Below are 110,282 nucleotides of genomic sequence, written 5' to 3'. Positions count from 1 at the left end.
GTGGCACCGCCGCCCGAGAGCTCCGCGACGTTGGCGAGCTTGATCGCCTGGGCAAAGGCGCCCGTTGCGGTCATGACGGTGAGCAATGCGCCCACCACTAGCGTTGATTTCATCGTCCTCTCCTCCCGTTTCAAATCTTGCAAGCGGCCTTGTATCCGGCCGCTTCGCCTCAAGCTGCCTGATAGGCGGCGCTGCGCGCTGCCATCACGGCGTCGAAAGCCTCTCCCATGATCTCGGTGGATGGGGCAAGGCCTGTGAACAATTCGAAGGCGTCGGCGGCCTGGTAGATCGCGAGGTCGCGGCCGGTCATGATCTTCGCGCCTTTCTCTCGCGCTGCGGCCAGCAGCGGCGTGATCAGCGGCGAATAGACGGCGTCGGCGACCCATAGGTCCGCCCTGAGCAGTCCCGCCGGCACCGGCGTGTCACGGTTCGGCAGCATGCCGACCGGCGTGCCGTTGACGAGACCGGTCGCACCGTCGAGCGCATCCTCGACGCTGGCGGCGACGCGGGCGCCGCGCGGGGCGAGTATGGCGGCCAGCTTCTCGGCGCGCGCCGGCTCGCTGTCGAAAATGCGGATGTCAGCCACCTCTTGGCTCGCCAGCGCAAACGCGATGGCCTTGCCGACGCCGCCGGCGCCGATCAGGGCGATGGCGTTGCCGGAGGGCGCCAGCAATGGCGTCACCGCCCGCGCGAAACCCGTGGTGTCGGTGTTGTGGCCCGTCAGCCGGCCATCCCTGACGACGACGGTGTTGACCGCGCCCATGCTGGCTGCGCCCGGCGCCAGCGCGTCGAGCAGCGGCACCACCGCTTCCTTGTAGGGGTAGGTGACATTGACGCCGGCAAAGCCGAGCCGCCGGACGCCCTCGAGCATCATGCGCAGCCCGGCCGCATCGGCGCCGGCGACCTCGATAAGCTGGTAATGGCCGCGCAGGCCGAGCGCTTCGGCGGCGCGCTCATGCATGGCGGGCGAGGCGGAATGCGCGATCGGGGCGCCGATCAGGCCGGTGAGGAGCTTCTTGCTGGCGGCGTATCCGCGTTTCGACATGGTTCGCTATCGTCTCAAGGGAGCGTCCGGCCCCGGCCATTAGCGGGGAAATCCGTGCAATTCCAGCTGCGACGATAGCCTTTCCCCCGCCTAACACAATTACCCTTTTATCTGGCAAACCTAACATCATGTTATTTCTTCCGCCCGCGGGCAGGGGCGGTCTTGCCACTGCCGCGGGACGGCTCGACCGCGCGCATCTCGGTGCGCAGGGCCTCGATGAAGTACTCCGCATGCAGCGACAGCGGCGTGCCGCGCTTGACTGCGATGTAGGTGTCGAACCGCGTCGGCTCGGCGATCTTCAGAAGCTCGATGCCGGGATAGCCGCCATGGGCGACGGTGAACTGGTCGATGATGGCGATGCCGAGCCCCGCCTTCACCAGCGCGCAGACGGTGGTGCCGAAGCGCGCGCGGATCGTGATGTTGTAGTCGAGCCGGTGGCGCGCGAAGATCCCGGCCATGATCCGGCCGTAGGGGTCGTTGGGATCGATGCCGATCAGCGGATAGCGCGTGATCTCGGCGGCGGAGACCTGCTTGCGGCCGGAGAGCTCGTGGCCGGGCGGCACGATGCAATAGAGCTCGCCCGAAGCGAGCGGCATGAAGTCGAGCCCGGAATGCTCGAGCCGATAGCTCATCGCCACGCATTCGCCGCGGCCGAGCATCAGGTAGTCGATGGCTTCCTCGAGCTTGAGGATGTTGATGTCGATGCCGAGATCGGGATAGCGGCGGCGGACGCGCTCGATCGCACGCGGCACCATCACCTGCGAGATGCTCGGCACCGAGCCGATGCGCAGCTCCGACAGGCCGCCGCGGCCGATCTTGGAGATGATCTCGGAGAGGTCGTCGACCTTCTTGTAGACGCCGTTGATCTGCTCGAAGATGTTCTCCGCTTCCGGCGTCGGGAAGTAGCGGCCGTTCTGGCGCTGGAAGAAGCGGATGCCGAGCGAGCGCTCGGTGTATTTGACGAGGCGGCTGATCCCCGGCGCCGAGACGTTGAGCAGCTTCGCCGCACCGCCGATGGTGCCCGTCACCATCACGGCACGGATCACTTCGACCTGGCGCAGCGTCATCATCTATCGGATGCCCACAATGCTCTCCGCGATCGCGCCATAAGAAGTTGCAATATAGCCATCGTCAAGCTGATATCTCGCAGCTGGGCACACCTGCATTGCCGATCATGAGGGCTACTGACTCTTTGCTTGCTTTAGTAGGAAACCGATATCTCCGCGGAAACGACTGAAGAATCGCCGCTTCACGCAAAGTGATGGCCCGATCCTGCGTTGGATGCAGAAAGCGTCCCTTAGATGGGTTAAAGCATCCACCAGTAATGGTTGGCGAGGGAGCATCCCAAGACATGCGTCCATAGATGTCATGGAATCCATCAGTTCGCTTGTGACAATCTAGCTGGAGGATAGAGGGAAGGTCGCGGCGACTACCCTCCCCTGGAGGGGGAGGGTCGATCGCGCGCAGCGCGAGCGGGGTGGGGTCACAGTCTATCCATTGAAGCGGTGCCGAGTGGAGAGATCACCCCACCCCGTCACGCAATCTCGCTTCGCTCGACCGCGTGCCGCCCCCCCTCCAGGGCAGGGTAAGGGCGCAGCTAGCTCGTGGCTGTTGATGGCGGAGTAACTTCCCGGTCAGATGCTTCGAATAAAACCCGCGCGGTCAGATGGAGAGGCGCTCTCGTGGCGCGATCTGTTGCTTCGGCTGTTGCAACGGCGCTCTAGCTCGCCGGCCCTTCCGGCGACACGCTCTCGGCCAGCTCCGCGCGCTCGCTCTGCAGCACCTCGCGCGCAAACTCGATGATCTTCTGCTTGTTCGCCGTTTCGCGGACGGCAAAAAACACGCGGTTCAATTCCAGGCCGAGCACGCTGTTGAGGGCGATGTCCTCGTCTTCCATCGTTGGCTTCCCGCTTCGGATGTTCTCAGGTGTATCGTGGCGTCAATTCTGCCACAAGTAGTTAAATCCTCAGAGCGCATGAGCACCGGGAAACTACGGCCACAGCGAATTGAGGCGGTCTGTGAATACGTGCTATACGGAAGCGCGAGGGTCAGGAAACGTACGATGTCCGCCGTAGACTATGGCCGGGAGGCGCTCGACTTCATCGAAGGCCTGCAGACCTACCGCAAGGTACCAGAGGCCATGAACGCGCTCGAAGCGGCGTTCGGTCGCTTCGGCTTCGAAACCATCATCGTGACGGGGTTGCCCAATCCCGATCAGCAGTTTGCGCAGATGGTGCTCGCCAAACGCTGGCCTGCGGGATGGTTCAGCCTCTACACCGAGAAAAACTACGATCGTTTCGATCCCGTGGTGCGGTTGTGCCGGCAGTCGGTCAATCCCTTCGAGTGGTCGGAAGCGCCCTATGATGCGGAACTCGAGCCGAATGCGGCCGAGGTGATGAACCGTGCCAGCGAGTTCCGCATGTCGCGCGGCTTCATCGTGCCGATCCACGGCCTCACCGGCTACGAGGCGGCGGTCTCGCTCGGCGGTGTCCATCTCGACCTCAATGCCCGCAGCAAGCCGGCGCTGCATCTGATGGCGATGTATGGCTTCGACCACATTCGCCGTCTGCTCGAGCCGATGCCGCATCCGTCGACGCGCCTCACGCCGCGCGAACGCGAGGTGATCGCCTGGGCTTCGCAGGGGAAGTCGGCCTGGGAAATCGGCGAGATCCTGCACATCACCCAGCGCACCGCCGAAGAGCATCTTGCAACTGCTGCGCGCAAGCTCGGCGCGGTCAACCGTACGCATGCGGTCGCGCTGGCGATTCGGAACAAGATCATCAATCCTTAAGCCGCCTTACTGGGAAATTTCCCAATACCGAAGCTGCGTCTTTTCGCAGAATCTCCCCCCATTGAGGATGAATGGGGGTTTTCATGATTCACGCAGTTTCCGCGGTAAATCGTCACCTTTATGAAGACATAATCGAGCAGCATTTCCGGCTGCGTCACGACATCTTCGTCGAGGAGCGGCGCTGGGAGACGCTGCGCAGGCCGGATGGCCGTGAGATCGATTCCTACGACGACGAGGACACCGTCTACCTGCTGGCGCTGGAAGGCCGCCGCGTCGTGGGCGGTCATCGGCTCTATCCGACCACCAAGCCCTCGATGATGAGTGAGGTGTTTCCGCATCTGGCGGCGGTTCGCGGCTGGCCCGCCGATCCGCTAGTGTGGGAATGGTCGCGCTACTTCGTCGTGCGCGATCGCCGCGACGGCGCGCTCAACCTGCAACTGATGGCTGCGGTGCAGGAGTTCTGCCTCGACCAGGGAATCGCGCAGGTCAGCGCGATCATGGAGACCTGGTGGCTGCCGCGCTTCCACGAAGCCGGCTTCGTCGTGACGCCGCTCGGCCTACCGGCTCTGGTCGAGAACGCATGGACCATGGCGGCGACCATCGACATTCGTCGGGAGACGCTCGATGCCCTGCATCATCGGATCGGCACGGCTTCGGTCGTGCAGCAGGACGGCCCTCGTCTCGATGCCATCGCCCGTGCCAACCTCTGCGGTCATGTTGCCGCGCAACGAAAGAGCGCCTGAGATGTCGAACGTGATGCGGGACAGCCAGATCATGGCGCAAATGAAAGACGAGGATCTCGGCTACATGTCCGACATGGCGCTCGAACTGGCGCAAATGGCGGAGGACACCGGATTGACGACGCTCGCTTATCTGTTTCGGATGGCGGCCCTGGAGGCGTCGACGGCCAACAGCGTTCTCGCCGAGCCGGACGAGCTCCCCCGGCAGATGACGTCGCACTAGACGCAGCCCTGCTCGATTTTACGACGATCGTACCCTCTCACCGCCAGCCGGTGAGAGGGTGATGCCGTTTCGCTGCGGCAGGTTGCCTCATGCCGTGCGGCAGCTTTTTTGCATTGCGGGGCGCGTCCCGGCCGCACGTGCCGAGATGCAACAAAGTGCATGTTTGATGTCGAATCGCTCTTGCCTCGGAACGATACTGCCATTACCCATTTTTCGGCCTTGAAGAGGCAGGGGGAGCTCTTTCACTGATGGCGACTGTGTTCGAACATCGGCGCGCGTCTGTATGCGCCTGAAAGAGTCCTGATGCTGCTCGTCGTCGAACAATTCTTGAATGGGTTGCAGTTCGGTCTGCTGCTGTTCCTGCTCGCCGCGGGCCTGACGCTGGTGTTCGGGATCATGGATCTCGTCAACCTCGCGCACGGCTCGCTCTATATGATGGGCGCCTATTTCGCCGCCACCTTCGCGGCGTGGACCGGCAGCTTCCTGCTCGGCGCGCTGATGGCGTTGGGCGCGACGCTCGTGCTCGGCATCGTGCTGGAGGTGAGCGCGCTGCGGCATCTCTATGGCCGCGACCATCTCGACCACGTGCTCGCGACCTTCGGCCTGATCCTGTTCTTCAACGAAGCCGTGCGGCTGATCTGGGGCCCGGCGGGCCTGGCGCTGCCGCTGCCGGCCTGGCTCACCGTGCCGGTGCCGATCCTGCCCGGCATTCACTATCCCGCCTATCGCCTCGCCATCATTGGGGTAGCGCTGCTGGTCGCGCTGCTGCTCTATCTCGGCGTGATGCGCACCCGCATCGGCATGCTGATCCGCGCCGGCGCCTCCAACCGCGAGATGATCGGCGCACTCGGCATCAACATCAAGCTGCTCTACACGCTGGTGTTCGGCCTGGGCGCCGCACTCGCCGGCCTTGCCGGGCTGATGCAGGCGCCGATCCTGACCGTGCAGATCGGCATGGGCGAGAACATCCTGATCCTCGCTTTCGTCATCATCGTGATCGGCGGCATCGGCTCGATCCGCGGCGCTTTCCTCGCTGCGATCTTCGTCGGCATGATCGACACGCTCGGCCGCGCCTTCCTTCCGAACCTGCTCCGCCAGGTGCTGAGCGGCGCCGCCGCATCCACCGCCGCGCCCGCGCTGTCCTCCATGCTGATCTATCTGCTGATGGCGATCGTGCTGGTGGTGCGGCCGGAGGGGCTGTTTCCGGCCAATCGTCGATGAAGGGTTTGAGCGTGAGCAAGGCCGTCACGGCCCTGATGCTGGCGGGCCTCGTGCTGCTGCCGCTCTATTCGCAGCTGACCGGCAACGTCTTCATCCTGACGCTGTTCACCCGCATCATCATCCTGGCGCTGGCGGCTGCGAGCCTCAACCTCATCATGGGATTTGCGGGCCTGATGAGCTTTGGCCATGCCGCGTATCTCGGCATCGGCGGCTATGCCGTCGGCATGCTCGCGCAGGAAGGCGTTGGGTCCGGCTTCATCCAGTTTCCGGTCGCGATTGCGGCGTCGGCGATCTATGCGCTGGTGATCGGCGCGCTGTCGCTGCGCACCCGTGGCGTCTACTTCATCATGATCACGCTGGCCTTCGCCCAGATGGCCTACTATGTCGCCTCGGGCCTGGCCCGTTACGGCGGCGACGACGGCCTGACCATCTACACGCGCAGCGACTTCTCGGGTCTGATCGATCTCGGCAACCGCACGCAGTTCTATTATCTCTGCCTCGCCTGCCTTTTCGGCGTCATGCTCCTGATATGGCGCATCGTCAACTCGCGCTTCGGTCTTGTCGTGCAGGGCCTGCGTTCCAACGAGCAGCGCATGCAGGCCATCGGCTTCCCGGCCAAGCGCTACCAACTGGTCTGCTTCGTCATATCAGGCACGATGTGCGGCCTTGCCGGCGCGCTGCTCGCCAACAACACCGATTTCGTAAGCCCGGCCGTGATGTACTGGACCCGTTCCGGCGACCTCATGGTGATGGTGATCCTGGGCGGCATGGGCACGCTGTTCGGCCCGGTCATGGGTGCGGTGGTGTTCCTGCTGCTGGAAGAACTGCTGTCGCAGATCACCGAATATTGGGCGCTGATCCTGGGCCCGCTGCTGCTGCTCATCGTCCTGTTCGGCCGCGGCGGCATCATGGGCGCACTCGGGAGGGCTGGCCGTGGCTGAACCCTTGCTCCGCGTCGAAAAGCTGGTGCGCCGCTTCGGCGGCATCGTCGCCACCGACAACGTCTCGCTCGACGTCGCATCCGGCGAGCTGCACGCCATCATCGGCCCGAACGGCGCCGGCAAGACCACGCTGATTAGCCAGCTCACCGGGCATCTCGAACCGCATTCCGGCAGCGTCTCGCTGGCGGGGCGCGACATCACCTATCTGCCAGCCTATCGCCGCTGCGCGTTGGGCCTGGCGCGTTCGTTCCAGATCACCTCGCTGCTGCTCGATTTCACCGCCGCGGACAATGTCGCGCTGGCGGCGCAGGCGCATGCCGGCACCTCGTTCCGATTCTTCGCCAATGCGCGGAAAGAGAAGGGCCTGCGCGATGCCGCGCAGGCGGCGCTCGATCGCGTCGGCCTCGGCCATCGCGCCGACGTCGTGGTCTCCAGGCTCAGCCATGGCGAACGCCGCGAGCTGGAGCTCGCGGTCGCGCTCGCCAGCAAGCCGAAGCTGTTGCTGCTCGACGAGCCGATGGCCGGCCTCGGCGTGACCGAATCCCAGCGCATGGTGAAGCTGCTCCAGGAGCTGCGGAAAGAGGTCTCGATCGTGCTGGTCGAGCACGACATGCCGGCGGTGTTCGCGCTGGCCGACCGCATCACGGTGCTGGTCTATGGCCGCGTCATCGCCTCCGGCGACCCGGCCGCGATCCGGGCCAATGAGGACGTCAAGCGCGCCTATCTCGGCGATCAGCATGTGGTGACGCATCATGGCTGACACACTGCTCGAGGTCGACGGCATCGAGACCTGCTACGGCCTGTCCCAGGTGCTGTTCGGCCTGTCGCTGTCGATCAAGCCGGGCGAGATGGTCTCGCTGATGGGCCGCAACGGCATGGGCAAGACCACCACCATCCGCTCCATCATGGGCCTGACGCCGGCGCGCGCGGGCACCATTCGCTTCGCGGGCGCGGAGGTGCGGCAGCTTCCGTCCTACCGGATTGCGAAACTCGGTGTTGGTCTCGTGCCCGAGGGCCGGCAGATCTTTCCGAACCTCACCGTGCGCGAAAACCTGGTCGCGGCCGCGGCGGATCGCTTCAACAGCGATAATCCCTGGACGCTCGCCGCGATCTACGTGATGTTTCCGCGCCTCGCCGAACGCGCGTCCAACATGGGCAACCAGCTTTCCGGTGGCGAGCAGCAGATGCTCGCGATCGGCCGCGCGCTGATGACGAATCCAAAGCTCCTGATCCTGGACGAGGCGACCGAAGGCCTCGCGCCGCTGATCCGGCAGGAGATCTGGAATTGCCTGTCGCTACTCAAGAGCCGCGGACAGTCGATCCTGGTCGTCGACAAGAACGTCGACCATCTCGCCCGCATCTGCGATCGCCACTACATCATCGAGCGCGGCAAGACGGTGTGGAGCGGCACCTCCGACGAGCTGATGGCCGCGCCGGACCTGCAGCACAAATATCTGGGAATTTGAGCCCAGCTCCAGCCGCGTCGTCGTTGCGAGCACAGCAAAGCAATCCAGACTGCCGCTGCGGAAAGATCCTGGATTGCTTCGCTGCGCTCGCAATGACGGAAGAGATAACGTGAGCTCTCACCAATAAATTCCGTGCCGATGCAGCTCGCGGATCACGCGCGCCTCGGTGGACGGCTGCCGGCGCTTCGGCTTGGCAGTTTCGGCCCTCGACGCCGTTGCGGACCGGGCCGACGTTGTGGCGGCCGGAATTGCCGATGCAGGCGCCGTCGACGCAGCCGGTGCGGTCGCCGTCGGCCCATTCGTTGTTGGCGGGGCTTGAGGCGTCTGCGCTGGAACTGGCGTCGCAGTGGCCGGCTGTTCCGCCTGCTGGCTTGCATTGCTGGCCGCCAGACTAAGGCTCCGCGAGCCTCCGGCATGGGCCTGGCTTGCGAGCAGCGACATCGCGGCGATCAGGATCAGCTTGCGCATGGCAATCCCCGTCATCTGGTCAATCGATCTTACCCAATTCCCTTGGGCTTCATGGACCTAACGCGCGAGGCGGTGCGTGCCGATCTCGATCAGGGTGGTCCGGCAGGACAGGCGATAGATCAGGCTGAAAAGTTGACCCCACATGACCGAACTCCGTTGTTGATCAATGCAGACAATTCTAGACCGCCTGCCTTTCCGGCGTTTTTCGCCGGGTGAGGAAAATGGCTTCGTCCGGGGGCGGCGCGATGTCGTCGCAACAGTCCGGAAGAAGTCGCCTCACGCGGGCGTGAAGCAGCGCGCCGAGCGGGGCCGATCGGATTCCGATCAAGGCCGGTAGTTCTCCCGGGATGAAGCGCCCGCAGCGCGGCAGTAACGTGCGGGCGCCTCAGCCCCGGTTATTGTATGAGTTCCGATCGCCAAGACGATCCGCCGATCCTCATCTGCTCAAAATGCAGGCGGCCAATGAAGTTCCTGGCGACACTACCTGGAATAGTCACGCTGCCTGCGGAGCACGTTTATCATTGCGTCCAGTGCCGTCGCGTCGACACGATTCGGCTGAAGTGACGCTCTGGTGGCCGGGGCGGGCCGCTTACAGCAGTTGTAGCTGCTCCCGCCGCCGCGAAACCGGTGCTATAATATCGTGAACAGACGAGAACAGGGAGGACACCATGAACCACACCATGGTTCCCAGTGATCGCGTGGAGCACGTCGCCGTCTACGGACGCGACGGCACGAAGCTCGGCACGATCGAGCGGTTGATGCTCGACAAGATGAGCGGAACGGTTGCCTATGCCGTGATCAAGACCGGCGGGCTGCTCGGTACGCGTCACCATTATCCGCTGCAGTGGAGCGCGCTGAAATACGATCCAGCACGGCAGGCGTTCCAGACCGAGCAGACGCTGGACGAACTCAGCAGCGGCCCGTGCGAGTTCGATGGCGACGCGTTCGACTGGGGCGACCGCTCGCGGCCCTACCCGCATCCGCATTACTGGTCGGTCTAGCGAGCAAGACGGTTCGGCCGCGGAGCAGTATTTGACGCGAGCGCCCGCTATCCCGCGAGCGGCGGCTCGCCGACCTTGGGCCAATAGGTCCCGAAGCTCCAGAGCCCGCCCTCCGGATCGCGTGCGGCGAAATCGCGGCTGCCATAATCGGTCGTGTAGGGCTCCATCTCGATCTCTGCACCAGCGGATTTCACCTTCGCATAGAGCGCGTCGGGATCATCGACAGCCAGATAGACGGCATCCGTCCGCCGGCCGCCGATGTCGCCAACCAATTTGCCGTAGGCGTCGTCGCGATGCGCGCCCAGCATGAGGATCGACGATCCGAACGCCAGCTCGGCGTGAACGACCGTGCCCTCCTTGCGGTACACCACCCGTTCGGTGAAGCCGAGAACGTCCTTCAGCCAGGCGATCATCGCCTCGGCATCCTTGCAGCGCATGGTGTGGTAGAGGCGCGGCGCTTCGTAGCCGTTCGGCTGGTTCATGACACTCTCCAGGTTCGGTGCAAGCTTGTTGCGAAGCCGACCCTAGTTCGGATCATGGCGGCCGGCTTGAACAAATGGGACCTGACCGTGCCTCGCGCCGTCTTGCCGCTGTTTTGGCGCTAGCCCCCGCCGTCCCGCATCAGGCGTGAATCGACGACATCGAGCCGCGCGGCCCATCCGGTCGGCGTCTCTCCGCTGAACATCCGGAAATCGCGAGCAAGATGTGCCTGGTCGGCATAGCCGGCGTCCGCGGCAATGGCCGCCCAGCCGCCTGCGCCATCCGTCCGGGCCAGGACGCAAGCGCGATGAAAGCGCAGCATCTGGGCCAGCGTCTTTGGCGGAGCGCCGATCTCGCGGTGGAAGCGGCGTGTGAGATGCTTGCGGCTCCAGCCGATGTCGGAGGCAATGTCGGCGATCCTGACCGCGCCCGCGCCTCGCCACAGCGTCTCCAGCGCGAAGGCGACCTCAGGCGAGGGCTCGTGTACGGCGCGGCGAAGCACGAAGTCTTCGACGATCTCGAATCGTCGCTGCCAGCCGGCCGCCTCGGCCACCCTGGCGCGGAGCTCCCTGCCGTGCCGTCCCAGAATGTCGTCGAGCCCGACGATCCGCGCGGTCAGATCGGGCACGGCGCCTCCGAAGAAGCGATACGCCCCGAGCGGCGTGAAATCGACCTGAACGCATTCGGCGCGCCCGTCGGATTCGATCACGACCGGCCCAGGAAACAGACCCGCTGCGAAACTCGGCCGCGCATCGGCGGTGTCCGGTCGGTGTCCGAGCGCAATGCGGAAGGGCGTTCCCAAATTCACCAGCAGAGGCAGTGCAAGCGGCGCGGCGTGGCGGAAGGCGGCCAAGCCGATCCCGCGCTCGCGGTAGAAGGAAATGCTGGAGATCAGCCGCGCAAGACGCGGCGAGGGCGGTCGACGGATGACATCGGGAGGTGCGTCCATCACGCGCTAACGCTCCGTCACTTCGCGCTCCATGCGTATGGTGTCGCAGAGCATGTCGGTCATGCCTGGAGCTTAGCAGGCGATCGCAGCGGAACTCAAATGACCCGGTGCGTGGCCGTCGAATTGCGCCGAAGCGCTGCCGCCCCGTCACGGCCGGTTGCGCATCCAGTCGGCCAGGCCCGCTATCGCCTTGTCGAGATCCTGGCGCGCGGCGGCGTCGGTGATCGTCTCCTCCAGCGCGCCGCGCATGCAGAGCATCCAGGCGTCGCGCTCGGCGTCCCCAATGGCGAAGCCGAAATGGCGCTGGCGCAGCCGCGGATGACCTTTCTCGGGTGTATAGAGCCGCGGGCCACCGGTCCATTCGGTGAGATAGCGCTTCAGCACGTCCCTGATCAGGCCAAGGTCGTCCGCATGCATGGCGCGGATGATCTTCGCCTCCGGCAGCGTGTCCATGCGGTCGTAGAAGCGGTCGACGAGGGCGTCGATCGTGGCGCTGCCGCCGATCCGCTCGAACATGGAGGTGGCGACGTCGGTGGACGTCATCGCTACAGCGCCACGCTGCGCAGGCCGAAGCTGCGGGCTTCGTTCTGCAGCACCGGCCGCACCGCATCGATCAGGCGTGCGGCGGCGGCATCGACGGAGAGGCCGGCGGTATCCACCACCGCGGTCGCGCGCGAATACAACGGCTCGCGGCTGAGCAGGATGTTGCGCAGCTCCGTCATCGCCGAGCGATCATCAGCCATCGGGCGTAGATCGCCCTGGCGACGCACGCGCGCCATGTGCTCCTCGGGCTCGGCCTTCAGCCAGATCGTGTAGAACGAGGAGAGGACCTGATCGAAGGTCAGGGGCTCGGAGACGATGCCGCCGCCGGTTGCCAGCACCATCAGCTCGTTGCGCGCGAGCAGCTGTTGCAGTGCCGCCTGCTCCATGCGTCGAAAGCCTTCCTGGCCGTACAGCGCGATGATCTCGGCGACCGAGAGCCCGTTCTGCTGCTCGACCTCCTTGTTGAGTTCGACGAAACTCCAGCCGATCTTCTTCGCCAGCATCCGCCCAAGTGTGGACTTGCCCGCGCCGCGAAGGCCGATCAGCGCGATCCCGCAGAACGGCGCGCGTCGGGGCGCGCTTGCGCTGCCGCCGGAGAGCAGATCCTTGGCCTGAGCAATCTGCGCGGGCGTCGCCTTGCGCAGGAGGTCGCGAAACATCTGCCAGTCCGGCGTCGGATCGGCGCTGGGCAGCAAATCTTCGAGATGGGCGCCCATCGCGTCGGAGACGCGGCGCAGCAGCACGATCGAGACATTGCCCTTGCCGCTCTCGAGCTGCGCGATGTAGCGCTCCGAGATCCCCGACACCTTGGCGAGCACTTTGCGCGACATGCCGCGCAGCGCGCGCATGGTGCGCACACGCTGGCCGAGTTGTTCGAGGAAGCGGGATTCGGCGTCGGGACTTTCGGTCATGAGTCTTCTTTACAGGGGTCCTGCGGCGCGTTTTAATGAAACATAGTGCCTGCTGGCATTGACAGCAAGCCGCCGTGGTGTCTTTCTATGAATTATAATTCTAAATTCCGGGGAGATGTCCGTGAGCGAGGGATCCTATAACGCGGTGACCTGGCTGCTCGACCGTAACGTCGACGAAGGCAGGGGCAGCAAGCTCGCCTTCGACGACACCGTCTCGCGGCTCACCTATGGCGAGCTCCAGCAACAGACCCGGCGCGCGGCCAACATGCTGCGCCGGCTCGGCGTCCGCCGCGAGGAGCGCGTGGCGATGATCATGCTGGATACAATCGATTTCCCGATCGTGTTCCTGGGCGCGATCCGCGCCGGCATCGTGCCGGTGCCGCTCAACACGCTGCTGACCGCGGACCAATACGCCTACATCCTCGCCGACTGCCGCGCGCGCGTGCTGTTCGTGTCCGAACCGCTCTATCCCGTCATCAAGGACGTTGTCGGCCGCATGCCGGATCTCGAGCATGTCGTGGTCTCCGGCGCCAAGCAGAACGGCCACAAGCAGCTTGCCGAAGAGCTCGCTGGCGAGAACGATCAGTTCACCACCGCCGTGACGCATCCGGACGAGCCGGCGTTCTGGCTGTACTCGTCGGGCTCGACGGGCATGCCGAAGGGCGTGCGCCATTTGCATTCCAATTTGCAGGCCACTGCCGACACCTATGCCAAGCAGGTGCTCGGCATCCGTGAGAGCGATGTGTGTCTCTCCGCGGCGAAATTGTTTTTCGCCTATGGCCTCGGCAATGCGCTGACCTTCCCGATGTCGGTCGGCGCCAGCGTGATCCTCAACAGCGAGCGGCCGACGCCGGCGCGCATGTTCGACCTGATGAATCGCTACAATCCCTCGATCTTCTATGGCGTGCCGACCTTGTTCGCCGCGATGCTCAACGACGAGACCATGAAGAGCGAGCGCGGCGGCAAGGCTTTGCGCATCTGCACCTCCGCCGGCGAGGCGCTGCCGGAATCCGTCGGCCACAGCTGGAAGGCACGGTTCGGTGTCGACATTCTCGACGGCGTCGGCTCGACCGAGCTGTTGCACATTTTTCTGTCGAACGCGCCCGGCGACATCAAATACGGCTCGTCCGGCAAGCCGGTGCCCGGCTATGCGGTGCGGCTCGTCAACGAGGCCGGGCAGGACGTCGCCGACGGCGAGGTCGGCGAGCTCCTGGTCGATGCGCCCTCGGCCGGCGAGGGCTACTGGAACCAGCGCCACAAGAGCCGCCGCACCTTCGAGGGGCCGTGGACCCGCACCGGCGACAAATACATTCGTGACGCCGAGGGCCGCTATACCTTCTGCGGCCGCGCCGACGACATGTTCAAGGTCTCCGGCATCTGGGTCTCGCCGTTCGAGGTCGAAAGCGCGCTGATCACGCATCCGGCCGTGCTGGAAGCTGCCGTCGTGCCCGAGGCCGATCCAGAAGGACTCCTAAAGCCGAAAGCCTTCGTCGTGCTGCGCCCCGGCGCCAAGACGACGGATTTGCAGGAGATGCTCAAGGAGCACGTCAAGCAGAAGATCGGCCCCTGGAAATATCCGCGCTGGATCGATGTGGTGGACTCGCTGCCGAAGACCGCGACCGGAAAGATCCAAAGGTTCAAGCTGCGGGAAGGCGCGCATTAGGCGACTAGGCACGATGGTTCGTCATGGCCGGGCTTGACCCGGCCATCCACGTGCCACCGCGATTGCCATAAGACGTGGATGCCCGGTCAAGCCCGGGCATGACGATCGAGAGAGAAGAGCGCAGAAATGACCAATCTCACCCCCACCGGCTTCCTCAACATCGACGGCGCCAGCCTCGAATACAGATGGCTCGCGCCGCTAGTCCCCGACGCGCCCACGATCGTCATGCTGCATGAAGGCCTCGGCTCCGTCGGCCTCTGGGGTGATTTCCCTGAGAAGCTGCAGCAGGCCACGGGCGCGGGCATCTTCGCCTATTCGCGCGCAGGCTACGGCCAGTCCAGCCCGGTCGCACTGCCGCGGCCGCTCGACTACATGCATCGCGAGGCGCTGGACGTGCTGCCGAAGCTGCTCGACATGATCGGCTTCAAGCGCGGCCTCCTGCTCGGCCATTCCGACGGTGCCTCGATCGCCACCATCTATGCCGGGGCGCATCAGGATCATCGCCTGAGCGGCCTCGTGCTGATCGCGCCACATTTCATCGTCGAGGACATCTCGATCAAATCCATCGCCGCGATCAAGACGACGTTCGAGACCACGGACCTCAAGACAAAGCTGGCGCGCTGGCACAAGGACGTCGACAACGCCTTCCACGGCTGGAACGGCGCCTGGCTCGATCCAAAGTTCCGCGATTGGGATATCTCCGAATACCTCGCATACATCCGCGTGCCCGTCATGATCGTGCAGGGCACAGATGATCAATACGGCACGCTGCGCCAGGCCGAGATCGCGCAGGAGGAATGTTACTGCCCGGTCGACCTGAAGATCATGGCTGGGGCGGCGCATTCCCCGCATCGCGAGGCCGCGGGGCCGACCCTCGATGCCATCGTGCAGTTCGCAAAGGCCGCCTTGCGGGACGATCCAGGGCTTCAGGCTGCATGAAGCCCATGCCCGCCGAGATGAAGCAAAGTGCATGTGAATCCGCGATTCGGGCTAGACTAACCTAACAAGATGCACTATTGTGCATCTAACGCTCCAAATGCATAACCAAGCTTAAGGGTGGCTCATGGCCGGGGAAGATCGGCGCCTCGCAGGCGGCGCGACATTCATCGATTTCCAGACCGAACCGTCCCGCTACAAGCATTGGAAGCTCGCGGTCGATGGCGACGTCGCGACCTTGACCATGGATGTCGACGAGAACGGCGGACTGTTCGAGGGCTACCAGCTCAAGCTCAATTCCTACGATCTCGGCGTCGACATCGAGCTGGCCGATGCGATCCAGCGCCTGCGCTTCGAGCATCCGCAAGTGAAGGTCGTGGTGCTGCGCTCGGCCAAGAACCGCGTGTTCTGCGCCGGCGCCAACATCCGCATGCTCGCGGGCTCGACCCATGCCCACAAGGTGAACTTCTGCAAGTTCACCAACGAGACCCGCAACGGCATGGAGGATTCGTCGGAGAATTCCGGCCAGCGCTTCATCACGGTCGTGAACGGCTCCGCTGCCGGCGGCGGCTATGAGCTGGCGCTCGCGACCGATCACATCATCCTCGCCGACGACGGTTCGTCCGCCGTCGCGCTGCCCGAAGTGCCGCTGCTCGCGGTGCTGCCGGGCACCGGCGGTCTCACGCGGGTGGTCGACAAGCGCAAGGTGCGGCGCGATCACGCCGATGTCTTCTGCACCATCGAGGAAGGCGTGAAGGGCAAGCGCGCCGTGCAATGGCGCCTCGTCGACGAGATCGCACCGAACTCCAAGCTCGAGGCCAAGATCGCCGAGCGCGCCAAGGAGTTTGCGGCGGCCTCGACGCGCAAGGGCAGCGGCAAGGGCATCGCGCTGACGCCGCTCAGGCGCCTGATCGACGAAAACAGCATCCGCTACGGCTTCGTCACCGTCGACATCGATCGCACCGCCCGCATCGCCACCATCTCGATCAAGGCGCCGGAGACCGCGCCGCCCGCCGACATCGACGGCATGATGGCGCAAGGCGCCGCGTTCTGGCCGCTGCAAGTGGCGCGCGAGCTCGACGACGCCATTCTCCACTTGCGCATCAACGAGCTCGAGATCGCGATGCTGGTGTTCAAGAGCCATGGCGATCGCGCCCATGTGCTCGCCAGCGATGCTTTCCTCGAAGCCAACAAGGCGCACTGGCTGGTCAACGAGATCAGGCATTACTGGAAGCGCGTGCTCAAGCGCGTCGACGTCACCTCGCGCACGCTGGTGACGCTGGTCGAGCCCGGCTCCTGCTTTGCCGGCACGCTCGCCGAGCTCGTCTTCGCCGCCGACCGCTCCTACATGCTGATCGGCACGCGCCAGGGCGATAACCGCCCGCCGCCGTCGATCGAGTTGTCTGCCATGAACTTCGGCCCGTATCCGATGAGCCACGGCCTGACGCGGCTGCAGTCGCGCTTCCAGGCCGATCCGTCCGACCTGGAGCGCGCGGAAGCAACGCTCGGCACCAGCCTCGACGCCGAGCAGGCCGAAGAGCTCGGCCTCGTCACCTTCGCGCTCGACGACATCGACTGGGACGACGAGGTCCGCGTCTTCCTCGAGGAGCGCGCCAGCTTCTCGCCCGACAGCCTCACCGGCATGGAAGCGAGCCTGCGCTTCGTCGGCCCCGAGACGATGGAATCGAAGATCTTTGCGCGCCTTACGGCGTGGCAGAACTGGATATTCCAGCGCCCGAACGCCGTCGGCGAGGAAGGCGCGCTGCGCCGCTACGGCAGCGGCCAGAAACCGAAATTCGATATGACGCGAGTCTAGCGAATAGGGAGTGGCGAATAGCGAATAGGGGAATTCCATTCGCTACTCGCCATTCGCCCTTCGCGCCCTTCAAACGAGTAAGTCCCCCACGGGAGGTCCACATGAACATGAACATCATGAACGTCGACTACTCGACCAAGATTCCGAACAACGTCAATCTCGCCGAAGACCGCCAAGTGCTCAAAGCGCTGGAAGGCTGGCACCCCGGCTACATGGACTGGTGGAGCGACATGGGGCCGGAAGGGTTCCAGGAATCGCTGGTCTATTTGCGCACCGCCTACTCCGTCGATCCGCGCGGCTGGGCCAAGTTCGACTACGTCCGCATGCCCGAATATCGCTGGGGCATCCTGCTTGCGCCGCAGGAAGAGAACCGCGTCGTGCCGTTCGGCGAGCATTATGGCGAGCCGGCCTGGCAGGAAGTGCCGGGCGAGCACCGCGCCATGCTGCGCCGCCTGATCGTGATCCAGGGCGACACCGAGCCGGCCTCGGTCGAGCAGCAGCGCCATCTCGGCAAGACCGCGCCCTCGCTGTACGACATGCGCAATCTGTTCCAGGTCAACGTCGAGGAAGGCCGTCACCTCTGGGCGATGGTCTACCTGCTCCAGAAATATTTCGGGCGCGACGGACGTGAAGAAGCCGATGATTTGCTGCGCCGTCGCTCCGGCGATGCCGACGCGCCGCGCATGCTGGGCGCGTTCAACGAAGCGACGCCGGACTGGCTGTCCTTCTTCATGTTCACCTATTTCACCGACCGCGACGGCAAGATGCAGCTGCACTCACTGGCGCAGTCCGGCTTCGATCCCTTGTCGCGCACCTGCCGCTTCATGCTGACGGAGGAAGCGCACCACATGTTCGTCGGCGAGACCGGCATCACCCGCGTCGTGCAGCGCACCTGCGATGCGATGAAGGCGGCCGGCATCACCGACCCCACCGACATCGCGAAAGTCCGCGCGCTCGGCGTGATCGATCTTCCGACCATCCAGAAGAAGCTGAACCTGCACTACACGCTCTCGCTCGACCTGTTCGGCTCGGAAGTCTCGACCAACGCGGCCAACGCCTTCAACGCCGGCATCAAGGGCCGCTATCACGAGACCCAGATCGACGACGATCACCAGCTCAAGAATTCGACCTATCCGGTGCTCAAGTTGATCAACGGCGAGGTCAAGCTGGTCGACGAGCCGGCGTTGACCGCGCTCAACATGCGCCTGCGCGACGATTACAGCCAGGATTGCGTCAAGGGCATGCTGCGCTGGAACAAGGTGATCTCGACCGCCGGCTACGACTTCAAGCTGACGCTGCCCAATGTCGCCTTCCACCGCCACATCGGCGAGTTCAAGGACGTGCACGCGACGCCCGACGGCATTTTGATCGACGATGCCACCTGGGCCAAGCGCAAGGACGAATGGCTGCCGTCGGCCAGCGACGGCGACTTCATCACCTCTCTGATGCAGCCCGTCACCGAGATCGGCCAGTTCGCCTCCTGGATCTCGCCGCCCAAGGTCGGCATCGACAACAAGCCCGGCGATTTCGAGTACGTGAAGATCGAGTCGTAAGATAGTCGAATGGCGAGTGGCGAATAGTGCGACAGATGCTATTCGCCATTCGCTACCTCACTACTCGCGCATTCAGCTGTCCCACCCGCTGCCCTTGATCCCGGGGTTCGCATAGACGATGCCGCCATCCACCGCGATGGTCGCTCCCACCACGTAATCGCCGGCGCGGGAGGCGAGGTAGATCGCAGCGCCCGCCATGTCCTCGTCGGTGCCGATGCGGCCCACGGGGACGCGCGTTGCGACCTCGTCGGCGTGGTCGCGCGCGGCGCGGTTCATGTCTGACTTGAACGGGCCCGGCGCGATTGCGGTGACCACGATGTGGTCCGGGATCAGCTTCACCGCCATGCGCCGCGTCAGATGAATCAGCCCGGCCTTGCTCGCGGCATAGGAATAGGTCTCGCCGGGATTGACGAAGATGCCGTCGATCGAGGCGATGTTGATCACCTTCGCCGGCCGTTCCGCGCTCGCTGACGTGCGCAGCGTCGGCGCCAACGCCTTGGTCAGGAAGAACGGCGCCTTGACGTTGAGGTTCATCACCTTGTCCCAGCCGTTCTCCGGAAATTCGTCGAACTCCGCGCCCCAGGCCGCGCCCGCATTGTTGACGAGGATGTCGAGCCGGGACTCGCGTTTCCCGAACTCGCTGGCCAGCAGCTCGGCGCCGGCAACGGTCGAGATGTCGATCGGCAGCGCGATGCATTCCCCGTCATATTGCGCGCTGAGCTCCTTCGCGGTGGCCTCGCACGGTCCGGCCTTGCGCGCGGTGATGTAGACCTTTGCCGCGCCGGCGCTGAGAAATCCCGCCGCGATCATCTTTCCGATGCCGCGCGAGCCGCCGGTTACCAGCGCGATGCGGCCTTTGAGCGAGAACAGATCGTTGAACATGCGTCCCTCCCTTGGTTGCCGCCGGTTGTGGGCGGAGCGGGGAGGGGTGTCAAGGAAGGCACGCTTGTCCTCGACCAGTGCAGATTGAGGCCTACGCCGCCGCGATGCGGCGGAAGCCGTTCCACATCGCGGTCGCGGCACCCGAGGTCAGCACCGGCAGGATCCGCGCGTCCTGATAATTGCCATTGAGCGAGACGCGGGGCAGCGCGGTCATGTGGCCGGCGTTCTCCGCGAACAGCATGCCGGGCCGCGTCGTCACCGCGGTCTTGAAACCGGCGGATGCGGCAAGGGCGAATTCGCGCGCGCCCGCGGCGTCGCGGTCGCCATAGGGATAGGCGAGGTGCAGCACGGGGCGCTCCAGCACCTGCTCGATCCGCGCGCGGCTTGCGGCCATCTCCTGCGCGGCGATGTCTTCCGTCTGCTTGGCGAGATTGCAATGGCTGATGCTGTGCGCGCCGATCGTGACCAGCGGATCGGCGGCAAAGGACTTGAGCTCGGCCCAGGACAGGCAGAGGCCGCGGCACTGCGCTTCCATGTCGACGCCGTGAGTCCTGCACAGCGCCCCGATCTCGCGCGCAAGATCGTGCTCGCCCGGCAGCGCGCGCAGCCAGTCGTGCAGGCGGTCGAATGCCGCCTGCTTCGCCGCGACACTGGTCGCATCGAGCCGCAGGGCGGAATTGCCGATCTGAATGTCGATCTGCTCGGCCTTGGCGATCACGGCCTCCAGCGCCGTCCACCACAATCGCCCGGTGCCGTCGGCAAAATCGCTCGTGACATAGACTGCCAGCGGCGCGTCAAATTCGCGCAGCACCGGCAGCGCGTAATCCAGATTGTCGCGGTAACCGTCGTCGAGGGTGAAGGCGGCGAAGCGACGGTCGAACCGGCCCTGCACCAGCCGCTCATGCAGCTCGTCCATGCTGACGATGTCGATGTCGCGCGAGCGCAAATGGCACAGCGTGGCGCGCAGGAAGTCGGGGGTGACCTCGAGATGCCGGTTCGGCTGGAACGCAGCCTCGCGCGCCGGCCGCACGTGGTGCAGCATGAAAATGGCGCCGACGCCCGACAAAAGCGGGCGCAACAGGTGGTGCGCCCCGCTGAGATAGAGTGCTCCCAGCCCGGCGCGGATGACGTTGTTACGCAGTTGTTTCATGACCGGGTGGGGGACTTTGGCATTCCGGCCTCAACTTACGGAAGAACCCTTGAAGAAAAAGTTATTCCGATTGTCCCACCCGGGCCTTGGGACCAGGGCCATTTCCGGTTTGACAGCCTGCCAAGGGTTTGTTTTGTCTCCGTTTCCAGAGGTCGGGTCGTCGAATGCAGAAGCTTTTCTCGTGGGCCAGCAAATGGTGGCCGGGGTTGATCCCCCTTGCCGTCATGTGGGGATTTGCGGCCTGGAATAATACCTTACCGGTCGAGGCTGATCTGTCGGCCCGCAGCTCGGCTGCGCTCAAGGACACCGTTCTGGACAAGACCCGGATCGCGGTCGACGGCCGCGACGTCAGCCTGGCCGCGGACGCCTTCTCCGAGGAGGGGCGCCGCGACGCAGTGATGGCGGTCGAAACCGTGCCCGGCGTGCGGCTGGTCGACGACCGGACCCGCCTCGTTCCCGAGGCCAAGCCCTTCGTGTGGAATGCCGAGCGCGACGTGGTGCGGGTGACGCTGTCGGGCTCCGCGCCGCTGCCATCGATGAGGGCCCGGCTGACCGAGGCGGCCCGCAAGGAAGTCGGCGGCGTCGAGGTCGCCGACCAGATGGGGCTGGCGCGCGGGGCGCCGCCTCGGTTCGAAGCCGCCGCGATGCTGCTGCTGGATCAGATCGGCAAGCTGAAGGACGGCAAGATCACGATCACCGACACCAAGGTCAATCTGTCGGGCATGGCGCGCGAGCTCGGCGGCCGTGAGGCGATCGCGGCTGCGCTGAAGAACCTGCCCGAGGGTTTTTCGATTGCGGCCAACGAGATCAAGGCGCCGCCCTACATCTTCCAGGCCTACAAGGATCCGGTGGCTGCGACGGTGACGCTGACCGGCTATGTTCCGGACAACAACGTCCACGCCGCGATCGGCACCAGCGCCTCGCGAAAGTTCTTCACCGAAAAGGTCGTCGACAATCTCAAGGCCAGTATCGGCGCCCCCGGCTCCTTCAGCACGGCTGTTATCGCCGCGCTCGGCGCGCTGTCGCGGCTGTCGACCGGCACGCTGGTCGTCTCCGACCGCGAGGTGAAGCTCTCGGGCGATGCGCTCTACGAGGGCGCCGCCAACGAGATGCGCGCAGGCCTCGGCAAGGACTTCCCGAAGAACTGGCAGTACAAGCCGGAGATCACGGTGAAGCCCGCCGCAGGCCCGGTCGACGGCACCGTGTGCCAGCAATTGTTCTCGGAGCTTCTGACCAAGGGCAAGATCCGCTTCGCGAACAGGCGCGCGGACATCGATCCTGACTCGGCCGGCATTCTCGATCGCCTCATCGAGACTGCGCTGCGCTGCCCCACCACCAATATCGAGGTCGTCGGACATACCGACGCCGATGGCGAGGATGCCTTCAACCAGGCCCTTTCGGAAAAGCGCGCGCAGGCGGTGATCGACTATCTGGTCAAGGCGGGCCTTCCTGCCAGCCGCTTCACCGCGGTCGGCCATGGCAGCACGCAGCCCGTCGCCGGCAACGACACCGATGAGGGCAAGGCGCAGAACCGCCGCATCGAATTTCTGGTGAGGTGACGATGCCTTATCTCGTCTCGTTCCATCTGGGCTGGCTGATCGGCTCGCTGCTGCTGGGCTTCTGCATGGGCTGGATCTCGGTGGTCCAGCGCGGCAACGGCACCTCGAAGGTGATTGCGCGGTGGCTCGCAGTGCTTGCCGCCGCCCTGGTCGCGGCCTCTCTCACCCATGTGGTCCCCGGTCGCTTCGGCTACTGGCTCGACCTCGGCCTGATCATGTTCGCCTGCTATCTCGTCGGCGGCACGATCGGAGCGTGGCTGCGCGATCGGGTGGTCTCGCGTACCGCGCCGCCAGCCGCTGTGTGATGTTGCTATGCACCCTCACGCGCGGGACGGGGTGTGCTCCGCCGCGGCCTTTCGGCGCATTGGAAAACCGGGACCTGGCCGCTCCAGTCACCCCTCTTTCAACAGGCAGGCCGGCTCCATAGATTGACGTTGGCTTAAGGCGTGACGGAACATTGTGCGGCCGAAATCATCAAAACTTCATGGCCCCTGCGCAGGATCGCCTGGAGATTCGCGCCAAGCCTTGCCGACGAAAGCGCCAAACCCTGCACTGGGAGCTGCAACCCTGCCTAAAATACTGAAGGCACGTGTTTTTGTTCGAATTGGCGAATTCCACTTCGGCCGAAAACGCGCTAGTGGAGGGGCAGGGGGCATGCGCGATTCCGGCGCCGGCGGCGAGGGTTCGTTGAATGCCTGCGCGTCCGCCTGTCCGCCGGCCACCCTGGCCGCTGAAGCGTTGTTCGAGGTCTAGATGCTGGAAGCCATACGCAGGGCGACGACGTTTCTGCGCCAGAAGCAAGTCCTGCATAAGCTTGGAGTCGTGATCAGCATCGCGGTCATCGGCATCGCTTGCTACGTGCTCTACCACATGCTGCGCGGCATTGATTTCAACGAGGTCCTCGAAGCGATCAAGAGCACTGAGCCGAGCCAGATTGCGATGGCGGCGCTATTCGTCACTGCGGGCTATTTCACGCTGACCTTCTACGACCTCTTCGCCACGCGCGCGATCGGCCATGCCCATGTGCCCTATCGCATCAACGCGCTCGCGGCCTTCACCAGCTATTCGATCGGCCACAATGTCGGCGCCTCCGTCTTCACCGGCGGGGCGGTGCGCTACCGCATCTATTCGGCCTATGGGCTCAACGCGATCGACGTCGCAAAAATCTGCTTTCTCGCCGGCCTGACCTTCTGGCTGGGCAATGCCGCGGTGCTCGGCCTCGGCATCGCCTACCATCCGGAGGCGGCAGCCTCGATCGACCAGCTGCCGGTCTGGCTGAACCGGACACTGGCGCTGATGATCATCGTGGCGCTGATCGGTTACGTGATCTGGGTCTGGAGCCAGCCGCGGGTGGTCGGCCGCGGCCCTTGGACGGTGGTGCTGCCGGGCGGCCCGCTGACGCTGCTCCAGATCGCGATCGGCATCGTCGATCTCGGTTTCTGCGCGCTGGCGATGTATGTGCTGGTCCCCGACGAGCCCAATCTCGGCTTCGTGATGGTCGCGGTGATCTTCGTCTCGGCGACCCTGCTCGGCTTCGCCAGCCATTCACCCGGAGGCTTGGGGGTGTTCGATGCCGCCATGCTGGTCGGGCTCTGGCAGATGGACCGCGAGGAGCTGCTGGGCGGCATGCTCCTGTTCCGCGTCCTCTATTATCTGTCTCCGTTCGTCTTATCTGTAATCTTGCTGACGTTTCGAGAGGTTATAATCGGCGCCCGATCGAAGCGCTTGCAACAGGCGGCGCTCAAGCTGGACCCCGGCCCGGCGCCTGAAGCCGCCTATGTGAGAGAGCGCAGCGACAGCGGCGCCTGACCGGTGTCAGGTCCTTAAGGACAGTCCCCAGGAGAAGTCCGCCCCGATGGCGATCGACGCCCCCTCTTCTCCCTCCGCCCAGCCCTGGTCCGATCGGCTGCGGCACTCGACCATCATCCTGATCGCCGCGGCGCTGGCGCTGTCCGTCGTGGTCTCGCTCGGCGAATTGTCGGCGCTGCACGCTGCAATCGTGTTCCTCTGCATCGCGGCGGCTGCCTTGATCCCGTGGCGGCTGCACGATCCCGCCACCTCCCGCGACGACGTCAGACGCATCAACCCGGTCGAGAGCGCGGCGGTGGCCGCGGTGGTCGCCGGCATGCCGGATCCGGCGGTGCTGCTCGACCGGGCCGGCCGCGTCATCCACCTCAACGCCGCCGCCGCCCAGCTCGCGCCGGCGCTGCGCAAGAACGAGCTCGCCCAGTTCGCGCTGCGCTCGCCGGAGATCATCACCGCGCTGCGCGAGGCCATCGCGACCACCGAGCCGCGGCGCGCGACCTATCTCGATCATGTTCCGGTTGATCGCTGGATGGAGCTGATCATCACGCCGGTACCGGTGCCGACCAGCTTCGGCGGCGCCGACAAATGCATGCTGATGACCTTCCACGACCAGACGCCGCTGCGCCGGGTCGAGGAGATGCGCGCCGACTTCGTCGCCAATGCCAGCCACGAGCTGCGCACGCCGCTGGCGGCGCTGTCGGGCTTCATCGATACGCTCCAGGGCCAGGCCAAGGACGATCCCAAGGCGCGCGAGCGCTTTCTCGGCATCATGCACAACCAGGCCACGCGCATGGCGCGCCTGATCGACGATCTCTTGTCGCTGTCGCGGGTCGAGCTGTCGGCCCATGTCCGGCCCGACACCCTGGTCGATCTCGTCCCGATCATCCGTCAGGTCGCCGACGGGCTCGAGCCGCTGGCGCGCGAGCGTCAGGTCGAGGTGGACATCCACCTGCCGGAGCCGCCGGTGATGATCGCGGGGGACCGCGAGGAGCTGCTCCGCCTGTTCGAGAACCTGATCGAGAACGCGCTCAAATACGGCGCCTCCGGCGGGCGCGTCATCGTGTCGCTGACCTCGAGCGCCGCCGCTGACGGAACTCAGGAAATCCGGGTCATGGTCCGCGATTTCGGCCCGGGCATCGCGCCGGAGCACCTGCCGCGGCTGACCGAGCGCTTCTATCGGGTCGACGTCGGCGACAGCCGCTCGCAAGGCGGCACCGGGCTCGGGTTATCGTTGGTGAAACATATCCTTAACCGTCATCGCGGCCGCCTTTTGATCGAAAGCGTGCCCAGGCAGGGCGCCACCTTCACCGCCTGTTTTCCCCAGATCAAGACTCCGGTTTGATTGGAAACGCAAGCAATTTCAATTGCTTGGTGTCGTCATCCAACTGTCACGAAACCTTCGTAAAAGCACAGCCGACCGCCCCTAAAGCGGCGGCGCGGGGAGCGCGATCGGGCGCGGATGGCGCTTCGCTCCCCTGTATGGAGACCAGCATGAATTTCCTCAAAACCATGGTCGCTGCCGGCTTGGTCGCCGCATCGACGACGGTAGCCTTTGCGGCCGACATCACCGGTGCCGGCGCGACGTTCCCGTTCCCGATCTATTCGAAGTGGGCTGACGCCTACAAAAAGGAGACCGGCAACGGTCTGAACTACCAGTCGATCGGCTCGGGTGGCGGCATCAAGCAGATCCAGGCCAAGACCGTGACCTTCGGCGCCACCGACGCGCCGCTCAAGGCCGAGCAGCTCGAGAAGGACGGCCTCGTCCAGTGGCCGATGGTGATGGGTGCCATCGTCCCCGTCGTCAACATCGAGGGCGTGAAGCCGGGCGAGCTGGTGTTCGACGGCGAGACCCTGGCCAACATCTATCTCGGCAAGATCACCAAGTGGGACGATGCCGCGATCAAGAAGCTCAATCCCAACGCGAAGCTGCCGTCAGAAGCCATCACCGTGGTCCGTCGTTCGGACGGCTCGGGCACCACCTTCAACTTCACCAACTATCTCTCCAAGGCCAGCGCGGACTGGAAGAGCAAGGTCGGCGAGGGCACCGCGGTCGAGTGGCCGGTCGGCGTCGGCGCCAAGGGCAACGAGGGTGTGTCGGGCAACATCAGCCAGACCAAGAACTCGATCGGCTATGTCGAATACGCCTATGCCAAGCAGAACAAGCTCACCCACACCGGTCTCGTCAACAAGGCCGGCAAGCCGGTGCAGCCGACCGTCGAGGCCTTCCAGGCGGCCGCCTCCAACGCCGATTGGTCCAAGGCTCCCGGCTATTACGTCATCCTGACCGAGCAGCCCGGCGAGAAGTCCTGGCCGATCACGGCGGCGACCTTCATCCTGATGCACAAGTCCGCCACCGACAAGGCGGCCGCGCAGGAAGCGATCAAGTTCTTCCGCTGGGCCTTCAAGAACGGCGGCAAGATGGCCGAGGAGCTCGACTACATTCCGATGCCGGACAGCGTCGTCCAGCAGATCGAGAAGACCTGGGCTGCCGAGATCAAGAGCTAAGGCGCTATATGTGTCCCGGACACGGTTCCGGGACGCTGCAAGATCTCCGCTCCGGATCGGCCTCCTGCCGCATCCGGAGCGCGCCACCAACAACAAGCGTACATAAAACGGGTATAGGGGATCGGCGTGGCTGAGATGGCTGTTGAGAGCAATGTGATTGATGCTGCCGGTCCATATGATCGCGCCAAGGCCTTGAGCGCGTTCAAGCTCGGCGACGTCACCTTCTACTGGATCACGCGGTTGTCCGCGATCTCGGTGCTGCTGATCCTCGGCGGCATCATCATCTCGCTGATCGTCGGCGCCTTACCGGCGATCCAGGAGTTCGGCATCTCCTTCCTGTGGACGCAGCGCTGGGCGCCCTCGGCCGATCCGCCGGTGCTCGGCGCGCTCGGGCCGATCTACGGCACGCTCGTCACCTCCTTCATCGCGATGCTGATCGCCATTCCCGTCGGTCTCGGCATTGCGATCTTCCTCACCGAGCTCTGCCCGCAATGGCTGCGCCGCCCGATCGGCATGGCGGTCGAGCTGCTCGCCGGCATCCCCTCGATCATCTACGGCATGTGGGGCTTCTTCGTGCTCGGCCCGTTCCTGGCCAACACCTTCCAGCCTTTCATGATCAGGGTGTTCGACGGCGTCCCCGTGCTGGGCGCGATCTTCGCAGGGCCCCCGTCCTATCTCAGCCTGTTCAACGCCGCGCTGATCCTCGCCATCATGGTGCTGCCCTTCATCACCTCGATTTCGGTCGACGTGTTCAAGACGGTGCCGCCGGTGCTGAAGGAAGCCGCCTACGGCGTCGGCTGCACCACCTGGGAGGTCGTCCGCAGCGTGGTGATCCCCTACACCCGCGTCGGCATCATCGGCGGCGTCATGCTGGCGCTGGGCCGGGCGCTCGGCGAGACCATGGCGGTGACCTTCATCATCGGCAACTCGTTCCGGATCTCCTCGTCGATCTTCGCGCCGGGCACGACGATTTCGGCGGCGATCGCCTCCGAATTTGCCGAGAGCGACGGCCTGCACCAGTCCGGCCTGATCCTGCTCGGCCTCCTGCTGTTCGTGCTGACGTTCTTCGTGCTCGCTGCCGCCCGTTTGATGCTGCTGCGCCTCGAAACCAAGGCCGGGAAGTGAAGCCATGAACCCGATCTATTCGCGCCGCCGCCGCTGGGACATCGTCATTCGCGGCCTCTGCATCGCAGCCGCCGCCTTCGGCGTCACCTGGCTCGCGCTGATCCTGGTCACGCTGCTCTACAACGGCTTGGCCGGGCTCAACCTCCAGGTCTTCACAGCTGACACGCCGCCGCCCGGATCGACCGAGGGCGGCCTGCGCAACGCCATCGTCGGCTCGTTGATCATGACCGTGATCGGCGTCGGCATCGGCGCGCCGCTCGGCCTGTTCGCCGGCACCTATCTCGCCGAGTACGGCCGCAACGACAAGCTGACCTCGGTGATCCGCTTCATCAACGACATTCTCCTGTCGGCACCCTCGATCATCATCGGCCTCTTCATCTATGGCGCGGTGGTGGTGCCGATGCGCGGCTTCTCGGCGATTGCGGGCGCGCTGGCGCTTGCCGTCATCGTGATCCCGGTCGTCGTGCGCACCACCGAAGACATGCTACTGCTGGTGCCGAATCCGTTGCGCGAAGCTGCCAGCGCGCTCGGCCTGCCGCGCTCGCTGGTGATCAAGCGCATCGCCTATCGTGCCGCGCGCTCCGGCCTCATCACCGGCGTGCTGCTGGCGACCGCCCGCGTCGCCGGCGAGACCGCGCCGCTGTTGTTCACGGCACTGTCGAACCAGTTCTTCAGCCTCGGCCTGAACAAGACGATGGCGAACCTGCCTGTCACCATCAACAACTTCGTGCAGAGCCCCTACGAGTATTGGAAGCAACTCGCCTGGAGCGGTGCGCTGTTGATCACCCTGACCGTGCTTGCCCTTAACATTGGCGCGCGCATCCTTGGCGCCGAGAGGACTGCAAAATGAGTGAAATGTCTGTTTCCGTCAGCGCACCGTCCGTTCATCCCGGCTCGCAGCCCCTGCCCGAGGCGCCCGCCAAGGTCACGGCGCGCAACCTCAACTTCTACTACGGCGACCACCACGCGCTGAAGAACATCAACCTGGCGCTCGGCACCAACCGCGTCACGGCGTTCATCGGCCCGTCCGGCTGCGGCAAGTCCACCCTGCTGCGCATCTTCAACCGGATGTACGACCTCTATCCGGGCCAGCGCGCCGACGGTCAGCTGTTACTCGACCATACCAACATCCTCGACCCCAAGCTCGACCTCAACCTGCTCCGCGCCCGGGTCGGCATGGTGTTCCAGAAGCCGACGCCGTTCCCGATGACGATCTACGAGAACATCGCCTTCGGCATTCGTCTCTATGAGAAGATCTCCAAGTCCGAGATGGACGACCGCGTCGAGAAGGCGCTGCGCGGTGGCGCGCTGTGGAACGAGGTCAAGGACAAGCTCAATGCCTCCGGCCTGTCGCTCTCCGGCGGCCAGCAGCAGCGCCTCTGCATCGCCCGCACCGTCGCGGTGCGGCCCGAGGTGATCCTGTTTGACGAGCCCTGCTCGGCGCTCGACCCGATCTCGACCGCCAAGGTCGAGGAGCTGATCCAGGAATTGTCCGAGAACTACACGATCGCGATCGTCACCCACAACATGCAGCAGGCGGCGCGCGTTTCCGACAAGACCGCCTTCATGTATCTCGGCGAGTTGATCGAGTTCGACGACACCAGCAAGATCTTCACGTCGCCGAGCGATCGGCGCACGCAGGATTACATCACCGGCCGGTTCGGCTGAGGAGACGGAACATGGGTTCTGAACATACCGTAAAGGCTTTCGACAGCGACCTTCAGGAGCTCACCCGCCTGGTCGCCGAGATGGGCGGCATCGCCGAGCGCATGATCGTCGATTCCGTCGACGCGCTGATCCGCCGCGACGTCGCGCTCGGCCAGCGCGTCGTCGCCACCGACGTCGAGCTCGACGCGCTGCAGAAGCGCATCGAGGAGCGCGCCGTGCTCACCATCGCCCGCCGCCAGCCGATGGCCGTCGACCTGCGCGAGATCGTCGGCGCGATGCGCGTTGCGACCGATCTCGAGCGCATCGGCGATCTCGCCAAGAACATGGGCAAGCGCGTCGCGGCGCTGGAGACGGATTTCCATCCGCTCAAGCTGTTCCGCGGCCTGGAGCACATGACCGACCTCGTGCAGCAGCAGGTCAAGTCGGTGCTGGACGCCTATGCCGCGCACGACCTGCCGGCGGCGATGGCGGTGTGGAAGGGCGACGAAGAAGTCGACGCCATCTGCACCTCGCTGTTCCGCGAGCTCCTCACCTACATGATGGAGGATCCGCGCAACATCTCGTTCTGCATCCACCTGATGTTCTGTGCCAAGAACATCGAGCGGATCGGCGACCACGCCACCAACATCGCCGAGACCGTGTTCTACATGATCGAGGGCCAGGCGATCACCGACAAGCGGCCGAAGGGCGACATGACGACCTTCGCCACGACGGTGCCGAACACCTGACGACTTAAGGAGCTACGACCACATGGGCGCACGCATTATGGTGGTTGAGGACGAGGAAGCTCTCACCGAGCTTCTTCGCTACAACCTCGAAGGCGACGGCTATGACGTCGAGACGGTGATGCGCGGCGATGACGCCGACACCCGCCTCAAGGAGCACATTCCCGATCTGATCGTGCTCGACTGGATGCTGCCGGGCCTGTCGGGCATCGAGCTGTGCCGGCGGCTTCGGACCCGGCCCGAGACCAAACAGCTGCCGATCATCATGCTCACCGCGCGCGGGGAGGAGAGCGAGCGGGTGCGCGGGCTTGCCACCGGCGCGGATGATTACATCGTCAAGCCGTTCTCGGTGCCGGAGCTGCTCGCGCGCGTGAAGGGCTTGCTCAGGCGCGCGAGCCCCGAGCGCCTCGCCACCGTGCTCGCCTATGGCGATATCGAGCTCGACCGCGACAAGCGCCGCGTGGCGCGCTCGGGCCGGCCGATCGATCTCGGTCCGACCGAATATCGCCTGCTGGAGTTCTTCCTGGAGCATCCCGGCCGCGTGTTCTCGCGCGAGCAGCTGCTCGACAGCGTCTGGGGCCGCGACATCTACATCGACGAGCGCACCGTCGACGTCCATATCGGCCGCCTGCGCAAGCTGCTCAACCTTGGCCGCGAGCAGGACCCGATCCGCACCGTCCGCGGCGCCGGCTACGCGCTGGACGATCGCTTCGCGAAGGCTGAGCAGACGTAAGATCGGGCGAGTTGTTGGTTCTCGGCCGCGGCAACAATCTCGGTCGTGATCCCGGGGCGCGCGCAGCGCGAGCCCGGGATCTCAGCGCGAGCGCGCGCGCTCGTCGCGATCAGCCACAGGACGTGGTTTGGCGAAGACTCGGAGTGACCATCTCGCGCAACGATTGCGTTATGGATCCCCGCCTTCGCGGGGATGACACCGGAGTGATTGGGAGCCGTCATCGTGTGACGGCTGCAGCCTTGGCGATCAAGCTTGGCGATCAAAGCTTGGCGATCAGGAAATTCCGCAACCTCACCGCGTGCCCGGTTTCGGTGCTGCGCGACGGCGATCCGCTGCAGGCTGATAGGCCACGCGCGAATGCTGGGCACAATAGGGCAGGCCGGAGAGCGCCTTGCCGCCGCAGAAGAAGAAATCCGGGCTCGAGGGATCGCCGACCGGCCAGTGGCAGGTCGCCTCGTTCAATTCCAGCAGCGACAGCCGCTGGCTCATCGGCACCACGTTGTCGTAGGTAACCGGCTCGGCTTCCAACTCGACCTCGAAGGCCTGCGCCAGCGCGGTGTTGCCGCGCGCGACGGGGCGGGTCACCCGCATCATATGCTGCGCGGGCCGTGCCTTGCGCGGCCGCGGCGCTGCCGATGAAGGGCTCTTGGCGCGGCCGGACAGGCCGAGCCGGTGCACCTTGCCGATCACGGCATTGCGGGTCACATTGCCGAGCTCCGCCGCGATCTGGCTGGCCGAAAGTCCGGCCTCCCAGAGCTTCTTCAGCTGCTCGACGCGATCATCGGACCAGGTCAAAACCGTCATTGCACCCTTTCCCTCGCTGCGCGCCTGCCATCCTGGGGCCTTCGCAGCGAATGCTTTAGCCTTGAAAAACCCGTGCCGTCAGAATCCCTTAAGGCTCGCCGGGCGCGCTCAAGACGCCCGAACGTTTACGCCGGTACATGAGGACTTCTGGGATCAGAACTGCTGCACGAGATGTCGTATCTGACAGTCCAAACGCTACAATATGGCGTGACTCCCGCGCAAGAGTCCGCCGACTCGCTTCCACATGTTCCGTGGTGAAAAACCCGCAAAATCGGCACCGCAAGACTACGGAATCAGCGTTTCGCGAGGCTTTCCGGGCGGCATTGACACCCGTCTTGCCAGGCATAAGATAGTGCCACGTGCCGCCCTTAAAAGGCGGCACGTTTCGTTTTCCGGGGCCGGTCGATGGTGCGTCGCGCAATGCATGCCTCACACCGTCCGCAACATTCAAGTGACGTCATGACTAACAGCGCAGCGCCGCATTTGCTCCCCGTTTTCGCCAGGGCCGACCTCGGTTTCGAGCGCGGCGAAGGCTGCTGGCTGATCGCGACCAACGGCGATCGCTATCTCGATTTCACCTCGGGTGTTGCGGTGAATGCGCTCGGCCATGTCCATCCCGCGCTGGTCAAGGCATTGCAGGAGCAGGCGACCAAGCTCTGGCACATGTCGAATCTGTTCCAGAGCCCTGACGGCGAGAAGCTCGCAAGCCGCCTCTGCAATGAGAGCTTTGCGGACTTCGTGTTCTTCTGCAATTCCGGCGCCGAGGCGCTGGAAGGCGTGATCAAGCTGGTGCGCCACCATCACTTCTCCAAGGGGCATCCGGAGCGTTACCGCATGATCACCTTCGAGGGTGCCTTCCATGGCCGCACGCTGGCGACGCTCGCCGCCACCGGCTCTGCGAAATATCTCGAGGGCTTCGGTCCGCCGATGGACGGCTTCGATCAGGTGCCGCACGGCGACCTCGACGCCGTGAAGAAGGCGAGTGGTCCGCACACCGCCGGCATTCTCATCGAGCCGATCCAGGGCGAGGGTGGCGTTCGTTCTGCACCTCACGCCTTCCTGAGGGCGCTGCGCGAACTCTGTAACGAGCGCGGCCTGTTGCTCGCCTTCGACGAGGTGCAGACCGGCATGGGCCGCACCGGCGAGCTCTTTGCCTACAAGCGCACCGGCGTCACACCGGATGTGATGTCGCTCGCCAAGGCGCTCGGCGGCGGCTTTCCGATCGGCGCGGTGCTGGCGACCGCGGACGCGGCGGCCGGCATGGGGCCCGGCTCGCACGGCTCCACCTTCGGCGGCAATCCGCTCGCGATCTCGGCTGCCAACGCCGTGCTCGATGTCATGCTCAAGCCCGGCTTCTTCGACCACGTGCAGAAGATGTCGCTGCTGCTCAAGCAGAAGCTCGCCTCCGTGATCGATCGTCATCCCGAAATCGTCAGCGAGGTGCGCGGCGAGGGCCTCCTGATCGGTATCAAAGCGGTGGTGCCCTCGGGCGATCTCGTCGCGGCGCTGCGCGCCGAAAAGCTGCTCACCGTCGGGGCCGGCGACAATGTCGTGCGCTTCCTGCCGCCCCTGATCGTCACGGAAGCGGAGATCGAGGACAGCGTCGGCCGGTTAGAGCGCGCCTGCGCTGCGATCTCCTCCAGCCAGACCAAGCGGGCGGCAAGCTGATGAGCACGACGCCCAACAAAGCTCCCAAGCACTTCCTGGACATCAACGAGCTGCCGCTCTCGGAGCTCAAGAGCATGCTCGCCGCCTCTTCGGCGATGAAGGCGAAGCAGAAGGCGCAGCAGCCGGTCAGGCCGCTCGAAGGCAAGACGCTGGCGATGATCTTCGAGCGTCCCTCGACCCGCACCCGCGTCTCGTTCGACGTCGGCATGCGCCAGCTCGGCGGCGAGGCGATCATGCTCACCGGCGCCGAGATGCAGCTCGGCCGCGGCGAGACCATCGCCGACACCGCGCGGGTTCTGTCGCGCTATGTCGACGCCATCATGATCCGCATCCTCAACCATGATGCGCTGCTGGAGCTTGCGGCCAACGCCACCGTGCCCGTCATCAACGGCCTGACGCGGCGTTCGCATCCCTGCCAGGTGATGGCCGACCTCATGACCTATGAGGAGCATCGTGGCCCGATCGAGGGCAAGACGGTGGCCTGGACCGGCGACGACAACAACGTGCTGGCGTCCTGGGCCCATGCCGCCGAGCGCTTCAAATTCCAGCTCAATGTCGCAACGCCGCCGGAGCTCGCACCGAAAAAGGCCATGCGCGACTGGATCAAGGCGACGGGCGCGCCGATCGTGCTCGGCACCGACCCCGAGGCCGCCGTGCGCGGCGCCGATTGCGTCGTCACCGACACCTGGGTGTCGATGGGCGACAAGGAGGGCGAGCACCGCCACAACGTGCTCAAGCCCTACCAGGTCAATGCCAAGCTGATGTCGCTGGCCAAGGCGGACGCATTGTTCATGCATTGCCTGCCGGCCCATCGCGGCGAGGAGGTCACCGACGAGGTGATCGACGGGCCGCAATCGGTCGTGTTCGACGAGGCCGAAAACCGCCTGCACGCGCAGAAGGGCATTTTGGCCTGGTGCTTCGACGCGGTGAAGTAGGCCCGCCAGAGGCCCCGCTGCGGCCTCACACGCAATTGTCGTCCCGGACAAGCGCGCCAAAAGCGCGCGCAGATCCGGGACCCATAACCACAGGAAGTCGTTTGGCGAAGAGTCGGAGTTGCCATCTCGCTCGATGACGTGGTCCTGTGGTTATGGGTCCCGGGCTCGCGCGTTGCGCGCCCCGGGACGACACCGAGCTTGCTGTAGCGTTGTGCACCCTCATCGCATCCGGAACGCGCCCCCTTCCATTTCCGCCCTCCGACCCCAGATAAAGCGCCATGGTTTCCCAGTCTCCTGACATGAACACCGGGCCTGAAGGCCCGGTTCGCGCGCCATCATCGGTTCCGATCGATGACGCCGTGCTGCCTTACGAGGTCGACGCGCTTGACGTGCGCGGGCGCCTGGTGCGGCTTGGCCCCGCGCTCGACGACATCCTCACCAAGCACGATTATCCCGCAGCCGTGGGCAAGCTGCTCGGCGAGGCCATCGTGCTGACGACGCTGCTCGGCTCGACGCTGAAATTCGAGGGCCGCTTCATTCTTCAGGCCCAGACCGACGGTCCGGTGTCGTTCCTGGTGGTCGACTACAAGGCCCCGGACCGCCTGCGCGCCTATGCGCGCTTTGACGCCTCGCGCCTGGGCACGGCCAAGGATTCCGGCACGCTGCTCGGCCGCGGCCATCTCGCCATGACCATCGACCAGGGCCCCGACATGAGCCGTTACCAGGGCCTGGTTGCGCTCGACGGCGGCAGCCTGGAAGACGCCGCCCACGAATATTTCCTGCGCTCCGAGCAGATCCCGACGCGCGTGCGCCTCGCGGTCGGCGAGGAGTGGCGCTCGAGCGACGGCGGCAAGCATCGCTGGCGCGCCGGCGGCATGCTGATGCAATTTCTGCCGAAGGCGCCGGAGCGCGCGCGGCAGGCGGACTTGCATCCCGGCGATGCGCCCGACGGCACCGAGGTGCACAGCGTCGCGGAAGACGATGCCTGGGTCGAGGCACGCTCGCTGATCGAGACGGTCGAAGACGTCGAGCTGATCGATCCCGAGCTCTCCGGCGAGCGGCTGCTCTACCGCCTCTTCCACGAGCGCGGCGTGCGCGTGTTCAATCCGCAGGTGCTCGAGGCGCGGTGCTCCTGCTCCCGCGATGCGGTCGCCGCGATGCTCAAGAGCTTCTCGCACGACGACCGCGCCGCCATGGTCAAGGACGACAAGGTCGTCGTCACCTGCGAGTTCTGCTCGTCGGTGTACCAGTTCACGCCGCACGAGGCGGGCGTCGAGGACGCCTGAGCCTACCCGCGTCGCTGCACTCGCAATGTCGAGTGGAGCAGTGCCACACGCGCGGTGTCATCGCCCGACTTGATCGGGCGATCCAGTACTCCGAGACGATGCTGATCGAAACGAGAGGCCGCGGCGTACTGGATGCCCCGGTCAAGCCGGGGCATGACAGTTGTGAGTGTTACGGCGAACTCGCCTCTCTAATTCAACACCCGCTTGTTGTCGGGGCTGTCCAGCGAAAACGTCGGCACGTCGATCTCGAAACGCTCGCCGGTTTCGCTGACCATCTGGTAGCGGCCGGTCATGAAGCCCGAGGCGGTCGAGAGCGGCACGCCGGAGGTGTATTCGAAGCGTTCGCCGGGGGCGAGGATCGGCTGCTCGCCGACCACGCCTTCGCCCTTCACCTCCTGCTGGCGGCCGGAGGCATCGGTGATGATCCAGTGCCGTGTCTTGAGCTGCACGGTCTCCTCGCCCGAATTGGTGATGACGATGGTGTAGGACCAGAAGTAGCGCGAGCGGTCGGCCGACGATTGCTCCGGAACAAAGTTCGGCTCGACGGTCACTTCGATCTGGCGGGTCACGGCGCGGTACATGGCTGTCATCATACCGAAATCCGCCCCGGGAACCAAACCCCCGCGGGCGCCTTGGCGACATCGTCCCGCCAGAATTGGCGGGAAAGCACACCATCGAGGGAGACACCCTGATGTGATCCGGACGCTTTGCGAGACGACAGCCGGACCATTACACTGCTTCAACGTCGCGATTTGCGGAAGGGTTTCCAGGCCCCGATGACCATTGCCGACCAAGTGACGGGATCGACCATCGCAGGAACCGCGGGCGCCAAGCCCGCAGGGACCAAGGCGCGCGCCGCAGCGCCGGCCATCACGCTGCCCGCCATCGGCGAGCGCGAGCTCCGGCTCGATCTGTTCCGCGGGCTCGCGCTGTGGCTGATCTTCATCGACCATCTGCCGCCCAGTCTGCTGACCTGGTTCACGATCCGCAATTACGGCCTCAGCGACGCCACCGAGATTTTCATCTTCATCTCCGGCTACACCGCCGCCTTCGTCTATGGCCGGGCCATGCTGGAGAGCGGCGTTCTCATCGCCACCGCGCGCATCCTGCGCCGGGTCTGGCAGATCTACGTCGCCCACGTCTTCCTGTTCACGATCTTCCTCGCCGAGATCTCCTATGTCGCGACCAGGTTCGAGAACCCGCTCTACACCGAAGAGATGGGCATCATGGACTTCCTCAAGCAGCCCGATGTCGTCATCGTGCAGGCGCTGCTGCTGCGCTTCCGTCCCGTCAACATGGACGTGCTGCCGCTCTACATCGTGCTGATGCTGGCGCTGCCGCTGATCCTGTGGTCGATGAAATGGCGGCCGGACGTCACGCTCGGGCTGTCGGTCCTGCTCTACGCGGTGACCTGGGAGTACGACCTTTACCTGTCGGCCTATCCGAACGGCTTCTGGGCCTTCAATCCTTTCGCCTGGCAATTGCTGTTCGTGTTCGGGGCCTGGTGCGCGCTCGGAGGTGCGCGTCGCATGTCGGGCATCCTGGCCTCGCCCGTGACGATGTGGATCTCGATCGCCTATCTCATCGCGGCGTTCTACGTGACCTTGACCTGGTACGTGCCCCAGCTCTCCCAGTTCATGCCGAAGCAGATCGAGCAATGGATGTATCCGATCGACAAGACCGACCTCGACGTGCTGCGCTTCGCGCACTTCCTGGCGCTGGCGGCGCTGACCGTACGCTTCCTGCCCCGCGATTGGCCGGGCTTGAAATCGCGCTGGCTGCGACCATTGATTCTATGTGGTCAGCATTCGCTCGAGATCTTCTGCCTCGGCGTCTTCCTGGCCTTTGCCGGCCATTTCGTCCTCGCCGAAATCTCCGGCGGGCCGGTCATGCATGCGTTGATTAGCCTCTCCGGAGTCCTGATCATGTGGGGGGTGGCCTGGGTCATTTCGTGGTACAAGCGTGTGGCTGACAAGAGCGGTGCGAAAACCAAAAACGCCGTCGGCAACGCCGATCTGGCGGGAGGGGGCTGATGAAGGCGAAGGTTCTCCTGAGCCTGGTCCTGCTATGCGGTAACCTCGCCGCGCCCACGGCGCGCGCGGGCGATGCCGCGTCTGCCGCATCCCCTATGCCTGCGGCCTGCGAACTGCCGTCCTATCTGCTGACCAGCGAAAGCCAGCTGCCCAAGGTCGCCGAGGCGATCAAGGCCGGCAAACCGCTCGACATCCTGGTGATCGGCAGCCGCTCGACCACGATTCCGTCGTCGGAGAGCAGCTCCTATCCGGCGCGCATGGAGGCGATCCTCAAGGAGAAACTGCCGCCCTCCGAGCCGGTGCACGTCTCCGTAGAAATACAGAGCAAGAAAACGGCAGAGGAGACCGCGTCCACCTTCGTTAAGCTGATGGAAGCAAAAACGCCTACTTTGGTCATCTGGCAGACCGGGACCGTGGATGCTATCCGATCCATCGATCCCGACGAATTTCGTAGCGCGGTGACCGACGGGGTTGTTGCGTTGCAAAAGGCAGGGGCGGACGTCGTCTTGATGAATTTGCAATATAGCCCGCGCACCGAGACCATGATCTCGGCGCAGCCTTTTCTCGATAATATGCGCGTCGTGGCACAGGAGCACGACATCCCGCTGTTCGATCGTTTCGCGATCATGCGGCAGTGGAATGAACAGGGTCAGTTCGACCTGTTCAACCCGTCCCGCGGGCCTGAGCTGGCGAAGCAGGTCCATGATTGCCTTGGCCGGGCGTTGGCACAGTTCGTGATTGACGCTGCTCATCTGGAGCCGGCCCAGCAGCAAAATTGAGGTCTAGCGTTAATGAGTTCTCTCCGCCCTTTTTGCCTGACGTCATGGCTAGCCGTGCCTGCAACAGCAGTGCTGTTGTTGCTGACGCCCGCCGCGCATGCGCAGACGCCGGCCGCTCAGCCGGCGACCCCCGCACCCTCCCAGTCGCCTGATCCCGCACCCGCTGCGCCGTCCCAGACCACCGTCGCCGCGAGGTCGCCCGAGCAGCGCGGCGTCACCTCGCGCGCCATCGACAAGGTGAAGGAGGTCGCGAAGTCCGCCGCCGACATCTTCAGCCGGGTGCCCTGCCTGCCGCCGAAGGGCGGCTCCAAGGCGATGGGCTCGCTGCCGCATGTCGCGAGCAAGCTGGCCGCCGGCCAGCCCGTCGTCATCGTCGCGTTCGGCTCCTCGTCGACTCAAGGGTTCGGCGCGAGCTCGCCGGAGTTCAATTACCCCAATCGTCTCGCCGCGCAGCTGCGCCGGCACTATCCGACCGCCGACATCAGCGTCATCAATGCCGGCGTCGGCGGCGAGGACGCCCCCGAGATGATGAAGCGTCTGCAGACGCAGGTGATCGACAGGCATCCGGATCTCGTGATCTGGCAAGTCGGCACCAACGCCGTGCTGCGCAATCTCGATCCTGCCGATACGGCCAAGCTGGTCGAGGACGGCATCAGCCGCATTCAGGCCGCCGGCGGCACCGACATCGTGCTGGTCGATCCGCAATATTCGCCGGCCGTCAACCAGCGCAAGGAGAGCGCCGGCAAGATGATCAAGCTGCTCGGCAACGTCGCCGAGCTCCGCAAGGTCGGCATTTTCCCGCGCTTCGAGGTGATGCGCGACTGGCACGAGAACCAGTCGATCCCGGTCGAGGGCTTCGTCATCGCCGACGGCCTGCACATGAACGATTGGGGCTATGCCTGCTTCGCCCAGCTGCTCGGCGACGACATCATCCGCTCCGTCGGCCAGATCAAGCTCGGTGTGAGCGTGCCCGCCGATGTGAGAACGTACCGGCCGATGTGAGAGGGCGCGTAGGGTGGGTTAGGCGAAGCCGTAACCCACCACTGTCTATCTCCGCGGATGCAGCAGAGGTGGATTACGCCTTCGGCTAATCCACCCTACGAGACCTCGCTTCCCTCACGCCTTCTCCAGCGCCGCGGTGAGATCCTCGATCAGGTCATCCGCGTGCTCGAGCCCCGCCGAGAAGCGGATAAATCCCTCGCTGATGCCGAGCGCGGCGCGGTCTTCCGGCTTGAGGCGCTGATGCGTCGTCGTCGCCGGATGCGTGACGAGGCTCTTGGCGTCGCCGAGATTGTTGGAGATCTTGGCAAGCTTCAATTCGTTGAGCACACGGAACGCCGCCGCCTTGCCGCCCTTCACCTCGAAGCCGACCAGCGTCGAGCCGCCGCGCATCTGCTTCTTCACCAGCGCCGCCTGCGGATGATCGGCGCGGCCGGGATAAACCAGCCGCGAAATCTTCGGATGGCTCGCCAGCACCTCGGCGACGCGCGCGGCATTGTCGGTCTGCGCGCGCACGCGCACGCCCAGCGTCTCCAGGCCCTTGAGCAGGACCCAGGCATTGAACGGCGAAATCGACGGGCCGGTCTGGCGCATGAAATTGTGGATGTGCTCGGCGATGAAGGCTTCCGAGGACAGGATGATGCCGCCGAGACAGCGGCCCTGGCCGTCGATGTGCTTGGTCGCAGAGTAGACGACGACGTCGGCGCCGAGCGCGAGCGGGCTCTGCCAGATCGGCGTCGCGAACACGTTGTCGACGACGAGCCGCGCGCCGCCCTTGTGCGCGATCTCGGCAATCGAGGGAATGTCGAGCACGTCCAGCGTCGGGTTGGTCGGGCTCTCCAGGAAGAACGTCTTGGTGTTGGGCCTCAGCGCGCGTTGCCACTGGTCGAGATCGAGCCCGTCGACCAGCGTGGCCTCGATGCCGTAGCGCGGCAACAGGTCCTGGATGACGTAGAGGCAGGAGCCGAACAGCGCACGGGAGGCGACCACGTGATCGCCGGCCTTGAGCGGCGCCAGGATCGCAGTCGTCACCGCCGCCATGCCGGTTGCCGCCGAGCGCGCGGCCTCGGCGCCTTCGAGCTCGATCATGCGGCGCTCGAACATTGCAATCGTCGGGTTGGAATAGCGCGAATAGATGAAGCCGGGATCTTCGCCCTTGAAGCGCGCCTCGCACTCCTCCGCGCTGGCGTAGACATAGCCTTGCGTCAGGAACAGCGCCTCCGAGGTCTCGCCATATTGCGAGCGCAGGGTGCCGGAATGGACCAGGCGGGTTTCGGGGCGATAAGTGGCAGACGACTTCGACATAGGACCCTCTCCGACATGACCGTCGAGGCGAAAACGGTCACAAAAAAACCGGCCTGGATATCTCCACGGGCCGGGATCACAGAGGTCCCCGGCCTGTTTAGCGACTTATTTAACGTGGCTGCAAGCCGGCCGGCTCAAATCACCACGGGATAAGTGATGCTCATATTCCGCAATGCCCTTTCCGTCAAGGCGTCCATCGGATAGCCGTAAAAGACTTGTATTTCCGGCATGTCCGGATGCATTCGGCCCCTGATGAGGACCCCCCGGTTGACGTTCACGGTCGCCGCCGACGCCAATGGTATCCTGCCCGACCGCATGATCGCGGCGATGGCGGAAGAAGGTCTCATCCTGCCCGCCTACGACTTCGTCGAGAGCCAGATCCAGCCGGCGAGCCTCGATCTGCGCCTCGGTGACATCGCCTATCGCGTCCGTGCCAGCTTCCTCCCCGGGCCCGGTGCCACCGTGGCCGAGCGCATCGACGAGCTGAAGCTGCACGAGTTCAGCCTCGCCGACGGCGCGGTGCTCGAGACCAACTGCGTCTACATCGTGCCGCTGCTCGAGAGTCTGGCCCTGCCGCCGGAGATCGTCGCTGCCGCCAATCCGAAGAGCTCGACCGGCCGGCTCGACGTCTTCACCCGCGTCATCGCCGACGGCACCCGCCGCTTCGACATGATCGGCGCCGGCTATCACGGCCCGCTCTACGCCGAGATCAGCCCGAAGACGTTTCCTGTGCTGGTGCGCGAGGGCTCGCGTCTCAGCCAGGTGCGCTTCCGCACCGGCGATGCCATCCTCAATGCCGACGAGCTCGATGCGCTGCACGCCAGCGAGCGTCTCGTCGACATCGACGATGCCGATCTCTCGGGCGGCGTTGCCGTCTCGGTCGATCTCTCCGGCGAGAAGGCGAGCGGCTTCGTCGGCTATCGCGCCAAGCGCCACACCGGCGTCGTCGATGTCGACCGCCGCGCGGGCTACGCGGTGGAGGATTTCTGGGAGCCGATCTCGGCGCGTCCCGACGGCAGCCTGATCCTCGACCCCGGCGAGTTCTACATCCTCGCCTCCAAGGAAGCGGTGCAGGTGCCGCCCGACTACGCCGCTGAGATGGTGCCGTTCGACCCCCTAGTCGGCGAATTCCGCGTGCACTATGCCGGCTTTTTCGATCCCGGCTTCGGCTATGCCGGCGCTGGCGGGCTGGGATCGCGCGCCGTGCTGGAGGTGCGCTCGCGCGAGGTGCCGTTCATCCTCGAGCACGGCCAGATCGTCGGCCGCCTCGTCTACGAGAAGATGCTGGCCCGCCCCGACGCGATGTACGGCCAGCGCATCGGCTCGAATTACCAGGCGCAAGGCCTGAAGCTCAGCAAGCATTTCAGGGTGTAGTGCTAACCTCACCCACCGCTGTCATTCCCCGCGGAGGCGGGGAATCCAGTACGCCGCGGCCTCTCGATTCAAGCATGACCATCTCGGAGTACTGGATCGCCCGCCTTCGCGGGCGATAACACCGAGAGCGCGTCCGGTTGCGTCACCCGATCCGCGATGACACACTCCCGCAAAACAACAAGCCGGGAGCGAACATGACTATCGCACCAGACCTCGCGCAGCACGCGCAATGGAAGCGCTGGCGCGCCGTCGCCGATCTCTATCACGCTTACTTCACCGGGCTGATCCTCACCGTCGTCACGCGCCGCGGCACGGCGGATGCCGCAGAATTCGTCTTCCGCGTGTTTCGTCGCCAGCAGCAGGAGCGTTTCCTGCCGGGGCTCAAAAAGCTCGGGATCGACCATCTGCCGCCGGCGGTCGCGGCTGCGCAATATCACTATCTCTCCAACTGGATCGGCGGCGTGCATGTCGAATACATGTACGAGAGCGACACCAAGGCTTGGATCCGCTATCCGCCGCCGCGCTGGATCTGGAAGGGCACTGCGATCTGTGGCGTGCCGGGCGAAGTCTCACGCGCCATGCTGCGCGGCTGGCACGCCAACAATGGCGCAGCCCTCGGCGATCTCAGGCTCGGCTTCGTCTGCACCAAGCAGAGCGTCGACGGCCAGGACGGGCTCGAAGGCTATTACCATCTCTACGACCATCCGCTCGAGCTCGACCAGCGCCTCGTATTCGCGCGGCACCTGGAAGCGCCTTTGTTCGATGCGAAGACGGCGCCCGCCTTGCCGGTCGCGAGCTGGCCAAGACCGCGGCTGGAAAAGGCCTATCGCAATTACGCGATGGAATATGTCCGCACCGCCGCGCCCGTGATGGTGCAGCTGTTCGGCCCGGAGGATGCCGGCTATCTGCTGCACCTCACCGGCAAGCTGATCGGCATGCAATATTTCAACGAGGTCGCCGCGGCGCTGGTGACGACCCGCGGCAGCGCGCGAGAATTCGCATCGTTCCTGAACGCGCTGCTCGCCGCGCAGGATGATGCGGCCGAGATGACGCAATCGGAAGGCACGTTCGAGATCCGCCAGCAGAGCTGGAAGCTGATGGACGACGTCGCCGATTATCATCGCGCCTGCGCCAAGGTGCTGGAGGGATTGTTCGAAGGGCTCGCCGCAGGCTGCGGCCGGCACATCGGCGTGCAGATGCGCACCGCGGTAGGCGGGCGCCCACCGCTGGTGTGGACCATCGGTTAGGCGACGGCCGCAGCGGGCCTCACCTCGCCCCGCTTGCGGGGAGAGGTCGGATTGCATCGAAGATGCAATCCGGATGAGGGGGAGTCTCCGCGAGTCCAGCTCTCGCCGTCTTCGCGAATAGAGCCCCTCACCCCGACGCTCTCGGCGCGAGCAAGGCTCGTCGCGGCCCCGTAAGAACGGGGAGAGGGAGAAGAACGAATTCCACCGCTTGAAATGCGCTGCCGCAGGGCACGCCTGCATCGGGCGCAGGCAGAATCGGAGCACGCCGTGCTAACACGCCTCAGCCGCGCCATTCGCGCGAACGACGCCATTGGCACACCAAGTGATTGCTGCGCTGCAAACGGCGCCTGCGCCCGGGAGAGGACATGTCCGACATCGCCGAAATCCCGGTCGATGAGCAAGAGCGCCCACTGCCGCCGCCTCCGCCGCCGATCAGAAGCGCCCTGACCGAGGGGCCGATTCTGCGCACGCTGCTGTCGCTCGCCTGGCCGAACGCGATCGGTCTGTCGGCCGGCATTTGCGTGGTGATCGCCGAGACCTCCTATGTCGGCCGGCTCGGCGTCGAGGCGCTGGCGGCGATGGCGCTGGTGTTTCCGACGATCATTCTGACCATGACGATGTCCGGCGGCGCCATGGGCGGCGCGGTGGCCTCGGCCATCGCGCGTGCGCTCGGCGCCGGCAATCGCGAGCGCGCCGGCACATTGGCCGTGCACGCGATGCTCATCGGCATCAGCTTCGGATTCGTCTTCATGCTGGGCATGTTGATCTTCGGGCCGAGGCTGCTCGAGATGCTCGGCGGCCGCGGCAATGTGCTGACGCATGCGATCGCCTACACGCAGGTGTTCTTCGGCGGCGCCGTGCTGCCCTGGCTGCTTAACACCATGGCGGGCATCTTGCGCGGTACCGGCAACATGAAGCTGCCGTCGTTCCTGATCCTCAACTCCGCGGCCTGGCAGATCGTGCTCGGCGGCACGCTCGGTCTCGGGCTCGGGCCAGTGCCGCAGTTCGGCATGCGCGGCGTCGCCGCTGGCGCGCTGATCGCCTACACTATGAACATCGGCATCATGAGCTGGTACCTGTTCTCCGGCCGCGCGCGGATCACGCTGAAGCTGCGCGGCCTGCGCATCCAATGGGCGATGTTCTTCGACATCCTCAAGGTCGGCGCCATCGCCTGCTTCTCGCCGCTGCAATCGGTGCTGACGATCTCGATCTTCACGCACATGCTGGCGCAGTTCGGCACTGCGATCCTCGCCGGCTACGGCGTCGGCGCGCGGCTCGAATTCCTGCTGACCTCGATCGCATTCTCGTTCGGCATCGCCTGCGTGCCGATGGTCGGGATGGCGATCGGCGCCGGCCGCATCGCGCGGGCCCGGCGCATCGCCTGGACCGCCAGCGTTGCTGCTTTCGTGGCGGTCGGCGTGCCGGCGTGCCTCGTTGCGATCTTCCCCGATCTCTGGGTCAACATGTTCACCGACAGTGTGGCGGTGCGCGCGGCGAGCCATCAATATCTTTCGACCGTCGGGCCGTTCTACGCCTTCTTCGGCCTGGCAACGACGATGTATTTCTCCTCGCAAGGCGCGGCCAAGGTGATCGGGCCCGTGCTGGCGCAGACCGCGCGGCTGATCTACATCGCCGGAATCGGCTGGTGGCTGTCGAGGCACGGCGCCAGCGCGCAGAGCTTCTTCTGGCTCGCCGCGAGCTCGATGGTCGTGCTCGGCCTCTTGTCGTGCTCCAGCGTCGTGCTGACACGCTGGGGACCGCGCGAGACGAAGCCTGCGATCAAGCCGGCGCTTTCGGCTGCGGACTAGCGACGCTTGTGGCGGCGATGGCCGCCGCCGTTATTGGCGAGACGCATCAATTGCGGGATCATCGCCATCATGTCGCTGCCGCCGCTGCCGCCGAGCATGCCCATGATGTCGCCGCCGCCCATGCTGCCGATCCCGACCGGCATGGTGCCGCCGCCCATCGGCGCGTAACCGCCGTAGCTCGGTGCACCGAATCCGCCGCCGAAATTGTCGCCGCCCATCATGCCGCCGAGCCCGCCGCCGCCGTTCTCCATCATGCGGCTCATCATCGGGCCCATGGTCTGCATCAGCATGGCGAAGCGGCGCTTGCCCATCTTCGCCTTCATCATCTCCAGCATCGGCGCCATCCGGGTCATCATGTCCTCGCCGCCGGCACCGCCGCCGCCGAGGAATTGCGCCTTTGCCGGCACGCTCGAGATTGAAAACAGCAGCAGCATCGCGGCCGCCTGGCAGATCACCTTGTCCGCACCTCTCATGGCATGCTCCTCGCGTGCGTGGCGCCGCCGGGAGAGCAGAGCCGACCGGACGCACGCGGGCATGGTTACGGCCGGCGAGGACGGGCTTCTGTGAGAAAACTCACAGTGAACGATCAGGCTGCCGCGGGCGGAAACGCCTTGTGCATGGCGGCCACCGCCTCCTTGGTTTGCCCCTGAACGTAGGGCGCGAGCTCGTTCGGCAGCATGTCGATGATCCAGACGAGGCGGCAGCTCGCCTCGCCCTCGGCAATGACCTGCACCGAGGCGCTGTAATGCCTCAGCCGCTCGTTGCTGATGGCATAGACGAGGCGCCGCCGCGTATCGTCGCAATCGACCAGCACCTCGCGCGCGACCGAGCCGTTGGCAAAGGTGACGATGCGCGCATCGCCGTCGAGCGTGCACGCGGTGACGAAGCCCGGCACCAGCCGCCGATGCAGCGCGCCGAAATCGCGCACCGCGTCCCAGACGTCGCGCGCGGAGGCGGGGAGGGAGATGTCGTTGTGGATGGAGGCCATGATCTCTCCTGGAATGCGTAGGGTGGGCAAAGGCGCGCTCTTCGCGCGCCGTGCCCACCATTCATCGGGCGTTGTCGCGAGCAATTGGTGGGCACGCTACGCTTCGCCCACCCTACGCGATCTCGCAATGACGGAGCGAGTGGCTAGCGCTCACACACAAACCGCCTCGACATTGTTGCCATCAGGGTCGATCAGAAACGCGGCGTAGTAGGTCGGGCTGTAATCCCTGCGTGGGCCGGCGCCGCCATTGTCGCGACCGCCGCTCTTCAGCCCTTCGCTATGGAACGCCTTGACTGCGTCGTGATCCTTGGCGCGAAACGCGATATGCGCACCATCTGCCTTGCGGCCCTTGTTCAGGTGCAGCCACAGCGCCGGCTCGCCCTTCGGCCCGAAACCGGCATAACCGTCGCCGCTCGAGCACAGGACAAAACCGAGCGGCGCCAGCACCGCGCTGTAGAAGCGCGTGGCGGCGTCGAGGTCGGCAACGCGCAATCCGATGTGGTCGTACATGTTCGTCTCCATTGCGAAGAAGCGTGCCGCGAAGGGCACGCGCCGGAGACGACCCTAGTCAGTTGAGGGCAAGCTGCTCTTGGAGAATCTTGCGCTCCCCCTTCGACGCCTGCCGGAACTTGGTCGGCGACACGCCGGCGGCGCGATGGAAGGTGCGGACGAAATTGGAGAGATCGCCGAAGCCGACGTCATAGGCGATATCGGTGACGGCGATGTCCTCGTCAGCGAGCAGCCGTGCCGCGTGGCGCAGCCGGGAGCGCACCAGATATTGATGCGGGGTGACACCGAGCACGGCCGAGAACAGCCGCAGGAAATGAAACGGGCTCAATCTCGCCTGCTTGGCTGCTTGCTCGAGGTCGAGCTCGGCATGCGAGTTATCGTCGATCCACAGCGCCGCCTCCACCGCGCGGCGGCGGTCGCGTGCGGTGGGAGTGGCCGGCTTGCGCGCTTTGCCCGAGACGGCGTCGACAAAACGGCCGGCCAGGATCTGGCCGATCTCGTCGAGGCCGAGATCGCTGTTGCCTTCTGCTGCCGTCTGGGCCAGCTCGCCCAGCACCATCAGCTCGGGCAGCGGCGGCGTTGCGCCGATCTGCCAGACCTCGCGCCGCCCGCCGAGGGCGTCGACCAGGTCCTCGCTGAAGAAGAAGCCGAGGCAGACGTCGCCGGACACGTGCTCATGCGTGCAGGTGTATTCCTCGCCGGGGGCGCCGATCAGCATCGAGCCCGCCACCAGCTCGAAGAAGCCGGCGCGGCAATGGCAGCCGAAGCTGCCGGAGCGCACATAGGCGATGGAATGGCCGGTGCGGCATTCCGCAAACGGCCTGTCGTCCGGTCCCGCATCGCAGCGAAACTCGGAAGCCGTGATCGAGGGCGTCGTCAGCAACGTGGTGGCGTGCATCCCGCGTATTTAGGTAGGCGCGCGGGGCGGAGCAACCGGCAGCAGCACCTCGAACAGCGTCTTGCTGGCGATGGGATGGGCCCCTTCCAGCGCCAGCAGCCGCCGCTTGGAGATCACGCCGCCATAGGGCGAGAGCCGGTCAGTGTAATTGCCAGCCTCCAGCACCCGGTGGCTGGGCACGATCAGCATGAAGGGATTTTTCGCAATCGCCTGCGCCACGGAATAGGACGCGCCGGAGGCGCCCAGCGCCCGGGCGACCTCGTGATAGGTGCGTGTCTCTCCGCGCGGAATGCTGCAGGTGTACTCGTAGACGCGCCGGTCGAAGCCGGGCACCCCGCCGGCGTCCAGGCTGACCTCGGAGAAGTCGGGATCGTGACCTTGCAGCAGGCCCGTGATGCCCTCGATCGCAAGCTCAGCGTTCTCGGACGGGCGCTGCTCCCGCGCCTCGGGATGGACCTGGAAAATCCGGCGGCGGGTGTCGATCTCCCGCGCCTCCGGCAATTGCACGGCGACCACGCCGGTGCCGCTCCAGATGATGCCGCAACGGCCGATGGCCGTATCGAATATCGCGTAAGCCCGCCCCACCATGCACACGCCCCACTCAGTGCACGTTTCTCTCCGGAGAAGCGATCATAACACCGCCACAATCCGGCGCACCTGGAATCTTATCAGGACGTTAACAACCGCCCCGCTGGTCGCGCCAAACCGCTTGGCGGCAGGCGCCGTCTCGGCTAATCAAGAGGGGCGCAAAGCGCACATCGCGGGCGTAGTTCAATGGTAGAACGGCAGCTTCCCAAGCTGCATACGAGGGTTCGATTCCCTTCGCCCGCTCCAGCCCTTAGTTCGGCAGGCTTCTCAGAAACTGGACGATCGCCGCGTTCACCTCCGCCGGCCGCTCCTGCTGCGTCCAATGTCCGCAGCCGGGCAGCATCTTGATTTCGCGCAGCTGCGGCACCCATTGCTTCATGTTGGCGAGATGTTCGGCGGCACCGGGGAAGGCGATGACCATGTCATGGTCGCCGGCGACGAAGAGCGAGGGCACCACCACCTGCATGCCCTCGAATGCTGCCATCAGCTCCCAATTGCGATCGATGTTTCGGTAGTAATTGAGCGGCCCGCGAAAGCCGCTGCGCTCAAATTCGGCAGCGTAGTGGTCGAGTTCGGCGGCACTCAGCCAGGACGGTAGCGGCACCGGCACCTTCGGCAGCATGCCGCTCTTGCGGGAGACCATGCCGACCGCGACGGTCCGCCCTTGACGCTCGGCATTGGCGCGGATCGCGGTCGCCCCTTCGCCGGAGCCGCCGAAGAGCATGGCGCCGAGCGTTGCGCGAGGATCCCGCTCGAACTCCGCTTCGGCGATACCTGGCTCCTGGAAGTACAGCTGATAGAACTGCGCATCCGCCGTCTGCGGCATGACGCTCGTCGGCCGCACGGGACTGCGCGGCCGATACGGTACGCTGAGGATCGCGGCGGCCCGGAAGCGATCGGGCCGCAGGCGCGCCGTGTGCCAAGCGATTGTCGCGCCCCAGTCATGTCCAACGATGACGGCGTCCTTTGCCTCGAACGCGTCGAGCACGCCGACGAGATCGCCGACCATATGGAGGATCGTGTATTGATCGATCGCTTCGGGCCGGTCGCTCTTTCCGTAGCCGCGCATATCCGGTGCGACCGCGTGGTAGCCAGCCGCCGCCAGCGCCTCGAGTTGATGCCGCCAGGAGTACCAGCCTTCCGGAAAGCCATGGCAGAGCAGCACCATAGGCCCGTCGCCCTGCTCGGCGACATTGAGGCTGATGCCGTTGGCTTTGATCCTCCGCTGCGTCGGGCCATCCATTCGTCGCCTCCGATTTTTTGTGGTTGGGGCGCATCCTAATCGGGCGTACGGCCTGCGCAAAATTTCTAATATATTGGACTGCCGCTCCCGGCGTGTGCCTCCGCGCGCGCTAAGCTTCTCTCACCCCGGCGGATGCGGTCCTTGTATCGGGCGATGTTCGGATGAAACCCATGGACCAGCAAAAACTCGATCGCGCCATCGGTCGGCGCCTGAAGACGCTGCGGACGCAGGCCGGAATGACGTTGAACGAGCTTGCAGGCCGCTCCGGCGTCAGCCGGGCCATGATCGGGCGGGTGGAGCGGGCACAGAGCAGTGCGACGGCGGCGCTGCTCAACAAGCTCTGCGCGGCGCTCGACGTCACGCTCAGCGATGTCGTCGCGCTCACCGAGAAGCCGCCGGAGCGCCTGGTGCGGCTGGCGGACCAGCCGCTCTGGCGCGACCCCGACAGCGGCTATCGCCGGCGGCACGCCTCGCCGCCGGATGCGGCCAGCGGCATCGAGATCATCGTGGTCGACCTTCCCGCCGGCGCGCGCGTCTCCTACAGCCCCTGGGGCCGCAACGCCTTCACCCAGCAGCTCCTGATGCTGGAGGGCGCCATCGCTGTGCATATCGACGCCAAGGCGGTGCGGCTGCGCGAGGGCGATTGTCTGGATTTCGACGTGATGCGCGCGGTGATCTTCGAGAACGAAACCAAGCAGGACGCGCGCTACGTCATCATCGTCAGGCGCGGCGCGTCCTACGGCAAGATGTGAGGGCAAAGCGTGGAGACGAGCACGATGCAGATCCGGACCGGCGACACCTCTGATGCGCGCGTCGTCGCGCTGCTCGATCATCACGTCACGGCCGCGCGGGCGCAGACGGCGCCGGGCAGCGCCCATGCGCTCGATCTCGCGGGCCTGCGTGCGCCAGAGGTCGCGTTCTGGACCGGCTGGGACGGCGAGACGCTGGTCGCCACCGGCGCGTTGAAGACGCTTTCGACTGGCCACGGCGAGGTCAAGTCGATGCACACGCTGCAGACCGCGCGCCGGCGCGGCTATGGCGGCCAGATGCTGCGCCACATCATCGCGGAAGCCCGCGGGCGCGGCATGACGCGGCTCAGCCTCGAGACCGGCTCGTGGGACTATTTCAAGCCGGCACACGCACTCTATCTGGCGCACGGTTTCGTCGCATGCGGCCCGTTCGAAGGTTATGTCGATGATCCCAACAGCCTGTTCCTGACGCTGGAGCTGTCGGCGCCAGGCCGTCGATAGCTCAAGAGCGCGTCTCCTCGATCTTGTCGAGCACGCGCTCGGGGGCGATGTCCCGGGCCGCCTCCTGCAGGTCGCGCTCCGCGTCCGGCTTGACGTCGAGCCGCTCGGCGACCTGAGTGAGCAGGCGGGCCACCTTGGTCAGCTCGTGCTCGGCGAGCAGGCTGATCTGGAGATCGAGATCGGCGCGCTTGTCGGCCGCCGCGGTCATGCGGTTCTGCGAGATCAGCACGAAGGTGGAGAGGAAGATCGCCTCCACCGAGGCGATCATCGCCAGCATGACGAAGCTCTCGTCCCAGGCCGGAATTCCCGGAATCCAATGCAGGTTGGCGATGATCCAGAACCCGAACAAGGCGAGGTGCAGGTAGACGAAGATCATGCTGCCGGTGAAGGCCGTGATCGCGTCCGCGACCTTGTCCTGGCCGCGTGCCGCCTGCTGCTCGCGGCGCCGCCGCGCCACCAGCGCCTGGATGTTGCGCTCGAGCGTCGGGCTCAGCCCCTCGCCGGGATCATGGGTGATGTCGTTATGCACGCCCCGGCAACGGTCCGCTCGCGGAGCCGTTCCTGGAAGGGGAAGCAAAAAGACCGACCCCCTCATCAAATGAGTTGCGTACCTCAAAACACCTCTGCTAGCCTTCAGCCATGGCCGAGACCTTGACCCCGACTGTGCTGACGCTGAAGGACATCGCCCGCGAGGCCGGTGTCAGCCTCGCCACGGTCGATCGCGTGCTGCACAACCGGCCGGGGGTCCGCCCGGATACGGTCCGGCGCGTCAAGGACGCCATCGCCCGCAATTCGTTCCAGCCGCATGTGGCGGCCGCCGAGCTCGCGCGCGGCCGGGCCCGCCGCTTCGCCTTCGTGATGCCGTCGGGCTCGAACCCGTTCATGCAGCAGATCGAGGCCTATCTCGGCGAGATGGCGGGCTGGCTGTCGGCCCGCCGCCTCAATGTCGAGATGATCGCAACCGACGTGTTCGAGCCCGCCGCGCTCGCGGCCTCGCTCGAGGCGCTGTCCGGCGACTATGACGGCGTCGCCGTGGTGGCGCTGGACCATCCGAGCGTCCGCGCCGCCATCAATGACCTCGTCGATGCCGGCGCCAAGGTCGTGACGCTGGTCTCGGATGTGCCGTCCTCGCGCCGCCACCATTATGTCGGCATCGACAACATCGCCGCGGGCCGCACCGCCGGCGCGCTGGTCGGGCGCCTGGTCGGCCAGAGGTCCGGCAAGGTCGCGATCGTCGCGGGCTCGCAGGGCCTGCGCGACCATGCCGAGCGCATCTTCGGCTTCAACCAGGTGATGGCGACGGAATTCCCCGATCTCAGCGTGCTGCCGGTGCTGGAAGGGCGCGATGAAGATGATCGTTCGGAGCAGCTGCTGGCGCGGCTGCTCGGCAAGCATGGCGACATCGTCGGTCTCTACAACGTCGGCGCCGGCACGCAGGGCGTCGCCAAAGCGCTGAACAGCAAGGCGTTGAACGACAAGGCCTCTGGCGCGGCCGGGCGTGACAAGCAGGTGGTGTTCGTCGGACACGACGTCACCGCGCTGACGCGCCGCTTGCTACTGCAGGGCGTGATGGATGCCGCGATCTCGCAGAACCCCGGACATGAAGCGCGCGCGGCCGTCCGCGTGCTGCTCGCGCTCGCCCGCGGCGAGCCGATCTTGAGTGAACAGGAGAAGATCCGGATCGACATCGTGATGCGGGACAATCTGCCCTAGCGGCAGGTGAACTTGGAAACGGGACCGCCAGCGGGGAAAAGCGACGCAAGATCGCTCTCCCGCGGCAGGCGAAAGGGAGGACGATTTGTATCTCGGGATCGACATCGGCACGTCCGGTGTGAAAGCGGTGCTCGTGAGCGAAGCCGGCGCGGTTGTCGCGACGGCGGCGCGCGAGCTTGCGCTGTCGCACCCGGCGCCGCTGTGGTCCGAGCAGGATCCCGACGCCTGGGTCGATGCGGCCGTCGGCGCCGTCGACGATCTCGCCGCGCGCCATCCGCGCGAGGTTGCGCAGGTGCGCGGCATCGGGCTGTCGGGTCAGATGCACGGTGCGACGCTGCTTGGCGAGGACGGCCGGCCGCTGCGTCCGGCCATCCTCTGGAACGACGGCCGCTCGCAGGCCGAATGCGCCGCGCTGGAGCGGCGCTGTCCCTCGCTGCACGCGATTGCCGGCAATCTCGCGATGCCGGGCTTCACCGCGCCGAAGCTACTCTGGGTGGCACGGCACGAGCCGAAGATCTTCGACCGCGTGGCAAAGGTGCTGCTGCCGAAAGCCTATGTCCGCTATCGCCTCACCGGCGAGATGGTCGAGGACATGTCGGACGCGTCAGGCACGCTGTGGCTCGACGTCGGCCTGCGGCGCTGGTCCGCGCTGCTGCTGCATGCCACCGGGCTCGATCTGCACCACATGCCGCGCCTCGTCGAGGGCAGTGCGGTGAGCGCGGTGCTCGCGCCTGAATACGCGCAGCGCTGGGGCATGGCGAAAAATGTCGTGGTCGCGGGCGGCGCCGGCGACAATGCGGCCAGCGCGATCGGGCTCGGCGCCATCGCGCCGGGCGATGCCTTCCTGTCGCTGGGAACGTCGGGTGTCCTGTTCCGCGTCACCGATCGCTTCGCCCCCGCGCCGGCTTCGGCGGTGCATGCCTTCTGCCACGCGCTGCCCGGCCTCTGGCACCAGATGGGCGTGATGCTGTCGGCCGCAGCTTCGCTCGCCTGGCTGGCCGGCGTGATGGAGACGCCGGCCGCAGCGCTCCTGGCGCCGCTCGGCGAGCGCGTCGATGCACCTGGCACGGTCCAGTTCCTGCCTTATCTCGACGGCGAGCGCACGCCGCACAACGATGCCGCCGCCAGCGGCGCTTTCGTCGGTCTGCGCGGCGCGACCGGGCGTTCAGAGATCGTGCAGGCCGTGCTCGAAGGCGTCGCCTTTGCCGCGCGCGACAATCTGGCGGCGCTGAGCGCAGCCAGCGGGCCGATCGCCGAGGTCGATCTCGTCGGCGGCGGCTCGCGCTCGCCGCTATGGGCGCAGATCTGCGCCGACGTGCTCGGCATGCCCGTCCACCGCGTCGAGGAAGGCGAGGTCGGCGCCGCGCTCGGCGCTGCGCGGCTCGGCCGGCTCGCCGCGACCGGCGAGAACCCCGCGGACGTCTGCACGCGCCCGCGCAGGCTCGCAAGCTTCACACCCCGCCCGTCCGTCGCTGCGGCCTATGACGAGGCCTATCGGCGATGGCGCGCGCTTTATCCCGCATTGAAGGAGCCTTAAGTGAACGCGCCAGCCAAATTCTTCGATGCAAGTGCACCCGTCGCCTTCGGCGGCAAGGAGGCCGAAGGTGCGCCCGCCTTCCGCTGGTACGACAAGGACCGCCTGGTGCATGGCCGCCGGCTTGAGGATCACTTGCGCTTTGCGGTCTGCTATTGGCATTCGTTCTGCTGGCCGGGCGGCGATCCGTTCGGCGGCGAGACCTTCTTGCGGCCTTGGCACCACGGCACCGACGCGATGGCGATGGCGCGCGCCAAGGCCGATGCCGCCTTCGAGCTGTTCCGCCTGCTGGACGTCCCCTTCTTCACCTTCCACGACGTCGATGCGGCGCCGGAAGGCGCCTCCCTCGCCGAGTCCGTCGCCAACCTCAATGCCATCGCCGATCTGTTCGAGCAGAAGATGGCATCGAGCAAGGTCCGCCTGCTCTGGGGCACTGCGAACCTGTTCACGCACCGCCGCTACATGGCGGGCGCGGCCACCAATCCGGACCCTGACATCTTCACCTATGCCGCCGGCCAGGTCCGTGCTGCACTGGAGGTGACTCACCAGCTCGGTGGGCAGAACTACGTGCTGTGGGGCGGACGCGAGGGCTACGAGACGCTGCTCAACACCGATCTCAAGCGCGAGCTCGACCAGCTCGGCCGCTTCGTCTCGCTGGTGGTCGAGCACAAGCACAAAATAGGCTTCAAGGGCCCGCTGCTGATCGAGCCGAAGCCGAAGGAGCCGACCAAGCATCAATATGATTTCGACGTCGCCACCTGCTACGGTTTCCTCGAGCGCTACGACCTGCTCAAGGACGTCAAGCTCAACATCGAGCAGAACCACGCCATCCTCGCCGGCCATTCCTTCCATCACGAGGTCGCGCTGGCCGAGGCGCTCGGCGTGTTCGGCTCGCTCGACATCAACCGCGGCGACGATCTGCTCGGCTGGGACACCGACCAGTTCGCGATGAACGTGCCGGAGCTGGCGCTGGTGTTCCACGAGATCCTGAACCGTGGCGGCTTCACCACGGGTGGACTCAATTTCGATGCCAAGATCCGCCGCCAGTCGATCGATCCCGATGATCTCATCCATGCCCATGTCGGCTCGATGGATGCCTGTGCGCGCGCCTTCCTCGCCGCCGCCGACATGCTCGACGCCGGCACGCTGAGTGCGCCGCTCGCAAAGCGCTACGAGGGCTGGGCGAGCCCGGAGGGCCGCGCCATTCTCGGCGGCCAGCGCTCGCTCGCCGATCTCGCCGACCGCGCGATGTCTCCCGGCTTTGATCCGCAGCCGCGCTCGGGCCGGCAGGAATATCTGGAATCCCTGGTCAACCGCTATGTCTGAGGAAACGCCGCTGATGACGAAGACTGACGCGACACCGGTGCTCGAGCTCACCGGCATCGGCAAGGAGTTCGGCGCGATCCGCGCGCTGCACGACGTCGATATGCAGGTCTGGCCCGGCGAGGTGGTCGGCCTGATGGGCGACAACGGCGCCGGCAAGTCGACGCTGGTGAAGATCATCGCCGGCAATTTCCGTCCCACGCATGGCGAGATGCGCTTTGCCGGCAGCGCGGTGCATTTCAACCGGCCGGTCGATGCCCGCGCCGTAGGCATCGAGGTCGTCTACCAGGACCTCGCGCTGGCGGATAATCTCACGGCCGCCGCCAACGTCTTCCTCGGCCGCGAGTTGAAGCGCAGGTTCGGACCGATTGCCTTGCTCGACCACAAGGCGATGGCATCGCGCGCGCTGGAGCTGTTCGGCGAGCTGCGTTCGGAGACGCGCCCGGACGATCTCGTCAGACAGATGTCGGGCGGCCAGCGCCAGGCGGTCGCGATCGCGCGTACCCGGCTCTCCAATGCGCGGCTGGTAATGATGGATGAGCCGACCGCCGCGATCTCGGTGCGCCAGGTCGAGCAGGTGCTCGGCCTGATCCACCGGCTCAAGGAGCAGGGCGTCGCCGTGATGCTGATCTCGCACCGCATGCCCGACGTGTTCGCCGTATGCGACCGCGTCGTCGTCATGCGACGCGGCGAGAAGCGCGCCGACAAGTCGATTCACCAGACCTCCCCCGAGGAGGTCACCGCCCTCATCACCGGTGCGAAGGAGGCGGCGTGATGGCCATGCCCTTGGAATCCCCGATCAGCTTCACCAATGTCGGCAAGATCAGGTGGTGGCAGCGCGGCATCTTCGCCTCGCAGACCGGCTACGTCCTGCTCGCGCTGGCGGTGCTGCTGGTGATCATGCATTTCGCCAGCCCCTACTTCTTCACCCAGGGCAACATGCAGAACGTGGCGAAGAACTTTTCCTTCATCGCCATCGCGACGCTCGGGGTCACCTTCGTGATCATCACCGGCGGTATCGACCTGTCGGTGGGATCGATGATGTGCTTTTCCGCCATGATCACATCGATGGTGATGACCGAGCTGTCGGCGCCCGGATCGCCGCTGGTGCACATGGCGGCCGACGGCAAGACCGTGCTCGCCAATGTTCCGGGGCTGATCCTGCTCATCTCGATCCTCGCCGGCCTCGGCGTCGCGCTGATTGCCGGCCTCGTCAACGGCTTCTGCATCGCCGTGCTCGGCCTGTCGCCCTTCGTCACCACGCTCGGCATGCTCTCGATCGTGCGCGGGCTCGGCTATGTCGTCTCCAACGGACGCGGCAGCTTCCCGGGAGGGCCGGACGCCGATTATTTCTACGCGCTCACGTCCGGTGACGTGCTCGGCGTGCCGGCGCCGTTCATCTACCTCGTGATCCTCGCGCTGACCATGGCCGTGGTGCTGCATCACACCTCGTTCGGCCGCCACGTCTTCGCGCTCGGCGGCAACGAGAAGGCGGCCGAGCTCACCGGCATTCCGGTGGTGCGGGTGAAGATCGAGGTCTACGTGATCTGCGCGCTCGCCGCGGGCCTGCAGGGCATCATCATCTCCGGCTGGCTCGGATCGGCGCCGGCCAACATGGCGATGTCCTACGAGCTCAACGTGATCGCGGCGGCCGTGATCGGCGGTGCCAATCTCGCCGGCGGCATCGGCGGTCCGCTCGGGGCCATCGTCGGCTGCGTGCTGCTGGAGGTAATCCGCAACGGCCTCGTGCTGGCCCAGGTCTCCTCGTACTGGCAGCAGACGTTGGTCGGCGTGATCATCATTCTGGCTGTGCTGGTCGACCGCGTCCGCTCGCGGATGACCTGAAATGACGACATCTCGGGAAGGCAAGGAAAACGTCGCCTATCCGCTTCCCGGGGGCTTTCGAGGGGATAGGCACCAACAAGAGTGGAGGAGACAATGAGGAAACTGCTTCTTGCCGGCATCGCGGTTGCGATGATGGCGACGCCGGCATTTGCTGCGAACTACCGCTTCGTCATCGTGCCGAAGGCGATGAACAATCCGTTCTTCGATTTTTCGCGCGACGGCTGCCTGAAGCGCGCCAAGGAGCTCGGCAACATCGAGTGCATCTACAAGGGACCGGTCGAGCATGAGCCGGCGAACCAGGCCCAGATCATCCAGGACTTCATCACGCAGAAGGTCGACGGTCTCGCCATCTCGGTCGCGGACGTCGCGGCCATGACCAAGTCGATCGAGGCGGCGACCGCCGCCGGCATTCCGGTCATCACCTTCGATGCCGACGCGCCGGGCTCCAAGCGCATCGCCTATATCGGCACCAACAACAAGGAGTTCGGCCTGGCCCTCGGCAAGGAATTGCTGAAATTGCGGCCTGACGGCGGCAAATACGCGATGGTCTCCGGCGGTCCCGGCGCAAAGAACCTGGCCGAGCGTGTCGACGGCGTGCGCGAGGCGCTGAAGGGCTCGAAATGGACCGAGGTCGCGGGTTCGCCGAGCTTCTGCAACGACGATCCCGCGCTCGCGGTCCAGCAGATGACGGACATGCGCACCGCAACGCCGGATCTCGCCGCCATCGTTCCGATCGGCGGCTGGCCGATGTTCGCGCCCGAAGGTTTCAAGGCCTTCGCCAGCAGGAACAAGAAGGACATCGATTCCGGCAAGTTCACGCTGGTCGTCGCCGATACGCTGAAGATGCAGCTCGAGCTGCTGCGTGACGGCTATGCCAATGCGCTGGTCGGCCAGCGTCCGTTCGAGATGGGCGAGAAGGCGATGGACACGCTGCTCGCCATCAAGAAGGGCGAGAAGGTGCCGGAGATCGTCTACACCGGCCTCGATCTCGTCACCAAGGACAACGTCGCGAAGATGTTGAAGTAGGAGCGCTGCCCAGCCCCGCGCTTCTGCATGCCTCTCCCGCTTGCGGTTTCCGCAAGCGGGAGAGATGATTTGGAATGGACGACGACTGCTGGAAGGCGATGGGAATGAAAAGGTCGCGGCTCGGCGCTCTCGATGTCACCTCGATCGGCCTCGGTTCAGCCCCGCTCGGCGGATTGTTCTCGCCCGTCAGCGATGCCGATGCGCAAGCGACGATTGAACGCGCCTGGTCGCTCGGTGTCCGATTCTTCGACACCGCCCCGCTTTACGGCTTCGGCCTCGCGGAGCGGCGGCTGGGCGCCTTCCTGCGGCAACAGAGGCGCGACTCCTACGCCATCTCGACCAAGGTCGGCCGCCTGCTGCGCGCACCGGACAATGCTGCGCCGGAGGACGAGCACTACAAGGGCACGCCGCGCGAGCGGCCGGTGTTCGATTTCAGCTATGACGGCGTGATGCGATCGGTGGAGGAGAGCCTGCAGCGCCTCGGCCTCGACCGCGTCGACGTCCTGCTCGTGCATGATCCCGACGATCACTATGACGATGCCGTCACCGGCGCCTTCCGCGCGCTCCAGCGCCTGCGCGAGGACGGCACGGTGAAGGCGATCGGCGCCGGCATGAACCAGTCGGGGATGCTGGCTCGCTTCGCCGAGGCCGTGCCGGTCGACTGCTTCCTGCTCGCCGGCCGCTACACGCTGCTCGACCAGGGCGCACTGGATGCGCTGTTTCCGCTGTGCCAGGCCAGCAATATCGGCATCTTGCTCGGTGGCATCTACAACAGCGGCATCCTGGCCAATCCGCGGGCGAGCGCGAAATTCAACTATCAGGATGCTGATGCTGCGCTCGTGGCACGCGCGCTGGAGCTCGACGAACTCTGCCGCAGGCACGGCACCGAGCTGAAAGCCGCCGCGCTGCAATTCTGCATGGCCCATCCGGCGGTGACGGTCGCCGTGATGGGCGCGCGCAATGCCGCCGAGGTCGCCGACAACATCGCGATGTCCGAGAAGGCGGTGCCGCCGGCATTCTGGCAGGAGCTGCGGGCACGAAAGCTGGTCGATGCGCGCGCGCCGCTTCCTGGCGGAGGTTGAGGCATGATCGTCGATGCCCACCAGCATTTCTGGGATCCGGCGCGCGCCGATTATCCCTGGATGGAAGCGGACGAGCTGGCGCCGATCCGCCGTGCCTTCGGCCCGGCCGATCTCGCGCCGCTGCTACAGGCGAACGGCATCGAGGCCAGCATCCTGGTGCAATGCCGCTCAGCGCTGGAGGAGACCGAGGAGTTCCTGCGTATCGCGGATGCGACGCCCTCGGTGATCGGCGTGGTCGGCTGGGCCGATCTCACCGATGCGGCGCTCGGCGAGACGCTCGACCGGCTGCGCGCTCTGCCTGGTGGCGACAAGCTGGTCGGCATCCGCCACCAGGTCCACGACGAGCTTGATGCGGATTGGCTGCTGCGCGAGGACGTCCAGCGCGGACTCACGGCCGTGTTCGCCCACGATCTCGCTTACGATTTCCTTGTCCGCAGCCGCGAGCTGCCCGCGGCGATCGCAACCGCGCAGGCCTTTCCGCACGCGCGTTTCGTGCTGGATCACGCCGCCAAGCCGCCGATTGCCGCCGGCGGGAGCGCGGAATGGACCGAGCGCATCGCAGCGCTGGCTGCCTGCGGCAATGTCTGGTGCAAGATCTCGGGATTGGCGACCGAGGCGGTCTGGGACGACTGGAATGCGGAACGGCTGTTTCCGTTCGTCGCGCACACCGCAACATGTTTCGGCGAGGACCGGCTGATCTTCGGATCTGATTGGCCCGTATGCCTGCTCGCGGGAAGCTACGGCGAGATCAAGACGGCGCTGGAAGCCTGCCTGGCGCGGCTCGGCCCGCGCGTGCGGGACAAGGCGTTCGGTGTGAATGCCAAGGCTGTGTATCGCTTGGGTTAATTGCAGTGGATGTGCGCTCTTACCCTCTCCCCTTGTGGGAGAGGGTGGCTCGCCGCGAAGCGGCGAGACGGGTGAGGGGTCTCTCTCCGCGAGCTCGCGTGTGGATAGATACCCCTCATCCGGCGCTTCGCGCCACCTTCTCCCACAAGGGGAGAAGGAAAAGGCGACGGGGCCCGCCTCGCTACTCCGACATCGGCTTGTCGGATATGTCCCAGTCCTTCCCGGTGAAGGTGGAGATGAACAGCGTCTTCATCGGCGTGTAGTCGTCGGGCGTGTAGCTGTAGGTGACGCCATCGAGGAAATACGGCGAGTGGAAACCTTGCAGGTTCGATGCCTGCTTCAGCACGTTGGCGCGGGTGAGCTCGTTGCCGCAGCGGCGCAGGATCTCGGCCATCGTGGCGGCCTGCCCGTAGCCGGCGAAGGCGATGGTGTTGTCGGGGTCGATCGCCGGCGTGTACTTCTTGCGCAGCTCCTCGAACGCAATCACGTCCGGGTCCTTCTCCCATTTGGGCAGGCCGACCTCCTTGTTGTAGCGGATCGCGACGATGCCGGTGGCGTTCTCGAGGCCCGCGGCATTGAGGATCGAGCGGCCGGTGGAGCCGGCGGAGAGGAGGTGCAGCGGCTTCCAGCCGAGCTCGGCCACTTTCCGGATCGACTGCGACGAGGCCTTGCCGGTCGAGATGTTGTAGAAGACGTCGGCTCCGGACTTGGAGAGATTGATGAGCTGGGAATCGACGGTCGGCTCGGTGAGATCATAGGTCTGCTCCATGATCACTTGCGCGGTGCCGCCGGCGTCAGCCAGCACCTTCTTGAAGGGACCGAGGAAGTCGCGGCCGAAATCGTCGTTCTGGTAGAGGATGCCGATCTTCGCGTTCGGCTTCACGCTGACGACGTGGCGCGCGAGGATGCGCGCCTCAGTCGGATAGAGCGGCAGGCCCGCCATCGTCCACTTGAACTCTTTCGGATTATTCCACTTCGACGCGCCGGTGTTGAGCAGGAGCTGCGGCACGCCCTTGGAGTTCAGGTATTTGTGCACGGCGGTCTGCGGTGCGGTGCCGAGCGAGCCGTACAGCGCGAGCACCTCTTCCTGCTCGACCAGGCGGCGCGTGGCCTCGACGCATTTCGGCGCGCTGTAGGCGTCGTCCATGGTGAGGAACTTGACCTTGCGCCCGTTGATGCCACCCTTCTCGTTCAGCATCTGGAAATAGGCTTCGCCGACGCGGCCGAGCACGCCGTACAGCGAGCCGGGGCCGGAATGCGGCACCGTCTGACCGATCTTGATCTCGGTGTCGCTGGCGCCCGCATCGTATTTCTTCTCCGCGGCCCAGACGTAGGGCGCGGGCAATGTCGATGCGGCGATGGTGGCGAGCGCGCCGGCGCTGAAATCGCGCCGCGATGGATTCTTGGTCATTGTTGTTTTCTCCCTGATGCGCGCATTGTGCTGACATCGCAGCTCGGCTCGCAAGTGGGAAGTCGCAGCTTTGCGACGCAATGACGCTCAAATCGCCAGGCGTTAGCGCCTAGACTCAAGTTTTCTCGGCGACGACGACGAGGCCACGCACCGGCTCGTTGTTCTCGTTGCGCGGCGAGGCCGGCTCCAGCGTCAGCAGCTTCATCCCCGTCTTCGCGATGGCGCTGCGCACATATTCCGCGGAATGGGCATAACGCAGGCCGTCGCCGAGCACGATGCCGTCGCCCGCATGCGTCTCCAGCGTGAAGGCGAGCACGCCGCCTGAGACGAGCACGCGCCTTACTTCGCTCAGTACCGGTGCGAGATCGGAGAGATAGACGAACGCATCCGCGGCCACGACGAGGTTCGCGCTGGCATCTGGCCTGCCGCGCAGGCCCTCGATCATGTCGGCCACTTCGAGCTCGGCATAGAGGTTCGTCGCCCGCGCCTCCTTGATCATGCCGGGCGACAGATCGATGCCGGTGAAATGATCGACCTGCTTGGCGAAGGCAGCTGCCGCGAGCCCGGTGCCGCAGCCGAGATCGATGGTGCGCTTGAAGTAGGCGGGCTTCTTGGCGGCGACGCGCGCCGCCAGCACCGCCTTGAAGATCAGCGTGGGCGCGCGATAGCCGAGATCGTTGATCAGCGCGTGCTCGAACCGCGGCGCGTACTGGTCGAACAGCGCCTGCACGTAGGCCTTGGGCATCTCCGCCATTTCGGTATCGCCGAGCCGCATCAGGTGCAGGCCGGCGCCGTGCTGATCCCCGGGGTCGCATCGCCGCGCTTCACGAAAGGCCGCGATGGCCTTGTCGCGCTGGCCGAGCTGCTGACGGATCTCGCCGAGCGTGAACCAGGCCGAGGTGAAGTTGGGCGCGAGCTCGATCGCCTGCTCCAGGAGGTCGGCCGCGGCGGGAAGGTCGCCCTTGAGCTGGAGATCGCGCGCGAACTCGAAACGGCGGTCGGCCATGAGATCGCCGGAGGTCAGGAACAGGCGGAGCGGCATTGAGGAACCGATTGTCATTGCCGGGCTTGACCCGGCAATCCATCAAAAAAGCAACCTTCTAAGGGGATGGATGCGCGGGTCAAGCCCGCGCATGACAGCTTAATTTGAAGCGCCCACTTCCTATATCATCACCATGCGCCCGCAAGACATCCTGCTGCCAAATGCTGCCGGCCTGTGCTGCAAGCCCGGCGGCTTCCATATCGACCCCGTCCGCCCCGTGGAGCGGGCCGTGATCACCCACGGCCATTCTGACCATGCCCGTGCGGGCCATGGCGCGGTGCTGGCGACGCAGGAAACGCTGGACATGATGCGGCTGCGTTACGGCGAGAACTTCGCCGGTTCGACCCAGGCCATCCGCTATGGCGAGGAGATCCGGCTCGGCGACGTCAAGATCAAGTTTCACCCGGCCGGCCACGTGCTGGGCTCCGCGCAGATCGCCGTCTCGTGCAAGGACACCTGCATCGTCGCCTCCGGCGACTACAAGGACGCGCCGGACCCGACCTGCGCGCCGTTCGAGCTGGTGCCCTGCGACGTCTTCATCACCGAGGCGACGTTCGGCCTGCCGGTCTTCAGGCATGGCGATGCGAGCGACGAGGTCAAGAAGCTGCTGGCTTCGGTCGCGCTGTTTCCGGAGCGCGCGCATCTCGTCGGCGCCTATTCGCTCGGCAAGGCGCAGCGCGTGATCAAGCTGCTGCGTCAGGCCGGCTATGATGCGCCGATTTACCTGCATGGCGCGATGGACACGATCACGCATTACTATCAGAGCCGCGGGATCGACCTCGGCGAGCTCAAACCAGTGAAGGGCATGAAGAAGGCGGCGCTCGCCGGCACCATCACGCTGGCACCGCCCTCGGCCACCTCCGATCTCTGGACGCGGCGCTTTCCCGATCCCGTCACCGCCTTCGCCTCGGGCTGGATGCGCGTGCGCGCCCGGGCGCGGCAGCGCGGCGTCGAGCTGCCGCTGGTGATCTCCGACCACGCCGATTGGGACGGCCTCACCGCGACCATCGCGGCGACCGGCGCCGGAGAGATCTGGGTCACCCACGGCCAGGAAGATGCGCTGGTGCATTGGTGCCGGAGCAAAGGCCTGAAGGCACGGCCGCTCGACCTCGTCGGCTATGGCGACGAGGAGGAGAGCGAGACGCCGATTCAAGCCGAGGCCGAAGCATGAACCGCTTCGCCGAGCTGCTCGACCGCCTCGCCTATGAGCCCGGCCGCAACAACAAGCTGCGGCTGATCACCGGTTATTTCCGCGAGGTCGGCGATCCCGACCGCGGCTATGCGCTGGCTGCGCTGACCGGCGCACTCAGCTTCAAGCACGCCAAGCCCGCGCTGATCCGCGACCTCATCGCAGCACGCACGGACGAGGTGCTGTTCGGGCTGAGCTACGACTATGTCGGCGATCTCTCCGAGACGGTGGCGCTGATGTGGCCGAAGGCCGCGCTCGCCGCCCACAACAACCCGCCGCCACCGAGCCTCACCGAAGTCGTCACCACGCTGCGCACGCTCGGCAAGACCGAGTTGCCCAAGCAGCTCGAGCGCTGGCTCGACGAACTCGATGAGACCGGGCGCTGGGCGCTGCTGAAGCTGGTCACCGGGAGCTTGCGCATCGGCATCTCCGCGCGCCTAGCCAAGACCGCGGCCGCAGCGCTCGGCGACAAGGACCCGCACGAGATCGAGCTGATCTGGCCGGGGCTCGTCCCGCCCTATCTCGACCTGTTCGCCTGGCTGGAAGGCCGCGGCGACAAGCCCGTCAACCGCGATCCCGCGCCGTTCCGCCCGGTGATGCTGGCGCATGCGATCGAGGATAACGATTTCGCCGCGCTCGATGCCGCCGACTACATCGCCGAATGGAAATGGGACGGCATCCGCGTGCAGGCGGTGGCCGGGCGCGACGAGCGCGGCCATATCACCGCGCGGCTCTATTCGCGTACCGGCGAGGACATCACGGGAAGCTTTCCGGATCTCGTGCCGTCGCTGCGCCTGCCGGGCGCGATCGACGGCGAGCTCCTGATCTTGCGCGAAGGCCGCGTGCAGAGCTTCAACGTGTTGCAGCAGCGCCTCAACCGCAAGGTCGTCTCGCCGAAGCTGATCAAGGAGTTTCCGATTCACCTGCGTGCCTACGACCTGCTCGGCGACGACGAGAACGATCTGCGCGAGCTGCCTTTTGCCGAGCGGCGCGAGCGGCTGGAGCGATTCATCGCAAAGCTCGACGATCCTCGCATCGATCTCTCGCCCACCGTACCCTTCGATAGCTGGGAGGCACTCACCGCCGCACGCGCGGATCCTGCGAGCGCCGGCGCCGGCGAGGACGCGGACGCCGTCGAAGGCGTCATGCTGAAGCGGCGCGATGCGCCCTATCTGCCGGGGCGGCCGAAGGGGCAATGGTGGAAGTGGAAGCGCGACCCGCACATCATCGACGCCGTCCTGATGTATGCGCAGCGCGGCCACGGCAAGCGCTCGTCCTATTATTCCGACTACACCTTCGGCGTCTGGACCGAGACCGAGAATGGCGAGGAGCTGGTGCCGGTCGGGAAAGCCTATTTCGGCTTCACCGACGAGGAGCTCTTGCAGATCGACCGCTTCGTCCGCCGCAACACCACGGAAAAGTTCGGCCCCGTGCGTCATGTCGTGCATGAGGGCGACAAGGGGCTGGTGCTGGAGGTCGCTTTCGAAGGATTGCAGCGCTCGCCCAGGCACAAATCCGGCGTCGCCATGCGTTTCCCCCGCATCAGCCGCCTGCGCTGGGACAAGCCGCCGCGAGAGGCCGACCGGCTGGAGACGCTGGAGAAGATGCTGAAGGCCGAGGCGGCGGAGATCGAGGTGTGAACTGTTGCCACGAGGACGGTGCGCTCCCTCTTCCGCCCGAATTAAACTCCCGTAACCCGATTGACGGCCCCTTGCGGGTTCCCCATGTCCCCCGCCGTGCCTATAATGGGGTCGAATCCCCGCGAGGAGTTTGCGATGGTCCAAGACGTCAGAGATTTGCCGGCCGGCCGCAGCGACGGCCTGCACCGCTTTCTCGGCGGCTCGCCGCTGGCGGTCGCGTTCCGCCTGGTGCTGCTCTCGATCCTGGTCGGCGTCGTGCTGGCGACGATCGGGTTCGACCCCTGGAACATCATCCACAGCATCCGCCTGTTGTTCCAGCGGCTGTGGGACCTCGGCTTCGATGCGGTGAACTGGCTGTGGCGCTACTTCCTGCTCGGCGCGGTCATCGTGATTCCGATCTGGCTGCTGTCGCGCGTGTTCGGCGCGCCGCGCGGCAGGTAAGGATCGGATTGAGGGAGTGCGCAGCCGATGCAATTGCGGTTCGTCGGCTGCGGTGATGCTTTCGGCTCCGGCGGCAGGCTCAACACCTGCTTCCACGTCTCGGGGCGCAAAGCGAACTTCCTGATCGACTGCGGCGCGTCGGCGCTGCCGGCGCTGAAGCGGCTTGAGATCGATCGGGGCGACATCGACCTGATCCTGATCACGCATTTCCATGGCGACCATTTTGCCGGTCTGCCGTTCTTTCTGCTCGACGCGCAATTCTCGCGGCGAACGCGGCCGCTGACGATCGCGGGCCCGCAAGGCATCGAGAGGCGGCTGCGCGAGGTGATGGAGGCGCTGTTCGAGCATTCCTCGAACACCAAGCCGCGCTTCGAGCTGAACGTGGTCGAGCTCGCGCCCGGGCAAAGCCAGAGCTTCGGCGCGGTGAATGTGACGCCCTATCCGGTCGTGCACGGCGAATCAGGCGGACCGTTCCTGGCCTATCGCGTCGCGGCCGAGGGCCGCACGCTCGCCTACACCGCCGATACCGAATGGACGGAGACGCTCATTCCGCTGGCGCATGGCGCGAACCTTTTCATCGCCGAAGCCTATATGTACGAGAAGGTGGTCAAGAACCATCTCAGCCTGAAGACCTTGGAACAGCATCTGCCCGACATCGGCGCCAAGCGGCTCGTCCTCACCCATATGAGCGACGACATGCTGTCGCGCCTGGGCGAGGTCGAGCACCTCGCCGCCGAAGACGGCATGGTGCTCGTGTTCTGAAAGATGCACGCACCCGTCCATCACCGCGTCGGTAGCCGGCAGGTCTTCGCCATTGCAGGTCCGGCGATGGTCGCGAACCTCACGACGCCGCTGATCGGCGTGGTCTCGACCACCGCGATCGGGCGGCTCGACGATGCCGCGCTGCTCGGCGGCGTCGCGATGGCCTCCGTCATCTTCGACTGCCTGTTCTGGTTGTTCGGCTTCCTGCGCATGAGCACGCTCGCCTTCACCGCGCAGGCGCTCGGCGCGGGCGAGACGCGCGAGCAGACCGTGATCCTGGTGCGCGGTTTCATCGTCGCCGGCCTGATCGGTGCGGCGCTGATCGTGCTGCAGCTGCCGCTGGCAGGCGCACTGTTCGACCTGATGGGCGGCAGCGAGGGCGTGACGCAGGCCGCAAAGACCTATTTCATGACCAGGATCTGGTCCTCGCCCTTCGCCTTCGCCAATTACGTCATCCTCGGCTGGCTGGTGGGGCAGGCCCGCGCCAATCCGGCCCTTGCGCTCCAGGTCGTCATCAACCTCATCAATATGGTGGCGACCATCCTGCTGGTGCTGGTCTACGACACCGGCATTGCCGGCGCGGCGATCGCCGCGCTTCTGTCCGAGACGATCGGCTTCATGCTCGGCGTGATCGTGTGCAGGCGCCATGCGCTCGGCGGTTTTGCCATACCTCGCGCAACGCTGTTCGATCGCGACAAGCTGATGCGGCTCCTGGCGGTGAATACCGACATCCTGATCCGCACCGCGGCGCTGATCGCCGTGTTCCTGTTCTTCACCGCCAAGGGCGCGCGGGCCGGCGACGTCACGCTGGCCGCGAACTCCGTGCTCAACAATTTCCTCCTGGTCAGCGCCTTCTTCCTCGACGGCCTTGCCAATGCGGCCCAGCAGCTTTGCGGCCGCGCCTTTGGCGGCCGCGACGCCAAGGGATTTGCGGATTCGACCAGGCTGGTGCTGCTCTGGGGGCTCGGCTTCGCAATTGTCGTCGCCGTGCTGTTCGCCGCGTTCGGCCCTCACATTATCGACGTCATGACGGCGAGCGAGGACGTCCGCCGCGCCGCGCGCGAGTTCCTGCCCTTCATCGTGCTGGCGCCGCTCCCCGGCGTGTTCGCCTTCGGTTTCGATGGCATCTATGTCGGCGCGACCTGGGCGCGGGAGATGCGCAATCTGATGCTGCTCTCGCTCGCGATCTTCTTCGCCGCCTGGCTGGCGCTGCAATCGTTCGGCAATGCCGGCCTGTGGAGTGCGCTGATCGCGTTCTACGTCGCGCGCGGCGGCTTGCAGGGCGCGAGGTATCCGGCGCTGTACCGGGCGACGTTCGTGAAGCCGTAGAAGAACCGTAGCCCGGATGGAGCGCAGCGTAATCCGGGGGCCTTCGTACCCGCCGATAAAATCCCGGATTGCGCTGCGCTCCATCCGGGCTACGCAGCCTCGCTACATCCCCGGCCAGTCTTCCGCCGTGAGCGTCGCGGCGTCGGCGCCTACGATCTCGGAGAGCGAATCCCGCCCCGTTCGCAACAGCGTCGACGTCAGGTCACGCTTGATTTCCTCGACGAGGCCGAGGCCCTTGTAGACCAGCGACGAATAGAGCTGGATCAGGCTGGCGCCGGCGCGGATCTTGGTCAGCGCGGCGCCGCCGGAATCCACGCCGCCGACGCCGATCAGCGGGAATGCGCCCTCGACGCGCACATAGGTTTCCGCGACCATGCGCGTCGACAGACGGAACAGCGGCCGGCCGGACAGGCCGCCTTGTTCCTTCGCCCGCGTCTCGTCACGCAACGTGCTCGGCCGCGCGATCGTGGTGTTCGACACGATCATGCCGTCGACCCGGCGCGAGCGCGCGACATGGACGACGTCGTCGAGCTGGGCGAGGCTCAGATCCGGCGCGATCTTGAGCAGCACCGGCGTGTCGCCGGCCTTCTGCCTGACACGCTCGCGGGCCTCGATCACGCGCGCGAGCAGATCGTCGAGCAGCGCGCCTTCCTGCAGGTTGCGCAGGCCCGGCGTGTTCGGCGAGGAGACGTTGACGGTGAAATAGCTCGCCACCGGCGCGAAGGTCTCGATCAGCTTGACGTAGTCGCCGACGCGGTCCGGCGAATCCTTGTTGGCGCCGACATTGACGCCGACGATGCCGCCGTGCTGCGCGCGCGCGGCAAGCCGGCGCAGAGCCGCCTCCGCGCCGTCATTGTTGAAGCCCATGCGGTTGATGATCGCCTCGTCGCGCTCGAGACGGAAGAGCCGCGGCCGCGGATTGCCGGCTTGCGGCTTCGGCGTCACCGAGCCGATCTCGACGAAACCGAAGCCGAGCCGCAGCAGTGCGTCGGGCACCTCGGCGCTCTTGTCGAAGCCCGCGGCCATGCCGATCGGATTGGGAAAGTTCAGCCCGAAGGCGCGCACCGCGAGCTTGGGATCATCGGCGCGCGGCTTGACCGGCGGCAGGAAGCGCAGGCCCTGGATCGCGAGGCGATGCGCGTCCTCGGGATCGAGCCAGCGCAGCACCGGCAGCGAAAAGGCGTCGAAAGCGCGGATCACGGCAACAGCTCCGGAACATCGTGACTGCCGTCAGAGCGCGTGTTGAGGTTCATCACCGCCAGGACCGCGCCGAGATCGAGCTCGCCATAGAGATGAGGGAAGAGCTCGTCATTGCGCGAGCGTTCCCAGCGCAACTCGCTGCCGAGCGCGTCGCCATCGACCTCGACCAGGAACAGCGCGCGCTGCCCGAAATAGTGCTTGCGCAGGGTCTCGGGAACCTGGGCCGCGGTCGAGAAATGGATGAACCCGTCGCGCGCGTCATCTGCGCTGCCCCGGTAGACCCCCTGCCGTTCCGCCTCGCGCCAGGCCGAGGCCGGACAGATTTTGTAGATCTTGACCACCGCTACCGCAGCCTTGTTTGTTCTTTGAGTCTCTTGGGTTTTTTCGCTTTTCGCGGGTCCTCGAAACCCGGGCGCGACCGTAAAGGCCGCCCCTTCCGAACTCAAGGCTTAGAGCCTTTTCCGCGCCGATGAAATCGGCACGGGGCTCCAGATTCCCGTTTTGCGCGCTTTCCTGACGCGAACGCTACCCGTTTCGTTTGCGAACGCCGCCTCGGTCGCCTCTTGCGCGAAAAACGGAAAACCGGTTGATTTGAGGACAGTTTTCCTGAGTTGCGACGGGCTGGGCCTTCCATGGTCAGACAGGCCAAAGCGCAGAGGATGCTGACTCACGACCAGATCTGGGCCGCGCTGGACCGGCTGGCGGCGCGCGCCGGACTGTCGCCGTCCGGCCTTGCCAAGCGTGCCGGGCTCGACCCCACCACCTTCAACAGGTCCAAGCGCGTCACCGCCGACGGCCGCGAGCGCTGGCCCTCGACCGAATCGATCGCAAAAGCGCTGGCGGCGGCCGACGCCTCGATCGACAGCTTTGCGAAGCTGATTGATGACGACGGTGGAAGCGGCCGCGGCTCGGTGCCGCTGCTCGGCTTTGCACAGGCCGGAATGAGCGGCGCCTTCGATGAGGCCGGTCTTCCAACCGGCAGGGGCTGGACCGAGATCGCGCTTCCGATCGGAGAGGACGGTCAAGTCTTTGCGCTGGAGATTTCCGGCGCTGCGCTACTGCCTGCCTATCGCGACGGTGACATCATCCTGGTCTCGCCTGCGGCGCCGATCCGCAAGGGTGATCGCGTGGTGGTCAAGATCAAGACGGACGAGATCACGATTGCGACCCTGAAGCGCCGCACGGCAAAGACCCTGGAGTTGGCGCCCCTCGATGCGTCACAGGCGGCGCGAACGGTCGCGGCGAGCGATGTCGCCTGGGTTGCGCGGATCCTCTGGGCGAGCCAGTGATGGCGCCGCTCACGCACTCCTCGCCAGCGCGCCGTCGATCATGTTGACCGCGTTCTGCACGCCGTAGACCGCGACGAAGGAGCCGAAGCGCGGGCCCTTCTCCTGGCCGAGCAGGACCTGGTAGAGCATGTTGAACCAGTCCAGCGTCACGCCCGGGCGGCCGTCCTTGCCCTTCTTGACCTGGTCGAGGAACGGCTCGCGGCGGCCGATCTCGTAGACGACGTTCTGGATGTCCTCGGCGGATGCGTCCTGCGCCAGCTGCGACAGCGCATCGCGCAAATCCTGCAGCGCGGCGCGCTCGCTGTCCGTGGGTACGCGGAACTGCTTCGTCGGCGCGACGAAGTCGCGATAATAGTTGATGGCATAGCCGACCATCGCATCCAGCTTCGGACGCGTCTGCGGACTCACGCCGGGCCGATAGCGGCCGATGAAGCCCCACAGCGTCTCGGCGTTCTCCGCGTTCGACGACGACACCAGCGTCAGGAGCAGCTGGAAGGTGACGGGCATGTCGCCCGTCGGCGGCCTGCCGTTGTGGATGTGCCAGACCGGATTGCCGAGCTGCTGCTTGCCATCCTGCTTCGGGAAGCCGTCGAGGAATTGCTGGTAATCGTCGACATTGCGCGGGATGACGTCGAAATACAGCCGCTTGGCCGCCTTCGGCTCGCGATACATGAACAGCGAGAGCGATTCCGGCGAGGCGTAGCGCAGCCATTCGTCGATGGTCAGGCCGTTGCCCTTCGACTTCGAGATCTTCTGGCCCTTCTCGTCGAGGAAGAGCTCGTAGTTGAAGCCTTCCGGCGGCGTGCTGCCGAGCGCTCTGGCGATCGCGCCGGACAGCTTCACGGAATCGATCAGGTCCTTGCCCGCCATCTCGTAGTCGACGCCGAGCGCGACCCAGCGCATCGCCCAGTCGGCCTTCCACTGGCACTTGACGTTGCCGCCGGTGACGGGCGTTTCAACTTCCTGGTTGGTATCGGGATCGACGTAGGTCACCGTGCCCGCCGCGACGTCGCGGCGGATCATCGGCACCTGCAGCACGACGCCCGTGGTCTTGCTGATGGGCAGGAACGGCGAATAGGTCGCGCGGCGATCCGGGCCCAGCGTCGGCAGGATGATCGCCATGATCTTGTCGTAGGCGGCGAGCATCTTCAGCAGCGTCGCATCGAAGCGGCCCGACGTATAATAGTCCGTCGAGCTCGCGAACTCGTAGTCGAAGCCGAAATGATCCAGAAACGCGCGCAAGCGCGCGTTATTGTGCGCGCCGAACGACGGGTACTCGTTGGAGAATGGATCCGGCACCCGCGTCAGCGGCTTGCCGATATGAGCGGCCAGCATCTCCTTGTTCGGAACGTTGTCGGGCACCTTGCGGAAGCCGTCCATGTCGTCGGAGAACGCCAAAAGGCGCGTCTTGACCTTGTCCTCGGTGAGCACGCGGAAGGCGTGGCGCACCATCGAGGTGCGCGCCACCTCGCCGAACGTGCCGATATGCGGCAGGCCGGACGGACCATAGCCGGTCTCGAACAGCACCTCGTCCTTCGGGCTTTTCTTCAGCCGCGCGACAATGGCCTTCGCCTGCTCGAACGGCCAGGCGTTGGATTGTTCGGCGAGCGCACGCAACTCGCTCGGGTTTGCGGCTAGATCAATAACGGACATCAGGGGCCTCCGGGCCGCGGAAAATAGCGATTTCCCGGCAGAATGCAAAAGCTGCGAGGTAATACCCCCAGCCGTCTACCGGTTGCGGTTGAGGGCCATCGGATAGCGTGCGCAGAATGCAGCGGCATCGGCAGTGGGCTCCCTCCCCCGCTTGCGGGGGAGGGTTGGGGAGAGGGTGTCTCCGCGTCGGGATTGTTGAGATAAACTGAAGATGTCCCTGCGTGGCGAGAGCCCTCACCCGCCGCGCTCTGCGAGCGCGTCGGCCTCTCCCGCAAGCGGGAGAGGCGAAGCAAGCCCGCAGACAGTCCTCGTGAAATCAATATGCGAGAGCCCAGCCGTGCGGGACGATGCATCGCATCGGCCGGCAGGTGGATTGAATGCGATGCGGCTCAATGCGCCGCTGAGGCCGAGCGTTTCGTCGCCACTTGCTTGGGAGCCGGCTTCGCGCTGGCTTGCGGTGCGCTGTCCCAGCCGCCGTTCGGGGTCGCAACGTTGACGGCATCGTCGGGCTGCGGCTCGGCGCTGAAGGTCTGGATCGCGAGCTTGGCGGCCGCCAGCGATTGCGGGTCGAGGCGCTTGGCGACGTCGTCGCGCTTGCCGGCGGCATCCGCATCGCCCTGGGCAGCTGCCAGGTTGAACCATTTGTAGGATTCGGCGAGGTTCTGCTCGACGCCGATGCCGCGGGCATAGAGGATGCCGAGGTTGAACTGGCTGTCGGCGACGCCGCGATCGGCCGCTTTCCGGAACCATTGCGCCGCGCTCTTGTAATTGGCGCCGCGACCGCCGCCGTCGGCATCGAGCACGGCGAGATTGTGCATCGCCTTGGCGTTGCCGCGCTCGGCGGCCTGGGTGTAGTAGCGGCGCGCGATGTCGGCGTCCTTCTTCACCCCTAGGCCCTTTTCGTAGAGCGTGCCGAGGCGGAAGATTGCGGGGACGACCCCGGCCTGCGCCGCGCGGTCGTACCACTTCGCCGCTTCGTCGTAATTCGTGGCAACGCCCTTGCCTTCGGCAAAGCGCACGCCGATCTCGTAGGCCGCGGTCGCATCGCCCTTCATCGCGGCGCTGCGCAAGGCCGGGCCGCCGATGCCGTCAGGGAGCTTCTCGCTCGGCGGCACCTGAACGACGCCGAGCTTGGCGCGACTCGTGCCCGACAGCGCGCCGGTGACGTCGCTTGAGGCCGGCGGCATCGCCGCGGCAGGCGCTTGCGGGATCTCAACGGAGGCCGAGCTGCCGGAACCGGGAAGAGGCGCCGGCGCGGCATTGTTCTGCGATTGCCGTCCGATCGGTGTCGGCGACGTCATCGACGGGGTGATCTGCTCGGGCGCGGCTGGCTTGGTCTCGACCGGCGGCGCCGCTGGCTGCGGCGCCGGCTCGCTCGGGATGTTTTGCATCGCCTGCGGCGTCGGTGACGAGCTGCCGCCTTCGAGCAGGTTCATCGCCATCTTGAAGGTGCCGAGCACGATCACGACCACGCTCGCGCCGACCAGCAGCGAGCGGATTTTTGAGGTGATGGTCGAGCCGCCTTCCTGGCCCTTCTCCTTGGCGCGGGCGATCGCGGCCTTGGCGCCGCGGGCCGGCTTCTCGGGCGGCTGTGCGGCGGCGGCTTGCGCCGCGCGGCGGGCGGCGGCGATGAAGCTCGACGACGACACCGGCTCCTTCGGCGCGGCGGCAATTCCGCTGATCGCGTCCTCGGAGGCGGCGATGCGCTCCGACGGCGTGGCGAGGCGTCCGCCCGGCCGTGTGCCCGGCTCGAGCGGGTGATCCGGCGGCAGTTCCGGCGCGAGTGCAGCGCGCGCCGTGTGCGGCTCCAGGATCTCGCTGATCGCGCGCGGGGGAACCGGCGGCGCCGCCGGCACGGGCGGCGGCGCGGCGGGGGTGGCGGCGTGGAACTCGCGCGGTGCGGCGACGAAGGCAGCCGGCGGCGCCTGCGCGGCAGCTGGATTGGGCAGCTCGGGCTTCGGATCGTATTTCGGCGGCTGTGCTGGCGGTTGCGGCCGCGGCTCGCGCGCCATCGGCGCCGGCTCCATCGCCGCCGCCATCGGCATCGACATCGTCTGTGGGGCGGGGGGAGGCGGCGCGGTGCGCACCGCGCGCAGATCGCCCTCGATCATCGAGAGGCGATCGACGACGTGACCAAGCGCGCTGTGGACGGCCTCGAGCGAGTCCTGGGTGTGCCGGTTGGTCTCGGCCTGACTGAAGCGGATGTCGGAGAGCTCGCGCTTGACGAGGTCGACCATGCCGGAATCGGGCGGCGGCGCGGAGCTGCGGCTCTCGGCGAGGGCCGCATAGGTCGCCTGCTGCCGTTCCAGGTGCCTGAGGATGTCGTGCAGCCCGTCCTCGACGCGGCTCAAATTGCCGTTGCGCGGATCGGCGGCGGCCTCGATCCGCTCCAGGAGATAGGAAACACGCTGCTCGAGATGGGCGAAGGTCGAGGCGGAATCGTTGCCGACCTGCATGCGGTCGAAACGGTCCGACAGCGCGCGGATCGCAGCTTCGAGATGCTCGGTGCTCTCGGACGGCTGCGGCCGCTCGCGGGTTTCCAGCGCCGCCGTGAGCGCCGCGATGCGCTGCTCCAGCGCCGCGAAGCTGTCGCCATGGCCGGAGGCGCGGGTGATCTGGTCGACCTTGGACGACAGCAGCTGTACGTCTTCGGATAGCCGTGCCAGCGCCTCGTTGGAGGCGACGTTGGAGACGATGGCGCGCAGCGCGGAGATCGCGCCTTCGAGCTGCTGCACGGTCGAGGGATCGCCATTGGCGCGCAGGATCAGGTCGAGCTTGGCGCCGAGATTGCGGATCGCCTCGTCGTATCCGGTGAGCTGCTCGGCCGGCGTCAGCGTGCGCAGTACCTGCTTGATGTCGGACAGTGCGCGCTCGATGCCGGCAAGAACCTGCCCGTCGGTGCCGTTGGAGCGGGTCTCGTCGATCCGGCGGTGCAGCGAGCGGATCTCGTTCTCGATCGATTCGATCGCGCGCCGCGGCATCGCCTCGGTGATGGCGGCGCGGATTTCGGCCAGCTCGCTGCGGAAGGCGTTGATGGCCTGCTCGGTATTGTCGGGCCGCTGCAGCGATTCGATCTGGCTCGTGATCTTGAGCAGATGGCGCTCGAGCGCGGAGAAATCCGGCCCCGGCTGCGGTGGCGGCGGCGCATAGCCAGGGGCGGGCGGCGCCATCGGCGGCGCGCAAGGAGCCGTTGGCGCAAGCGGCGGCGCGGCACGCGGCGGCATCTGCCGCGGCGCAAAGCCGTCGAGCTCGCTCTGGCGCGCGGTGATCTCGGCGACCGCGACGTCGAACGAAGCCGGGCTCAGGGGTGGTGAGCCGCGATAGACCTGCGCGGCGGCGCGCTCGACGGCATCGGCCTGGCGCTGGCGCGTCTCGGCCGGGGTGGGGCGAGGGGCCTGCGGCTGCGGCGCTTGCCGCTGTGGACGGGAGATCTGCGACAGGCGCGCGTCGAGCCGCGAGATCGCATCGTTGAGCTGGCGCGCGACGCCCTGCTCACGCGAGACGTCTGGTCGTGAGGAGTCTTGTCTTGAGGAGTCTTGGCGCGGCGCGGGTTTCGAGATCCGCTCGATCTGCTGGGTGATCGCGTCGAGCCGCTGGTGGATGTCGGCGACTTCGCGGCTCTCCTGACTCGGTCCTTGGCTCGGCACGTGCTGCGGACGCTGATCGTAGGATCCGCGGAAGTTGGGCGGGGCAGTATCGCCGAGCGTGGAGTTCAGCCAATCGTTGAGCGACATGCCGGCACGGCGCGCAGCAGCCTCGGCCCGCTCCCGGACGGATGGATCGATGCCGTCGACACTCCACGATACGCGCGAATTCATGACTCTGTCCGGTTCCGACTTCGGCACCCCACCCCGGCGCCTCCAGCTTCCCCACGCGTGCCGGTTGCAAAGACAATCGAATTTGGCGCGGGTCGTCTGCCTCGAAAACCGACTTTTTCCTGTTACGGTAAATAACGAGTTAAGGAATGCGGCGTGGCTGTCTTAAAGTTGGGCGGCGGGAACTGGGGGCGGTGTTGTGTCGCGCATCCGGGCCCCGAAACAAACCGGTGTCATGCCCCGCGAAGGCGGGGCATCCAGTACGCCGCGGCTCCTCGGTTCTAGCCGCGCCGTCTCTGGAATACTGGATCGCCAGCCTTCGCGGGCGATGACAGCGGGGAGGCGGAAAGGGCTCGCGTAACGTCGGCGCCCTCAGCCCTTCTCGCGCTTGCCATCCTCGATCGGCACCACCGTCGCCTTGCCGCTCATCGCCGACAGCGCTTCCAGCGCCTCCTCGCAGAAATCGGCCACCATCTGCTCGTGGCGGGCGCCGAGCTGGAGCAGCAGCAGATTGCCGAGATCGAGCCGTCCCTCCGCCGTGCCGTCGGGAAAGCGCTTCTTCAGGATGCGCTCGTAATTGGCGTGGCGGTCGCGGTGGTGCTCCAGGCGGGCCATCAGGTCGGTGCGCATGGGCTCGATGTCGATGCTGTCGAGCGCATGCAGCCGCACCAGGAGGTCGTCCTTGATCGAGGGCGGCGTGCTTGGCCGCGCGGCCCAGTGCCGCAGTGCTGTTCGGCCCTCGGGAGTCAGCGTATAGATCAGTTTATTGGGCTTGCCCGACTGCACGACCTCGCGGCCCTGGATGTAGCCGCGGTCCCGCAGCTTGGAGAGCTCGCGGTAGATCTGCTGATGGTCGGCCTTCCAGAAGAAGCCGATCGAGGAATCGAACGTCTTGGCGAGTTCGTAGCCCGTCATCGGGCGTTCCGTCAGGCATGCGAGGATTGCGTCGCCCAGTGCCATGACCGGCCCCCTTCTTTAGGTTTGACCAAGTTGCTTGACTTTATGCGCATCGGCGCATATGCGTCAATGTGCATATGAGGCAGCGTGCAGGCGGGCCACAGGCCCGACTGAATAATCAAGTGAAATCAATCTCCTCGCTACTGTGCATGGGGTTGTTTTCGCACTTTTGCCCTTAGCCTAGGGAGGCACCTGAGAATGACCGGCCTCGATTCCTGGTACGCCTACATGAAGTCTCACGACCGCACCGCGCTCTGGGACCTCCTGCATCCCGACGCCGTGTTCGAAAGCCCCGTCGTGCATACGCCGCAACGCGGCCGCGACATCACCTTCAAATACCTCTCCAGCGCCGAGAAGGTGCTCGGCGGCCCCGGCTTCACCTATGTCGGCGAGTGGCGCAGCGACAACGGCGCGGTGCTCGAATTCAAGAATGTCATCGACGGCATCGAGATCAACGGCGTCGACATCATCAGCTTCGATAGCGAGGGGCGCATCACCCACTTCAAGGTGATGGTGCGTCCGCTCAAGGCGATCAACATGCTGCACCGCCTGATGGCGGAGCAGCTTGCCGCCGCCCAATCATAAGCCCAACATCCTCCTCAAGCCCCATGCCGGGAGACCACTATGCCGATCTATAAAGCCCCCGTCGAAGACGTGAACTTCCTGCTCAACGACGTCTTCCAGATCGATCGCTACGACAATCTCGCCGGCTTCTCCGATGCGTCCAGCGACGTGCGCGAGGCCATCCTCGGCGAAGCCGCCAAGCTCGCCGAAGAGGTGCTGCAGCCGCTCAACCGCGTCGGCGATCTCGAAGGCTGCAAGCGCGCGGATGATGGCAGCGTCGCCACGCCGAAGGGGTTCAAGGAGGCGTTCAAGCAGGTCGCCGAGGGCGGCTGGCTCGGCCTTTCGGCGCCGACCGAATATGGCGGCCAGGGCCTGCCGGTGACGCTCTCGCAAGCCGTCAACGAATTCCAGATCTCTGCCAACATGGCGTTCTCGATGTATGGCGGCCTCACCATGGGCGCGACCGCGGCGCTCTTGGTGCACGGCACGCCCGAGCAGAAGAAGACCTACGTGCCGAAGATGGTGGCCGGCGAATGGACCGGCACCATGAACCTCACCGAGCCGCATTGCGGCACCGATCTCGGCATGCTCCGCACCAAGGCAGTGCGGCAGGCGGACGGCAGCTTCAAGATCACGGGCACCAAGATCTTCATCTCGGCCGGTGAGCACGACTTGGCCTCCAACATCATCCACCTCGTGCTCGCCCGCATCGAGGGCGCGCCGGCCGGCATCAAGGGCGTGTCGCTGTTCGTGGTGCCGAAGTTCCTGGTCAACGCCGACGGTTCGGTGGGCGCGCGCAACGGCGTCGTCTGCGGCTCGATCGAGCACAAGATGGGCATCCACGGCAATTCGACCTGCGTGATGAACTACGACAACGCCACCGGCTGGCTGATCGGCGAAGAGAACAAGGGCATGCAGGGCATGTTCGTGATGATGAACGAGGCCCGGCTCGGCGTCGCCGTGCAGGGCCTCGCGCAGTCCGAGGTCGCCTACCAGAACGCGGTCGCCTATGCCCGCGAGCGCATCCAGGGCCGCGCGCTGTCAGGCGTCAAGGCGCCGGACAAGCCGGCCGACCCGATCATCGTGCATCCCGACGTGCGCCGCACGCTGCTCTCGATCCGCGCTTTCAACGAGGCCGCCCGCGCCTTCGTGATGTGGACCGCGCTGAAGAGCGACGTCGCCCACCGCTCCGAAGACCCCAAGGATCGCCAGGCCGCCGATGACCACATGGGCTTGATGACCCCGGTGCTGAAGGGCTTCCTCACCGATTACGGCTTCGCCAACGCGGTCCAGGCGCAGCAGATGTATGGCGGCCACGGCTACATCGCCGAGCAGGGCATGGAGCAGTTCGTGCGCGATGCGCGCATCGCCATGATCTACGAAGGTGCCAACGGCATCCAGGCGCTCGACCTCGTCGGCCGCAAGCTGCCGCGCGACGGCGGCCGCGCCATCATGGCCTTCTTCGGCGAGGTCATGGCCTTCGCCAAGGAGAACGGCGGCGACGAGGCGCTGAAGCCCTTCATCGCGCCGCTCTCAACCTCGCTCGGCCATCTGCAGCAGGCCACCACTTGGCTGATGCAGAACGCGATGGCAAAGCCCGACAATGCCGGTGCCGCCGCAACCGATTACCTGCATCTCTTCGGCTTCGTCGCGCTCGGCTACATGTGGGCGCGGATGGCCAAGGTGACGAATGCCAAGATTGCCGAGAGCGGGGCGACGCCCTATCTCTCCACAAAACTCGTCACCGGCCGCTTCTTCATGGAGCGGATGCTGCCGGAGACCGCCGCCAATCTCGCGCGCATCCAGGCCGGTTGCGCCACCATCATGGAACTGCCGGCGGAAGCTTTCTGAGCCTGCTTCCGCTGCCTGCTCCCAATCGTACCGAACATCACATCAGGAGGGCGTCATGCCTGAGGCATTCATCTACGACCACGTTCGCACCCCGCGCGGCCGCGGCAAGGCAGACGGCGCGCTGCACGAAGTCACCGCGCTCGCGCTTGCGACCGTGCCGCTGAAGGCGCTGAAGGACCGCAACAACCTGCCCGAGGATTCGGTCGATGACGTCGTGCTCGGCGTGGTCGATCCGGTTGGCGAAGCCGGCTCCGACATCGCGCGCTTCGCGGCGCTGAAGGCCGGCCTCGGCGAGGCCGTGCCCGGCGTGCAGATCAGCCGCTTCTGCGCCTCCGGCCTCGATGCCGTGAACTTCGCCGCAGCGCAGATCATGAGCGGCCAGCATGAGCTCGTGATCGGCGGCGGCGCCGAGTCGATGAGCCGCGTCGGCATCGGCGCCTCCGGCGGCGCCTGGCCGATGGATCCTTCGATGGCGGTGCCGGCCTATTTCATGCCGCAGGGCGTGTCGGCCGACCTGATCGCCACCAAGTACGGCTTCTCGCGCGACGACGTCGACGCCTACGCCGTGCAGAGCCAGCAGCGCGCCGGCAAGGCCTGGGACGAAGGCCGCTTCAACAAATCCGTGGTGCCGGTGAAGGACATCAACGGCCTCACCATTCTCGCCAAGGACGAGCACATGCGCCCCTCGACGACGATGCAGTCGCTGGCGCAGCTGCAGCCGTCGTTCACGATGATGGCGCAGATGGGCGGCTTCGACGGCGTCGCGATCCAGTCGCACCCGGAGATCGAGCGCGTCAACTACGTGCACCATGCCGGCAATTCCTCGGGCATCGTCGACGGCGCCGGCGCCGTGCTGCTCGGCAGCAAGGAAGCTGGCAGCAAGTACGGCCTGAAGCCGCGCGCCAAGATCCGCGCATTCGCCAACATCGGCTCGGAGCCGGCGATGATGCTGACCGGTCCGGTCGACGTCACCGAGAAGCTGTTCGCGCGCTCCGGCATGAAGAAGTCGGACATCGACCTGTTCGAGCTCAACGAGGCTTTCGCCTCGGTCGTGCTGCGCTACATCCAGGCCTTCGACATCGACAATGCCAAGATCAACGTCAATGGCGGCGCGATCGCGCTCGGCCACCCGCTCGGGGCGACCGGCGCGATGATCCTCGGCACCGTGCTCGACGAGCTCGAGCGCGCCAACAAGTCCACCGCCCTGGTCACGCTGTGCATTGGCGGCGGCATGGGCACCGCGACCATCATCGAGCGCGTCTAAGGGTTGAGGAGCAACCAACATGTCGTACAAGAACTTCAAGGTTGAGACCGATTCCGACGGTATTGCGCTCGTCACCTGGGACATCCCGGGCCGCTCCATGAACGTGCTCGACGAGACCTCGACCAACGAGCTCGAGGCGATCGTCAAGGCGACCACGGCGGATGCCGCGGTGAAGGGCATCGTCATCACCTCGGCCAAGGAAGCGTTCTGCGCCGGCGCCGACCTGTCCATGCTCGAAGGCATGAACCAGGCCTATGCGAAGGTTTTCAAGGAGCAGGGCGAGACCGCGGCGAACCAGATGCTGTTCGACCAGAGCCGGCGCTTCTCGCAGGTGCTGCGCGGAATCGAAACCTCAGGCAAGCCGTGGGCGGCGGCGATCAACGGGCTCGCGCTCGGCGGCGGCTTCGAGATCACGCTGTGCTGCCATTATCGCGTCGCGGCGGAGAATCCCAAGACGCGCCTCGGCCTGCCCGAGGTCAAGGTCGGCCTATTCCCCGGCGCCGGCGGCACGCAGCGCGTGCCGCGCCTGGTGCCGCCGCAGGACGCCATGACCATCCTGCTCAAGGGCGACCCCGTCACGGTCGACAAGGCCAAGGCGCTGAATTTGATTCACGCCATCGTGCCCGCAGCCGACCTCATCAAAGCCGCCAAGGACTGGATCAAGGGCGGCGGCAAGGCCGTCGCGCCGTGGGACGAGAAGGGCTTCAAGCTGCCCGGCGGTCCGGTGTTCTCCAAGGCCGGTATGATGATGTTCCCGGCCGGTAACGCGATCTATCGCCGCGAGACCTACGACAATTACCCGGCCGCGCGGGCGATCATGAGCTGCGTCTATGAGGGCCTGCAGCTGCCGATCGACGCCGCGCTGCGGGTGGAGTCGCGCTATTTCACCTCGGTGCTGCGCTCCAAGGAAGCGGCTGCGATGATCCGCAGCCTGTTCCTGTCGATGCAGGAGCTCAACAAGGGCGCGCGCCGTCCCAAGGATGTGCCCGCCACCAAGGTGAAGAAGATCGCCGTGATCGGCGCCGGCTTCATGGGCGCGAGCGTCGGCTATGTCTCGGCCCGCGCCGGCCTCGACGTCGTCCTGATCGATCGCGACCAGGAGAGCGCCGACAAGGGCAAGGCGCATGCCCAGAAGGTGATCGAGGAGCAGATCAAGAAGGGCCGCGCCAAGCCTGCGGACGCCGAAGCGCTGCTCGCGCGCATCACGCCGACCGCAGACTACGCCGCGCTGAAGGACGTCGACCTCGTCATCGAGGCCGTGTTCGAGGACCGCAAGATCAAGGCGGAGACCTTTGCCAAGGCGCAGCAATATCTGAAGCCTGATGTGATCTTCGCCTCCAACACTTCGACGCTGCCGATCACCTCGCTGGCCGAGAGTTTTAAGGATCAGGGGAAGTTCATCGGCATTCACTTCTTCTCGCCGGTCGAGAAGATGATGCTGGTCGAGATCATCCTCGGCAAGAACACCGGCGACGTCGCGCTCGCGACCGCGCTCGACTACGTCCGCCAGATCGGCAAGACGCCGATCGTGGTCAACGACTCCAGAGGCTTCTTCGCCAATCGCTGCGTCGGCCGCTACGTCGCCGAAGGCAACGAGATGTTCCTGGAGGGCGTGCCGCCCGCGATGATCGAGAACTGCGCCAAGATGGCCGGCATGCCGGTCGGCCCGCTCTCGCTCTCGGACGAGGTCGCGCTCGATCTCGGCCTGAACATCATGAAGGCGACCGAAGCCGATCTCGGCCCCAACGCCATCAATCCCGAGCAGAAGAAGCTGATGGTGGAGATGGTCGAGAAGCAGGGCCGGCTCGGCCGCAAGAACAGCAAGGGCTTCTACGACTACCCCGAGAAAGGCAAGGGCCAGAAGAGCCTGTGGCCGGGCCTCTCCGCGTTGCAGCCGAAGCAGCTCGACCCCGACACGCTCGATATCGAGGAGCTGAAGCAGCGCTTCCTGGTGGTGCAGGCGGTGGAAGCCGCGCGCACGGTCGAGGACCACGTCATCACCGATCCGCGCGAGGCCGATGTCGGCTCGATCCTCGGCTTCGGCTTCGCGCCGTTCACGGGCGGCACGCTGTCCTACATCGACTTCATGGGCACGAAGAAGTTCGTCGAGCTCTGCCACAGACTGGAGGCGAAGTACGGCTCGCGCTTCACCCCGCCGAAGCTGCTCGAGGAGATGGCCGCGAAGGGCGAGACCTTCTACGGCCGCTTCGCGCCGAAGAAGGCGGCGGCCTGACGAGAGGCTTGTAGCCCGGATGGAGCGCAAGCGAAATCCGGGAGCAGTCCTTCAACGCGAGAACCCCGGATTGCGCTTCGCTTCATCCGGGCTACGCAAATAAAGGCCGGATCATCGATCCGGCCTTCTTCATTTTCCGTCGCCGAACGGCGAGAAGGCGCGCCCTCCGACGACATCGTCGTCGAGACGGGCCTTCCAGCTGCCCTCGTCGCCGCGGCCGATGCGCACCTCGAAACGCCAGCCATTCCGGTTGGTGAAGGCGACGTCCGCGCCGCTCTTCGTCCTGGCGTAGCGGCAGGGATATTCGGTCGGCCGGTCCGGAAAGACGATCTTTCCTTCCCTGCTCTCGAACACGGCCGAGGTGATCTGCGGATGGATCATGAAGATGCAATTGCGTTCCGGCGCGACCGGCGTCGAGAGTCCGAGCATCGCCAGCGGCGCGCCCGCGGCGGTCATGAGGACGATCATGTTCATGGAGGCAATTTTCTCCTGGAGATGCTCCTTCGAGGTCGCCGCGGATCAAGTGGTTCACAAAAGGAAGGGCTGGATCATCGCTTGGGCGCTCTGCCTTGAGCCTTGTCACATCGATTGATGCGCTTTCGTCTCACCCCAGCACCCAATCCTCCACCCCAGCACCCAATCCTCCACCCCGGCCACGCTCGCTTCGCCCTGGCACCGCTCTTGCTGATGATCCACCGGATGGCCCATCGACATTGAAGGTGTCTCGCAATGATCCCCACGGTGTCTCAAGACAGCGCAGCCGGCGTTGCGGTAAGATACGCCCCCTTGTTGCTGCTGGATCGGCCGTGGCGCCGCCGCAGGCTCCTCCGGTGGCGCAGAAAAATTCCTTCGTGGTTTGGCCTGGTCTTACTCGTCCTCGTCTTTGATGTTGCGCTGGCCGTGCTTGCCTGGTTCGCCGTCGATCTCGTCCTGCACTGAAAGCTCACCTCTGTGCACGTAGAACGTCGCCGCCAAATAGGCGACCTGGCCGGCAATCAGGCAGCCGACGATGATTGGAACGCCCGTCCAGAATCCAAAGCCCGAGGTCTGAAGCACCGTCGCGGCAAGGATCGCAGTCGCCGGCGAGACCAGCAATAGAGTCCAGACTCGGAAGAATAGACCCGTCGCCAAGCCGGTGATTGCGCTCGCGAGCAGGAGGAGGATTACAGTCGTCACAATAGCTTTCCGGTCCGACGGTTAGCGTCCTGTCCCGCGCTGAAGTTGAGGCACAGGAGGATTGCTCTCACAAGGATGGCGACGTCCGCGGAGCGCAAAAGGCGGAGTTATTGTTAACCCGGACAATGCTCGTAAAATCCCCGTCAGCGCATCGCGAATCATCGGATTAGCGAATGACGCAAGCAAAGAGCCGAATCATCGGTCCGGCTCTTCGTCGACCCCGCCCGTTACGCTTCGCGAACGGCGGACCAGAGCTGATCGGAGATCATCTGGACAATCACTTGGCCTTCAGTCACGATCTGATTGCCGTCGAGGCCCAGCGCAGGGACTTGGCCCGAAGGAGGCCCCACCTTCAGATAATCCTCACCATTTCGGGCTTCTTTGCGCCGCTACCGACCTCGACCAGGCCACAGAGCGGGCTGGCCTCCAGGAGCACGAGGCGGGGACGGCGGGCACACACCGGGGAAACCATCCGGTTTCGAGGAATTTCCTTCCCCTGACGCTTGGCTCGGCCGAAAGAACGACTACATGCACCTGCTTGAAATAGTCAAGATTGATGCAGGTGCATCGAATGGAGTAAGAGACGGGCGACGAGCTTGAGCGGGACCATGAAACGCAAACCATCGACCGAGGCAACCGCCGCCTGGATCCGCCTGATGCGGGTGCAGAGCCGCGTGCTCGATTGCGTCGAGCAGGACTTGAAGAAGGCCGGCTTCCCACCGCTGGCCTGGTATGACGCGCTGCTCGAACTGTCGCGGGCGCCCTCGGGCGAGCTGCGGCCGGTCGAGCTCGAGCGGCAGATGCTGATCCCGCAATATTCGACCTCACGCCTGATCGACCGCCTGGTCGACGAGGGCCTCGCCTCGCGGCGCGAATGCAAGATCGACAAGCGCGGCCAGTTCGTCGAGATCACCGAAGCCGGCCGCGAGCTGCAGAAGCGAATGTGGGGCGCCTATTCGGCCGCGATCGAGAAATATGTCGGCTCGAAACTGTCGGACGCCGACGCCGTCAAGCTCAGCAATCTGCTCGATCGCCTGGGCTGCTCGTGCGGCGAGATGAAACTGCCGCCCGCGGCCGCCAACGAAACCATGCCATCGCGATGATCGCGCGGCAAACCCGCTCGCCCGTGCAACCGGTGGGTTGGCGGGCCGTCCCTGTCACCCGCGCGCGTTCGGTCGAAGCGCTTTTGATTAGAGTTTGATATGGCGCGAGACCAGATCGACATGACGCCGCTGCAATCACGCGACGAGCTCGTCGCGTGGTTCGAGGCCGGCTGCAAGGACCCGTCCGAGTTCCGCATGGGCACCGAGCACGAGAAAACGCCGTTCACGCTCGACGACCATCGTCCGGTGCCTTACGAGGGCGCGCGCGGCATCGGCGCGCTGCTCGAAGGCATGAAGCTCCTGCTCGGCTGGGAGCCGATCATGGAGCAGGGCAACATCATCGGCCTCTACGACGTCACCGGCGGCGGCGCGATCTCGCTCGAGCCCGGCGGACAGTTCGAGCTGTCCGGCGCGCCGGTCGAGAACGTGCACCAGACCCAGAGCGAGCTGATGGCGCACTTGGCGCAGGTGCGCGAGATCGCAACGCCGCTCGGCATCGGCTTCCTCGGCCTCGGCATGACGCCGTCCTGGTCGCGCGCCGATATCCCGGTGATGCCCAAGGGCCGCTACAAGATCATGACCAATTACATGCCGAAGGTCGGTCAATACGGCCTCGACATGATGTACCGGACCTGCACGGTGCAGACCAATCTCGACTTCTCCTCCGAAGCCGACATGGTCAAGAAGCTGCGCGTCTCGCTCGCGCTTCAGCCGGTCGCAACTGCACTGTTCGCTAATTCACCGTTCACCGAGGGCAGGCCGAACGGCTTCCTCTCGTTCCGGTCCGAGATCTGGCGCGACACCGACAATGCGCGCGCGGGCATGATGCCGTGGGCGTTCGAGGACGGCATGGGGTTCGAGCGCTATGTCGATTATGCGCTGGACGTGCCCATGTATTTCGTCAAGCGCGGCGAGGAGTACATTGACGTCTCGGGCTCCTCGTTCCGCGCCTTCTTCGACGGCCGCAACAACAACCTTCCCGGCGAGCGTCCGACCTTGTCGGACTGGGCCAACCACCTCTCGACGATCTTCCCGGAAGTGCGGCTCAAGCGCTATCTCGAGATGCGCGGCTCGGACGGCGGCCCGTGGGGCCGCTTGCCGGCGCTGCCGGCGTTCTGGGTCGGGCTGCTCTACGACGATGCCTCGCTCGATGCCGCCTGGGAGATCGTCAAGCACTGGAGCGCGCATGAACGCCAGGCCCTGCGCGACGACGTGCCGCGCATGGGCTTCAAGGCGCGGATCAAGGACCGCTATCTGTTCGAGATCGCCAAGGAATGCCTCGTTCTTGCCCATGCCGGCCTGCGCCGGCGCGGCCGGATCGACCAGCTCGGCCGCGACGAAACCCGGCATCTCGAGCCGCTCGATCGCATCATCGATTCCGGCCGGACGCCGGCCGAGGAGATGCTGGATAAATTCAACGGACCCTGGAAGGGTTCGGTGGAACCGGCCTACGCGGAATACGCGTTCTAGACCTCTGAAGCCGGGCACCGAGGATTCAGTCGTTCATCGCCCATACAGGTTTGCGGCGATCAAATGATCGGCTGAAAAACCTGAGCGTCGTCAATAACTCGAAAGCTGTTCCGATGTGGAAGGGCCGCCTGTCCGGGGCCATCATGGCCAGCGCCGCGGCATGTGTCACGCTGCTTTCGCTTGCGTTTGCGAGCGCGCCGGCGCTTGCCCAGACGGCGTTCGACCGACCCGGCGGCGACTATTTCAGTACGCCCGTCACCTCCGGCGATCCCGAGGATTGCGCGCTGCTGTGCGAGCGCGATCGCCGTTGCCGCTCCTGGAGCTTCAACTATCCCGATGTCGAAGGCGGCTCGGCCGTGTGCTGGCTGAAGAACACCGTGCCGGCGCGCGTGCCGGGTAGCTGCTGTATCTCGGGCGTGCGCGGCGCCGGCGTGATCGAGCCGCGCGTGGAAGGCGTCGAGACGTCGATCGACCGTCCCGGCGGCGACTTGCGCAATTTCGAACTCAAGGATGGCGAAAGCGTCGAGGCGTGCAAGGCCGCCTGCATCGCCGACAACAAATGCCGCGCCTTCACCTATGCCCGCCCCGGCTACACCGGGCGCGAGGCGCGCTGCTTCCTGAAGAAGGAAATCAAGCCGCCGCGAAGGAAGGCGGGGTTCACGTCGGGCGTGGTGCGGTAGCATCCATACTCGTGCCCCGGACGCCATCAGCGCGTTTACGCGCGTCTTCGACGCGCTATGGCGGCGCTTCTTCAGCGCCGCACTGCAGAGACGGGACGCGTGAGGCACCTCACTCCGCCGCGATCACCGTGATCTCCGGCCACAGCGCTTTCCAGCGCTTAGCCTTCGCTTCGTAGTTCGCCGCGGAAAAATTCGGTCCTGGATTTGGCCGCGCGATCAGTGCCGCAATGTCGTCAAACCCGCGCGGTGCGTAGACCTCGTGGCCATCGCTTGCGCGCCTGACGCCGACCTGCGTGTTCTGCGTGAGGAAACGGTCGATGCCTTCCCTCGAGCTTCTCAGCGGCGGATAGGGCAGGCCGTGCTTGGCCGGGTACCACATGTGCACGCGGGCCTGGTTGCGGACCTCGATCTTGGCGCCGAGATGCGCGAGGCGCGCATGGAGGGTGCGGATCACCGCGTCCTCGGCCTCCCACGATGTGTCGGCGCCGAAATAGAACACGTCGTAATCGGCGATGCCGTGGTCGATCGGGCGCCCCGTGAGCACGTTCCATACCGTCTGCACCAGGCATCCCGACACCAGCCATGCATCCGGTAATGCAAGTCGATGCAGCTCGTCGGCGATCGCGGCGTTGACCGGATTGCGTAAGGCGAGCGCGAGGAATTCGTCCTTGCTCACCTGCGACCGGTCAGTGCACGGCGGTGAAGAACCGCGACAGCCTGAATCCGGACAGCCAGGTCCACACCGGCTGGCTGCGCATGCCGAGGTCCCAGGAGCCGACCACGGCGTCCGCACGTCCGATCAGATTGTCGATCGGCAGCAGGCCGACGCCGCCGGAGCGCAGCGGCACGCGGCTATCGGCGGAATTGTCGCGGTTGTCGCCGAGCACGAACAGATGCCCGGCCGGGACCGTCACCTCGGGCGTGTTGTCGAGCGGACCGCTGTCGCGCATTTTGAAGATCAGATGCGAGACGCCGTTCGGCAGCGTCTCGACATAGCGATAGGCGGGCTCGCTGCCGCCACGGTCGTTCTCGGCGGCACCGATGCCGTCGGGCTTCAGCTCGGCCGGACGGTCGTTGATGAAGAGCTGGCCCTGCCGCATCTGGATGCGGTCGCCGGGCAGACCCACGACACGCTTGACCCAGGCCTGCGAACGATCGCCGGGCCAGCGGAAGACGACGACGTCGCCGAGCTTCGGCGTCTCCGCGAACACGCGGCCGCTTTCCGGCAGGCTGATCTGGATCGGCAGCGACGAGGTGCCGTAGCCATAGGGGAATTTCGAGGCGAGCAGCGCATCACCGATCAGGAGCGTCGGCTCCATCGAGCCCGACGGCACGTAGAACGGCTCGGCGAGCGCACCCTTGGCGATGAAGACCGCGGCGACGATGCCGGCGAGCTGAGCGATCTGTCCGCCCCAGCCGCTGCTTTTGCGCTTGGGGCTGACCGTGACCTTGTCTTCAACGCTCATGCGCCGGTTCCACCCACGGTGATGCGTTCCATCAGCAGCGACGGCTGGCCGACGCCGACAGGCACGCCCTGGCCGTTCTTGCCGCAGGTGCCGATGCCGGTGTCGAGTGCGAGGTCGTTGCCGATCATGCGGATGCGATGCAGGTCGGTCGGTCCGTTGCCGATCAGCATGGCGCCCTTGAGCGGCGCCCCGATCTTGCCGTTCTCGATCTTGTAGGCCTCGGTGCACTGGAACACGTATTTGCCCGAGGTGATGTCGACCTGTCCGCCGCCGAAATTCGCGGCGAACACGCCGTTCTTCACCGAGGCGATGATCTCGGCCGGATCGCGGTCGCCGGCGAGCATGTAGGTGTTGGTCATGCGCGGCATCGGCACATGGGCATAACCCTGGCGACGGCCGTTGCCGGTCGGCTTCATGTTCATAAGCCGTGCGTTCTGGCGGTCCTGCATGTAGCCGACCAGGATGCCGTCCTCGATCAGCACGGTGCGATTGGTCGGCGTGCCCTCGTCGTCGATCGACAGCGAGCCGCGGCGCGAGGCGATGGTGCCGTCGTCGACCACGGTGACGCCCTTGGCCGCGACCTGCTGGCCCATCAGGCCCGCAAAAGCAGATGTCTTCTTGCGATTGAAGTCGCCCTCGAGGCCGTGGCCGACCGCTTCATGCAGCATCACGCCGGGCCAGCCGGCGCCGAGCACGACGTCCATCTCGCCGGCGGGCGCCGGAATCGACTCCAGATTGACCAGCGCCTCGCGCAGCGCGCCGTCGGCGGCCTCGCGCCAATTCCTGCTCTCGATGAACTCGGCATAGCCGGCGCGGCCGCCATAGCCCTTGCTGCCGCTCTCCTGGCGGTCGCCCTGGCCGGCGACGACGGAGATGTTGACGCGCACCAGCGGACGGATGTCGCGATAGCTCTCACCGTCGGGCCGCAGGATCTCGACGACCTGCCAGGTCGCGCCGAGACTCACGCTGACCTGCCGCACCCGCGGATCCTTGTCGCGCAGGTAAGCGTCGATCTCGGCGAGCAGCTTGACCTTGGTCTCGAAGCCCGGCGCATCCAGCGGATTGTCGTCGCCATAGAGGCGGACATTGGTATGCGGGGGCGGCGCCGAGAAGCTGCCGGAATAGCCGCCGCGCACGGCAGCAACCGCGTCCGCCGCGCGAATCAGCGCCGGCAGCGACACGTCGGAGGAATGCGCATAGCCGACCGCATCATCCTTGACGGCGCGCAAACCAAAACCCTGCGAGGTGTCGTAGGTCGCCTGCTTGAGCCGCCCATTGTCGAACATGAGAGCTTCGGTCTGGCTGTATTCCAGGAACAGCTCGCCGTCGTCAGCGCCGGAAAGCCCGCGCGCGACCTCGCTGCGAACCTGGTCGCGGTCGAGATTGGCACGGTCGAGCAGGGAGGTCGTGGCAGGATTGGTCATGCGTCCGTCCATTAGCCGGGGATGTGGGGCAAGATAATGGTTTCGGACCAGTTCCGCGAGAGCGCGAAGCCTCACATTACGGAAACAAAAGGATTGCCAAGGTTAGCCGCTGCTACGGCAGCTTGTCATAGCCCTCGCCGAGCCCGTTCAGGCTGAGCGGGAAGCCGATGCCTTCTTCCGGGGTCTCGAAGATGATGAAGGTCGCGGTCTTGGCGCTGCGGAGCTGACCGAGCAGCTTGTCCTCCAGGACGACCTCGGCGACGCAGCCGTTGGGCAGGCAGCGGACGAAGCCGGCGCGGCCGACGTCCTGGTTGTCGAGCTTGAGCCCGAGGCCGGAGGGCAACAGGACCCCGAGCGGAGCGACCACGCGCATCAGCCGGCTCTTCTGGTCGGCGGTCTTGAGCACGATCACGGTCAGGCCGGCATTGGAGCGGTCTTCCGCCACCACGCTCTGGATCAGGGCGCATTGCTCGGTCTGGGCGCCCGGCGGGGTGTCGCAGCGGATCTGCCAGTCGCCATGGACGGAGCGCACCGCGCCCTGCGCATGGGCGAGCCCCGGCAGCGCCAGCAGGACCATCGCAGCCACGAGGCCGGCGAGCGCCGGGAGGCCGTTCGCCGGCCTTGCCATCGATCTCGAAAGCCCCATCGGGTCGGTCCCTCTGCTCGCCTGGGTTGCTCGCGCTTGGCGGACTGATCTGGCGGACTGATACGGAATGACGGCGTCTTGAAGGCGATTCCCAAGCAAATTCCGCGCCGCCCACACCGCCATTGCCCGCACGAATCAGGCTGCCGCGTGGCAGTCTTCCAGTGCCTACCGCGGGCAATTCCGCTGTCAAGCCGCAGCGTCCCGGGAAACGGTATTTTTGTCTGATCTTGCTGGGAGATATCTTGCCGGTGATGGCTGGCAGGCGGGGCTCAAGACTGCATTGCGATAGATCAAGAATTATGGTTTGAGAGGCTTGATTTCGCGTTCTAGCGATCTGGCCCCAATTCCTCTTAGAGGTATTCTTGCGTGGCGGTTTGTCGGACTGGCGGATCGAATAAGCGTTTCCCGCAAGCAGGGGAATGCACGTGGGGTGATCTCGGAAGGGGAGCGCGAACGACATGAGGATGTCGATGGGTCGGGTGGGCCGGCAATTGCTGGGATTGGCCACCATCGCCTTGGTGGCGACTGGAGTCACGCTGGCGACGGGTGGTGCGGCCTTGGCCGAGCTCGGGCAGCCGGCGCCGTGGGAGTGGACGCTTCAGCAGTCCGGTTCCCCGGTGATGGACAACATCGTCTGGTTCCATAACTTCCTCTTCGTGCTGATCACTCTGATCACGCTGTTCGTCCTGGCGCTGCTCGTGATCGTGGTCGTCAAGTTCAACGCGAAGGCCAATCCGGTGCCGTCGCGGACCACCCACAACACGCTGATCGAGGTGGCTTGGACGCTCGTCCCGGTGCTGATCCTGGTCGGCATTTCGGTGCCGTCGTTCCGGCTGCTGTTCCTGGAGCTCGACATTCCGAAAGCGGACCTGACCGTGAAGGCGACCGGCAAGCAGTGGTACTGGTCCTATGCCTATCCGGATAACGGCAAGTTCGAATTCGATTCGCTGATGGCGCAGGACAAGCAGCCCCGTCTGCTCGGCGTCGACAACGAGATGGTGGTGCCGGTCAACAAGGTGATTCGCGTCCAGACCACGGGTGCGGACGTCATCCATGCGTTCGCGCTGCCGGCTTTCGGCGTCAAGATCGACGCCATTCCCGGCCGTCTGAACGAGACCTGGTTCAAGGCTACCAAGACCGGCATGTACTACGGTCAGTGCTCGGAACTGTGCGGCAAGGATCACGCCTTCATGCCGATTGCGATCCGCGTGGTGAGCGACCAGGAGTTCGCCTCCTGGGTCGAGACGGCGAAGAAGAAATTTGCGAGCGGCGGCACCAGCACCTACGCCTCCGCGGCCGGCCCGACGCAGTAAGCGCCGGGGGCGGCCTGAGGGACTGAAAGCGATAAGGGTGGGACCTCCAAAGGTCCGAATGGGACGCAAGGCAGGATTTGAAAATGGCAACGAGCGCAGCGGCACACGGCGATCACGCGCATCATGACGAGCATGCCCATCCGACCGGATGGCGGCGCTACGTCTATTCGACCAATCACAAGGACATCGGCACGATGTACCTGATCTTCGCGGTCGTCGCCGGCATCATCGGTGCGGCGATGTCGATCGCGATCCGGGCCGAGTTGATGTATCCGGGCGTGCAGGTCTTCCACGAGGCCCATACCTACAACGTGTTCGTGACCTCGCACGGCCTAATCATGATCTTCTTCATGGTCATGCCCGCGATGATCGGCGGCTTCGGCAACTGGTTCGTGCCGCTGATGATCGGCGCGCCAGACATGGCGTTCCCGCGCATGAACAACATCTCGTTCTGGCTGCTGCCGGCATCGTTCGCGCTGCTCTTGATGTCGACCTTCGTCGAGGGCGAGCCGGGCTCCAACGGCGTCGGGGCGGGTTGGACCATCTACGCGCCGCTGTCGACCTCGGGCCATCCCGGCCCGGCGGTTGACTTCGCGATCCTGTCGCTGCACCTCGCCGGTGCTTCCTCGATCCTGGGCGCGATCAACTTCATCACCACCATCTTCAACATGCGCGCGCCGGGCATGACCCTGCACAAGATGCCGCTGTTCGTGTGGTCGATCCTGGTGACGGTGTTCCTGCTGCTGTTGTCACTGCCGGTGCTCGCCGGTGCGATCACCATGCTGCTCACCGACCGCAATTTCGGCACGACGTTCTTCGCCCCCGACGGCGGCGGCGACCCCGTGCTGTTCCAGCATCTGTTCTGGTTCTTCGGTCACCCCGAGGTCTACATCCTGATCCTGCCCGGCTTCGGCATGATCAGCCAGATCGTCTCGACCTTCTCGCGCAAGCCCGTGTTCGGCTATCTCGGCATGGCCTATGCCATGGTCGCGATCGGCGGCATCGGCTTCGTGGTGTGGGCGCACCACATGTACACGGTCGGCATGTCCTCGGCGACGCAGGCCTATTTCGTCGCCGCCACGATGGTCATCGCGGTTCCGACCGGCGTGAAGATCTTCTCCTGGATCGCCACGATGTGGGGCGGCTCGATCGAATTCCGCGCGCCGATGATCTGGGCGGTGGGCTTCATCTTCCTGTTCACGGTCGGCGGCGTGACCGGCGTCGTGCTGGCGAACGCGGGTGTCGATCGGGTGCTCCAGGAGACGTACTACGTCGTCGCCCACTTCCACTACGTGCTGTCGCTCGGCGCGGTATTCGCGATCTTCGCCGGCTGGTACTACTGGTTCCCGAAGATGTCGGGCTACATGTACAATGAGGGCCTTGCCAAGCTGCACTTCTGGGTCACCTTCGTCGGCGTCAACCTGGTGTTCTTCCCGCAGCACTTCCTCGGCCTGTCCGGCATGCCGCGCCGCTACATCGACTATCCCGATGCGTTCGCGGGCTGGAACCTGGTCTCGTCGGTCGGCTCATACATCTCCGGCTTCGGCGTGCTGATCTTCCTCTACTGCGTGCTGGACGCCTTCATGAAGAGGGTGCCGGCAGGCGACAATCCCTGGGGTGCCGGCGCGACCACGCTGGAGTGGACGCTGTCCTCGCCGCCGCCCTTCCATCAGTTCGAAGTGCTCCCCCGCGTGCAGTAACCAATCCCCCGCGGCGCCCGTGACGGGCGCCGCGGCGCTGTAACGAAGCGAGTAGATCTAAGTGTCCGTCCTCGACCACAACGCCATCGACATCAATCCCCACATCTCCGAAGCGGAGGTTGGCGATTATCTCGCATTGCTCAAGCCGCGGGTGATGTCGTTGGTGATCTTCACTGCGCTGGTCGGGATGGCGATGGCCCCGGGGCATTTCCACCCGGTGCTGGCGATCACCTCGCTGCTCTGCATTGCCGTCGGCGCCGGTGCCTCCGGGGCGCTCAACATGGCGCTCGAAGGCGACATCGACGCCAAGATGTCGCGCACGGCGAACCGGCCGATCCCGCGCGGCCGCATCACCCGCCCCGAGGCGATGGCGTTCGGCATGACGCTCGCCTTCTTCTCGGTGATGACGCTCGGCATCCTCGTCAACTGGATCGCGGGTGCGCTGCTCGCCTTCACCATCTTCTTCTACGTCGTGATCTACACGATGTGGCTGAAGCGCTGGACCGCGCAGAACATCGTGATCGGCGGCGCCGCCGGTGCGCTGCCGCCGGTGGTGGCCTGGGCCTCGGTGACGGGCACGGTCGATGTCGAGCCGCTGCTGCTGTTCGCCATCATCTTCTTCTGGACCCCGCCGCATTTCTGGGCGCTGGCGCTGTTCCGCTCCGACGACTACGCGCGCGCCGGCATTCCGATGCTGCCGAACGTCGCCGGTCCCGACGCCACGCGTCTGCAGATCCTGCTCTACACCATCGTGCTGATCGCGGTCGCCGCCGCGCCCTGGGCGCTCGGCTATTTCGATGCCGTCTACGGCGTGGTTTCGCTGATCCTCGGTGCCGGCATGCTGGTGCTCGCCATCAACGTCTATCTCCGCCGCGAGCGCAGCCAGTCGCTGCGCGCGACCCGCAAGCTGTTTGCCTTCTCGATCCTGTACCTGTTCGCGCTGTTTGCGACCCTGCTGGCCGAGGTCGTGTACCGGGCGCTTGCTCCGATGGTTGGGGGCGCATGATCACCGCGATGGCCGACAAACCCGAGCCGGAAGGAATCGTCCTCACCGAGGCGCAGCGGAAGAGCCGTCGTCAGCGCTCCATCGCGATCGCTTTGGCGCTCGGCGTGCTCGTGGTGCTGTTCTTCGCCGTCACCATGGTCAAGGGGCCGGCCGTGCTCGTGCGGCCGATGTAGGAAATATGGATCACGAGCCCACCATATCGCAGGACGTCAGCGCCAAGCCGGGCCATCGCAACGTGGGCAAGGGCCGCGGGCTGGGGCGCGATGTGGTGGTCGCGTCCATCTGCGGCGGCGTGGTCGCGCTGATGGTCGGCGCCTCCTACGCGGCGGTGCCGTTCTACAATTGGTTCTGCCGCGCCACCGGATTCAACGGCACGACGCAGGTGGCGACCTCTGCGCCGGCCACGGGCCCGATCGCGCGGAAGATCTCGGTGCGCTTCGATTCCAACGTCGCGCCCGGCCTGCCCTGGAAGTTCGAGCCGGAGCAGAGCGAGATCGAGGTCAATATCGGCCAGGTCGTGACCGTCTTCTACACCGTGACCAACCAGGCGGCGCGCGCCACCGCGGGCCAGGCCGCCTATAACGTCGCGCCCCTGACGGTCGGCGCCTATTTCCAGAAGATCAACTGCTTCTGCTTCACCGAGCAGACCATGGCGCCCGGCGAGAAGCGCGAGATGCCGGTCGTGTTCTACGTCGACCCGTCGATCGCCGCCGACCACGAGAACGACGGGCTGAGCACGATCACGCTGTCCTACACATTCTATCCGGTGCGCGATCCCGTGGTGAAACCGCTGGCATCGGGCGAAGCCGACAAGCGCAAGGGAAATCTTTGACCGCAGGGCTCACGCGCAGGCGGTTGGACGCAAGGGGATAAGTGCCGGACAGGCACGGGATTGAGGAGAGAGACGGAAATGGCCACGGCGCACACCAAGCATCACGACTATCACCTGGTCGATCCCTCTCCCTGGCCGGCGGTCGGCTCGCTCTCGGCCTTCATCATGGCGGTCGGCGCGGTCGCCTGGATGCACCACATGTTCTCGGCGGCGCCGATCGTGTTCGGCGTCGGCACCGTGGGCGTGCTCTACACCATGGCGAGCTGGTGGGCCGACGTGATCAAGGAGGCCCAGTACAAGGGCGATCACACCCGGGTCGTGCAGCTGCATCACCGCTACGGCATGATCCTGTTCATCGCCTCCGAGGTGATGTTCTTCGTCGCCTGGTTCTGGGCTTATTTCAACGCGGCGCTGTTTCCGGCCGACGCCGTTCACGCCACCCGCGATGCGGTGTTCGGTTGCGGCCTCGGCACGCAGCCCGGCGCCTGCGCGGTCCCGGGCACCTGGCCGCCGAAGGGCATCGAGACCTTCGATCCCTGGCATCTGCCGCTGCTGAACACGCTGATCCTGCTCACGTCAGGTACCACCGTGACCTGGGCGCACCATGCGCTGCTCGAGAACGACCGCCAGGGCCTGAAGTATGGCCTGATCCTCACCGTCGTGCTCGGCGCGCTCTTCACCTGCGTGCAGGCCTATGAGTACGCCCACGCGGCGTTCTCCTTCGGCGGCAACGTCTATGGCGCGACGTTCTTCATGGCGACCGGATTCCACGGCTTCCATGTGCTGGTCGGCACCATCTTCCTGCTGGTGTGCCTGTTCCGCGCCTATGCCGGCCACTTCACGCCGAAGCAGCATCTCGGCTTCGAGTTCGCGGCCTGGTACTGGCACTTCGTCGACGTGGTCTGGCTGTTCCTGTTCCTCTGCATCTACGTCTGGGGACGCGGCGCCGAGACCATGGCCAGCGCCGCGCACTGAGCCCGATCGAACCGATCAGGAAGGGCGGCCGCAGGGCCGCCCTTTCGCTTTCCGGCCGCCCGAAGTTTCGTCGGAAACTGTGATAGAGTCCGCCATCATGAACGACAGTGCCGGCACACCCCCGTCCGAAACCACCGTCCTGCAAAGCGCGCTGCGTGGGCTTGCCTGCAAATGCCCGCGCTGCGGCCAGGGCAAGCTTTATGCGGGCTTTCTGACGCTCGCGCCCGCATGCGACCGTTGCGGGCTCGACTATGCCTTCATCGATACCGGCGACGGCCCGGCGATTTTCATCATCATGCTGGCCGGCGGCATCGTCGTCGCGTGCGCCCTCATCGTCGAAGTCAAATACCAGCCGCCATATTGGCTGCATGCGGTGCTCTGGCTGCCGCTCATCCTCGCCACCACGCTGTTGCCGCTGCGCTCGATGAAGTCGTTGCTGATCGCGCTGCAATTCCACCACAAGGCGGCGCCGGGCCGGTTGGTCGATCGCGCGAAATGAACGAGCCTGCGTCGCGCAAGGCCCCCGTGGCCGGCTTCGCGCTGTTCACGCTGTTCCTCACGGCTGTGTTCGTGGCGCTCGGTGTCTGGCAGCTGCAGCGCCGCACCGCCAAGCACGAGTTGATTGCGGCGCTCACCGAGCGGCTTGCGGCCGCGCCGGTTGCGCTGCCGCCGTCCGCGCAATGGGCCGCGCTCAATCCCGCCCGCGACGAATTCCGCCGCGTCAGCTTCACCGCGACCTACGCAGCCCTCCCCGATGCAATGGTCTATTCCTCCGGCTCGGCGGTGCGCAAGGACGCCTCCGGCCCCGGCACCTGGGCGTTCCTGCCGGCGCGGCTTCCCGGCGGCGAGATGGTCGTGATCGACGCGGGTTTCGTCGAGAACACGATGCAGGACCGCGGCGTCGAGGATCGCGCGGTGAACAAGCTCGTCACGGGCCAACCGGTTGAGCTCACCGGCTATCTGCGCTTTCCCGAGGCGCCGAGCTGGCTGACTCCGGCGGAGAATCGCGGCAAGCGGCTCTGGTTCGTGCGCGATCATCTGGCAATCGCAAGCGTGCTGGGCTGGGGCACGGTTGCGCCGTTCTATATCGATCTCGAACGGCCCGCGCCGGCGAACGGCATCCCGCGTCCGGGACCGCTCCAGGTGAATCTCAAGGACGACCATCTGCAATATGCAATCACCTGGTTCACGCTTGCAGGCGCCGTGCTCATCGCCTTCGGCGTGTGGGCAGGAGGCCGGCGGCAGAGCTGAGCTCATTGGCAGGTCCATCGAGGGAACCCGGTATCGCCCGGGGTTTATTATTCAGCGCATATTCACGAGGGTGGTTCTAAGCCGCCAATATTGTCCGCGGCAGATTGGGTGCGGCGTGAGTGATTTCGACCAGATGGGAATTATCGTCGACTGGGTGGATGCCTGCCGTAAGGGCGACCTCACAGCCCTGCTCGACCTCTATGCCGACGACGCGCAGCTCGAATGCACCTGCGACGGCGCGCGGCGCTTTCGTGGCCGGAGCGAGATCGAGGCCTATTGGCAGCCGCGGCTCAGCGCCTTCTCCTCGGCGGGGTTCGGGCTGGAAGAGATCAATCCCGCGCCCCACGGCGTCCACCTCGAATATTCCGTCGCCGGCGCGCTGCGCATTCAGGCCTCGTTCCGCTTCAGCCCGGATGGCAAGATCCGCAGCACGCTGTGCGAACCGGCGCGACAGAATGCGCATGATGGTTGCGCCTGCTGAATTAGCCTGGTGACGGAACGTCCCGCATCGTCTCCGCCGGAAGGCGGCAGCGCACGTAGGTTCGGTCATCCACGCGCAACAGCGATAGCGATCCGCTGAGCGCGCGCACGCGCTCATGCATGCCGGTCAGGCCCCGGCCGAAGACGTTGTCCGCAGGGAAACCGCCGCCATCGTCGGAGATCTCGACGACGAGCGTCTTGTCGGCAACCGTCGCCTGCACATGTGCGTTGCCCGCGTTGGCATGTCGCAGCACGTTGGTCAGTGCCTCCTGGATCACTCGATAGACGGTCTGCGCCAGCGGTCCGCCGATTGCGCTGAGATCGCGATCGATCGCATCCGTCAGCACGATATGAGGTGCCTGCTTGCGAAAATTCCGGAGCAGCGTTTGCACGCTGCTCGAAAGGCCGAGCTCTTCGATATAGAGCGGCCGCAGCCGGTCCAGGATGCGGCGGTTGGTCTGCTGCAGGGCCTCGACCGATTGCAGCAGGTCCTGTGCCGAATTGCCGAGATGTCCCGTTGGCTCGGAGGCATCGGTCAGCGCGATCGTGCCGGCGCGGATGCTGAAGAGGAGGGGTCCGAGCTCGTCGTGCAGTTCGCGGGCGAGATCGCGCCGCTCGTCATCCTGCAGCGACACCAGGCGGTGCATCAGATCGCGATTGTCCTGGCTGAGTTGCGCCAGTGTCGCTGCCAGCGCATTGGCTTCCTCGCAGCTCTGCCGGATCTCCGGCGGTCCTCCGACCGGGATCGGCCTTGCGTAGTCGCCGCGCCGAATCCGCGTAAGACCGTCGCCGAGATGTTGCAGGGGGCGCAGGGCCGAACCGGCGAAGACATAGGCAACGGTGCCGGTGAGCACCATCAGGACAGCGACCAGGCTGGTCAGCGCAAGGAAGCCGATCCACTTCTCGAACAAGTCGGCCGATATGTCCGGGAAGAACACGATATCGCCGACATGTCTGCCGTCTATGACGATCGGAAACGCCGCTTCCATCTCTGGTATGGTGATGAGGTCGACGAACCATTGCGGAACCTTCTTCAGGTTGCGCAAGTCTTTCGGAGAAGGCGGGGGACCTCCGTCCATGCGGCGGAATTGAATATTCGTGGAGGCGTCCAAGGACTGAACAAATGCATCGAGGGTCTTTTGCGGATTGTCCGATGCGCGCAGGGCGCTGTTGAGCGCGGCGGCGATGGTCTGGATCGAGCGTCGAGCCGGCTCGTGTTCATCAGCTACCTGACCTGGTGCAAATATCTGCAGTAATATGCCGCCCAGGATCAGGGCTGCGAGAAGGCTCGCGCCGAGCGGGAGAAACAATTGCGTTCGGAACGAAAGTCGTCGCCACATTAGGTCAATTCTAACGCGTATCGGCCGGATTTGCTCTTTCCATTTATTCCCGGCGGGCTATGAGTCGAAAAACAAGAGAGTGCGCGATGCAAGATACCGCCAAGCTGGCTACGAGGGTCCTGATCGTCGACGACCATCCCGTGGTGCTGTCCGGCTGCCGCACCCTGTTCGCATCCGACCATTCAATCCGCATTGACGAGGCGAGCGATGCCAAATCCGGGCATCGCGCCTATGTCAGCAAGCGGCCCGACGTCACCGTGATCGACATCAGCCTGCCCGACGTCTCCGGGTTCGAGCTGATGCGGCGCATCCGCAAGGACGACCCCGACGCCAAGATCATCATGTTCAGCATGAACGACGATCCGGCGTTCGTCGTGCGGGCCGTCGAGCTCGGGGCGCAGGGCTATGTCTCCAAAGGCGACGATCCCAGGATCCTGCTCAAAGCGGTGCGCAAGGTGGTCGCGGGTGACAACTTCATCTCGCCGCAGCTTGCGGAAGCCGTGACGTTTTCCGGCGCGGCGATCAAGGCCAACCCCGCGTCACAGATGACGCCGCGGGAGCTCGAAATTCTTCGCTTGCTCGGACGCGGCGACAAGATCGTCGAGGTCGCCGAGGCGCTCGGCATCTCCTACAAGACGGTCGCTAACACCACGTCCCTGCTCAAGCAGAAGCTTGGCGCCAAGAACCATTCCGACCTGATCCGGATCGCAGTGGAAATCGGGATGAACTGACTTTCGCCATCGACCGAACCGGCTGCTCCGGGATGCAGCGGTTCGGCCGACGGATCGACGCCGCCGTTGGCCGGGCAATGCATTGGACAACGGGCTGACACCCATCCGCCGACACAATGGGCCGAGGCTGTATTCGTTCCCGCGACTGATTCGGGAAAAAGCGGAGTTCAGGGTCAGGATCACGGCCGGGACTTGCTGCAACTGCAAAAAGCGAACGAGAGCCGGATCGGGAAGAATAGGAACATTTTCGACACGCGCGGGGTTTTGGACTTGACGATTTCGTGACAGGCGACGAAAGCTTGCCGGAACAGTTTTGAGGGTTCGGCGACCCCGACGAGGCAACTGGTCTGCACACAACGACAGGCCTTCCAAGAGAAGGGCTGCGGCAATGCCGCAGCCCTTTTTCATTGGGCGAGGGGGTACGCCGGAAGCGGTTTCCCGATGCCGCAAAACACTCTATGGTGGTTCAAAGCCACCGGCTGTTGACAAGTAATTACGTAAAATCAAAGGCTTAAGGGTCGAGCTCCGGCCCGGCCGCCTTTGGAGGGCAGTTTGACTCGCTATATCTCGACCCGGGGCGAAGCCCCCGAACTCGGCTTTTGTGACGTGATGCTGACCGGGCTTGCCCGCGACGGCGGCCTGTATGTGCCGGCGGTGTGGCCACAGCTTCCGAGCGAGACGATCGCCGGCTTCTTCGGCCGCCCCTATTGGGAGGTCGCGGTCGACGTGATTCGTCCCTTCGCCGGTGGCGAGATTTCCGACGCCGAGCTCGGGCGCATGGCGAACGAGGCCTATGCCACCTTCCGCCATCCTGCGGTGGTGCCGCTGCGCCAGATGTCCCCGCACCAGTTCGTGCTGGAGCTGTTCCACGGTCCGACGCTCGCCTTCAAGGACGTGGCGATGCAGCTGATCTCGCGGCTGATGGACCATGTGCTCGAAAAGCGCGGCCAGCGCACCACCATCGTGGTCGCGACGTCAGGCGATACCGGCGGCGCCGCGGTCGAAGCCTTTGCGGGCCTCGAGAACGTCGATCTGATCGTGCTGTTTCCGCACGGCCGCATCTCCGAGGTGCAGCGGCGGATGATGACCACGACGGGCGCGGCCAACGTCCATGCGCTCGCCATCGAGGGCACCTTCGACGACTGCCAGGCGCTCGTGAAGGGGATGTTCAACAACCATCGCTTCCGCGATGCGACCTCGCTCTCCGGCGTCAATTCCATCAACTGGGCGCGCATCGTCGCGCAGGTGGTCTACTATTTCACCTCCGCCGTCGCGGTCGGTGCTCCGGCGCGCGCGGTCGATTTCGTCGTTCCGACGGGCAATTTCGGCGATATCTTCGCCGGCTACGTCGCCAAGCGCATGGGGCTGCCGGTGCGCACCCTGCGCATCGCCGCCAACGTCAACGACATCCTGGCGCGCACGCTGAAGACCGGCATCTACGAGGTGCGCGAGGTGCACGCGACGGCATCGCCGTCGATGGACATCCAGATCTCCTCGAACTTCGAACGGCTGCTGTTCGAGTCCGGCCGGCGCGATGGCGCCGGCGTGCGTCGCCTGATGGAACAGCTGAAGCAGTCCGGCCGCTTCGTGCTACCCGATGCGACACTCGCCGCGATCCGCGAGGAGTTCGATGCCGGGCGCGCCGACGAGACCGAGACTGCGGCTGCGATCCGCGCCGCCTGGCGCGAAGCGGGCGAGCTGGTCGATCCTCATACCGCCGTGGCGCTCGCCGTCGCGGACCGCGACACCACCGATACGAAGGTGCCGAGCATCGTGCTCTCCACCGCCCATCCGGCCAAGTTCCCCGACGCCGTCGAGGCGGCTTGCGGCCAGCGGCCGCAACTGCCGGCCTGGCTCGACGGCCTGATGACCAAATCCGAACACATGAGGGTGATGAAGAACGATCAGGTCGAGCTCGAGCGGTTCGTGCTGTCCGCCAGCCGCGCCGCAAAGCAGGGAGTTGCCGGATGAGCGTCGAGATGTCCAAGCTTGCCTCCGGCCTCACCGTCGTCACCGACGAGATGCCCCACCTCGAGACGGCGGCGCTCGGCGTCTGGGCCGGCGTCGGCGGACGCGACGAGAAGCCGAACGAGCACGGCATCTCGCATCTGTTGGAACACATGGCGTTCAAGGGCACGACCAGGCGCTCCTCGCGCGAGATCGTCGAGGAGATCGAGGCGGTCGGCGGCGACCTCAATGCCGGCACCTCGACCGAGACCACGTCCTATTACGCGCGGGTGCTAAAGGCCGACGTGCCGCTCGCGCTCGACGTGCTCGCCGACATCCTTGCCAATCCCGCCTTCGAGCCCGACGAGCTGGAGCGCGAGAAGAACGTCATTGTGCAGGAGATCGGTGCCGCGCAGGACACGCCCGACGACGTCGTGTTCGAGCATCTGAACGAGCTCTGCTATCCCGACCAGCCGATGGGCCGTTCGCTGCTCGGCACCGCCAAGACGCTGCGCGCCTTCAACCGCGACATGCTGCGCGGCTATCTGTCGACGCATTATCGCGGGCCCGACATGGTGGTGGCCGCGGCCGGGGCGGTCGACCACGGCCAGGTCGTCGCCGAGGTCGAAAAGCGTTTTGCGAGCTTCGAGGGGACGCCCGGGCCGAAGCCGCAGGCCGCTCGGTTCGGCCAGGGCGGCGCCAAGGTGGTGCATCGCGAGCTCGAGCAGGCGCATCTGACGCTGGCGCTCGAGGGGGTGCCGCAGACCGATCCTTCGCTGTTCTCGCTGCAGGTCTTCACCAATGTCCTTGGCGGCGGAATGTCGTCGCGCCTGTTCCAGGAGGTGCGCGAGAAGCGCGGCCTCTGCTACTCCATCTACACCTTCCACGCCCCCTACACCGATACCGGCTTTTTCGGCCTCTATACCGGCACCGATCCCGCCGATGCGCCGGAGATGATGGAGGTCGTGGTCGACATCATGAACGAATCGGTGGAGACGCTGACTGAGGCCGAGATCGCCCGAGCCAAGGCACAGATGAAGGCGGGGTTGCTGATGGCGCTGGAGAGCTGCTCCTCCCGCGCCGAGCAGCTCGCCCGGCATGTGCTGGCCTACGGGCGGCCGCAGACAGTGCAGGAACTGGTTGCCCGGATCGACGCCGTCAGCATCGAATCGACGCGGGACGCGGCCCGTGCGCTCCTGTCGCGCAGCCGGCCTGCGGTCGTCGCATTGGGCAGCGGCAGGGGTCTGGACACGGCGGTGTCTTTTGCGGAAGGATTGACACGGGCGCGCGCCAAGGCGCGGCTGCATTAGGAGCCGCGCGCGGGCATCGCCCCGGGAAGCATCACATGGCCCTCTTTCGCCTGCCATCCAGTGGACCCGCCGCCCTGGCGCCGCGCGGCAACGGGCTGCTCCTGCGCGCGCCGCAAATGTCCGACTTCCTGCAATGGGCTCATTTGCGCGAGACCAGCCGCGACTATCTGACGCCTTGGGAGCCGATCTGGCCGTCCGACGATCTCACCCGCTCCGGCTTCCGCCGGCGCCTGCGCCGCTATGCCGAGGACATTGCCGCGGACCGCTCCTATCCCTTTCTGATCTTCCGCGAGCTCGACGGTGCCCTGGTCGGCGGCATCACGCTCGCCAATGTCCGGCGTGGCATCGTGCAGGCCGGCACCATCGGCTATTGGGTCGGCCAGCCTTATGCCCATCGCGGCTACATGACGGCCGCACTGCGAGTGCTGCTGCCGACGCTGTTCGGCGAGCTCAATCTGCACCGGGTCGAGGCCGCCTGCATCCCGACCAATGCGCCGTCGATCCGGGTGCTGGAGAAGTGCGGCTTCTCGCGCGAGGGCTTGGCGCGCCGCTATCTCTGCATCAACGGGGTCTGGCAGGATCACCTGCTGTTCGGCCTGCTGCACGAGGACTTCCGCGGCTGAGCAGCCTGATGGATGCGGCCAAATCCCTTTTTGCCGCCTTGGGTTCGCCGATATTGGCGATATAACCCGGCCGGAACATTGTCATGGAGTACGGGTGTTGATGGTGCAGGAGCTTCGGTCATCGCGGACGAGGTTGCGGCGGGGCGCAGCGGTCGTGCTGGCATTATCGGTCGGGCTCGCCTCCGTCTCGCCGGTGGCGGCACAGTCGTTGACCGACCGCTTCAAGAGCCTGTTCGGCGGCAAGTCCGACGAGCCGGCGGAGCCGAAGCCGGCGCCTGCGCCCGGGCAGCCGGCCGAAGACGACCTCGATTGCCCGCAGGTCACGGTGCGCGCGGGCGCCTCGACCTACGCGGTCGGCGCCAGCGGCAAGCCGGCGGTCGGCAATGACATCCGCTTCCAGGCCTCGATCACCAAGATGGCGCGCGAATGCTTGCGCAGCAGTGCCGGCATCACCGCCCGGATCGGCATCCAGGGCCGCGTCATCGCCGGCCCCGCCGGGGCGCCTGCCTCCGTCGAGGTGCCGCTGCGCATCGCCGTCGTGCAGGGCGGCGTCGGCGAGAAGGTGATCGCCTCGAAGGCCTACCGGACCACGGTGGCGATGTCGGAAGGCGGCAGCGTGCCCTTCACCTTCGTCGCCGAGGATCTGGCCTATCCGGTGCCGGCGCCCGCGGTCGCCGATACCTACATCTTCTATGTCGGCTTCGACCCGCAGGCGCTCTCGCCGGAGCCGAGAGGGAAGAAGAAGAAGTAGGGGAGATCTTGCGGCAATGTCAGCTGTCATTGCCCGCGAAGGCGGGCAATCCAGTATTCCAGAGGCCGCAGTGCTTGAATTGAGAAGCCTCGGCGTACTGGATCACCCGCCCCAGTGCGCAAGTGCGCACAAGGTGGGTGATGATACCGCACTTGTGGATGCTGTTACCCGACAGACAAAAAAGCCGGCGCTCGTCGCGCCGGCTTTTTGATTGGGTAAGGCAAATCCCTCAGTTCAGCTTCTGCCTGACTTCGTTGATGCCCTTGGCGAGCAGGTCGTCGGCGATCTGGCCCTTGACTGACTGCGACAGGATCGTGGAGGCAGCCTGCACGGCGGCTTCCGCGGCGGCTGCCCGGACGTCCGCGAGAGCCTGAGCCTCGGCGAGTGCGATCTTGCCCTCGGCGGTCTTGGTGCGGCGGGTGACGAAATCTTCCAATTTCGCCTTGGCCTCTGCTGCGATGCGCTCCGCTTCGGCATTCGCGTTGGCGATGATGTCGGCGGCCTCGCGCTCGGCACCGGCAGTGCGCGCCTTGTAGTCGGCGAGCACCTTGGTGGCCTCCTGCTTGAGGCGCGCCGCCTCGTCCAGCTCGGCCTTGATACGAGCGGCGCGATGATCGAGCGCCGACATCGCCGTCTTGAACACCCCCACATAGGCGAAGATCACCATCAGGATCACGAAGGCGACGGCGACCCAAAACTCAGGTGTGAAGAACATCGAGACTAACCCTTCAAGGTCGCATCAACGGCGGCATTGACCGACGTTGCATCCGGAACGACGCCCGTGAGCTGCTGAACGATGGTGCCGGCTGCATCGGCCGCGATGCCGCGGACGTTGCTCATGGCGGTCGCGCGGGTCGAGGCAATGGTCTTCTCCGCCTCGGCGAGCTTGGCGGACAGTTGCTCTTCCAGCGCCTTGCGTTCGGCTTCCGCCTGCGCATTCGCCTTCTCGCGGGATTCGTTGCCGATCGCCTGTGCACGTGCGCGCGCCGACGCGAGCTCGCCTTCATAGGCCTTGAGCGCCGCCTCGGACTGGTCCTTCAGCTTCTGCGCTTCGGCGAGATCGCCCTCGATCTTGTTCTGACGCGCCTCGATCGCACCCCCGACACGCGGCAGCGCGAACCGGGAGACGATCAGATACAGCGCGACGAAGGCGATCGCGAGCGACACCAGTTGCGAAGCAAAGGTGCTGCTCTCGAAAGGCGGAAAGCCACCGCCGTGGTGACCGCCATCGGCCTCCGTGTGAGCGCCGGTACCTTTGGCGCCGCCATGACTTTCAGCCATGGAGTTCTCCTGTTGCTGTCAGACGCGCCGCCTCCCACCTGGAAGCGGCGCGAAACGCGTTCAGAGCGGGACGAACAGCAGCAGCAGAGCGATCAGCAGCGAGAAGATGCCGAGCGCTTCGGTCACGGCGAAGCCGAAGATCAGGTTGCCGAACTGACCCTGAGCAGCTGCCGGGTTGCGCATGGCTGCGGACAGATAATTGCCGAAGATGAAGGCCACGCCGATGCCGGCGCCGCCCATGCCGATGCACGCGATGCCCGCGCCGAGAAACTTAGCTGCTTGCGGATCCATTTTTGACTCCTTGGAAGAAAGACAGGTGTGGGTGGAAAAGCACCCGGATCACTCAGTGTCCAGGGTGAATGGCGTCGTTGAGGTAGATACAGGTCAAGATCGCAAACACATAGGCTTGCAGGAACGCGACCAGCAGTTCGAGCGCGGTGAGCGCGACGGCGAGCGCCAGCGGCATGACACCGCCGATCCAGCCGACCACGCCAAGAGACGCGCCGAGCATGGCAACGAAACCGGCGAACACCTTCAGCGCGATGTGGCCCGCGAGCATGTTCGCGAACAGTCGAACGCTGTGCGAGACCGGCCGCAGGAAGAACGACAGCACCTCGATCGCCATGACCAGCGGCAGGATGTAGCCCGGAACGCCCGAGGGCACGAACACTTTCAGGAACTTCAGGCCGTTCTTGTAGAGGCCGTAGATCAGGACCGTGAAGAACACCAGCAGCGCCAGCGCCGCAGTGACGATGAGATGGCTCGTCACGGTGAACGTGTACGGAACGATGCCTACGAGGTTCGAGACGCAGATGAACATGAACAGCGAGAAGATCAGCGGGAAGAACCGCATGCCATCCGCTCCGGCAGTGCTGCGGATCATGCTGGCCACGAACTCATAGGAGAGCTCGGCCACCGACTGCAGACGCCCCGGAACCAGCTGCTTGCCGCTGGTGAGCAGAAGCAGCGCGATGATCCCCACCGCGACGAACATGTAGAGAGAGGCATTGGTGAAGGCGATCGTGTGATCGCCGATACGGCCGATCGTGAAGAGCGGTTCGACGTTGAACTGATGGATCGGGTCGATTTTCATCCGCGCGGCATCTCTCGTCTGCTGGACAAGCCGACCAGTGAAGATTGGTCGGCCGGCTGTGCCGGCGAGCGGCACGACAGTTAACCCGGCTAGGCCAATTACGAACCACCGCGCCTGTTCGGACCCGCGCCTGCCGTTCTCACCACATTCACCACGCCGGCGATGAAGCCCAGCAGCAGGAACGCGATGAATCCGAAAGGCGACGTCGACAGCAAGTGGTCGAACCCCCAGCCAATCCCCGCTCCGACAGCGACGCCGGCGATCAACTCCGAGGATAGTCGGAAACCAAGCGCCATCGCCGAGGCTCTGGCCGCTTTGTCTCCATCGTCACCTGCGGGTTGCTCGGTCTTGGCCCGGCGGTCGCGAAATTCGGACAACCGCTGATCAAGATTTCCGAGCCGATCGGAAAGCGCGGCTTCCTCGGGCGATCTATCGCGATCTCCATCCTCGCCGTGTCCCGTGCCCTGTGTCATGCAACGAAGACCCGAAACGCTGCGGCTGAATGGAAATTGCGCCCGTCACCCTCAAAAGCCGCGCGGACCATACTGATGGCCTATAATCAAGTCAAGCCAAGTCACGATTGCGTCCCTTCCGATTATGTATTTGATTTACTTGATGATATTGACGCGCACGGCAGCGCTGCACACAGCGTGACGCCGCACCGCAGCAGGTCTGCTTGCGAACGGCGGACGCAGCCGTGCTTTCGCCGCGCTCGCGGGATCAAAGAAGCCGCCGCGTTCGTTGATTTCGGGGGCGGCTTTTTGGCGGCGGATTGCCGGCTGGGGGTGTAGAATTGCAACCGCAGCCGCAGCAGTGCCGGGGCGGAGACAATGATGAGACCTGCGACGTCATCCACGACATCATGGCTCGCGGCGGCGGCCGCGGTGATGGTGGTCAGCGGCGGCCTCGTGGCCGCGCAAGCCGCGCCCGACGGCGAAAATGGCCGCTACAGCATGACGCCCATCCCCGAGGGCGTGCTGCGGCTCGACACGCGCACCGGCACGGTATCGACCTGTACCAGGAACGGCGCCGGTTGGGCCTGCTACGCGGTGCCCGACGAGCGGACCGCACTCGACACCGAGATCGGCAGGCTCCAGGCCGAGGTCGAGCGGCTGAAGGCACAGCTCGCGGCGGGGCCGACGGTATCGGGCAAGATGGACGAGGCGCTGCCGAAATCCGATCCACTCAGGAAACCCGAGCCCAAGGTCGCCGAGGGCGAGCGCAAGATCGAGATCCCGCTGCCGAGCGAGCAGGACATCGACCGCGTGATGTCGTTCCTGGAAAAGGCCTGGCGGCGGCTGATCGACATGGCCAACCGCGTACAGAAAGACGTGTCGGGGAAGATCTGATGCGTGCCCCTTCATGACATCAGCCAGATCCGTCACCCGCTCCGCACCATCGTCGGTGCAGGCAACCACCGTCACCTCGTCGCTGCTCACCGTGCAGACGCCTGGCCGCGGCTTCACCGATCTGACCAGCGAGGCCGCAAAGTTCATCGCCGAGGCGCACGCGGGTGAGGGCGCGCTGACGTTGTTCATCCGCCACACCTCGGCCTCGCTGACGATCCAGGAGAACGCCGACCCTTCCGTGCTGGTCGATCTCACGACGGCGCTGTCACGGCTCGCGCCGGAGAACGCCTTGTGGACCCACGACACCGAAGGCCCCGACGATATGCCGGCCCACGTCAAGACCATGCTGACGCAGACATCGCTCCAGGTCCCGGTCCTGAGCGGCAGGCTCGCGCTCGGCACCTGGCAGGCGATCTATCTGATCGAGCATCGCAGCCGCCCGCACCGCCGCGAGATCGTGCTGCAATTCATCGGCAGCAATCGGTAGCGTTTTCGAGCGAAGTGGGTGCCGGTTCGCGTCAAGAAAACGCGTCCAAGCAAGAACCACATAAAGCAAAACCGGCCGCGGAAACCGCGGCCGGTTCGTATCGTCGATTGTTGTTGCGATCAGTTCGCCTTGATGTCGACGTCCTTGGTTTCCGGCAGGAACAGGAAGCCGATCACCACGGTAATCGAGGCGAAGATGATCGGGTACCAGAGACCGGCATAGATGTCGCCGGTCGAGGCCACGATGGCGAAGGCGGTGGCGGGCAGGAGGCCGCCGAACCAGCCGTTGCCGATGTGGTAGGGCAGCGACATGGAGGTGTAGCGGATGCGGGTCGGGAACAATTCGACCAGCATCGCCGCGATCGGGCCGTACACCATGGTGACGAACAGGACCAGGACGAACAACAGTCCGATGATCGCCGCCGGCTGCGCACGGAAGACGTCGAACGGATGCGACATCTTCACGATGGCGGCGTCACCCGCCTTGGGATAGCCAGCCGCCTGCACAGCGGCGAGAACAGCCGGGTTGCTGTCCTTGGCGTTGGTGTAGGGCACGTCCTTGCCGTTGACCACGACCTTCACGTCCGAGCCGGCCGGACCTGGCGTCGTCGTGTACCTGACCGACGATTGCGACAGGTAGGCGCGCGCGGTGTCGCAAGGCGCGGTGAAGACGCGGGTGCCGACCGGGTTGAACAGATCGCCGCACTTGGCGGGATCGGCCACCACCTCGACCTTGACCGTCTCGATGGCCTTTTCCAGCGCCGGGTTGGCGTTGGACGTGATCATCTTGAAGATCGGGAAGAAGGTCAGCGCCGCGATCAGACAGCCGCCGAGGATGATCGGCTTGCGGCCGATCTTGTCGGAGAGCGCACCGAACACGATGAAGAAGCCGGTGCCGAGCAGCAGCGACCATGCAATCAGGAGGTTGGCGGTATAGCCGTCGACCTTCAGGATCGATTGCAGGAAGAACAGAGCGTAGAACTGGCCGGTGTACCAGACCACGCCCTGGCCCATCACGCCGCCGAGCAAAGCGAGCAGCACGAGCTTGCCGTTCTGCCAGTTGCCGAAGGCCTCCGTCAGCGGCGCCTTCGAACCCTTGCCCTCTTCCTTCATCTTCTGGAAGATCGGCGATTCGTTCAGGCGAAGCCGGATCCAGACCGAGATGCCGAGCAGCAGCACGGAGACCAGGAACGGAATGCGCCAGCCCCACGCTGCGAAATCGGCC

The 110,282-nt window shown here is 65.4% G+C and carries 114 protein-coding genes, 1 tRNA gene and 1 riboswitch (2 of these 116 only partly in view); of the genes, 73 read left to right on the top strand and 42 right to left on the bottom strand.

All coding sequences use genetic code 11. The features are described 5' to 3' along the window. The 5 genes from I6F36_RS18575 to I6F36_RS18555 all read right to left on the bottom strand — a co-directional run. Positions 1–113, bottom strand: partial view of an ABC transporter substrate-binding protein gene (locus I6F36_RS18575; RefSeq protein WP_036001805.1) — the start only. It extends 1,018 nt beyond the left edge of the window; 113 of the gene's 1,131 nt are visible here — the first part of the coding sequence; the start codon lies at positions 111–113; its stop codon lies off the left edge, out of view. A 56-nt stretch (positions 114–169) separates the two neighbouring features. After that, a complete protein-coding gene (locus I6F36_RS18570; RefSeq protein WP_225171915.1) occupies positions 170–1,045 on the bottom strand; it encodes a shikimate dehydrogenase in 876 nt (291 codons plus the stop codon). 131 nt (positions 1,046–1,176) lie between these two features. Next, positions 1,177–2,115 (bottom strand): LysR family transcriptional regulator, encoded by a 939-nt coding sequence (locus I6F36_RS18565; RefSeq protein ID WP_225128458.1) that lies wholly within the window; start codon positions 2,113–2,115, stop codon positions 1,177–1,179. Between the two features lie 61 nt (positions 2,116–2,176). After that, positions 2,177–2,455: a DNA cytosine methyltransferase gene (locus tag I6F36_RS18560; protein ID WP_346656666.1), complete on the bottom strand. Its 279-nt coding sequence runs from the start codon at positions 2,453–2,455 to the stop codon at positions 2,177–2,179. Between the two features lie 310 nt (positions 2,456–2,765). Beyond that, positions 2,766–2,942, bottom strand: coding sequence for a hypothetical protein (locus I6F36_RS18555; RefSeq protein ID WP_036001797.1), 177 nt, complete (start codon positions 2,940–2,942; stop codon positions 2,766–2,768). Between the two features lie 165 nt (positions 2,943–3,107). On the opposite strand from I6F36_RS18555, the gene I6F36_RS18550 reads away from it, so the two are divergent. From I6F36_RS18550 to I6F36_RS18520, 7 genes are all read left to right on the top strand, one after another. Next, entirely contained in the window at positions 3,108–3,836 is a 729-nt protein-coding gene (locus I6F36_RS18550; RefSeq protein ID WP_036001794.1) for a LuxR family transcriptional regulator, read from the top strand. Between the two features lie 83 nt (positions 3,837–3,919). Further along, complete coding sequence (locus I6F36_RS18545; RefSeq protein WP_225140653.1) at positions 3,920–4,579, top strand: acyl-homoserine-lactone synthase; 660 nt, start codon at positions 3,920–3,922, stop codon at positions 4,577–4,579. Position 4,580: 1 nt separating this feature from the next. Continuing rightward, entirely contained in the window at positions 4,581–4,799 is a 219-nt protein-coding gene (locus I6F36_RS18540) for a hypothetical protein (RefSeq protein WP_036001783.1), read from the top strand. Positions 4,800–5,102: 303 nt separating this feature from the next. Beyond that, positions 5,103–6,020 carry a branched-chain amino acid ABC transporter permease gene (locus I6F36_RS18535; protein WP_036001780.1) on the top strand — a complete coding sequence of 306 codons (918 nt, stop codon included), beginning with the start codon at positions 5,103–5,105 and terminating at the stop codon, positions 6,018–6,020. Further along, on the top strand, positions 6,017–6,961 hold the full coding sequence (locus I6F36_RS18530) for a branched-chain amino acid ABC transporter permease (RefSeq protein WP_036001776.1): 945 nt from the start codon (positions 6,017–6,019) through the stop codon (positions 6,959–6,961). The genes I6F36_RS18535 and I6F36_RS18530 overlap by 4 nt, the downstream gene beginning before the upstream one ends. Further along, a complete protein-coding gene (locus I6F36_RS18525; protein ID WP_225171913.1) occupies positions 6,954–7,721 on the top strand; it encodes an ABC transporter ATP-binding protein in 768 nt (255 codons plus the stop codon). Before I6F36_RS18530 ends, I6F36_RS18525 begins: the two co-directional genes overlap by 8 nt. Then, positions 7,714–8,427 carry an ABC transporter ATP-binding protein gene (locus I6F36_RS18520; RefSeq protein ID WP_036001768.1) on the top strand — a complete coding sequence of 238 codons (714 nt, stop codon included), beginning with the start codon at positions 7,714–7,716 and terminating at the stop codon, positions 8,425–8,427. Before I6F36_RS18525 ends, I6F36_RS18520 begins: the two co-directional genes overlap by 8 nt. A 117-nt stretch (positions 8,428–8,544) precedes the next feature. On the opposite strand, the gene I6F36_RS18515 is transcribed toward I6F36_RS18520, so the two are convergent. Next, on the bottom strand, positions 8,545–8,910 hold the full coding sequence (locus I6F36_RS18515) for a hypothetical protein (RefSeq protein WP_338121059.1): 366 nt from the start codon (positions 8,908–8,910) through the stop codon (positions 8,545–8,547). Between the two features lie 653 nt (positions 8,911–9,563). Between I6F36_RS18515 and I6F36_RS18510 the strand changes: the two genes are divergently transcribed. After that, positions 9,564–9,896, top strand: a complete 333-nt coding sequence (locus I6F36_RS18510) for a PRC-barrel domain-containing protein (RefSeq protein ID WP_036001758.1) — start codon at positions 9,564–9,566, stop codon at positions 9,894–9,896. A 47-nt stretch (positions 9,897–9,943) separates the two neighbouring features. Here I6F36_RS18510 and I6F36_RS18505 read toward each other — a convergent pair whose 3' ends face one another. The 4 genes from I6F36_RS18505 to I6F36_RS18490 form a co-directional block, all read right to left on the bottom strand. Continuing rightward, positions 9,944–10,378, bottom strand: coding sequence for a VOC family protein (locus I6F36_RS18505; protein ID WP_109142172.1), 435 nt, complete (start codon positions 10,376–10,378; stop codon positions 9,944–9,946). 119 nt (positions 10,379–10,497) lie between these two features. Beyond that, the gene (locus tag I6F36_RS18500) at positions 10,498–11,229 is read right to left on the bottom strand and encodes a helix-turn-helix domain-containing protein (RefSeq protein WP_225113437.1); all 732 of its coding nucleotides are present in this window, start codon (positions 11,227–11,229) and stop codon (positions 10,498–10,500) included. Positions 11,230–11,472: 243 nt separating this feature from the next. Continuing rightward, the gene (locus I6F36_RS18495; RefSeq protein WP_057028463.1) at positions 11,473–11,868 is read right to left on the bottom strand and encodes a group II truncated hemoglobin; all 396 of its coding nucleotides are present in this window, start codon (positions 11,866–11,868) and stop codon (positions 11,473–11,475) included. Positions 11,869–11,870: 2 nt separating this feature from the next. Next, positions 11,871–12,779, bottom strand: coding sequence for a helix-turn-helix transcriptional regulator (locus I6F36_RS18490; protein ID WP_225134355.1), 909 nt, complete (start codon positions 12,777–12,779; stop codon positions 11,871–11,873). A 121-nt stretch (positions 12,780–12,900) separates the two neighbouring features. On the opposite strand from I6F36_RS18490, the gene I6F36_RS18485 reads away from it, so the two are divergent. The 4 genes from I6F36_RS18485 (at position 12,901) to boxB (ending at position 18,747) form a co-directional block, all read left to right on the top strand. Further along, complete coding sequence (locus tag I6F36_RS18485; RefSeq protein ID WP_225171912.1) at positions 12,901–14,442, top strand: benzoate-CoA ligase family protein; 1,542 nt, start codon at positions 12,901–12,903, stop codon at positions 14,440–14,442. 126 nt (positions 14,443–14,568) lie between these two features. Next, positions 14,569–15,381 (top strand): alpha/beta fold hydrolase, encoded by an 813-nt coding sequence (locus I6F36_RS18480; RefSeq protein ID WP_225141140.1) that lies wholly within the window; start codon positions 14,569–14,571, stop codon positions 15,379–15,381. A 124-nt stretch (positions 15,382–15,505) separates the two neighbouring features. Further along, on the top strand, positions 15,506–17,194 hold the full coding sequence (gene boxC, locus I6F36_RS18475; protein WP_225141138.1) for a 2,3-epoxybenzoyl-CoA dihydrolase: 1,689 nt from the start codon (positions 15,506–15,508) through the stop codon (positions 17,192–17,194). A gap of 101 nt (positions 17,195–17,295) precedes the next feature. Further along, positions 17,296–18,747, top strand: a complete 1,452-nt coding sequence (gene boxB, locus I6F36_RS18470) for a benzoyl-CoA 2,3-epoxidase subunit BoxB (protein ID WP_212256045.1) — start codon at positions 17,296–17,298, stop codon at positions 18,745–18,747. Positions 18,748–18,819: 72 nt separating this feature from the next. Here the strand turns inward: boxB and I6F36_RS18465 are convergent, their stop codons facing one another. Both I6F36_RS18465 and I6F36_RS18460 read right to left on the bottom strand, forming a co-directional pair. After that, a complete protein-coding gene (locus I6F36_RS18465) occupies positions 18,820–19,629 on the bottom strand; it encodes an SDR family oxidoreductase (protein WP_225113441.1) in 810 nt (269 codons plus the stop codon). A gap of 91 nt (positions 19,630–19,720) precedes the next feature. Beyond that, positions 19,721–20,779 carry a polysaccharide deacetylase family protein gene (locus tag I6F36_RS18460; RefSeq protein WP_036020404.1) on the bottom strand — a complete coding sequence of 353 codons (1,059 nt, stop codon included), beginning with the start codon at positions 20,777–20,779 and terminating at the stop codon, positions 19,721–19,723. A gap of 164 nt (positions 20,780–20,943) precedes the next feature. Between I6F36_RS18460 and I6F36_RS18455 the strand changes: the two genes are divergently transcribed. From I6F36_RS18455 to phoB, 10 genes are all read left to right on the top strand, one after another. Continuing rightward, positions 20,944–22,338 (top strand): OmpA family protein, encoded by a 1,395-nt coding sequence (locus tag I6F36_RS18455; protein WP_036020406.1) that lies wholly within the window; start codon positions 20,944–20,946, stop codon positions 22,336–22,338. Between the two features lie 2 nt (positions 22,339–22,340). Further along, complete coding sequence (locus I6F36_RS18450) at positions 22,341–22,643, top strand: hypothetical protein (protein WP_036001688.1); 303 nt, start codon at positions 22,341–22,343, stop codon at positions 22,641–22,643. A gap of 448 nt (positions 22,644–23,091) precedes the next feature. After that, positions 23,092–24,147 carry a lysylphosphatidylglycerol synthase domain-containing protein gene (locus I6F36_RS18445; RefSeq protein ID WP_036001683.1) on the top strand — a complete coding sequence of 352 codons (1,056 nt, stop codon included), beginning with the start codon at positions 23,092–23,094 and terminating at the stop codon, positions 24,145–24,147. A gap of 46 nt (positions 24,148–24,193) precedes the next feature. Further along, positions 24,194–25,486 carry an ATP-binding protein gene (locus I6F36_RS18440; RefSeq protein ID WP_036020408.1) on the top strand — a complete coding sequence of 431 codons (1,293 nt, stop codon included), beginning with the start codon at positions 24,194–24,196 and terminating at the stop codon, positions 25,484–25,486. Positions 25,487–25,635: 149 nt separating this feature from the next. Continuing rightward, a complete protein-coding gene (gene pstS, locus I6F36_RS18435; protein ID WP_036001732.1) occupies positions 25,636–26,649 on the top strand; it encodes a phosphate ABC transporter substrate-binding protein PstS in 1,014 nt (337 codons plus the stop codon). Between the two features lie 135 nt (positions 26,650–26,784). Continuing rightward, entirely contained in the window at positions 26,785–27,774 is a 990-nt protein-coding gene (pstC, locus tag I6F36_RS18430; protein ID WP_036020411.1) for a phosphate ABC transporter permease subunit PstC, read from the top strand. A 4-nt stretch (positions 27,775–27,778) separates the two neighbouring features. Beyond that, a complete protein-coding gene (pstA, locus tag I6F36_RS18425) occupies positions 27,779–28,624 on the top strand; it encodes a phosphate ABC transporter permease PstA (RefSeq protein WP_036001676.1) in 846 nt (281 codons plus the stop codon). Then, on the top strand, positions 28,621–29,442 hold the full coding sequence (gene pstB, locus I6F36_RS18420; RefSeq protein ID WP_036020413.1) for a phosphate ABC transporter ATP-binding protein PstB: 822 nt from the start codon (positions 28,621–28,623) through the stop codon (positions 29,440–29,442). The genes pstA and pstB overlap by 4 nt, the downstream gene beginning before the upstream one ends. A gap of 11 nt (positions 29,443–29,453) precedes the next feature. Continuing rightward, the gene (gene phoU, locus I6F36_RS18415) at positions 29,454–30,170 is read left to right on the top strand and encodes a phosphate signaling complex protein PhoU (protein WP_036001670.1); all 717 of its coding nucleotides are present in this window, start codon (positions 29,454–29,456) and stop codon (positions 30,168–30,170) included. Between the two features lie 22 nt (positions 30,171–30,192). After that, positions 30,193–30,900 carry a phosphate regulon transcriptional regulator PhoB gene (phoB, locus tag I6F36_RS18410; protein WP_008143479.1) on the top strand — a complete coding sequence of 236 codons (708 nt, stop codon included), beginning with the start codon at positions 30,193–30,195 and terminating at the stop codon, positions 30,898–30,900. Positions 30,901–31,191: 291 nt separating this feature from the next. Here the strand turns inward: phoB and I6F36_RS18405 are convergent, their stop codons facing one another. Beyond that, a complete protein-coding gene (locus I6F36_RS18405) occupies positions 31,192–31,704 on the bottom strand; it encodes a GcrA family cell cycle regulator (protein WP_036001664.1) in 513 nt (170 codons plus the stop codon). A gap of 459 nt (positions 31,705–32,163) precedes the next feature. On the opposite strand from I6F36_RS18405, the gene I6F36_RS18400 reads away from it, so the two are divergent. The 3 genes from I6F36_RS18400 to I6F36_RS18390 all read left to right on the top strand — a co-directional run bounded on the left by I6F36_RS18400 (position 32,164) and on the right by I6F36_RS18390 (position 35,593). Then, complete coding sequence (locus I6F36_RS18400; RefSeq protein WP_225171911.1) at positions 32,164–33,372, top strand: aspartate aminotransferase family protein; 1,209 nt, start codon at positions 32,164–32,166, stop codon at positions 33,370–33,372. After that, positions 33,372–34,307, top strand: coding sequence for an ornithine carbamoyltransferase (argF, locus tag I6F36_RS18395; RefSeq protein WP_036042744.1), 936 nt, complete (start codon positions 33,372–33,374; stop codon positions 34,305–34,307). Before I6F36_RS18400 ends, argF begins: the two co-directional genes overlap by 1 nt. Before the next feature lie 278 nt (positions 34,308–34,585). After that, positions 34,586–35,593: an Hsp33 family molecular chaperone gene (locus tag I6F36_RS18390; protein WP_109142180.1), complete on the top strand. Its 1,008-nt coding sequence runs from the start codon at positions 34,586–34,588 to the stop codon at positions 35,591–35,593. A 188-nt stretch (positions 35,594–35,781) separates the two neighbouring features. On the opposite strand, the gene apaG is transcribed toward I6F36_RS18390, so the two are convergent. Further along, positions 35,782–36,174, bottom strand: a complete 393-nt coding sequence (gene apaG, locus I6F36_RS18385; RefSeq protein ID WP_024337101.1) for a Co2+/Mg2+ efflux protein ApaG — start codon at positions 36,172–36,174, stop codon at positions 35,782–35,784. Positions 36,175–36,369: 195 nt separating this feature from the next. On the opposite strand from apaG, the gene I6F36_RS18380 reads away from it, so the two are divergent. The 3 genes from I6F36_RS18380 to I6F36_RS18370 are packed head-to-tail and all read left to right on the top strand — an operon-like array spanning position 36,370 to position 39,407. Next, positions 36,370–37,626, top strand: a complete 1,257-nt coding sequence (locus I6F36_RS18380) for an OpgC domain-containing protein (RefSeq protein WP_035996371.1) — start codon at positions 36,370–36,372, stop codon at positions 37,624–37,626. Continuing rightward, a complete protein-coding gene (locus I6F36_RS18375) occupies positions 37,626–38,405 on the top strand; it encodes a lipolytic enzyme (RefSeq protein WP_036020422.1) in 780 nt (259 codons plus the stop codon). The genes I6F36_RS18380 and I6F36_RS18375 overlap by 1 nt, the downstream gene beginning before the upstream one ends. 12 nt (positions 38,406–38,417) lie before the next feature. Then, positions 38,418–39,407 carry an SGNH/GDSL hydrolase family protein gene (locus I6F36_RS18370; protein WP_225128477.1) on the top strand — a complete coding sequence of 330 codons (990 nt, stop codon included), beginning with the start codon at positions 38,418–38,420 and terminating at the stop codon, positions 39,405–39,407. A 114-nt stretch (positions 39,408–39,521) separates the two neighbouring features. Here the strand turns inward: I6F36_RS18370 and I6F36_RS18365 are convergent, their stop codons facing one another. Then, the gene (locus tag I6F36_RS18365; RefSeq protein ID WP_035996376.1) at positions 39,522–40,709 is read right to left on the bottom strand and encodes an O-succinylhomoserine sulfhydrylase; all 1,188 of its coding nucleotides are present in this window, start codon (positions 40,707–40,709) and stop codon (positions 39,522–39,524) included. 76 nt (positions 40,710–40,785) lie between these two features. Further along, a riboswitch (SAM riboswitch) is annotated at positions 40,786–40,865 on the bottom strand. Between the two features lie 111 nt (positions 40,866–40,976). Here I6F36_RS18365 and I6F36_RS18360 point away from each other — a divergent pair. The 3 genes from I6F36_RS18360 to I6F36_RS18350 all read left to right on the top strand — a co-directional run bounded on the left by I6F36_RS18360 (position 40,977) and on the right by I6F36_RS18350 (position 45,138). After that, the gene (locus I6F36_RS18360; protein WP_035996377.1) at positions 40,977–42,083 is read left to right on the top strand and encodes a 2'-deoxycytidine 5'-triphosphate deaminase; all 1,107 of its coding nucleotides are present in this window, start codon (positions 40,977–40,979) and stop codon (positions 42,081–42,083) included. A 194-nt stretch (positions 42,084–42,277) separates the two neighbouring features. Continuing rightward, positions 42,278–43,330: a hypothetical protein gene (locus I6F36_RS18355; RefSeq protein WP_225171910.1), complete on the top strand. Its 1,053-nt coding sequence runs from the start codon at positions 42,278–42,280 to the stop codon at positions 43,328–43,330. Positions 43,331–43,695: 365 nt separating this feature from the next. Continuing rightward, complete coding sequence (locus I6F36_RS18350; protein WP_225171909.1) at positions 43,696–45,138, top strand: MATE family efflux transporter; 1,443 nt, start codon at positions 43,696–43,698, stop codon at positions 45,136–45,138. On the opposite strand, the gene I6F36_RS18345 is transcribed toward I6F36_RS18350, so the two are convergent. The 5 genes from I6F36_RS18345 to I6F36_RS18325 form a co-directional block, all read right to left on the bottom strand. Then, entirely contained in the window at positions 45,135–45,611 is a 477-nt protein-coding gene (locus tag I6F36_RS18345; RefSeq protein ID WP_225171908.1) for a hypothetical protein, read from the bottom strand. The two genes, I6F36_RS18350 and I6F36_RS18345, sit on opposite strands and share 4 nt — an antisense overlap. Before the next feature lie 113 nt (positions 45,612–45,724). Further along, positions 45,725–46,126: an SRPBCC family protein gene (locus I6F36_RS18340; RefSeq protein WP_225128488.1), complete on the bottom strand. Its 402-nt coding sequence runs from the start codon at positions 46,124–46,126 to the stop codon at positions 45,725–45,727. Between the two features lie 150 nt (positions 46,127–46,276). Beyond that, complete coding sequence (locus tag I6F36_RS18335; RefSeq protein WP_035996395.1) at positions 46,277–46,636, bottom strand: VOC family protein; 360 nt, start codon at positions 46,634–46,636, stop codon at positions 46,277–46,279. A 58-nt stretch (positions 46,637–46,694) separates the two neighbouring features. Then, positions 46,695–47,534 (bottom strand): helix-turn-helix domain-containing protein, encoded by an 840-nt coding sequence (locus I6F36_RS18330; protein WP_225171907.1) that lies wholly within the window; start codon positions 47,532–47,534, stop codon positions 46,695–46,697. A gap of 9 nt (positions 47,535–47,543) precedes the next feature. Further along, complete coding sequence (locus tag I6F36_RS18325; protein WP_036020437.1) at positions 47,544–48,122, bottom strand: methylated-DNA--[protein]-cysteine S-methyltransferase; 579 nt, start codon at positions 48,120–48,122, stop codon at positions 47,544–47,546. A 172-nt stretch (positions 48,123–48,294) separates the two neighbouring features. Here I6F36_RS18325 and I6F36_RS18320 point away from each other — a divergent pair. Then, positions 48,295–48,368 (top strand) — tRNA-Gly (locus tag I6F36_RS18320). A gap of 4 nt (positions 48,369–48,372) precedes the next feature. Here the strand turns inward: I6F36_RS18320 and I6F36_RS18315 are convergent. Continuing rightward, positions 48,373–49,365, bottom strand: coding sequence for an alpha/beta fold hydrolase (locus tag I6F36_RS18315; RefSeq protein WP_225171906.1), 993 nt, complete (start codon positions 49,363–49,365; stop codon positions 48,373–48,375). 170 nt (positions 49,366–49,535) lie between these two features. On the opposite strand from I6F36_RS18315, the gene I6F36_RS18310 reads away from it, so the two are divergent. After that, positions 49,536–50,117: a helix-turn-helix domain-containing protein gene (locus I6F36_RS18310; RefSeq protein ID WP_225153239.1), complete on the top strand. Its 582-nt coding sequence runs from the start codon at positions 49,536–49,538 to the stop codon at positions 50,115–50,117. 24 nt (positions 50,118–50,141) lie between these two features. Beyond that, positions 50,142–50,615: a GNAT family N-acetyltransferase gene (locus I6F36_RS18305; protein ID WP_225157563.1), complete on the top strand. Its 474-nt coding sequence runs from the start codon at positions 50,142–50,144 to the stop codon at positions 50,613–50,615. A gap of 1 nt (position 50,616) precedes the next feature. Here the strand turns inward: I6F36_RS18305 and I6F36_RS18300 are convergent, their stop codons facing one another. Beyond that, on the bottom strand, positions 50,617–51,144 hold the full coding sequence (locus I6F36_RS18300; RefSeq protein WP_225171905.1) for a DUF1003 domain-containing protein: 528 nt from the start codon (positions 51,142–51,144) through the stop codon (positions 50,617–50,619). A gap of 110 nt (positions 51,145–51,254) precedes the next feature. Between I6F36_RS18300 and I6F36_RS18295 the strand changes: the two genes are divergently transcribed. From I6F36_RS18295 to I6F36_RS18260, 8 genes are all read left to right on the top strand, one after another. Beyond that, a complete protein-coding gene (locus tag I6F36_RS18295; protein ID WP_225171904.1) occupies positions 51,255–52,328 on the top strand; it encodes a LacI family DNA-binding transcriptional regulator in 1,074 nt (357 codons plus the stop codon). A gap of 85 nt (positions 52,329–52,413) precedes the next feature. After that, positions 52,414–53,865 carry a xylulokinase gene (gene xylB, locus I6F36_RS18290; RefSeq protein ID WP_225128500.1) on the top strand — a complete coding sequence of 484 codons (1,452 nt, stop codon included), beginning with the start codon at positions 52,414–52,416 and terminating at the stop codon, positions 53,863–53,865. Continuing rightward, complete coding sequence (gene xylA, locus I6F36_RS18285) at positions 53,866–55,188, top strand: xylose isomerase (RefSeq protein WP_225171903.1); 1,323 nt, start codon at positions 53,866–53,868, stop codon at positions 55,186–55,188. A gap of 13 nt (positions 55,189–55,201) precedes the next feature. Continuing rightward, positions 55,202–55,960, top strand: a complete 759-nt coding sequence (locus I6F36_RS18280) for an ATP-binding cassette domain-containing protein (RefSeq protein WP_109145592.1) — start codon at positions 55,202–55,204, stop codon at positions 55,958–55,960. Then, positions 55,960–57,030, top strand: a complete 1,071-nt coding sequence (locus I6F36_RS18275; RefSeq protein WP_036020476.1) for an ABC transporter permease — start codon at positions 55,960–55,962, stop codon at positions 57,028–57,030. Before I6F36_RS18280 ends, I6F36_RS18275 begins: the two co-directional genes overlap by 1 nt. Before the next feature lie 93 nt (positions 57,031–57,123). After that, entirely contained in the window at positions 57,124–58,056 is a 933-nt protein-coding gene (locus I6F36_RS18270) for a sugar-binding protein (RefSeq protein WP_057028437.1), read from the top strand. Between the two features lie 104 nt (positions 58,057–58,160). Further along, on the top strand, positions 58,161–59,138 hold the full coding sequence (locus tag I6F36_RS18265; RefSeq protein WP_225153309.1) for an aldo/keto reductase: 978 nt from the start codon (positions 58,161–58,163) through the stop codon (positions 59,136–59,138). A gap of 3 nt (positions 59,139–59,141) precedes the next feature. After that, positions 59,142–59,984 carry an amidohydrolase gene (locus tag I6F36_RS18260; protein WP_225171902.1) on the top strand — a complete coding sequence of 281 codons (843 nt, stop codon included), beginning with the start codon at positions 59,142–59,144 and terminating at the stop codon, positions 59,982–59,984. Positions 59,985–60,165: 181 nt separating this feature from the next. Here I6F36_RS18260 and I6F36_RS18255 read toward each other — a convergent pair whose 3' ends face one another. Further along, complete coding sequence (locus tag I6F36_RS18255; RefSeq protein ID WP_225171901.1) at positions 60,166–61,395, bottom strand: ABC transporter substrate-binding protein; 1,230 nt, start codon at positions 61,393–61,395, stop codon at positions 60,166–60,168. Between the two features lie 115 nt (positions 61,396–61,510). Further along, complete coding sequence (locus tag I6F36_RS18250; RefSeq protein ID WP_225171991.1) at positions 61,511–62,437, bottom strand: class I SAM-dependent methyltransferase; 927 nt, start codon at positions 62,435–62,437, stop codon at positions 61,511–61,513. A gap of 133 nt (positions 62,438–62,570) precedes the next feature. On the opposite strand from I6F36_RS18250, the gene I6F36_RS18245 reads away from it, so the two are divergent. The 5 genes from I6F36_RS18245 to I6F36_RS18225 all read left to right on the top strand — a co-directional run bounded on the left by I6F36_RS18245 (position 62,571) and on the right by I6F36_RS18225 (position 67,798). Further along, a complete protein-coding gene (locus tag I6F36_RS18245) occupies positions 62,571–63,608 on the top strand; it encodes a ligase-associated DNA damage response exonuclease (RefSeq protein ID WP_036020502.1) in 1,038 nt (345 codons plus the stop codon). After that, the gene (locus I6F36_RS18240) at positions 63,605–65,266 is read left to right on the top strand and encodes an ATP-dependent DNA ligase (RefSeq protein WP_225171900.1); all 1,662 of its coding nucleotides are present in this window, start codon (positions 63,605–63,607) and stop codon (positions 65,264–65,266) included. Before I6F36_RS18245 ends, I6F36_RS18240 begins: the two co-directional genes overlap by 4 nt. A gap of 135 nt (positions 65,267–65,401) precedes the next feature. Beyond that, complete coding sequence (locus I6F36_RS18235) at positions 65,402–65,707, top strand: DUF6460 domain-containing protein (RefSeq protein ID WP_035996474.1); 306 nt, start codon at positions 65,402–65,404, stop codon at positions 65,705–65,707. A gap of 27 nt (positions 65,708–65,734) precedes the next feature. Continuing rightward, on the top strand, positions 65,735–66,469 hold the full coding sequence (locus I6F36_RS18230) for an MBL fold metallo-hydrolase (RefSeq protein WP_225171899.1): 735 nt from the start codon (positions 65,735–65,737) through the stop codon (positions 66,467–66,469). A gap of 3 nt (positions 66,470–66,472) precedes the next feature. Beyond that, the gene (locus tag I6F36_RS18225; RefSeq protein WP_225171898.1) at positions 66,473–67,798 is read left to right on the top strand and encodes an MATE family efflux transporter; all 1,326 of its coding nucleotides are present in this window, start codon (positions 66,473–66,475) and stop codon (positions 67,796–67,798) included. Positions 67,799–67,900: 102 nt separating this feature from the next. Here the strand turns inward: I6F36_RS18225 and I6F36_RS18220 are convergent, their stop codons facing one another. Both I6F36_RS18220 and I6F36_RS18215 read right to left on the bottom strand, forming a co-directional pair. Next, a complete protein-coding gene (locus I6F36_RS18220; RefSeq protein ID WP_225171897.1) occupies positions 67,901–68,998 on the bottom strand; it encodes a quinone-dependent dihydroorotate dehydrogenase in 1,098 nt (365 codons plus the stop codon). Beyond that, entirely contained in the window at positions 68,995–69,339 is a 345-nt protein-coding gene (locus I6F36_RS18215; RefSeq protein WP_225134324.1) for a DUF952 domain-containing protein, read from the bottom strand. Before I6F36_RS18215 ends, I6F36_RS18220 begins: the two co-directional genes overlap by 4 nt. Before the next feature lie 291 nt (positions 69,340–69,630). Here I6F36_RS18215 and I6F36_RS18210 point away from each other — a divergent pair, with 291 nt between their 5' ends. Further along, the gene (locus tag I6F36_RS18210; protein WP_225112998.1) at positions 69,631–70,287 is read left to right on the top strand and encodes a helix-turn-helix transcriptional regulator; all 657 of its coding nucleotides are present in this window, start codon (positions 69,631–69,633) and stop codon (positions 70,285–70,287) included. A gap of 9 nt (positions 70,288–70,296) precedes the next feature. On the opposite strand, the gene I6F36_RS18205 is transcribed toward I6F36_RS18210, so the two are convergent. The 3 genes from I6F36_RS18205 to I6F36_RS18195 form a co-directional block, all read right to left on the bottom strand. Beyond that, complete coding sequence (locus I6F36_RS18205) at positions 70,297–71,940, bottom strand: lysine--tRNA ligase (protein ID WP_225171896.1); 1,644 nt, start codon at positions 71,938–71,940, stop codon at positions 70,297–70,299. 389 nt (positions 71,941–72,329) lie between these two features. Beyond that, a complete protein-coding gene (locus tag I6F36_RS18200; protein WP_225134322.1) occupies positions 72,330–75,758 on the bottom strand; it encodes a tetratricopeptide repeat protein in 3,429 nt (1,142 codons plus the stop codon). 369 nt (positions 75,759–76,127) lie between these two features. Beyond that, a complete protein-coding gene (locus I6F36_RS18195; protein WP_036020538.1) occupies positions 76,128–76,715 on the bottom strand; it encodes a PadR family transcriptional regulator in 588 nt (195 codons plus the stop codon). Positions 76,716–76,910: 195 nt separating this feature from the next. Between I6F36_RS18195 and I6F36_RS18190 the strand changes: the two genes are divergently transcribed. From I6F36_RS18190 to I6F36_RS18175, 4 genes are read left to right on the top strand one after another with little or no spacing between them, the layout of a single operon-like run. Continuing rightward, positions 76,911–77,297 carry a nuclear transport factor 2 family protein gene (locus tag I6F36_RS18190; protein WP_036020541.1) on the top strand — a complete coding sequence of 129 codons (387 nt, stop codon included), beginning with the start codon at positions 76,911–76,913 and terminating at the stop codon, positions 77,295–77,297. Between the two features lie 39 nt (positions 77,298–77,336). Then, positions 77,337–79,127 (top strand): acyl-CoA dehydrogenase C-terminal domain-containing protein, encoded by a 1,791-nt coding sequence (locus I6F36_RS18185; protein ID WP_225171895.1) that lies wholly within the window; start codon positions 77,337–77,339, stop codon positions 79,125–79,127. A gap of 55 nt (positions 79,128–79,182) precedes the next feature. Beyond that, a complete protein-coding gene (locus tag I6F36_RS18180; RefSeq protein ID WP_225171894.1) occupies positions 79,183–80,391 on the top strand; it encodes an acetyl-CoA C-acetyltransferase in 1,209 nt (402 codons plus the stop codon). A 19-nt stretch (positions 80,392–80,410) separates the two neighbouring features. Further along, positions 80,411–82,624 (top strand): FAD-dependent oxidoreductase, encoded by a 2,214-nt coding sequence (locus I6F36_RS18175; protein ID WP_225171893.1) that lies wholly within the window; start codon positions 80,411–80,413, stop codon positions 82,622–82,624. A gap of 129 nt (positions 82,625–82,753) precedes the next feature. Here I6F36_RS18175 and I6F36_RS18170 read toward each other — a convergent pair whose 3' ends face one another. Both I6F36_RS18170 and I6F36_RS18165 read right to left on the bottom strand, forming a co-directional pair. Beyond that, entirely contained in the window at positions 82,754–83,098 is a 345-nt protein-coding gene (locus tag I6F36_RS18170; RefSeq protein ID WP_225171892.1) for a hypothetical protein, read from the bottom strand. Positions 83,099–83,491: 393 nt separating this feature from the next. Beyond that, positions 83,492–83,800 (bottom strand): hypothetical protein, encoded by a 309-nt coding sequence (locus I6F36_RS18165; RefSeq protein ID WP_225171891.1) that lies wholly within the window; start codon positions 83,798–83,800, stop codon positions 83,492–83,494. A gap of 608 nt (positions 83,801–84,408) precedes the next feature. On the opposite strand from I6F36_RS18165, the gene I6F36_RS18160 reads away from it, so the two are divergent. From I6F36_RS18160 to I6F36_RS18150, 3 genes are all read left to right on the top strand, one after another. Then, on the top strand, positions 84,409–84,903 hold the full coding sequence (locus I6F36_RS18160; protein ID WP_035996519.1) for a MarR family winged helix-turn-helix transcriptional regulator: 495 nt from the start codon (positions 84,409–84,411) through the stop codon (positions 84,901–84,903). 99 nt (positions 84,904–85,002) lie between these two features. Further along, entirely contained in the window at positions 85,003–86,373 is a 1,371-nt protein-coding gene (locus I6F36_RS18155) for a glutamate--cysteine ligase (protein ID WP_035996529.1), read from the top strand. 113 nt (positions 86,374–86,486) lie between these two features. Further along, entirely contained in the window at positions 86,487–87,053 is a 567-nt protein-coding gene (locus I6F36_RS18150) for a PAN domain-containing protein (protein WP_225147427.1), read from the top strand. A gap of 109 nt (positions 87,054–87,162) precedes the next feature. Here I6F36_RS18150 and I6F36_RS18145 read toward each other — a convergent pair whose 3' ends face one another. From I6F36_RS18145 to I6F36_RS18130, 4 genes are all read right to left on the bottom strand, one after another. Continuing rightward, a complete protein-coding gene (locus I6F36_RS18145) occupies positions 87,163–87,729 on the bottom strand; it encodes a nucleotidyltransferase family protein (protein WP_035996550.1) in 567 nt (188 codons plus the stop codon). 10 nt (positions 87,730–87,739) lie between these two features. After that, a complete protein-coding gene (gene lepB / locus I6F36_RS18140; protein WP_109142209.1) occupies positions 87,740–88,519 on the bottom strand; it encodes a signal peptidase I in 780 nt (259 codons plus the stop codon). Then, positions 88,516–89,943, bottom strand: coding sequence for a metalloprotease TldD (gene tldD / locus I6F36_RS18135; RefSeq protein WP_109145594.1), 1,428 nt, complete (start codon positions 89,941–89,943; stop codon positions 88,516–88,518). The genes lepB and tldD overlap by 4 nt, the downstream gene beginning before the upstream one ends. A gap of 112 nt (positions 89,944–90,055) precedes the next feature. Further along, positions 90,056–90,589, bottom strand: a complete 534-nt coding sequence (locus I6F36_RS18130; protein ID WP_035996576.1) for an invasion associated locus B family protein — start codon at positions 90,587–90,589, stop codon at positions 90,056–90,058. Between the two features lie 458 nt (positions 90,590–91,047). Here I6F36_RS18130 and coxB point away from each other — a divergent pair, with 458 nt between their 5' ends. The 9 genes from coxB to I6F36_RS18085 all read left to right on the top strand — a co-directional run bounded on the left by coxB (position 91,048) and on the right by I6F36_RS18085 (position 98,147). Next, the gene (gene coxB, locus I6F36_RS18125) at positions 91,048–91,902 is read left to right on the top strand and encodes a cytochrome c oxidase subunit II (protein ID WP_035996579.1); all 855 of its coding nucleotides are present in this window, start codon (positions 91,048–91,050) and stop codon (positions 91,900–91,902) included. Positions 91,903–91,985: 83 nt separating this feature from the next. Continuing rightward, entirely contained in the window at positions 91,986–93,602 is a 1,617-nt protein-coding gene (gene ctaD / locus I6F36_RS18120; RefSeq protein WP_035996582.1) for a cytochrome c oxidase subunit I, read from the top strand. Between the two features lie 61 nt (positions 93,603–93,663). Beyond that, a complete protein-coding gene (locus tag I6F36_RS18115) occupies positions 93,664–94,608 on the top strand; it encodes a heme o synthase (protein WP_035996584.1) in 945 nt (314 codons plus the stop codon). After that, a complete protein-coding gene (locus I6F36_RS18110) occupies positions 94,605–94,781 on the top strand; it encodes a hypothetical protein (RefSeq protein WP_035996586.1) in 177 nt (58 codons plus the stop codon). The genes I6F36_RS18115 and I6F36_RS18110 overlap by 4 nt, the downstream gene beginning before the upstream one ends. A gap of 5 nt (positions 94,782–94,786) precedes the next feature. Then, the gene (locus I6F36_RS18105; RefSeq protein WP_225113005.1) at positions 94,787–95,440 is read left to right on the top strand and encodes a cytochrome c oxidase assembly protein; all 654 of its coding nucleotides are present in this window, start codon (positions 94,787–94,789) and stop codon (positions 95,438–95,440) included. 78 nt (positions 95,441–95,518) lie between these two features. Next, on the top strand, positions 95,519–96,415 hold the full coding sequence (locus I6F36_RS18100) for a cytochrome c oxidase subunit 3 (protein ID WP_035996590.1): 897 nt from the start codon (positions 95,519–95,521) through the stop codon (positions 96,413–96,415). 97 nt (positions 96,416–96,512) lie between these two features. Then, positions 96,513–96,914 (top strand): DUF983 domain-containing protein, encoded by a 402-nt coding sequence (locus I6F36_RS18095; RefSeq protein WP_035996593.1) that lies wholly within the window; start codon positions 96,513–96,515, stop codon positions 96,912–96,914. Continuing rightward, positions 96,911–97,666, top strand: a complete 756-nt coding sequence (locus I6F36_RS18090; protein ID WP_225157539.1) for an SURF1 family protein — start codon at positions 96,911–96,913, stop codon at positions 97,664–97,666. The genes I6F36_RS18095 and I6F36_RS18090 overlap by 4 nt, the downstream gene beginning before the upstream one ends. Before the next feature lie 115 nt (positions 97,667–97,781). Continuing rightward, entirely contained in the window at positions 97,782–98,147 is a 366-nt protein-coding gene (locus I6F36_RS18085; RefSeq protein WP_035996598.1) for a nuclear transport factor 2 family protein, read from the top strand. Between the two features lies 1 nt (position 98,148). Here the strand turns inward: I6F36_RS18085 and I6F36_RS18080 are convergent, their stop codons facing one another. Beyond that, a complete protein-coding gene (locus I6F36_RS18080) occupies positions 98,149–99,486 on the bottom strand; it encodes an ATP-binding protein (RefSeq protein ID WP_225171890.1) in 1,338 nt (445 codons plus the stop codon). A gap of 86 nt (positions 99,487–99,572) precedes the next feature. On the opposite strand from I6F36_RS18080, the gene I6F36_RS18075 reads away from it, so the two are divergent. The 6 genes from I6F36_RS18075 (at position 99,573) to I6F36_RS18050 (ending at position 105,059) form a co-directional block, all read left to right on the top strand. Continuing rightward, positions 99,573–100,217, top strand: coding sequence for a response regulator transcription factor (locus tag I6F36_RS18075; RefSeq protein ID WP_028178165.1), 645 nt, complete (start codon positions 99,573–99,575; stop codon positions 100,215–100,217). Positions 100,218–100,769: 552 nt separating this feature from the next. Further along, a complete protein-coding gene (gene thrC, locus I6F36_RS18070; protein WP_225171889.1) occupies positions 100,770–102,188 on the top strand; it encodes a threonine synthase in 1,419 nt (472 codons plus the stop codon). Next, entirely contained in the window at positions 102,185–103,474 is a 1,290-nt protein-coding gene (locus I6F36_RS18065; RefSeq protein WP_036020577.1) for a pitrilysin family protein, read from the top strand. Before thrC ends, I6F36_RS18065 begins: the two co-directional genes overlap by 4 nt. Before the next feature lie 35 nt (positions 103,475–103,509). Then, complete coding sequence (locus I6F36_RS18060) at positions 103,510–104,097, top strand: GNAT family N-acetyltransferase (RefSeq protein ID WP_035996611.1); 588 nt, start codon at positions 103,510–103,512, stop codon at positions 104,095–104,097. A gap of 100 nt (positions 104,098–104,197) precedes the next feature. Beyond that, positions 104,198–104,848: a hypothetical protein gene (locus I6F36_RS18055; RefSeq protein WP_035996613.1), complete on the top strand. Its 651-nt coding sequence runs from the start codon at positions 104,198–104,200 to the stop codon at positions 104,846–104,848. Positions 104,849–104,864: 16 nt separating this feature from the next. Next, positions 104,865–105,059, top strand: a complete 195-nt coding sequence (locus tag I6F36_RS18050) for a hypothetical protein (RefSeq protein WP_128265946.1) — start codon at positions 104,865–104,867, stop codon at positions 105,057–105,059. An 18-nt stretch (positions 105,060–105,077) separates the two neighbouring features. On the opposite strand, the gene I6F36_RS18045 is transcribed toward I6F36_RS18050, so the two are convergent. The 5 genes from I6F36_RS18045 to I6F36_RS18025 form a co-directional block, all read right to left on the bottom strand. Continuing rightward, positions 105,078–105,563: an ATP F0F1 synthase subunit B gene (locus I6F36_RS18045; RefSeq protein WP_035996616.1), complete on the bottom strand. Its 486-nt coding sequence runs from the start codon at positions 105,561–105,563 to the stop codon at positions 105,078–105,080. Positions 105,564–105,568: 5 nt separating this feature from the next. Then, positions 105,569–106,129 (bottom strand): F0F1 ATP synthase subunit B, encoded by a 561-nt coding sequence (locus I6F36_RS18040; RefSeq protein WP_036020580.1) that lies wholly within the window; start codon positions 106,127–106,129, stop codon positions 105,569–105,571. A 60-nt stretch (positions 106,130–106,189) separates the two neighbouring features. Beyond that, complete coding sequence (locus I6F36_RS18035; RefSeq protein ID WP_008541273.1) at positions 106,190–106,420, bottom strand: F0F1 ATP synthase subunit C; 231 nt, start codon at positions 106,418–106,420, stop codon at positions 106,190–106,192. A 52-nt stretch (positions 106,421–106,472) separates the two neighbouring features. Beyond that, positions 106,473–107,222 carry a F0F1 ATP synthase subunit A gene (locus I6F36_RS18030; RefSeq protein WP_035996621.1) on the bottom strand — a complete coding sequence of 250 codons (750 nt, stop codon included), beginning with the start codon at positions 107,220–107,222 and terminating at the stop codon, positions 106,473–106,475. Between the two features lie 98 nt (positions 107,223–107,320). Further along, complete coding sequence (locus I6F36_RS18025) at positions 107,321–107,695, bottom strand: AtpZ/AtpI family protein (RefSeq protein WP_035996624.1); 375 nt, start codon at positions 107,693–107,695, stop codon at positions 107,321–107,323. A 75-nt stretch (positions 107,696–107,770) separates the two neighbouring features. Between I6F36_RS18025 and I6F36_RS18020 the strand changes: the two genes are divergently transcribed. Genes I6F36_RS18020 through I6F36_RS18010 form a run of 3 tightly spaced genes read left to right on the top strand, consistent with a single transcriptional unit; the run spans position 107,771 to position 109,058 of the window. Then, positions 107,771–108,013, top strand: a complete 243-nt coding sequence (locus I6F36_RS18020; RefSeq protein WP_192893052.1) for a hypothetical protein — start codon at positions 107,771–107,773, stop codon at positions 108,011–108,013. Between the two features lie 42 nt (positions 108,014–108,055). After that, positions 108,056–108,571 (top strand): hypothetical protein, encoded by a 516-nt coding sequence (locus tag I6F36_RS18015; protein ID WP_225171990.1) that lies wholly within the window; start codon positions 108,056–108,058, stop codon positions 108,569–108,571. A 13-nt stretch (positions 108,572–108,584) separates the two neighbouring features. After that, positions 108,585–109,058, top strand: coding sequence for a secondary thiamine-phosphate synthase enzyme YjbQ (locus tag I6F36_RS18010; protein ID WP_225171888.1), 474 nt, complete (start codon positions 108,585–108,587; stop codon positions 109,056–109,058). Positions 109,059–109,177: 119 nt separating this feature from the next. Here the strand turns inward: I6F36_RS18010 and I6F36_RS18005 are convergent, their stop codons facing one another. Beyond that, positions 109,178–110,282, bottom strand: the 3' portion of a protein-coding gene (locus I6F36_RS18005; protein ID WP_225171887.1) for an MFS transporter. Its footprint extends 566 nt past the window's final position; 1,105 of the gene's 1,671 nt are visible here — the last part of the coding sequence; its start codon lies beyond the right edge, outside the window; it ends in the stop codon at positions 109,178–109,180.

The organism is Bradyrhizobium sp. BRP19 (genome assembly GCF_020194195.1).
GTDB classification, from domain to species: Bacteria; Pseudomonadota; Alphaproteobacteria; order Rhizobiales; family Xanthobacteraceae; genus Bradyrhizobium; species Bradyrhizobium yuanmingense.
This window is presented reverse-complemented; position numbering and strand designations above follow the sequence as displayed.

Excerpts from the sequence above, each read along its gene's own strand:
- boxB (WP_212256045.1), top strand. The coding sequence starts at position 17,296 with ATGAACATGAACATCATGAACGTCGACTACTCGACCAAGATTCCGAAC.
- I6F36_RS18240 (WP_225171900.1), top strand. The coding sequence starts at position 63,605 with ATGAACCGCTTCGCCGAGCTGCTCGACCGCCTCGCCTATGAGCCCGGC.
- I6F36_RS18520 (WP_036001768.1), top strand. The coding sequence starts at position 7,714 with ATGGCTGACACACTGCTCGAGGTCGACGGCATCGAGACCTGCTACGGC.
- I6F36_RS18025 (WP_035996624.1), bottom strand. The coding sequence starts at position 107,695 with ATGACACAGGGCACGGGACACGGCGAGGATGGAGATCGCGATAGATCG.
- I6F36_RS18055 (WP_035996613.1), top strand. The coding sequence starts at position 104,198 with ATGGTGCAGGAGCTTCGGTCATCGCGGACGAGGTTGCGGCGGGGCGCA.
- I6F36_RS18405 (WP_036001664.1), bottom strand. The coding sequence starts at position 31,704 with ATGACGGTTTTGACCTGGTCCGATGATCGCGTCGAGCAGCTGAAGAAG.
- I6F36_RS18270 (WP_057028437.1), top strand. The coding sequence starts at position 57,124 with ATGAGGAAACTGCTTCTTGCCGGCATCGCGGTTGCGATGATGGCGACG.
- I6F36_RS18235 (WP_035996474.1), top strand. The coding sequence starts at position 65,402 with ATGGTCCAAGACGTCAGAGATTTGCCGGCCGGCCGCAGCGACGGCCTG.
- I6F36_RS18400 (WP_225171911.1), top strand. The coding sequence starts at position 32,164 with ATGACTAACAGCGCAGCGCCGCATTTGCTCCCCGTTTTCGCCAGGGCC.
- I6F36_RS18465 (WP_225113441.1), bottom strand. The coding sequence starts at position 19,629 with ATGTTCAACGATCTGTTCTCGCTCAAAGGCCGCATCGCGCTGGTAACC.
- I6F36_RS18450 (WP_036001688.1), top strand. The coding sequence starts at position 22,341 with ATGCCTTATCTCGTCTCGTTCCATCTGGGCTGGCTGATCGGCTCGCTG.
- pstA (WP_036001676.1), top strand. The coding sequence starts at position 27,779 with ATGAACCCGATCTATTCGCGCCGCCGCCGCTGGGACATCGTCATTCGC.
- I6F36_RS18345 (WP_225171908.1), bottom strand. The coding sequence starts at position 45,611 with ATGAGAGGTGCGGACAAGGTGATCTGCCAGGCGGCCGCGATGCTGCTG.
- I6F36_RS18340 (WP_225128488.1), bottom strand. The coding sequence starts at position 46,126 with ATGGCCTCCATCCACAACGACATCTCCCTCCCCGCCTCCGCGCGCGAC.
- I6F36_RS18160 (WP_035996519.1), top strand. The coding sequence starts at position 84,409 with ATGAAACGCAAACCATCGACCGAGGCAACCGCCGCCTGGATCCGCCTG.
- I6F36_RS18280 (WP_109145592.1), top strand. The coding sequence starts at position 55,202 with ATGACGAAGACTGACGCGACACCGGTGCTCGAGCTCACCGGCATCGGC.
- I6F36_RS18380 (WP_035996371.1), top strand. The coding sequence starts at position 36,370 with ATGACCATTGCCGACCAAGTGACGGGATCGACCATCGCAGGAACCGCG.
- I6F36_RS18205 (WP_225171896.1), bottom strand. The coding sequence starts at position 71,940 with ATGTCCGTTATTGATCTAGCCGCAAACCCGAGCGAGTTGCGTGCGCTC.
- I6F36_RS18390 (WP_109142180.1), top strand. The coding sequence starts at position 34,586 with ATGGTTTCCCAGTCTCCTGACATGAACACCGGGCCTGAAGGCCCGGTT.
- I6F36_RS18050 (WP_128265946.1), top strand. The coding sequence starts at position 104,865 with ATGTCAGCTGTCATTGCCCGCGAAGGCGGGCAATCCAGTATTCCAGAG.
- I6F36_RS18265 (WP_225153309.1), top strand. The coding sequence starts at position 58,161 with ATGAAAAGGTCGCGGCTCGGCGCTCTCGATGTCACCTCGATCGGCCTC.
- I6F36_RS18045 (WP_035996616.1), bottom strand. The coding sequence starts at position 105,563 with ATGTTCTTCACACCTGAGTTTTGGGTCGCCGTCGCCTTCGTGATCCTG.
- pstC (WP_036020411.1), top strand. The coding sequence starts at position 26,785 with ATGGCTGTTGAGAGCAATGTGATTGATGCTGCCGGTCCATATGATCGC.
- argF (WP_036042744.1), top strand. The coding sequence starts at position 33,372 with ATGAGCACGACGCCCAACAAAGCTCCCAAGCACTTCCTGGACATCAAC.
- I6F36_RS18200 (WP_225134322.1), bottom strand. The coding sequence starts at position 75,758 with ATGAATTCGCGCGTATCGTGGAGTGTCGACGGCATCGATCCATCCGTC.
- I6F36_RS18315 (WP_225171906.1), bottom strand. The coding sequence starts at position 49,365 with ATGGATGGCCCGACGCAGCGGAGGATCAAAGCCAACGGCATCAGCCTC.
- I6F36_RS18075 (WP_028178165.1), top strand. The coding sequence starts at position 99,573 with ATGCAAGATACCGCCAAGCTGGCTACGAGGGTCCTGATCGTCGACGAC.
- I6F36_RS18295 (WP_225171904.1), top strand. The coding sequence starts at position 51,255 with ATGGCCGAGACCTTGACCCCGACTGTGCTGACGCTGAAGGACATCGCC.
- I6F36_RS18255 (WP_225171901.1), bottom strand. The coding sequence starts at position 61,395 with ATGACCAAGAATCCATCGCGGCGCGATTTCAGCGCCGGCGCGCTCGCC.
- I6F36_RS18105 (WP_225113005.1), top strand. The coding sequence starts at position 94,787 with ATGGATCACGAGCCCACCATATCGCAGGACGTCAGCGCCAAGCCGGGC.
- I6F36_RS18030 (WP_035996621.1), bottom strand. The coding sequence starts at position 107,222 with ATGAAAATCGACCCGATCCATCAGTTCAACGTCGAACCGCTCTTCACG.
- I6F36_RS18325 (WP_036020437.1), bottom strand. The coding sequence starts at position 48,122 with ATGGTGGGGCGGGCTTACGCGATATTCGATACGGCCATCGGCCGTTGC.
- I6F36_RS18130 (WP_035996576.1), bottom strand. The coding sequence starts at position 90,589 with ATGGGGCTTTCGAGATCGATGGCAAGGCCGGCGAACGGCCTCCCGGCG.
- phoU (WP_036001670.1), top strand. The coding sequence starts at position 29,454 with ATGGGTTCTGAACATACCGTAAAGGCTTTCGACAGCGACCTTCAGGAG.
- I6F36_RS18570 (WP_225171915.1), bottom strand. The coding sequence starts at position 1,045 with ATGTCGAAACGCGGATACGCCGCCAGCAAGAAGCTCCTCACCGGCCTG.
- I6F36_RS18510 (WP_036001758.1), top strand. The coding sequence starts at position 9,564 with ATGAACCACACCATGGTTCCCAGTGATCGCGTGGAGCACGTCGCCGTC.
- I6F36_RS18275 (WP_036020476.1), top strand. The coding sequence starts at position 55,960 with ATGGCCATGCCCTTGGAATCCCCGATCAGCTTCACCAATGTCGGCAAG.
- I6F36_RS18195 (WP_036020538.1), bottom strand. The coding sequence starts at position 76,715 with ATGGCACTGGGCGACGCAATCCTCGCATGCCTGACGGAACGCCCGATG.
- I6F36_RS18175 (WP_225171893.1), top strand. The coding sequence starts at position 80,411 with ATGTCGTACAAGAACTTCAAGGTTGAGACCGATTCCGACGGTATTGCG.
- I6F36_RS18190 (WP_036020541.1), top strand. The coding sequence starts at position 76,911 with ATGACCGGCCTCGATTCCTGGTACGCCTACATGAAGTCTCACGACCGC.
- I6F36_RS18250 (WP_225171991.1), bottom strand. The coding sequence starts at position 62,437 with ATGCCGCTCCGCCTGTTCCTGACCTCCGGCGATCTCATGGCCGACCGC.
- I6F36_RS18455 (WP_036020406.1), top strand. The coding sequence starts at position 20,944 with ATGCAGAAGCTTTTCTCGTGGGCCAGCAAATGGTGGCCGGGGTTGATC.
- I6F36_RS18110 (WP_035996586.1), top strand. The coding sequence starts at position 94,605 with ATGATCACCGCGATGGCCGACAAACCCGAGCCGGAAGGAATCGTCCTC.
- I6F36_RS18375 (WP_036020422.1), top strand. The coding sequence starts at position 37,626 with ATGAAGGCGAAGGTTCTCCTGAGCCTGGTCCTGCTATGCGGTAACCTC.
- phoB (WP_008143479.1), top strand. The coding sequence starts at position 30,193 with ATGGGCGCACGCATTATGGTGGTTGAGGACGAGGAAGCTCTCACCGAG.
- I6F36_RS18505 (WP_109142172.1), bottom strand. The coding sequence starts at position 10,378 with ATGAACCAGCCGAACGGCTACGAAGCGCCGCGCCTCTACCACACCATG.
- I6F36_RS18015 (WP_225171990.1), top strand. The coding sequence starts at position 108,056 with ATGAGACCTGCGACGTCATCCACGACATCATGGCTCGCGGCGGCGGCC.
- I6F36_RS18150 (WP_225147427.1), top strand. The coding sequence starts at position 86,487 with ATGTGGAAGGGCCGCCTGTCCGGGGCCATCATGGCCAGCGCCGCGGCA.
- I6F36_RS18170 (WP_225171892.1), bottom strand. The coding sequence starts at position 83,098 with ATGAACATGATCGTCCTCATGACCGCCGCGGGCGCGCCGCTGGCGATG.
- I6F36_RS18530 (WP_036001776.1), top strand. The coding sequence starts at position 6,017 with ATGAAGGGTTTGAGCGTGAGCAAGGCCGTCACGGCCCTGATGCTGGCG.
- I6F36_RS18305 (WP_225157563.1), top strand. The coding sequence starts at position 50,142 with ATGCAGATCCGGACCGGCGACACCTCTGATGCGCGCGTCGTCGCGCTG.
- I6F36_RS18550 (WP_036001794.1), top strand. The coding sequence starts at position 3,108 with ATGTCCGCCGTAGACTATGGCCGGGAGGCGCTCGACTTCATCGAAGGC.
- I6F36_RS18245 (WP_036020502.1), top strand. The coding sequence starts at position 62,571 with ATGCGCCCGCAAGACATCCTGCTGCCAAATGCTGCCGGCCTGTGCTGC.
- I6F36_RS18095 (WP_035996593.1), top strand. The coding sequence starts at position 96,513 with ATGAACGACAGTGCCGGCACACCCCCGTCCGAAACCACCGTCCTGCAA.
- I6F36_RS18480 (WP_225141140.1), top strand. The coding sequence starts at position 14,569 with ATGACCAATCTCACCCCCACCGGCTTCCTCAACATCGACGGCGCCAGC.
- I6F36_RS18040 (WP_036020580.1), bottom strand. The coding sequence starts at position 106,129 with ATGGCTGAAAGTCATGGCGGCGCCAAAGGTACCGGCGCTCACACGGAG.
- I6F36_RS18330 (WP_225171907.1), bottom strand. The coding sequence starts at position 47,534 with ATGCACGCCACCACGTTGCTGACGACGCCCTCGATCACGGCTTCCGAG.
- I6F36_RS18230 (WP_225171899.1), top strand. The coding sequence starts at position 65,735 with ATGCAATTGCGGTTCGTCGGCTGCGGTGATGCTTTCGGCTCCGGCGGC.
- apaG (WP_024337101.1), bottom strand. The coding sequence starts at position 36,174 with ATGTACCGCGCCGTGACCCGCCAGATCGAAGTGACCGTCGAGCCGAAC.
- tldD (WP_109145594.1), bottom strand. The coding sequence starts at position 89,943 with ATGACCAATCCTGCCACGACCTCCCTGCTCGACCGTGCCAATCTCGAC.
- I6F36_RS18490 (WP_225134355.1), bottom strand. The coding sequence starts at position 12,779 with ATGACCGAAAGTCCCGACGCCGAATCCCGCTTCCTCGAACAACTCGGC.
- lepB (WP_109142209.1), bottom strand. The coding sequence starts at position 88,519 with ATGAGCGTTGAAGACAAGGTCACGGTCAGCCCCAAGCGCAAAAGCAGC.
- I6F36_RS18010 (WP_225171888.1), top strand. The coding sequence starts at position 108,585 with ATGACATCAGCCAGATCCGTCACCCGCTCCGCACCATCGTCGGTGCAG.
- I6F36_RS18555 (WP_036001797.1), bottom strand. The coding sequence starts at position 2,942 with ATGGAAGACGAGGACATCGCCCTCAACAGCGTGCTCGGCCTGGAATTG.
- ctaD (WP_035996582.1), top strand. The coding sequence starts at position 91,986 with ATGGCAACGAGCGCAGCGGCACACGGCGATCACGCGCATCATGACGAG.
- I6F36_RS18065 (WP_036020577.1), top strand. The coding sequence starts at position 102,185 with ATGAGCGTCGAGATGTCCAAGCTTGCCTCCGGCCTCACCGTCGTCACC.
- I6F36_RS18335 (WP_035996395.1), bottom strand. The coding sequence starts at position 46,636 with ATGTACGACCACATCGGATTGCGCGTTGCCGACCTCGACGCCGCCACG.
- I6F36_RS18495 (WP_057028463.1), bottom strand. The coding sequence starts at position 11,868 with ATGACGTCCACCGACGTCGCCACCTCCATGTTCGAGCGGATCGGCGGC.
- I6F36_RS18545 (WP_225140653.1), top strand. The coding sequence starts at position 3,920 with ATGATTCACGCAGTTTCCGCGGTAAATCGTCACCTTTATGAAGACATA.
- I6F36_RS18020 (WP_192893052.1), top strand. The coding sequence starts at position 107,771 with ATGGCCTATAATCAAGTCAAGCCAAGTCACGATTGCGTCCCTTCCGAT.
- I6F36_RS18540 (WP_036001783.1), top strand. The coding sequence starts at position 4,581 with ATGTCGAACGTGATGCGGGACAGCCAGATCATGGCGCAAATGAAAGAC.
- pstS (WP_036001732.1), top strand. The coding sequence starts at position 25,636 with ATGAATTTCCTCAAAACCATGGTCGCTGCCGGCTTGGTCGCCGCATCG.
- I6F36_RS18355 (WP_225171910.1), top strand. The coding sequence starts at position 42,278 with ATGACTATCGCACCAGACCTCGCGCAGCACGCGCAATGGAAGCGCTGG.
- pstB (WP_036020413.1), top strand. The coding sequence starts at position 28,621 with ATGAGTGAAATGTCTGTTTCCGTCAGCGCACCGTCCGTTCATCCCGGC.
- coxB (WP_035996579.1), top strand. The coding sequence starts at position 91,048 with ATGAGGATGTCGATGGGTCGGGTGGGCCGGCAATTGCTGGGATTGGCC.
- I6F36_RS18535 (WP_036001780.1), top strand. The coding sequence starts at position 5,103 with ATGCTGCTCGTCGTCGAACAATTCTTGAATGGGTTGCAGTTCGGTCTG.
- I6F36_RS18090 (WP_225157539.1), top strand. The coding sequence starts at position 96,911 with ATGAACGAGCCTGCGTCGCGCAAGGCCCCCGTGGCCGGCTTCGCGCTG.
- I6F36_RS18440 (WP_036020408.1), top strand. The coding sequence starts at position 24,194 with ATGGCGATCGACGCCCCCTCTTCTCCCTCCGCCCAGCCCTGGTCCGAT.
- I6F36_RS18210 (WP_225112998.1), top strand. The coding sequence starts at position 69,631 with ATGGTCAGACAGGCCAAAGCGCAGAGGATGCTGACTCACGACCAGATC.
- I6F36_RS18080 (WP_225171890.1), bottom strand. The coding sequence starts at position 99,486 with ATGTGGCGACGACTTTCGTTCCGAACGCAATTGTTTCTCCCGCTCGGC.
- I6F36_RS18350 (WP_225171909.1), top strand. The coding sequence starts at position 43,696 with ATGTCCGACATCGCCGAAATCCCGGTCGATGAGCAAGAGCGCCCACTG.
- I6F36_RS18185 (WP_225171895.1), top strand. The coding sequence starts at position 77,337 with ATGCCGATCTATAAAGCCCCCGTCGAAGACGTGAACTTCCTGCTCAAC.
- I6F36_RS18445 (WP_036001683.1), top strand. The coding sequence starts at position 23,092 with ATGCTGGAAGCCATACGCAGGGCGACGACGTTTCTGCGCCAGAAGCAA.
- I6F36_RS18370 (WP_225128477.1), top strand. The coding sequence starts at position 38,418 with ATGAGTTCTCTCCGCCCTTTTTGCCTGACGTCATGGCTAGCCGTGCCT.
- I6F36_RS18260 (WP_225171902.1), top strand. The coding sequence starts at position 59,142 with ATGATCGTCGATGCCCACCAGCATTTCTGGGATCCGGCGCGCGCCGAT.
- I6F36_RS18310 (WP_225153239.1), top strand. The coding sequence starts at position 49,536 with ATGGACCAGCAAAAACTCGATCGCGCCATCGGTCGGCGCCTGAAGACG.
- I6F36_RS18155 (WP_035996529.1), top strand. The coding sequence starts at position 85,003 with ATGGCGCGAGACCAGATCGACATGACGCCGCTGCAATCACGCGACGAG.
- I6F36_RS18100 (WP_035996590.1), top strand. The coding sequence starts at position 95,519 with ATGGCCACGGCGCACACCAAGCATCACGACTATCACCTGGTCGATCCC.
- boxC (WP_225141138.1), top strand. The coding sequence starts at position 15,506 with ATGGCCGGGGAAGATCGGCGCCTCGCAGGCGGCGCGACATTCATCGAT.
- I6F36_RS18515 (WP_338121059.1), bottom strand. The coding sequence starts at position 8,910 with ATGACGGGGATTGCCATGCGCAAGCTGATCCTGATCGCCGCGATGTCG.
- I6F36_RS18365 (WP_035996376.1), bottom strand. The coding sequence starts at position 40,709 with ATGTCGAAGTCGTCTGCCACTTATCGCCCCGAAACCCGCCTGGTCCAT.
- I6F36_RS18460 (WP_036020404.1), bottom strand. The coding sequence starts at position 20,779 with ATGAAACAACTGCGTAACAACGTCATCCGCGCCGGGCTGGGAGCACTC.
- I6F36_RS18180 (WP_225171894.1), top strand. The coding sequence starts at position 79,183 with ATGCCTGAGGCATTCATCTACGACCACGTTCGCACCCCGCGCGGCCGC.
- I6F36_RS18225 (WP_225171898.1), top strand. The coding sequence starts at position 66,473 with ATGCACGCACCCGTCCATCACCGCGTCGGTAGCCGGCAGGTCTTCGCC.
- I6F36_RS18060 (WP_035996611.1), top strand. The coding sequence starts at position 103,510 with ATGGCCCTCTTTCGCCTGCCATCCAGTGGACCCGCCGCCCTGGCGCCG.
- I6F36_RS18035 (WP_008541273.1), bottom strand. The coding sequence starts at position 106,420 with ATGGATCCGCAAGCAGCTAAGTTTCTCGGCGCGGGCATCGCGTGCATC.
- I6F36_RS18565 (WP_225128458.1), bottom strand. The coding sequence starts at position 2,115 with ATGATGACGCTGCGCCAGGTCGAAGTGATCCGTGCCGTGATGGTGACG.